General features: G+C 69.5%; 103 protein-coding genes and 2 pseudogenes (2 of these 105 running past the window's edge). 45 read left to right on the plus strand and 60 right to left on the minus strand.

Going from position 1 to position 113,552, the window contains the following annotated elements:
- Window positions 1-127, plus strand: partial view of a TIGR01777 family oxidoreductase gene (locus E3T28_RS00815; RefSeq protein ID WP_134426968.1) — the final stretch only. It extends 764 nt beyond the left edge of the window; 127 of the gene's 891 nt are visible here — the last part of the coding sequence; its start codon lies beyond the left edge, outside the window; its stop codon occupies window positions 125-127.
- Between the two features lie 27 nt (window positions 128-154).
- Here E3T28_RS00815 and E3T28_RS00820 read toward each other — a convergent pair whose 3' ends face one another.
- Window positions 155-592: a tetratricopeptide repeat protein gene (locus E3T28_RS00820; protein WP_134426970.1), complete on the minus strand. Its 438-nt coding sequence runs from the start codon at window positions 590-592 to the stop codon at window positions 155-157.
- A complete protein-coding gene (gene dapB / locus E3T28_RS00825; protein ID WP_134426972.1) occupies window positions 589-1,389 on the minus strand; it encodes a 4-hydroxy-tetrahydrodipicolinate reductase in 801 nt (266 codons plus the stop codon). Before dapB ends, E3T28_RS00820 begins: the two co-directional genes overlap by 4 nt.
- Before the next feature lie 44 nt (window positions 1,390-1,433).
- On the opposite strand from dapB, the gene E3T28_RS00830 reads away from it, so the two are divergent.
- Window positions 1,434-1,967, plus strand: a complete 534-nt coding sequence (locus E3T28_RS00830; RefSeq protein WP_134426974.1) for a GNAT family N-acetyltransferase — start codon at window positions 1,434-1,436, stop codon at window positions 1,965-1,967.
- 18 nt (window positions 1,968-1,985) lie between these two features.
- Here E3T28_RS00830 and E3T28_RS00835 read toward each other — a convergent pair whose 3' ends face one another.
- From E3T28_RS00835 to E3T28_RS00845, 3 genes are all read right to left on the minus strand, one after another.
- Window positions 1,986-2,588: a histidine phosphatase family protein gene (locus E3T28_RS00835; protein ID WP_134394655.1), complete on the minus strand. Its 603-nt coding sequence runs from the start codon at window positions 2,586-2,588 to the stop codon at window positions 1,986-1,988.
- 113 nt (window positions 2,589-2,701) lie between these two features.
- The gene (locus E3T28_RS00840) at window positions 2,702-4,057 is read right to left on the minus strand and encodes a M16 family metallopeptidase (RefSeq protein ID WP_134426975.1); all 1,356 of its coding nucleotides are present in this window, start codon (window positions 4,055-4,057) and stop codon (window positions 2,702-2,704) included.
- A gap of 115 nt (window positions 4,058-4,172) precedes the next feature.
- On the minus strand, window positions 4,173-5,273 hold the full coding sequence (locus E3T28_RS00845) for an aldo/keto reductase (protein WP_134426977.1): 1,101 nt from the start codon (window positions 5,271-5,273) through the stop codon (window positions 4,173-4,175).
- Window positions 5,274-5,516: 243 nt separating this feature from the next.
- On the opposite strand from E3T28_RS00845, the gene E3T28_RS00850 reads away from it, so the two are divergent.
- A complete protein-coding gene (locus tag E3T28_RS00850) occupies window positions 5,517-7,136 on the plus strand; it encodes a peptide chain release factor 3 (protein ID WP_134426979.1) in 1,620 nt (539 codons plus the stop codon).
- Between the two features lie 166 nt (window positions 7,137-7,302).
- Here the strand turns inward: E3T28_RS00850 and E3T28_RS00855 are convergent, their stop codons facing one another.
- Together E3T28_RS00855 and E3T28_RS00860 are read right to left on the minus strand one after the other, a co-directional pair.
- A complete protein-coding gene (locus E3T28_RS00855) occupies window positions 7,303-9,402 on the minus strand; it encodes a transglycosylase domain-containing protein (protein WP_134426981.1) in 2,100 nt (699 codons plus the stop codon).
- 79 nt (window positions 9,403-9,481) lie between these two features.
- Window positions 9,482-11,170, minus strand: a complete 1,689-nt coding sequence (locus tag E3T28_RS00860; RefSeq protein ID WP_241979105.1) for a ribonuclease J — start codon at window positions 11,168-11,170, stop codon at window positions 9,482-9,484.
- A 331-nt stretch (window positions 11,171-11,501) separates the two neighbouring features.
- Between E3T28_RS00860 and E3T28_RS00865 the strand changes: the two genes are divergently transcribed.
- On the plus strand, window positions 11,502-12,005 hold the full coding sequence (locus E3T28_RS00865; protein ID WP_134426983.1) for a glutathione peroxidase: 504 nt from the start codon (window positions 11,502-11,504) through the stop codon (window positions 12,003-12,005).
- Between the two features lie 483 nt (window positions 12,006-12,488).
- Here the strand turns inward: E3T28_RS00865 and E3T28_RS00870 are convergent, their stop codons facing one another.
- Genes E3T28_RS00870 through E3T28_RS00890 form a run of 5 tightly spaced genes read right to left on the minus strand, consistent with a single transcriptional unit; the run spans window position 12,489 to window position 18,781 of the window.
- Window positions 12,489-13,337, minus strand: a complete 849-nt coding sequence (locus E3T28_RS00870; RefSeq protein WP_134426985.1) for an HpcH/HpaI aldolase/citrate lyase family protein — start codon at window positions 13,335-13,337, stop codon at window positions 12,489-12,491.
- Complete coding sequence (locus E3T28_RS00875) at window positions 13,334-13,819, minus strand: MaoC family dehydratase (protein WP_134426986.1); 486 nt, start codon at window positions 13,817-13,819, stop codon at window positions 13,334-13,336. The genes E3T28_RS00870 and E3T28_RS00875 overlap by 4 nt, the downstream gene beginning before the upstream one ends.
- An 11-nt stretch (window positions 13,820-13,830) precedes the next feature.
- On the minus strand, window positions 13,831-14,997 hold the full coding sequence (locus E3T28_RS00880; RefSeq protein WP_174843983.1) for an acyl-CoA dehydrogenase family protein: 1,167 nt from the start codon (window positions 14,995-14,997) through the stop codon (window positions 13,831-13,833).
- Window positions 14,994-17,165 (minus strand): acetyl/propionyl/methylcrotonyl-CoA carboxylase subunit alpha, encoded by a 2,172-nt coding sequence (locus E3T28_RS00885; RefSeq protein ID WP_134426988.1) that lies wholly within the window; start codon window positions 17,163-17,165, stop codon window positions 14,994-14,996. The genes E3T28_RS00880 and E3T28_RS00885 overlap by 4 nt, the downstream gene beginning before the upstream one ends.
- Window positions 17,166-17,173: 8 nt before the next feature.
- Entirely contained in the window at window positions 17,174-18,781 is a 1,608-nt protein-coding gene (locus tag E3T28_RS00890; RefSeq protein WP_134426990.1) for a carboxyl transferase domain-containing protein, read from the minus strand.
- Window positions 18,782-18,910: 129 nt separating this feature from the next.
- On the opposite strand from E3T28_RS00890, the gene E3T28_RS00895 reads away from it, so the two are divergent.
- The gene (locus E3T28_RS00895) at window positions 18,911-19,510 is read left to right on the plus strand and encodes an SACE_7040 family transcriptional regulator (protein WP_338145376.1); all 600 of its coding nucleotides are present in this window, start codon (window positions 18,911-18,913) and stop codon (window positions 19,508-19,510) included.
- Here E3T28_RS00895 and E3T28_RS00900 read toward each other — a convergent pair.
- The 4 genes from E3T28_RS00900 to pdhA all read right to left on the minus strand — a co-directional run bounded on the left by E3T28_RS00900 (window position 19,504) and on the right by pdhA (window position 24,062).
- Entirely contained in the window at window positions 19,504-20,166 is a 663-nt protein-coding gene (locus E3T28_RS00900; RefSeq protein ID WP_134426994.1) for a VOC family protein, read from the minus strand. The genes E3T28_RS00895 and E3T28_RS00900 overlap by 7 nt on opposite strands.
- 253 nt (window positions 20,167-20,419) lie before the next feature.
- Window positions 20,420-21,907, minus strand: coding sequence for a dihydrolipoamide acetyltransferase family protein (locus E3T28_RS00905; RefSeq protein ID WP_134426996.1), 1,488 nt, complete (start codon window positions 21,905-21,907; stop codon window positions 20,420-20,422).
- Entirely contained in the window at window positions 21,904-22,953 is a 1,050-nt protein-coding gene (locus E3T28_RS00910) for an alpha-ketoacid dehydrogenase subunit beta (RefSeq protein ID WP_134426998.1), read from the minus strand. The genes E3T28_RS00905 and E3T28_RS00910 overlap by 4 nt, the downstream gene beginning before the upstream one ends.
- Window positions 22,950-24,062 (minus strand): pyruvate dehydrogenase (acetyl-transferring) E1 component subunit alpha, encoded by a 1,113-nt coding sequence (gene pdhA / locus E3T28_RS00915; protein WP_134427000.1) that lies wholly within the window; start codon window positions 24,060-24,062, stop codon window positions 22,950-22,952. The genes E3T28_RS00910 and pdhA overlap by 4 nt, the downstream gene beginning before the upstream one ends.
- 131 nt (window positions 24,063-24,193) lie before the next feature.
- On the opposite strand from pdhA, the gene E3T28_RS00920 reads away from it, so the two are divergent.
- The 8 genes from E3T28_RS00920 to E3T28_RS00955 all read left to right on the plus strand — a co-directional run bounded on the left by E3T28_RS00920 (window position 24,194) and on the right by E3T28_RS00955 (window position 32,694).
- The gene (locus E3T28_RS00920) at window positions 24,194-24,721 is read left to right on the plus strand and encodes an Lrp/AsnC family transcriptional regulator (protein WP_134427002.1); all 528 of its coding nucleotides are present in this window, start codon (window positions 24,194-24,196) and stop codon (window positions 24,719-24,721) included.
- Window positions 24,722-24,737: 16 nt separating this feature from the next.
- The gene (locus E3T28_RS00925; RefSeq protein ID WP_241979106.1) at window positions 24,738-25,370 is read left to right on the plus strand and encodes an LON peptidase substrate-binding domain-containing protein; all 633 of its coding nucleotides are present in this window, start codon (window positions 24,738-24,740) and stop codon (window positions 25,368-25,370) included.
- Between the two features lie 75 nt (window positions 25,371-25,445).
- Window positions 25,446-25,931 (plus strand): NADH-quinone oxidoreductase subunit B family protein, encoded by a 486-nt coding sequence (locus E3T28_RS00930; protein WP_134427004.1) that lies wholly within the window; start codon window positions 25,446-25,448, stop codon window positions 25,929-25,931.
- Window positions 25,928-27,946, plus strand: a complete 2,019-nt coding sequence (locus E3T28_RS00935) for a proton-conducting transporter transmembrane domain-containing protein (RefSeq protein WP_134427006.1) — start codon at window positions 25,928-25,930, stop codon at window positions 27,944-27,946. Before E3T28_RS00930 ends, E3T28_RS00935 begins: the two co-directional genes overlap by 4 nt.
- Window positions 27,943-28,893 carry a respiratory chain complex I subunit 1 family protein gene (locus E3T28_RS00940; protein ID WP_134427008.1) on the plus strand — a complete coding sequence of 317 codons (951 nt, stop codon included), beginning with the start codon at window positions 27,943-27,945 and terminating at the stop codon, window positions 28,891-28,893. The genes E3T28_RS00935 and E3T28_RS00940 overlap by 4 nt, the downstream gene beginning before the upstream one ends.
- A gap of 8 nt (window positions 28,894-28,901) precedes the next feature.
- The gene (locus E3T28_RS00945) at window positions 28,902-29,558 is read left to right on the plus strand and encodes a hypothetical protein (RefSeq protein WP_134427010.1); all 657 of its coding nucleotides are present in this window, start codon (window positions 28,902-28,904) and stop codon (window positions 29,556-29,558) included.
- On the plus strand, window positions 29,558-31,153 hold the full coding sequence (locus tag E3T28_RS00950; RefSeq protein ID WP_134427012.1) for a proton-conducting transporter transmembrane domain-containing protein: 1,596 nt from the start codon (window positions 29,558-29,560) through the stop codon (window positions 31,151-31,153). The genes E3T28_RS00945 and E3T28_RS00950 overlap by 1 nt, the downstream gene beginning before the upstream one ends.
- Window positions 31,150-32,694, plus strand: coding sequence for a hydrogenase large subunit (locus tag E3T28_RS00955; protein WP_134427014.1), 1,545 nt, complete (start codon window positions 31,150-31,152; stop codon window positions 32,692-32,694). The genes E3T28_RS00950 and E3T28_RS00955 overlap by 4 nt, the downstream gene beginning before the upstream one ends.
- Window positions 32,695-32,706: 12 nt before the next feature.
- Here E3T28_RS00955 and E3T28_RS00960 read toward each other — a convergent pair whose 3' ends face one another.
- The 6 genes from E3T28_RS00960 to E3T28_RS00985 form a co-directional block, all read right to left on the minus strand.
- The gene (locus E3T28_RS00960) at window positions 32,707-33,048 is read right to left on the minus strand and encodes an ArsR/SmtB family transcription factor (RefSeq protein WP_241979107.1); all 342 of its coding nucleotides are present in this window, start codon (window positions 33,046-33,048) and stop codon (window positions 32,707-32,709) included.
- Between the two features lie 249 nt (window positions 33,049-33,297).
- Entirely contained in the window at window positions 33,298-35,571 is a 2,274-nt protein-coding gene (locus E3T28_RS00965; protein ID WP_134427015.1) for a polyribonucleotide nucleotidyltransferase, read from the minus strand.
- A gap of 256 nt (window positions 35,572-35,827) precedes the next feature.
- Complete coding sequence (locus tag E3T28_RS00970; RefSeq protein WP_198417128.1) at window positions 35,828-36,781, minus strand: iron-sulfur cluster-binding protein; 954 nt, start codon at window positions 36,779-36,781, stop codon at window positions 35,828-35,830.
- Window positions 36,781-37,752, minus strand: a complete 972-nt coding sequence (locus E3T28_RS00975; RefSeq protein WP_134427017.1) for a dihydroorotate dehydrogenase — start codon at window positions 37,750-37,752, stop codon at window positions 36,781-36,783. Before E3T28_RS00975 ends, E3T28_RS00970 begins: the two co-directional genes overlap by 1 nt.
- Window positions 37,753-37,774: 22 nt before the next feature.
- Window positions 37,775-38,881 (minus strand): LLM class flavin-dependent oxidoreductase, encoded by a 1,107-nt coding sequence (locus E3T28_RS00980; protein ID WP_134427019.1) that lies wholly within the window; start codon window positions 38,879-38,881, stop codon window positions 37,775-37,777.
- Between the two features lie 37 nt (window positions 38,882-38,918).
- Window positions 38,919-40,079: an ROK family transcriptional regulator gene (locus tag E3T28_RS00985; RefSeq protein WP_134427021.1), complete on the minus strand. Its 1,161-nt coding sequence runs from the start codon at window positions 40,077-40,079 to the stop codon at window positions 38,919-38,921.
- A 159-nt stretch (window positions 40,080-40,238) separates the two neighbouring features.
- On the opposite strand from E3T28_RS00985, the gene E3T28_RS00990 reads away from it, so the two are divergent.
- The 4 genes from E3T28_RS00990 to E3T28_RS01005 are packed head-to-tail and all read left to right on the plus strand — an operon-like array spanning window position 40,239 to window position 45,119.
- Window positions 40,239-41,576: an ABC transporter substrate-binding protein gene (locus E3T28_RS00990; protein WP_166786885.1), complete on the plus strand. Its 1,338-nt coding sequence runs from the start codon at window positions 40,239-40,241 to the stop codon at window positions 41,574-41,576.
- 2 nt (window positions 41,577-41,578) lie between these two features.
- Entirely contained in the window at window positions 41,579-42,514 is a 936-nt protein-coding gene (locus tag E3T28_RS00995; protein ID WP_134427022.1) for a carbohydrate ABC transporter permease, read from the plus strand.
- Window positions 42,514-43,422, plus strand: a complete 909-nt coding sequence (locus tag E3T28_RS01000; protein WP_134427024.1) for a carbohydrate ABC transporter permease — start codon at window positions 42,514-42,516, stop codon at window positions 43,420-43,422. The genes E3T28_RS00995 and E3T28_RS01000 overlap by 1 nt, the downstream gene beginning before the upstream one ends.
- Window positions 43,419-45,119 carry a glycoside hydrolase family 13 protein gene (locus E3T28_RS01005; RefSeq protein WP_134427026.1) on the plus strand — a complete coding sequence of 567 codons (1,701 nt, stop codon included), beginning with the start codon at window positions 43,419-43,421 and terminating at the stop codon, window positions 45,117-45,119. Before E3T28_RS01000 ends, E3T28_RS01005 begins: the two co-directional genes overlap by 4 nt.
- On the opposite strand, the gene E3T28_RS01010 is transcribed toward E3T28_RS01005, so the two are convergent.
- Both E3T28_RS01010 and E3T28_RS01015 read right to left on the minus strand, forming a co-directional pair.
- A complete protein-coding gene (locus E3T28_RS01010) occupies window positions 45,107-45,568 on the minus strand; it encodes a VanZ family protein (RefSeq protein WP_134427028.1) in 462 nt (153 codons plus the stop codon). The genes E3T28_RS01005 and E3T28_RS01010 overlap by 13 nt on opposite strands.
- Window positions 45,569-45,636: 68 nt before the next feature.
- On the minus strand, window positions 45,637-47,175 hold the full coding sequence (locus tag E3T28_RS01015; protein WP_134427030.1) for an amino acid permease: 1,539 nt from the start codon (window positions 47,173-47,175) through the stop codon (window positions 45,637-45,639).
- A gap of 264 nt (window positions 47,176-47,439) precedes the next feature.
- Here E3T28_RS01015 and E3T28_RS01020 point away from each other — a divergent pair, with 264 nt between their 5' ends.
- The 3 genes from E3T28_RS01020 to E3T28_RS01030 all read left to right on the plus strand — a co-directional run bounded on the left by E3T28_RS01020 (window position 47,440) and on the right by E3T28_RS01030 (window position 48,878).
- Window positions 47,440-48,201, plus strand: a complete 762-nt coding sequence (locus tag E3T28_RS01020; RefSeq protein ID WP_134427032.1) for an AzlC family ABC transporter permease — start codon at window positions 47,440-47,442, stop codon at window positions 48,199-48,201.
- Window positions 48,198-48,509, plus strand: coding sequence for an AzlD domain-containing protein (locus E3T28_RS01025; protein WP_134427034.1), 312 nt, complete (start codon window positions 48,198-48,200; stop codon window positions 48,507-48,509). The genes E3T28_RS01020 and E3T28_RS01025 overlap by 4 nt, the downstream gene beginning before the upstream one ends.
- A gap of 180 nt (window positions 48,510-48,689) precedes the next feature.
- On the plus strand, window positions 48,690-48,878 hold the full coding sequence (locus E3T28_RS01030) for a YegP family protein (protein WP_134427036.1): 189 nt from the start codon (window positions 48,690-48,692) through the stop codon (window positions 48,876-48,878).
- Window positions 48,879-49,026: 148 nt separating this feature from the next.
- Here the strand turns inward: E3T28_RS01030 and E3T28_RS01035 are convergent, their stop codons facing one another.
- The 7 genes from E3T28_RS01035 to E3T28_RS01065 form a co-directional block, all read right to left on the minus strand.
- Window positions 49,027-50,115, minus strand: a complete 1,089-nt coding sequence (locus E3T28_RS01035; RefSeq protein WP_134427038.1) for an LLM class flavin-dependent oxidoreductase — start codon at window positions 50,113-50,115, stop codon at window positions 49,027-49,029.
- Between the two features lie 128 nt (window positions 50,116-50,243).
- Complete coding sequence (gene rpsO, locus E3T28_RS01040) at window positions 50,244-50,513, minus strand: 30S ribosomal protein S15 (RefSeq protein WP_104101100.1); 270 nt, start codon at window positions 50,511-50,513, stop codon at window positions 50,244-50,246.
- Window positions 50,514-50,623: 110 nt separating this feature from the next.
- A complete protein-coding gene (gene dhaK, locus E3T28_RS01045; RefSeq protein ID WP_134427040.1) occupies window positions 50,624-51,619 on the minus strand; it encodes a dihydroxyacetone kinase subunit DhaK in 996 nt (331 codons plus the stop codon).
- Between the two features lie 35 nt (window positions 51,620-51,654).
- On the minus strand, window positions 51,655-52,302 hold the full coding sequence (dhaL, locus tag E3T28_RS01050) for a dihydroxyacetone kinase subunit DhaL (RefSeq protein ID WP_134427042.1): 648 nt from the start codon (window positions 52,300-52,302) through the stop codon (window positions 51,655-51,657).
- A complete protein-coding gene (locus E3T28_RS01055) occupies window positions 52,299-53,126 on the minus strand; it encodes an HAD-IA family hydrolase (protein WP_134427044.1) in 828 nt (275 codons plus the stop codon). The genes dhaL and E3T28_RS01055 overlap by 4 nt, the downstream gene beginning before the upstream one ends.
- A 4-nt stretch (window positions 53,127-53,130) precedes the next feature.
- Window positions 53,131-53,988, minus strand: a complete 858-nt coding sequence (locus tag E3T28_RS01060) for a class II fructose-bisphosphate aldolase (protein ID WP_134427046.1) — start codon at window positions 53,986-53,988, stop codon at window positions 53,131-53,133.
- 97 nt (window positions 53,989-54,085) lie between these two features.
- The gene (locus E3T28_RS01065) at window positions 54,086-55,240 is read right to left on the minus strand and encodes an AI-2E family transporter (protein ID WP_134427048.1); all 1,155 of its coding nucleotides are present in this window, start codon (window positions 55,238-55,240) and stop codon (window positions 54,086-54,088) included.
- Between the two features lie 158 nt (window positions 55,241-55,398).
- Between E3T28_RS01065 and E3T28_RS17680 the strand changes: the two are divergent.
- Window positions 55,399-55,452 (plus strand): annotated as a pseudogene (locus tag E3T28_RS17680) (hypothetical protein); the annotation flags it as partial.
- 67 nt (window positions 55,453-55,519) lie between these two features.
- Here the strand turns inward: E3T28_RS17680 and E3T28_RS01080 are convergent.
- A complete protein-coding gene (locus tag E3T28_RS01080) occupies window positions 55,520-57,481 on the minus strand; it encodes a BCCT family transporter (RefSeq protein WP_241979108.1) in 1,962 nt (653 codons plus the stop codon).
- 201 nt (window positions 57,482-57,682) lie between these two features.
- Window positions 57,683-58,585, minus strand: a complete 903-nt coding sequence (locus E3T28_RS01085) for an LLM class flavin-dependent oxidoreductase (protein ID WP_134427050.1) — start codon at window positions 58,583-58,585, stop codon at window positions 57,683-57,685.
- Window positions 58,586-58,839: 254 nt separating this feature from the next.
- Here E3T28_RS01085 and E3T28_RS01090 point away from each other — a divergent pair, with 254 nt between their 5' ends.
- The 6 genes from E3T28_RS01090 (at window position 58,840) to E3T28_RS01110 (ending at window position 62,584) form a co-directional block, all read left to right on the plus strand.
- Window positions 58,840-60,024 (plus strand): M4 family metallopeptidase, encoded by a 1,185-nt coding sequence (locus E3T28_RS01090; protein WP_134427052.1) that lies wholly within the window; start codon window positions 58,840-58,842, stop codon window positions 60,022-60,024.
- Window positions 60,025-60,034: 10 nt separating this feature from the next.
- The gene (locus E3T28_RS01095) at window positions 60,035-60,304 is read left to right on the plus strand and encodes a protealysin inhibitor emfourin (protein WP_134427054.1); all 270 of its coding nucleotides are present in this window, start codon (window positions 60,035-60,037) and stop codon (window positions 60,302-60,304) included.
- Between the two features lie 393 nt (window positions 60,305-60,697).
- Window positions 60,698-61,315: a hypothetical protein gene (locus tag E3T28_RS01100; RefSeq protein ID WP_134427056.1), complete on the plus strand. Its 618-nt coding sequence runs from the start codon at window positions 60,698-60,700 to the stop codon at window positions 61,313-61,315.
- A gap of 113 nt (window positions 61,316-61,428) precedes the next feature.
- Entirely contained in the window at window positions 61,429-61,854 is a 426-nt protein-coding gene (locus E3T28_RS01105; protein ID WP_134427058.1) for a pyridoxamine 5'-phosphate oxidase family protein, read from the plus strand.
- A gap of 68 nt (window positions 61,855-61,922) precedes the next feature.
- Entirely contained in the window at window positions 61,923-62,099 is a 177-nt protein-coding gene (locus tag E3T28_RS17225) for a hypothetical protein (RefSeq protein WP_166786883.1), read from the plus strand.
- 5 nt (window positions 62,100-62,104) lie between these two features.
- Window positions 62,105-62,584, plus strand: coding sequence for an SDR family NAD(P)-dependent oxidoreductase (locus E3T28_RS01110; protein ID WP_241979109.1), 480 nt, complete (start codon window positions 62,105-62,107; stop codon window positions 62,582-62,584).
- Here E3T28_RS01110 and E3T28_RS01115 read toward each other — a convergent pair.
- Window positions 62,556-62,975, minus strand: a complete 420-nt coding sequence (locus E3T28_RS01115) for a hypothetical protein (RefSeq protein WP_134427060.1) — start codon at window positions 62,973-62,975, stop codon at window positions 62,556-62,558. The two genes, E3T28_RS01110 and E3T28_RS01115, sit on opposite strands and share 29 nt — an antisense overlap.
- A 55-nt stretch (window positions 62,976-63,030) precedes the next feature.
- On the opposite strand from E3T28_RS01115, the gene E3T28_RS01120 reads away from it, so the two are divergent.
- Complete coding sequence (locus tag E3T28_RS01120) at window positions 63,031-63,315, plus strand: DUF167 domain-containing protein (RefSeq protein WP_241979110.1); 285 nt, start codon at window positions 63,031-63,033, stop codon at window positions 63,313-63,315.
- Between the two features lie 50 nt (window positions 63,316-63,365).
- Here E3T28_RS01120 and E3T28_RS01125 read toward each other — a convergent pair whose 3' ends face one another.
- The 3 genes from E3T28_RS01125 to E3T28_RS01135 form a co-directional block, all read right to left on the minus strand.
- Window positions 63,366-63,737 carry an FKBP-type peptidyl-prolyl cis-trans isomerase gene (locus E3T28_RS01125; protein WP_134427062.1) on the minus strand — a complete coding sequence of 124 codons (372 nt, stop codon included), beginning with the start codon at window positions 63,735-63,737 and terminating at the stop codon, window positions 63,366-63,368.
- A gap of 278 nt (window positions 63,738-64,015) precedes the next feature.
- Window positions 64,016-65,242: a PrsW family intramembrane metalloprotease gene (locus tag E3T28_RS01130; RefSeq protein ID WP_134427064.1), complete on the minus strand. Its 1,227-nt coding sequence runs from the start codon at window positions 65,240-65,242 to the stop codon at window positions 64,016-64,018.
- 22 nt (window positions 65,243-65,264) lie between these two features.
- Window positions 65,265-66,656 (minus strand): FAD-binding oxidoreductase, encoded by a 1,392-nt coding sequence (locus E3T28_RS01135; protein WP_134427066.1) that lies wholly within the window; start codon window positions 66,654-66,656, stop codon window positions 65,265-65,267.
- Window positions 66,657-66,783: 127 nt separating this feature from the next.
- Between E3T28_RS01135 and E3T28_RS01140 the strand changes: the two genes are divergently transcribed.
- The 3 genes from E3T28_RS01140 to E3T28_RS01150 all read left to right on the plus strand — a co-directional run bounded on the left by E3T28_RS01140 (window position 66,784) and on the right by E3T28_RS01150 (window position 70,156).
- Window positions 66,784-68,433 (plus strand): DNA-3-methyladenine glycosylase 2 family protein, encoded by a 1,650-nt coding sequence (locus E3T28_RS01140; RefSeq protein WP_134427068.1) that lies wholly within the window; start codon window positions 66,784-66,786, stop codon window positions 68,431-68,433.
- 9 nt (window positions 68,434-68,442) lie between these two features.
- Window positions 68,443-69,318, plus strand: a complete 876-nt coding sequence (locus tag E3T28_RS01145) for a fumarylacetoacetate hydrolase family protein (RefSeq protein WP_241979111.1) — start codon at window positions 68,443-68,445, stop codon at window positions 69,316-69,318.
- 61 nt (window positions 69,319-69,379) lie between these two features.
- The gene (locus E3T28_RS01150; RefSeq protein ID WP_134427070.1) at window positions 69,380-70,156 is read left to right on the plus strand and encodes a glycosyltransferase family 2 protein; all 777 of its coding nucleotides are present in this window, start codon (window positions 69,380-69,382) and stop codon (window positions 70,154-70,156) included.
- Window positions 70,157-70,172: 16 nt separating this feature from the next.
- On the opposite strand, the gene E3T28_RS01155 is transcribed toward E3T28_RS01150, so the two are convergent.
- Window positions 70,173-71,084 (minus strand): alpha/beta fold hydrolase, encoded by a 912-nt coding sequence (locus tag E3T28_RS01155; RefSeq protein WP_134427071.1) that lies wholly within the window; start codon window positions 71,082-71,084, stop codon window positions 70,173-70,175.
- A 136-nt stretch (window positions 71,085-71,220) separates the two neighbouring features.
- Complete coding sequence (locus tag E3T28_RS01160; protein WP_134427073.1) at window positions 71,221-72,768, minus strand: amino acid permease; 1,548 nt, start codon at window positions 72,766-72,768, stop codon at window positions 71,221-71,223.
- 219 nt (window positions 72,769-72,987) lie between these two features.
- Here E3T28_RS01160 and E3T28_RS01165 point away from each other — a divergent pair, with 219 nt between their 5' ends.
- The 5 genes from E3T28_RS01165 to E3T28_RS01185 all read left to right on the plus strand — a co-directional run bounded on the left by E3T28_RS01165 (window position 72,988) and on the right by E3T28_RS01185 (window position 78,243).
- The gene (locus E3T28_RS01165; protein ID WP_134427075.1) at window positions 72,988-74,355 is read left to right on the plus strand and encodes a glutamine synthetase family protein; all 1,368 of its coding nucleotides are present in this window, start codon (window positions 72,988-72,990) and stop codon (window positions 74,353-74,355) included.
- Window positions 74,342-75,235 (plus strand): gamma-glutamyl-gamma-aminobutyrate hydrolase family protein, encoded by an 894-nt coding sequence (locus E3T28_RS01170; protein WP_198417130.1) that lies wholly within the window; start codon window positions 74,342-74,344, stop codon window positions 75,233-75,235. Before E3T28_RS01165 ends, E3T28_RS01170 begins: the two co-directional genes overlap by 14 nt.
- Window positions 75,232-76,593, plus strand: a complete 1,362-nt coding sequence (locus tag E3T28_RS01175) for an aldehyde dehydrogenase family protein (RefSeq protein WP_134427077.1) — start codon at window positions 75,232-75,234, stop codon at window positions 76,591-76,593. The genes E3T28_RS01170 and E3T28_RS01175 overlap by 4 nt, the downstream gene beginning before the upstream one ends.
- 44 nt (window positions 76,594-76,637) lie before the next feature.
- Window positions 76,638-77,429 (plus strand): 3-oxoacyl-ACP reductase, encoded by a 792-nt coding sequence (locus tag E3T28_RS01180; RefSeq protein WP_166786886.1) that lies wholly within the window; start codon window positions 76,638-76,640, stop codon window positions 77,427-77,429.
- A gap of 64 nt (window positions 77,430-77,493) precedes the next feature.
- Window positions 77,494-78,243: a FadR/GntR family transcriptional regulator gene (locus E3T28_RS01185; RefSeq protein ID WP_134427079.1), complete on the plus strand. Its 750-nt coding sequence runs from the start codon at window positions 77,494-77,496 to the stop codon at window positions 78,241-78,243.
- Between the two features lie 28 nt (window positions 78,244-78,271).
- On the opposite strand, the gene E3T28_RS01190 is transcribed toward E3T28_RS01185, so the two are convergent.
- The 3 genes from E3T28_RS01190 to E3T28_RS01200 form a co-directional block, all read right to left on the minus strand.
- A complete protein-coding gene (locus E3T28_RS01190; RefSeq protein WP_233194207.1) occupies window positions 78,272-78,577 on the minus strand; it encodes a hypothetical protein in 306 nt (101 codons plus the stop codon).
- A gap of 118 nt (window positions 78,578-78,695) precedes the next feature.
- Complete coding sequence (locus tag E3T28_RS01195; protein WP_134427081.1) at window positions 78,696-80,204, minus strand: NCS2 family permease; 1,509 nt, start codon at window positions 80,202-80,204, stop codon at window positions 78,696-78,698.
- Between the two features lie 93 nt (window positions 80,205-80,297).
- Complete coding sequence (locus E3T28_RS01200; RefSeq protein WP_134427083.1) at window positions 80,298-81,869, minus strand: carboxylesterase/lipase family protein; 1,572 nt, start codon at window positions 81,867-81,869, stop codon at window positions 80,298-80,300.
- Between the two features lie 60 nt (window positions 81,870-81,929).
- Between E3T28_RS01200 and E3T28_RS01205 the strand changes: the two genes are divergently transcribed.
- The gene (locus E3T28_RS01205; RefSeq protein ID WP_134427085.1) at window positions 81,930-83,210 is read left to right on the plus strand and encodes a uracil-xanthine permease family protein; all 1,281 of its coding nucleotides are present in this window, start codon (window positions 81,930-81,932) and stop codon (window positions 83,208-83,210) included.
- A 55-nt stretch (window positions 83,211-83,265) separates the two neighbouring features.
- On the opposite strand, the gene E3T28_RS01210 is transcribed toward E3T28_RS01205, so the two are convergent.
- The 3 genes from E3T28_RS01210 to E3T28_RS01220 all read right to left on the minus strand — a co-directional run bounded on the left by E3T28_RS01210 (window position 83,266) and on the right by E3T28_RS01220 (window position 85,345).
- Window positions 83,266-83,595, minus strand: a complete 330-nt coding sequence (locus E3T28_RS01210; RefSeq protein WP_134427087.1) for a peptidase — start codon at window positions 83,593-83,595, stop codon at window positions 83,266-83,268.
- Window positions 83,592-84,782 (minus strand): inorganic phosphate transporter, encoded by a 1,191-nt coding sequence (locus E3T28_RS01215; RefSeq protein ID WP_134427089.1) that lies wholly within the window; start codon window positions 84,780-84,782, stop codon window positions 83,592-83,594. Before E3T28_RS01215 ends, E3T28_RS01210 begins: the two co-directional genes overlap by 4 nt.
- Window positions 84,783-84,871: 89 nt before the next feature.
- Window positions 84,872-85,345: an 8-oxo-dGTP diphosphatase gene (locus E3T28_RS01220; RefSeq protein ID WP_134427091.1), complete on the minus strand. Its 474-nt coding sequence runs from the start codon at window positions 85,343-85,345 to the stop codon at window positions 84,872-84,874.
- Between the two features lie 62 nt (window positions 85,346-85,407).
- Between E3T28_RS01220 and E3T28_RS01225 the strand changes: the two genes are divergently transcribed.
- Window positions 85,408-85,662, plus strand: coding sequence for a mycoredoxin (locus tag E3T28_RS01225; RefSeq protein ID WP_134427093.1), 255 nt, complete (start codon window positions 85,408-85,410; stop codon window positions 85,660-85,662).
- A gap of 103 nt (window positions 85,663-85,765) precedes the next feature.
- Here the strand turns inward: E3T28_RS01225 and E3T28_RS01230 are convergent, their stop codons facing one another.
- From E3T28_RS01230 to E3T28_RS01250, 5 genes are all read right to left on the minus strand, one after another.
- A complete protein-coding gene (locus E3T28_RS01230) occupies window positions 85,766-86,794 on the minus strand; it encodes a 6-phosphofructokinase (RefSeq protein ID WP_134427095.1) in 1,029 nt (342 codons plus the stop codon).
- Window positions 86,795-86,905: 111 nt separating this feature from the next.
- Window positions 86,906-89,086: a DEAD/DEAH box helicase gene (locus E3T28_RS01235; RefSeq protein WP_134427097.1), complete on the minus strand. Its 2,181-nt coding sequence runs from the start codon at window positions 89,084-89,086 to the stop codon at window positions 86,906-86,908.
- A 204-nt stretch (window positions 89,087-89,290) separates the two neighbouring features.
- Entirely contained in the window at window positions 89,291-89,626 is a 336-nt protein-coding gene (locus tag E3T28_RS01240) for a DUF6804 family protein (protein ID WP_134427099.1), read from the minus strand.
- Window positions 89,626-91,548 (minus strand): DUF2207 family protein, encoded by a 1,923-nt coding sequence (locus tag E3T28_RS01245; RefSeq protein WP_134427101.1) that lies wholly within the window; start codon window positions 91,546-91,548, stop codon window positions 89,626-89,628. The genes E3T28_RS01240 and E3T28_RS01245 overlap by 1 nt, the downstream gene beginning before the upstream one ends.
- 37 nt (window positions 91,549-91,585) lie before the next feature.
- Window positions 91,586-93,823: a heavy metal translocating P-type ATPase gene (locus E3T28_RS01250; RefSeq protein WP_277613351.1), complete on the minus strand. Its 2,238-nt coding sequence runs from the start codon at window positions 93,821-93,823 to the stop codon at window positions 91,586-91,588.
- A 97-nt stretch (window positions 93,824-93,920) separates the two neighbouring features.
- Here E3T28_RS01250 and E3T28_RS01255 point away from each other — a divergent pair, with 97 nt between their 5' ends.
- Window positions 93,921-94,199: a metal-sensitive transcriptional regulator gene (locus E3T28_RS01255; RefSeq protein WP_134427105.1), complete on the plus strand. Its 279-nt coding sequence runs from the start codon at window positions 93,921-93,923 to the stop codon at window positions 94,197-94,199.
- Between the two features lie 108 nt (window positions 94,200-94,307).
- Window positions 94,308-94,475, plus strand: a complete 168-nt coding sequence (locus tag E3T28_RS16705) for a hypothetical protein (RefSeq protein WP_166786887.1) — start codon at window positions 94,308-94,310, stop codon at window positions 94,473-94,475.
- Window positions 94,476-94,519: 44 nt separating this feature from the next.
- Here the strand turns inward: E3T28_RS16705 and E3T28_RS01260 are convergent, their stop codons facing one another.
- Together E3T28_RS01260 and E3T28_RS01265 are read right to left on the minus strand one after the other, a co-directional pair.
- Window positions 94,520-95,080 carry a GDSL-type esterase/lipase family protein gene (locus tag E3T28_RS01260; protein WP_134427107.1) on the minus strand — a complete coding sequence of 187 codons (561 nt, stop codon included), beginning with the start codon at window positions 95,078-95,080 and terminating at the stop codon, window positions 94,520-94,522.
- Between the two features lie 76 nt (window positions 95,081-95,156).
- Window positions 95,157-96,707 carry an SDR family oxidoreductase gene (locus E3T28_RS01265; protein WP_134427109.1) on the minus strand — a complete coding sequence of 517 codons (1,551 nt, stop codon included), beginning with the start codon at window positions 96,705-96,707 and terminating at the stop codon, window positions 95,157-95,159.
- 176 nt (window positions 96,708-96,883) lie between these two features.
- Between E3T28_RS01265 and E3T28_RS01270 the strand changes: the two genes are divergently transcribed.
- The gene (locus E3T28_RS01270; protein WP_134427111.1) at window positions 96,884-97,747 is read left to right on the plus strand and encodes a hypothetical protein; all 864 of its coding nucleotides are present in this window, start codon (window positions 96,884-96,886) and stop codon (window positions 97,745-97,747) included.
- Window positions 97,748-97,781: 34 nt separating this feature from the next.
- On the opposite strand, the gene E3T28_RS01275 is transcribed toward E3T28_RS01270, so the two are convergent.
- From E3T28_RS01275 to nudC, 4 genes are read right to left on the minus strand one after another with little or no spacing between them, the layout of a single operon-like run.
- Window positions 97,782-98,465: a nucleoside/nucleotide kinase family protein gene (locus tag E3T28_RS01275; RefSeq protein ID WP_134427113.1), complete on the minus strand. Its 684-nt coding sequence runs from the start codon at window positions 98,463-98,465 to the stop codon at window positions 97,782-97,784.
- Between the two features lie 9 nt (window positions 98,466-98,474).
- On the minus strand, window positions 98,475-99,215 hold the full coding sequence (locus tag E3T28_RS01280) for an SGNH/GDSL hydrolase family protein (RefSeq protein WP_134427115.1): 741 nt from the start codon (window positions 99,213-99,215) through the stop codon (window positions 98,475-98,477).
- A gap of 26 nt (window positions 99,216-99,241) precedes the next feature.
- Window positions 99,242-100,957 (minus strand): ATP-dependent helicase, encoded by a 1,716-nt coding sequence (locus tag E3T28_RS01290; protein ID WP_134427116.1) that lies wholly within the window; start codon window positions 100,955-100,957, stop codon window positions 99,242-99,244.
- Window positions 100,948-101,916 carry an NAD(+) diphosphatase gene (gene nudC, locus E3T28_RS01295; protein ID WP_134427118.1) on the minus strand — a complete coding sequence of 323 codons (969 nt, stop codon included), beginning with the start codon at window positions 101,914-101,916 and terminating at the stop codon, window positions 100,948-100,950. The genes E3T28_RS01290 and nudC overlap by 10 nt, the downstream gene beginning before the upstream one ends.
- Window positions 101,917-102,006: 90 nt before the next feature.
- Between nudC and E3T28_RS17685 the strand changes: the two are divergent.
- Window positions 102,007-102,768: pseudogene (locus E3T28_RS17685) on the plus strand (phosphotransferase); the annotation flags it as partial.
- Window positions 102,769-103,052: 284 nt separating this feature from the next.
- Here E3T28_RS17685 and E3T28_RS01305 read toward each other — a convergent pair.
- Both E3T28_RS01305 and E3T28_RS01310 read right to left on the minus strand, forming a co-directional pair.
- Window positions 103,053-106,478, minus strand: a complete 3,426-nt coding sequence (locus E3T28_RS01305; protein WP_134427122.1) for an ATP-dependent helicase — start codon at window positions 106,476-106,478, stop codon at window positions 103,053-103,055.
- A complete protein-coding gene (locus E3T28_RS01310; RefSeq protein WP_134427124.1) occupies window positions 106,475-109,750 on the minus strand; it encodes an ATP-dependent helicase in 3,276 nt (1,091 codons plus the stop codon). Before E3T28_RS01310 ends, E3T28_RS01305 begins: the two co-directional genes overlap by 4 nt.
- A gap of 98 nt (window positions 109,751-109,848) precedes the next feature.
- Here E3T28_RS01310 and E3T28_RS01315 point away from each other — a divergent pair, with 98 nt between their 5' ends.
- Both E3T28_RS01315 and E3T28_RS01320 read left to right on the plus strand, forming a co-directional pair.
- Window positions 109,849-110,073 (plus strand): DUF3107 domain-containing protein, encoded by a 225-nt coding sequence (locus E3T28_RS01315; protein ID WP_134427126.1) that lies wholly within the window; start codon window positions 109,849-109,851, stop codon window positions 110,071-110,073.
- Window positions 110,074-110,079: 6 nt separating this feature from the next.
- Window positions 110,080-110,388, plus strand: coding sequence for a hypothetical protein (locus E3T28_RS01320; protein ID WP_134427128.1), 309 nt, complete (start codon window positions 110,080-110,082; stop codon window positions 110,386-110,388).
- Between the two features lie 105 nt (window positions 110,389-110,493).
- Here the strand turns inward: E3T28_RS01320 and E3T28_RS01325 are convergent, their stop codons facing one another.
- Window positions 110,494-111,201, minus strand: a complete 708-nt coding sequence (locus tag E3T28_RS01325) for a ferritin-like fold-containing protein (protein WP_174776777.1) — start codon at window positions 111,199-111,201, stop codon at window positions 110,494-110,496.
- A 208-nt stretch (window positions 111,202-111,409) separates the two neighbouring features.
- Here E3T28_RS01325 and E3T28_RS01330 point away from each other — a divergent pair, with 208 nt between their 5' ends.
- Window positions 111,410-112,924, plus strand: coding sequence for a DEAD/DEAH box helicase (locus E3T28_RS01330; RefSeq protein ID WP_134427131.1), 1,515 nt, complete (start codon window positions 111,410-111,412; stop codon window positions 112,922-112,924).
- A gap of 71 nt (window positions 112,925-112,995) precedes the next feature.
- Here E3T28_RS01330 and E3T28_RS01335 read toward each other — a convergent pair whose 3' ends face one another.
- Window positions 112,996-113,552: the 3' portion of a PHP domain-containing protein gene (locus E3T28_RS01335; protein WP_134427133.1), read on the minus strand. The gene runs 313 nt beyond the window's last position; the window shows 557 of its 870 coding nt (coding positions 314-870); the start codon falls outside the window, past its right edge — the gene reads right to left on this strand; the stop codon is at window positions 112,996-112,998.

A 113,552-nucleotide genomic window follows, 5' to 3' on the forward strand; every position in this document is an offset into this window, starting at 1 on the left:
GGAAGCCGCCCGCGCGCTGCTGCTCGCCGATCAGCAGATCGTGCCGGAGCGACTGCAGCAGGACGGCTTCGTCTTCAAACACCAGACCGCGGCCGAGGCCGTGGCCTGGATGCTCAGCCACCCGTAGGACTGTTCGTTCGGAGTCCGCTGGGGTCTAGGAGCGCTCGAGGGCGATCGCTGTGCGGATGGCGCCGCGGGCTCGACGGCGGTCTCCCGAGGAGTTGTAGGCCAGGCCGAGCCTGAACCAGGCGCGCCAATCCTCGGGAGCGGCATCGACGGCTGCCCGATAGACAGGGAATTCGGCGTCCGCGTCGTCCCGCAGGGGGCGCCCGCTCGGCCGGATCGCCAGTTCTTCGACCGGGAGCTCGCCCTCGGCTTCGAGTCGGCGCACGAGTCGTTCGGAGTTGCGCCCGAAGCGGAGTTCGGCGACCAGCGCCCACACTCCGATCAACGGGAGCACGAGCAACGCCACCCCGATCACGATGCCGACGCCGTCACCGCTCTGCAGGAACAACACCGCGCGCCAGCCGACGAGCACCAGGTAGAACACGAGCAGTAGGGCCATCAGGCCGGCCGCGACCCGGCCTCTCATCGGGCGGCCTCGGCCGTCGCGGTGGCCGCGCCCGTCTGGGCGGCCGCGCCCGTGGACGGCGCACCCAGCCCGAGGTCGATGATCTGGTCCAGACCCACGGTGACGCCGACGGCCGTGCGGGTGGCGGCCAGCGCCAGCAGGATGCCGCGCTCGTAGGATGCGGCCGACAGGGTGTTGTGGCTGATCGTGACGGTCTCACCTGCACCGCCGAAGAGCACGTCCTGGCGGGCGAGCATCCCGTCCACGCGCAGGCTGTGCACGGGGATGCTCGACACCTGCTGGCCGCGGGCGCGCTGGTCGGTGTGCGGCGCCGACACCGGTCCGATCTCGGATCGGGCCCGCCCGATCAGCTCGGCGGTGCGCACGGCAGTGCCCGACGGCGAGTCGACCTTGCCAGCCTGATGGGCCTCGACGATCTCGATCGAATCGAAGAAGCGGGCGACGAGCACCGAGAGGCCGGTCGCGATGACCGACCCCATCGAGAAGTTGGGGATGATGACGACACCGACCTCACTCTGCCCGGCTAGGCGGCCGGTCAGGGCATCGATTCGGTTCTGCGACCAGCCGGAGGTGCCCACCAGCACCCGCAGGCCGTGGTCGACGGCGAAGTCGACCACGCCCTGGCTGACCCCGGGCAGGGTCAGGTCGATGACGATCTCCGCGCCGAGCATCTCGGACAGGTCACTCTTCGAGTTCAGGCCGGCGACGAGTTCATACTCCTCCGACTGCTCGACGAGACCCGAGACCAGACGGCCCATCGTTCCCGATACGCCGACGATGGCCACCCGTGTTTTCATGAATCCAATCTATCAATCGCGGGGCATCGAGTTAGCCTTGGGCCATGCCAGACTCTCCCGCCCTTGCCTTCAGTGCCGTGTCGGTGACGGATGCCGGCTCCATCGTGCTACTCACCCAGTACTTCAGCGACCGGGAGTCCGGCTTCCCGGCTGCGCAGGGCCGGTACCGCACCACGTTCCCCGATCCGGCCCAGTTCCTGCCGCCGTCCGGGGTGTTCCTGTTGGTCAGCGAGCAGACGGGACCGGCCGAACGCGCTTTTGTGGGGTGTGGCGGCATCCGTCGGCTCGAGGATTGCCCGGCCGAAGCGGTGCGCTTCGAGATCAAGCACCTGTGGCTGCAGCCGCAGGTGCGGGGGCACGGCTGGGGCCAGGCCCTGCTCGCCGAGCTCGAACAACGCGCCCGGCAATTCGGCGCTGACGAGGTCGTGCTCGACACCAACGCAAGCCTGACCGCGGCCGGGGCGCTCTACGCGCGGTCGGGCTACGAGTCCTGTGCGCCGTACAACGACAACCCGAACGCCACGAACTGGTATCGCAAGAGCCTCACCCGGCCGAGGACCGGAGTCGAGACCACCTAGCGCCCGGCCCGGTGCCGGTTAGAAGAGGAGCGGGTCCGGCAGACCGGTGCGCAACTCCACGGGAAGGTGGCCGGTGTCGTTGTGGGTCAACAGGGTCCAGGGGCGGCCCGGCTTCTGGTGCAGCACGGTGAGGCCACAATTGGCCTGGTTGATACTGATCCAGCGCCAGTCCGGGGCGCCGAGCACCTCGCGCACGAACCAGGCGATGACGAAGTTGTGAGTGATCAGTAGGTCATGTCGCTCACCTCGGCGCGGCTGGAGGAACTCGGCCACGGCGTCGCCCATCTGCGCGCTGCCGGCCTCGATGTCGGCTTCAGTGACCCCGCCGAAGAACGGCGCATAGGCCGACGGCGTCTCCGGCGCCCGGCCGGAGGGGATGCAGTCGAAGAGCAACGGGCTGGGCACCGAGGTCAGGGCCGGCAATCTCTGCGCGATGATCTTCGCCGTGTCGGCCGCGCGCTGCAGCGGCGAGTGCCAGGCATCCGTGAACGGCACGCCGCCGAGGCGCTCGGCGATCAGCTGAGCCTGGCGCGTGCCACGCGCGGACAGCGGACCGTCGGGCATGCCGTGCTCAGCGTCCTGCTGCTCACCGTGGCGAACGAGGTAGATGTAGTGGTGCAAGGGGATCTCTTTCGGTCCGGCGCCACACGTCAGTGGATGGCCTCGGCACGGGGTCTCGGTGGTTCCGGGATGTGCGGGTCTGGTCGTTTACGTTCTGGTGTCGAAGAGTGTGGTCACGAGCGCACGGCGGCGGGCAGGATCGCGGCGAAGACGTCGTCGTCGAGCGCCCCGACCGCGGAGATGGAGAGCGGCCCGGCGGCCAGTTCGGCGGCGAGGTTCTGAACGTCCCCGGCCGTGACGCGCGCGAGCCGACGGAGGGCCTCGTCGAGGTCGATGAACTCGCCGAGGGTGATCTCTGCGCGGCCGAGCCGGGACATCCGGGTGTCGGAGTCTTCGAGGGCGAGAGCGGATGCGCCGGACAGCTGGCCCGCGGCCCGCTTCATCTCGTCGGCCGTGACGCCGTGCTCGGCGAGCCGGTGCAGCTCGCCCAGCATCAGCTCGGCCACCTGGCCTGCCTTCGCCGGGGTGCAGCCCGCGTACATGCCGAACAGTCCCGCATCGGAGTAGCCCGGCGCGAAGGAGTAGACCGAGTAGGCCAGGCCGCGCTTCTCGCGGACCTCCTGGAACAGGCGCGAGGACATTCCCCCGCCGAAGATCGAGGTGAGCACACTCATGGTGACGCGCCGGTCATCGGTGGCGAGCAGGCCGGGGAAGCCCATCAGGATGTTCGCCTGCTCGAGCGGGCGACGGACGATGGTGACCGGAGCCCCCTGGCTGAGGGCGACCGGGGCCCCCGAGCGACGGCCGACCGGGGGCGCGAAGACGCTGAGGTCCCAGCCGGCGAGGGCGAGGGACCGGGTGACGTCGGCGACCAGCACGTCATGGTCGACCGCGCCGGCCACGGTGACGACGAGGTCTTGAGGACGATAGTTCGCCCGGTAGTGCTCCAGAACGGCCGCGTGGGAGGCCGCGCGGATCGCATCGGGGCTTCCGCCGATCGGGCGACCCAGCGCGTGATCGCCCATGACCGCCTCGAAGAAGCGCTCGTTGGCGACGTCGGCCGGGTCGTCATCGGCCATGGCGAGCTCTTCGAGGATGACACCGCGCTCGTTCTCGAACTCCACCGGGTCGAGCAGCGACGAGGTGAGCATGTCGGTGAGCACCTCGACCGCCATCGGCAGGTCGCGGTCTTGCACCTTGGCGTAGTAGCAGGTGTATTCCTTGGCGGTCATCGCGTTGTGCTCGCCGCCGACCGAATCGAAGGCGATCGCGATGTCGAGGGCGGTTCGCTTGGCGGTGCCCTTGAACAGAAGGTGTTCCAAAAAGTGCGTGGACCCGAAGTGGCCGGGCTCCTCGTCGCGGGAACCGACCGCGACCCAGTACCCGATGGTCAGGCTGCGGCTGCCGGGAACATGCTCCGACACGATGCGCACACCGCTCGGCAGCACGCTGCGGCGCACCAAGGAATCACCTGCCGCTCGAAAGGAAAGTTCGGGCAGGTCCAGAGGGAATTCGACGGCACCGTTCATGACTAGTCCACCTTACGTCACGCCGCCGACACCACCCGGGCGCCTTTTCTCGGTGGTGGGCAGTACGGGTTCGGCAATACCGGTTCGGCAATACAGGTTCGGCAATACCGGTCCGTCAGACCGAGATCCGGTCCAGGTCCACCATGTCGTTGCGGGTCAGACGGATGCCGGCGGCAGCGACGAGGGCGTCGACCTGCTCGGGCCGGCTGGCGCTGGCCACCGGCGCTACGATCGGGCCACGCGCGAGCAGCCACGCGAGGGCGATCGTCGCCGGCGCCGCAGCATGCTCTTCGGCGATGCGGTCCAGCACCGCCAGCACACGAAATCCGCTGCGGTTGAGGTGCTTGGCGGCGCGGGAGCTGCGGGTGGTCTCCTCCAGATCGGCCTTCGACCGGTACCGGCCGGCGAGGAATCCGTGGGCGAGCGCGAAGTAGGGCAGCACGGCCATGCCCTGAGCCCGGGTGACGAGAGCGAGGGAGGATTCGAAAGTCGTGCGGTGCAGGAGGCTGTACTGCGTTTGTAGGGCCACGAAGCGGGGCAAACCGTTCGCGGCGAGAACCCGGGCCTCCATCAGGCGTTCGGCGGAGAAGTTCGAGGCGGCGAGGTAGCGGACCTGGCCTCGGCGCATGAGCACGTCGACGGCACCGAGGCTCTCTTCCAGCGGCACGGTCGGGTCGTCGAAGTGGAAGTGCAACAGGTCGATGTAGTCCGTCCCCAGCCGGTCGAGCGAAGCGTGCACGGCGGCGAAGATACTGCGGGAGGAGAGACCGGGGTTGTCGAGGTTCTTGCCGATCTTGGTGGCGATGACGGTACTGTCACGGGTTCTGCGGGAGCGCAGCCATGATCCGATGATCACCTCGCTGCGACCGGAGGTGTAGCTGTCGGCCGTGTCAAGGAAGTTCCCCGCCAGGTCGCGGTGGCGGTCGAGGATGCGGTGGCTGATGGCGCCGTCAGCCGTCCAGCCGAACACACTCGTGCCGAGGGCCAGCGGGTGCACGGTGAGATCCGTGTCGGCGATCGTGCGGCGGAGCGCGAGCGGGGACGCGCCGGTCACAGGGGCGGCCTGCGCAACGACCGCGTCCGGGGTCGCGGGAGGGGGCGGCAGAACCGGGTGGGACTCCTGCGGAGCAATCGGGATGGACTCGGAGATCGGAGGTCGGCCCTGTTCGGTCGGGCGAGAGGCCGGGCGGGTGGTCGTGCGGTGGGAACCATGCATGCTCGGACGCGGCATCCGTTGTCTCCCTCCGGTTGAGCCGAGGCTATCCCCGGGGCCGAGCGTTGCAAAGGACACGCCTGGACCGTTACCAAACCGTGCGCGCGGGCGGTCGGAACCGACCTCCGAACGAGGATAACCAGTTCCCAGAGTGTGAAGTTACAATTAGGGAGAACCGATTCTTGAGTAGCGGCCGCCCAGGCAACGTCCCCCCGCCTGCCCGAATCATCCGCGAAAGAAGGATCCATGACGCAGCTCGCCGGCGTGTCCACGCCCGAGGTACTGACCGAAGCGCGCAGACGACGCACCTTCGCCGTGATTTCGCACCCCGACGCGGGCAAGTCGACGCTCACCGAGGCGCTTCTGCTGCACGCTCGGGCGATCACCACGGCCGGCGCCACGCACGGCAAGGCCGGCCGGCGCGGCACCGTGTCCGACTGGATGGCGATGGAGCAGGCCCGCGGTATCTCCGTGACCAGCGCGGCGATCCAGTTCGAGTACCGCGACGCCGTGATCAACCTCGTGGACACCCCCGGACACGCGGACTTCTCCGAGGACACCTTCCGTGTCCTCTCCGCCGTGGACGCCGCTGTCATGCTCGTCGACGCCAGCAAGGGCCTCGAAGTGCAGACGATGAAACTCTTCGAGGTGTGCAAGCAGCGCGGCCTGCCGGTGATCACGGTCATCAACAAGTGGGACCGTCCGGGCGCGGAGGCGCTGGACCTGATGGACGAGATCCGGGAGCGCACCGGACTCCTGCCCACTCCCCTGACCTGGCCCGTCGGGATCGCCGGGGACTTCCGCGGCGTGATCGACCGTTCCTCGCACGAATTCATCCGCTTCCACCGCACCGCCGGCGGAGCGAAGGCCGCCGAACCCGAGCGCCTGAGCGTGGCCGTCGCTGCCGCCGAGGAAGGCGCAGCCTGGGTCACCGCCACCGAGGAATCCGAGTTGCTCGCCGAGGAGGACCAGGACCACGACGAGGCCCGCTTCCTGGCGAACGAGACCACCCCGGTGCTCTTCGCCGCGGCCGTGCTCAACTTCGGCGTGCAGCACATTCTGGACACCCTCGTGGACTTCGCGCCGGCGGCGGAAGCCCGGGAGGACGCATCCGGTGGCCACCGCCCGGTGGACAGCGCCTTCTCCGGATTCGTCTTCAAGGTGCAGTCGGGCATGAACGCCTCGCACCGCGACCACGTCGCGTTCGTGCGGGTCTGCTCCGGCCAGTTCAAACGCGGGATGATCGTGACCCACGCGGCCAGCGGGCGGCCCTTCGCCACGAAGTACGCCCAGCACCTGTTCGGGCGCGAGCGCGAGGTGGCCGACGAAGCCTGGCCCGGGGACATCGTCGGCCTGGTCAACGCGTCCGCCCTGCGGGTCGGCGACTCGATCTTCGAGATCGAACCGGTCGAGTATCCGCCGCTGCCGATGTTCGCGCCGGAACACTTCCGCGTGGTGCGGTCGGCGGACTCCAGCAAACACAAGCAGTTCCGTCGCGGCATCGACCAGCTCGACCACGAGGGCGTCATCCAGGTGCTGCGGTCCGAGCTGCGCGGCGACCAGGCGCCGGTGCTCGGCGCGGTCGGCCCGATGCAGTTCGAGGTTGTGGAGGAGCGGATGACGCACGACTTCGGCGCCGCCATCCGCACCGAGGCTCTGCCGTATCAGCTGGCCCGGCGCACGGACCGGGCGAGCGCCGAGATCCTCGGCCACGACCGCCAGGTCGAGGTGCTGATGCGTTCCGACGGCACACTGCTCGCCCTGTTCAGCACCCCGTGGCGGCTGCGCAACACCGTGCGCGATCACCCCGAGCTGATGCTGGAAGACCTCGCCACGGGCAGCAACGCGGTTCCCGCCGCGTACTAGGCGCGGTTCTGCTGATTCGCCGGCCCGCAGCCCGAACGAATTCGACGGAAATTATGCCGGAATCGACGCCAAACCGGGAGAGAAACCGCTCTCACATCACAATCTCCGTCGAATTGGTCAGACGCCTCCGCGGCTGAGGGGCGGGAGGATGCCGCAGGGCGCGAGGTCAGCGGGTCATGCTGCGCGGCGGCTCCATGAACTCGTCCCCGCCGTACTTTTCGTTGGCGATGCTCATCACGTCGGGCCACATCTGGTGCCGGGCCCTGGCCGCCTGCCCGCTCTCGAACCAGGTCTCCCGCTGGTCTTCACCGACCCCGGACACATTCACAACGCCTACGATCGTGGCGACCTTCGTGCTCGCGCCGGCCATCCAGGTGTCCTTGTTCTCGTCGGTGGTGCCGGTCTTGCCGATCATCGGCACCTGTGGGTCGGTCTCGTAGTACGACGGGCCGCCCGAGCCTCTGGTCATCACCCGCTCCATCGCGTAGCTCATGCCGGCGGCGACTTCAGGGGTGACGGACTGCGTGCAGTTCGACTGCGGAGCGGGGATCTCGGCGCCGTCTGGTCCGGTGATCCGGTCGATCACGATCGGGGTACAGGTGACCCCGTTGTTGGCGATCCCCGCGTAGGCGGCGGCCATCGTCAGTGGCGCGATCTCGTTGGTGCCGAGGACGGCGGACGCGCCCTGCTCCAGGGCGCCGCCATCGGCCCGGTGCACGCCGAAGGCTTCGGCCGTCTTCCGGATGCCGCAGAGGTCGAGTTCCTTGGCCATCCCGATGAAGCCGGTATTGATCGAATCGATGGTCGATTCCAGCGGCGAATAGTAGGAATCGTTATCCGAGGAGGAGTCGTTGCCCGGCGCGAACGCCTCGCCGTATTCCTGAGGCCCGTTGCAGCTGTCCTCGAAGGTTCCCCAGTCGTCCCGTTCCCGCGAATTGACCGAATCGTCGAGCGAATTACCCTGGGTGAGCCATTCGGCGAGGGTGAAGACCTTGTAGGTCGACCCGGTCTGGAATCCGTTGGAACCACCCTGGGCCATGTCCGTGTTGTAGTTGATGGCGGTGAAGTTGGCCCCGGTGTCGGCCGGGTCCTGGCTGTAGTTCTTGTTCTGGGTCATGGCCAGCACCCGGCCCGTGCCGACGCCCACGCTCGAGATGACGCCGCCGACATCCCAGTCCTCGAATGTCTGGGGAACGTTCTCGGCCATGGTCGCCTCGGCCGCCCCCTGGAGGTCCAGGTCCAGGGTCGTGTACACGTTGTAGCCGCCGAGCCGGAAGTTGGCCAGGCGCGCGTCGGCATCCGCGCCGAAGGCCGGGTCGTTGCGGAGGGTCTGTAGGACCAGGTCGCAGAAATAGGCGCTGCCGCCCGCGGTGCGGCAGCCTGTGCTCGGCTCGGTGATCGTCGGTTCGATCGGAGCGCTGACCGCGGCGTCTCGCTCGGCAGCGGTGATCTTCTCGTTCGCCAGCATCTCGTCAAGGATGTAGTCGCGGCGTTCCTTGTTGGCCGCGTAGCCGTTGGCGGCGCCGTTGGTCGCGCTCTCGGGGTCGTCCAGCTGGAACTTGACCGGGTTGTTCACGATCGCCACGAGACTCGCGGCCTGCGGAAGCGTGAGCGTGGCCGCAGTGCTGTTGTAGTAGTAGTTGGCGGCCGCCTCGATGCCGTAGACGGATCCGCCAAAGCCGGTGATGTTCAGGTATTGGCGCAGGATGTCGTCCTTGGAGGACTTCTTCTCCAGCCCCACGGCGAGGCTCATCTCTTTGAGCTTGCGCCACGGGCTCGTCTCGGTGGCCGCGTCGTAGCAGGTGCTGCGCTCGTCGGCGTCGGAGAGCGCCTCGCACTGCTGAACGAAGACGTTCTTCACGTACTGCTGGGTGATCGAAGAACCGCCGCGGACCTCGCCGGTGAACAGCGTCGTGGCCGCGCCGGTGAGGCTGCCCCAGATGTTCACGCCACCGTGCTCGTAGAAGCCGGGATCCTCACCGGAGGTCGCCGCATCCTTCACGTACTGGCTGATCGCCTCCGAACTCACTTCGACCCGGTTCTGGTCGTAGAAGGAGGCGAGCAGAATAGGCGAGCCGTCGCTCGCCGTGGCATAGATGTTGCTCTTCTGCGACAACCGGCCGATCGACAGGTCGTCGGGCAGATTGACGACGACGACGATCGCCGTGGTCGCGAGCACGGCCATGACGACACCGAGCGCGATCCAAACGCGCGCCCGCCGTCGGGACCGACGAGCGGTCTTTCTGCCGGATGATTCAGTGGTCATGGTCGCGCCGAGTCGTTTCTGGTTGCGAAGAGAGCGGGAGGGTCGCCGGGCCGAACGGCTCGGCGACCCGCCGACTGTATCAGGCGTCGACGACGACCGAGGTGATGACCGGGATGCGGCGGTACTTGCGCTGCATCCAGCGGGTCAGGCTCTGCGTGAAGATGTCTTCGAGTTCGGCGCCGTTGACGATCTTGACCTTGTTCGCGGCACGCAGAGCGTCATCGATGGACTTGGTCGCGCCCTGGATCCACTCGTTGTCCTGCACGAAGCCGCGGGCGATGAATTCGACCGGCTCGGTGAGCAGGCCGGTGCGGGTGTCGAGGATGCCGAGGATCGTGACGGCACCGTCGTTGGAGAGCTGCACGCGGTCGGCGAGAGCCTCTTCGGAACCGCCGCCGCCGACGGTCATGCCGTGCACGAAGACGAGCTCGGCAGCCACGCGGCCGGTGACCTTCGCGACGCCGTCGACGAGGTCGACGACCACGCCGTCTTCGACGACGAGGACCTGGTCCTCGGGGACGCCTGTGCGGATGGCGAGGTCGGCATTCGACTTGAGGTGTCGCCATTCGCCGTGGTACGGGATGACGTTCTTGGGCTTGACGATGTTGTAGCAGTAGACGAGTTCGCCGGCCGACGCGTGGCCGGAAACGTGCACCTTGGCGTTGCCCTTGTGCACGACGTTGGCACCCCAGCGGGTGAGGCCGTTGATGACCCGGTAGATCGAGTTCTCATTGCCGGGGATCAGCGAGCTGGCCAGGAGCACCGTGTCGCCCTCGCCGATCTTGATGGTGTGCTCGCGGTTGGCCATCCGGGCCAGCGCGGCCATCGGCTCACCCTGTGAACCGGTGCAGATGAGGACGACCTTGTCGTCCTTCATCCGGTCGAAGGCCTTGACGTCGACGAGGAGGCCCTTGGGCACCTGGAGGAAGCCCAGCTTCTCGGCGATGCCCATGTTGCGCACCATCGAGCGGCCGACGAATGCCACCTTGCGGTTGTGGCGGGCGGCAGCGTCGATGACCTGCTGGATGCGATGCACGTGGCTGGCGAAGCTGGAAACGATGATGCGGCGCGGCGCGGTGCGGAAGACGGCGTCGATGGCCGGGCGGATGTCCTCCTCGGTCACCGTGAACCCGGGAACCTCGGCGTTGGTCGAGTCGGTCAGGAACAGGTCGACGCCCTCTTCCCCGAGCCGGGCGAAGCCAGGCAGATCGGTGAGGCGGTTGTCGAGGGGGAACTGGTCCATCTTAAAGTCGCCGGTGACGAGCACGAGGCCGGCCTCGGTGCGGATCGCGACGGCGAGGCCGTCGGGGATCGAGTGGTTCACGGCGAGGAATTCGAGGTCGAACGGACCGGCCTTGCGGCGCTGCCCTTCCTTGACCTCGATCAGGCGCGGCGTGATGCGGTGCTCTTCGAGCTTCGCGGTCACGAAGGCCAGGGTCAGCTGCGACCCGATGATCGGGATGTCCTTGCGCTCGCGCAGCAGGTACGGCACCCCGCCGATGTGGTCCTCGTGCCCGTGGGTGAGCACGATGGCCTCGATGTCCTGGAGGCGGTCGCGCAGGGACGAGAAGTCGGGGAGGATCACGTTGATGCCGGGCTGGGTCTCCTCGGGGAAGAGAACGCCGCAGTCCACGATCAGGAGCTTGCCCTTGTGTTCGAAGACGGTCATGTTGCGGCCGATCTCGCCGAGACCGCCGAGCGGGGTGACGCGGAGTCCGCGGCGGGGCAGTTGCGGCGGCGTGGACAGGTCGAGCGGGTGCTTGGTCAAGAAAACTCATTTCTCAGGGTGAGAACGCGCGCGTGGCGGGCGTGTCTCGCGTAATGGACCGTTGTCGGGTCCTGGTGAATGGATGTTCTGGGGAACAGATCGTGCAAAGTCTGGATTCGGCTACCTCGCCCGGGGCGAACGTTAGTGTCCGATCGGGTCGGAGTCGAGGCTGAGTCCGAAGGCGGTGGCGTCAGGTCCGTGAAGTCATCGACACGGCGGTCGAGAGGGCACGGATGATGCTCATGACTGTCTATTCTACCGCAGCGCGGTCGACCGCTCCGCCGTTGCCCTGCCCAGCCTTCTCGAAGCCGGCACCGGTAACGTCTGACCCATGTCAGCAACAGAGCTTTATTCGACCCCGCTCACCCTCATCGACGGCACGGAGACGACCTTCGACCAGTTCGCCGGCAAGGCTGTCCTGGTTGTGAACGTCGCCTCCAAATGCGGCTTCACCCCGCAGTACGCCGGCCTCGAAGCGCTCCATCAGAAGTACCAGAACGAGGGACTCGTCGTGCTCGGCCTGCCCTGCAACCAGTTCATGGGGCAGGAGCCTGGCGCCGAGGCGGACATCGAGTCGTTCTGCCAGATGAACTATGGCGTCACCTTCCCGCTCAGCGTGAAGGTCGACGTGCGTGGAAAGCACCAGCATCCGCTGTACGCCCAGCTGACCAAGTTCAAGTCCGGCGTGCTGCCCGGCCTGATCAAGTGGAACTTCGAGAAGTTCCTGGTGAGCCCCGACGGCGATATCGTCAACCGTTTTGCCTCGACGGTCGAGCCGGAGTCGGACGAGATCGTACGGGCGATCGAGAAGACGCTTGCGGCCGACGCCGCCTAATAGTCCGGCAAGCCAGCGGTCCACCGAGTCCGAGACCGCCTCGGGGTGACTCCGTCCCGAACCAATTCGACGGAGATTCTGCCCGAAACGGGCCCGAATCCCGAAAAAAGGGCCTGTTATAGGAGAATCTCCGTCGAATTCGTTGGACGCTTGGCACCGCAGGGCAGGCGCAGCGCGGACAGCCAGGCGGGGCCCGCGGGTGTGGCCAACTCAGGACATCCGTCGCCCGGGTTCGCCAACCGCCACGGACGAGTGTGGAACCGGAGCGGATGCCCGGCCCGGCCCGCCAGATCTCCTGAGTTGGCCACAACACCCGCCGGATAGGCCTCCGCTCGCGTGCGCTTAGGGCATCCACCGATCCTGGCCCCCACACGGCGACCCGAACCAATTCGACGGAGATTCTGCCCGAAACTGGCCCGAATCCCGAAAAAAGGGCCTGTTTCAGGAGAATCTCCGTCGAATTCGTTGGACGCCGGGCGTCTTCTAGTAGTCCACCGCGTCCGGCGGAGCCCCCTGCTCCGGTGCTGCGGCCGCCGCCCGCCGCAGCACCGCTTCGGCATGGCGCAACAGAGGCATGTCGATCATGCGCCCCTGGTAGGCGAAGACGCCCTCCTCGCCGGCGGCCGCCTCCAGAATCTGCCATGCCGCCGAAACCTCGGCGGGGGTGGGCCGGTGGGCGTCCCGGATGACGGACACCTGGCTGGGGTGGATGCAGGCGGTGGCGCGGAATCCGCTGGCCACGGCATCCACCACCTCGGCCTTCAGACCCTCGAGGTCGGGGATGGCCAGGAACACGCCGTCCACCGCCGCCTTGTCGTGGGCCCCGGCCGCCAGCAGCACCGCGGAACGGGCATGGCGGGCGATGGCGCGATAGCTGCCGTCGGGGAACCGGCTCGAGCTGCCGCCGAGCGAGGCCACCAGGTCGTCGGCGCCCCACATCAGCGCCACCACATTGGGTTCGGCCGCGATCGACGGTGCGGCGAGCACCCCGGCGGCGGTCTCGCAGAGCGCGATCACCTCGAACCGGGCCAGAGCGGCGAGGTGGGCGGCGCTCACGGCCTTCGGCAGCATCACGTAGCGGTACAGGGTGTCGTCGAGGGCGGCGAGGTCCAGCTCGAAGTCGGGCGTGCCGACCGGGTTGACGCGCACGATGGTGCGCTCGGGGTCGAGCGGATGACTGACCAGCAGGCCGCGGGCCCTGGCCCGGTTGCCGGGCAGGAGCGCGTCTTCCAGGTCGAGGATCACGGCATCCGCCCGCTCCGCCGCCTTGCGGTAGCGGTCGGTGCGGTCGGCCGGGCAGAACAGCAGCGCGGGTCCGAGGTCGAAACTCATCGCGCGGCCTCCCGGCACCAGACCAGCACCGTGCGCTCGGCGGTGGCCACCACGTCTCCGTGTTGGTTCCGCCCGGTGTGCAGGAGCGTGACCAGACCCTGGCCCGGCCGGGACGCCGACAGCCGCCGGGAGGTGATGATCGTGTCGGAGTAGAGGGTGTCGCCGTGGAAGAGCGGATGCGGGAACGTCACCTCCCCGAAGCCGAGGTTCGCCACAATCGTGCCCTGAGTCAGCTGCGCGACCGAACTGCCCACCAGCGTGGCGAGGGTGAACATCGAGTTGACCAGGCGCTGCCCGAACGGTTGGGTGGCCGCCCAGGCCGCGTCAAGGTGCAGTGCCTGCGAGTTCATGGTCAGCGTGCTGAAGAGCACGTTGTCGGACTCGGTGACGGTGCGGCCGGGGCTGTGCCGGTAGCGGGCCTCGAGGTCGAATTCCTCGTAGTACAGCCCGCGCTGCTCGATCGTGCGTCGTTCGTCGTTCATTTTCCTCCCGCCTAACCGGTGAACCCAAGCGCCCGCGAGATGACCATCAGCTGAACCTCGGTGGTGCCTTCACCGAGCTCGAGCACCTTCGAGTCGCGGTAGTGTCTGGCCACCGAGTTCTCGTTCAGGAACCCGTATCCGCCGAAGATCTGGGTGGCGTCGCGGGCGTTGTCCATGGCGGCTTCGCTCCCCACCATCTTGGCAATCGAGGCCTCCATTTTGAAGGGGTGTCCGTGCACCATTTTCAAGGCGGCGTCGTAGTAGGCGAGGCGGGACGTGTGCACGCGCGCCTGCATCCGTGCAATCTTGAACGCGATGTGCTGGTTGGAGCCGATCGACCGGCCGAACACGTTGCGGGTGTTGGCGTAGCGGATGGCCTCCTCGAGGCAGCCCTGCGCCGCGCCCGTGCAGAGCGCGGCGAAGGCGATGCGGCCCTCGTCGAGGGTCTGCACGAAGTTGGCGAAGCCGCGGCCGCGGTCGCCGAGGAGGTTTGCCTCCGGCACGCGCACGTTCTCGAAGAGCAGCGGATGCGTGTCGGAGGTGTGCCAGCCCACCTTGTCGTAGGCCGGCAGAGCCGTGAACCCCGGGGTGGGGGTGGGCACCAGGATGGCCGTGAGCTCCTTCTTCACCGAGCCGTCGGGGCGTTCGGACTCGCCCGTGACGGCGGTCACGGTGACCAGCCGGGTTATCTCGGAGCCGGAGTTGGTGATGAACTGCTTCGTGCCGTTGATCACCCATTCACCGCCGGACAGTTCGGCCGTCGTCTTCGTGCCGGCGGCGTCGGAGCCGGCGTCCGCCTCGGTCAGCCCGAACGCGGCGAGCGCCCGCCCGCTGGTCAGCAGCGGCACCCATTCCTGCTTCTGCGCCTCGGTGCCGCGCCGGTAGACGGGCATGATCCCGAGCCCCACGCCGGCCTCGAGGGTGACGGCGATGGATTGGTCGACCCGGGCGAGTTGTTCGACCGCGAGGCAGAGCGAGAAGTAGTCCTGGCCCTGCCCGCCGTACTCCTGAGGGAAAGGCAGGCCGAACAGGCCCATCTCCCCCATCTGGGCGATGATGTCGTAGGGCAGGCTGCGCTTGGTGTCGTACTCGTAGGCGGCCGGCGCCACGACCGTGTCGGCGAAGTCGCGCACGGTGTCGCTGAGGCGACGCTGCTGCTCGGTCAGTTCCTGTTTCACGTTGGGTCTCCCTTGACTGGCGTGGCTGATGGTGTGGCTTCGGTGTCTGGCGCGCTGGCTTCCGTCAGGGTGGTGGTGGCGACGGCGACGGCGTCGACGCTGGCGACGATCTGGTCGAGGCGCACGAGGTCGCCCGGGCGCACGCCGACGGTGAGCAGGCCATCCGTTTCGGCCAGCAGGTGGTGCTCCATCTTCATGGCCTCCACGGTAAGGATGCGTTGGCCCGCGACGATCAGGTCTCCGGTGGCGAGGTGCACGGCGACGACGGTGCCGGGCATCGGGGAGCGCACCTCCGGCCGGGCCGTCCCGGCCTCTCCCCCCGCACGGCCCCGGCCGGCGAGACGGTCGGCGAGCCGTTCGGCCCGGGAGCGGTGCACCAGCTCCGCGCTGAAGCCGTTCTGGCCGAGCCAGAGGCGCGGGCCGTCGGACACGAGCTGCAGCACCTCGAGGCGGCCGTCCAGCTCGCAGGCGAAGGTGCCCGAATGATCGGCGACCGGCGAGAGTCGGGCGGGAACGGGCATCCGATCGTCGACGGCCACGCTCAGGCCGTCCGGCCCGGTCAGCACGGCGACGTCGACCGTTTCGGTGGCGCTGACCCGCAGGCTGTAGCGCGCCGGCCGGGCCGGGCCGAGCCGCCAGCCGTTCGGCTGCGCCCAGGGGCCGGTGCCACTGCCCGCGGCGGCGTGCAGGAACAGGGCGGCGGCGACAGAAAAGTGGTCGGGCAGGGGTTGACCCGGCATTCCCCGGAGGCCGAGGCCCGGCAGGCTCCGCTCGATCAGGCCGGTGTCGAGGCGGCCGGCGGCCACGTCGGGGTTCCGCAGCAGCAGCCGGAGGAACTCCACGTTGGTGTGCACCCCGAGCACCACGGTGTCGGCCAGGGCCCGGTCGAGGCGGGCGAGAGCCTCGGCGCGGTCGGCGCCCCAGGCGATCACCTTGGCCAGCATCGGGTCGTAGACCCCGGAGATGGTCAGACCCGGCCGCAGCGAGCTGTCGACCCGGATGCCGTCGCCGACCGGCTCGGACAGGCTCAGCACGGCGCCCTGGCTGGGCAGAAAACCGCGGGCCGGGTTCTCGGCGTAGACGCGCGCCTCGATCGCGTGCCCGGTGAGCACCACCTCCGCCTGGGTCAGCGGCAGCGACTCCCCCGCGGCGATGCGCAGCTGCCACTCGACCAGGTCGAGGCCGGTGACCAGCTCGGTGACCGGGTGCTCCACCTGCAGCCGGGTGTTCATCTCCATGAAGAAGAACTCGTCCGGGGCCATGTCGGAGACCAGGAATTCCACCGTGCCGGCGCCGGTGTAGCCGACGCTTCGGGCGGCCCGGCAGGCTGCCTCACCGATGCGCGCGCGGGTCGCCGGATCGAGCAGCGGCGAGGGAGCCTCCTCGATCACCTTCTGGTGGCGGCGCTGCAGGGAGCACTCGCGCTCGCCGAGGTGGATGACCGCGCCCGAGGCGTCCGCGAGCACCTGCACCTCGATATGCCGCGGCCGGTCGAGGTAGCGTTCGAGCAGCAGGGTGTCGTCGCCGAAAGAGCCCTGCGCCACGCGCCGAGCCGTGACGAGCGCGTCGGCGAGCTCGCCGGCGGCGTCGACCCGCAGCATCCCCTTGCCGCCGCCGCCCGCGGACGGTTTGATCAGCAGCGGGTAGCCCACCTCGGCGGCGGCGGCGGCGACGAGCTGCGCGTCGCTCTGGCCCGGACGGGAGAACCCGGGAATGACGGGCACACCGCTGCCGGCGACGTGGTTCTTGCCGCGGATCTTGTCGCCCATCACGGCGAGGGCGGTCAGGCCCGGTCCGACGAAGACGAGGCCGGCGTCGGCGCAGGCCCGCGCGAAGGCCTCGTTCTCGCTCAGGAACCCGTAGCCGGGGTGCACGGCACCGGCGCCCGTGGCGGCCGCGGCGGCGAGGATCGCGTCGATGTTCAGGTAGCTGGCGTGGGGCGCGGCCGGGCCGAGGCGCACCGCGGCATCCGCGAGGCTCACGTGCAGCGCGTCGCGGTCGGCGTCGCTGTAGACGGCCACCGAACGGATGCCCAGGGCTCGCAGGGTGCGGATGATGCGGCAGGCGATCTCGCCGCGATTGGCGACCAGCACGGTCTCGAAGGGTTTCCTGCGCGGTGTCGGTGCGTTCGATGTCGGTGCGTTCGATGTCGGTGCGTTCGATGTCATGGTGCGCCTCACATCCGGAAGAGGCCGAAGGCGGTCTCGGGCAGGGGCGCCAGGGCGACGACGTCGAGGGCCAGGCCCAGCACGGTGCGGGTGTCAGCCGGGTCGATCACCCCGTCGTCCCAGAGCCGGGCGGTGGAATAGTAGGGGCTGCCCTGCCGTTCGTACTGGGCGGTGACGGGCGCGGTGACAGCGGCCTCGGCATCCTCCGACCAGGGCACGCCGGCCTTCTCCTGCTGCTCCCTTTTGACGGTGGCGAGCACGGACGCGGCCTGCGGGCCGCCCATCACGGAGATGCGGCTGTTCGGCCACATCCAGAGGAAGCGGGGCGAGTAGGCGCGGCCGCACATGGCGTAGTTGCCGGCGCCGAAGGACCCGCCGATCACGACCGTGAGCTTGGGCACGCGCGCGGTGGCGACGGCGGTGACCATCTTCGCGCCGTTCTTGGCGATGCCGCCGGCCTCATAGTCACGGCCGACCATGAATCCGGAGATGTTCTGCAGGAAGATCAGCGGGATGCCGCGTTGGTCGCACAGCTCGATGAAGTGCGCGCCCTTGAGCGCGGATTCGGAGAACAGCACGCCGTTGTTGGCGATGATGCCGACCGGGTGGCCGTGCAGGTGCGCGAAGCCGGTGACCAGGGTCGTGCCGTACTCCCGCTTGAACTCGTGGAACTCGCTGCCGTCGACCAGCCTGATGATCACCTCGTGCACGTCGTAACGGCCCTGCGGGTCGGTGGGTACGGCGCCGTAGAGCTCGGCCGGGTCGGCGACCGGGTCGCCGGCCGGCGACCGCGGCCAGGCCGGCGGCGGCGGTGCGGGCAGGTAGCGCACGATGTCGCGCACGATCTGGAGGGCGTGCTCGTCGTCCTCGGCGAGGTGGTCGGTCACCCCGGAGGTGCGAGCGTGCAGGTCGCCGCCGCCGAGTTCCTCGGCCGTGACAACCTCGCCGATCGCGGCCTTCACCAGCGGCGGGCCGCCGAGGAAGATAGTGCCCTGGTTCCGCACGATCACGGTCTCGTCGCTCATCGCGGGAACATAGGCCCCGCCGGCGGTGCAGGAGCCCAGGACGGCGGCGATCTGCGGGATCTGGGCCGCGGACATCCGGGCCTGGTTGTAGAAGATACGGCCGAAGTGGTTGATGTCGGGGAAGACCTCATCCTGCAGCGGCAGGAAGGCCCCGCCCGAGTCGACCAGGTAGACGCACGGGAGCCGGTTCTCGAACGCGATCTCCTGGGCCCGGAGGTGCTTCTTGACCGTCATCGGGTAGTACGTGCCGCCCTTGACGGTGGCGTCGTTGGAGAGGACGAGCACGTGGCGGCCGTGGATGAGCCCGATCCCGGCGATCAGGCCGGCGCCGGGGCTGTCGTCGTCGTAGAGGCCGGTGGCGGCCAGGGGCGCGATCTCGAGGAAGGGGCTGCCGGCATCCAGCAGCCGGTCGATGCGTTCCCGCGGCAGGAGCTTGCCGCGGTCGAGGTGGCGCTGGCGGGAGGTCGCGGGGCCGCCGAGGGCGACGACGGCGAGGCGGCGGCGCAGGTCGGCGACAAGTTCGCGGTGGGCGGCGGCGTTCGCGGCGAAGGCCGGACTGGTCGAGTCGATCAGACTCGCGAGTGTCTCCATCGACGACGTCCCGCTTTCCCGCTTGAGTGCTCAGCCGGTACAGTTAGCGTGTACTAACCGAAATTCAGGTTAGCGGTTCATAACTGAGTTGTCCAGAGTCCTGGGCCGGATGGGATGTCGATGGTGCTCGTGCCTGGTTCTTCGTCCGTGCCGACGCCGCGCAGCCGGGCCAAGGCCGACCGGCGGCAGGCGTTGCTCGGGGCTGCGGCCGCGCTGTTCGCCCGGTCGGGCTACAACGGGGTCTCGATCGAGGACCTCGGCGCGGCCGTCGGCGTGAGCGGCCCGGCCGTCTACCGGCACTTCAGCGGCAAGCCGGCCGTGCTCGCCGCACTGCTGGTGGAGGTCAGCGAAACGCTGGTGGCGGGCGGGCAGGCCGTGGTCGAGGGCGCTCCGGATGCCGCGGGCGCCCTCCGCGCACTGGTGCGCTTCCACACGGACTTCGCCCTGTCGCACCCGAACGTCATCCGCGTGCAGGACCGGGACCTGGACAGCCTGGCCCCCGCGGACCGGCACCGGGTGCGCACCCTGCAGCGCACCTATGTCGAGCTGTGGGTGCGCGTGCTCGGGCAGGTGCACCCCGAGGTGGAAGCGCAGCTGCTGCGCATCCGGGCCCAGGCGACGTTCGGACTGCTGAACTCGACCCCGCACACTCTGCCCGCGTCTCCGAGCGGCGCGGTGCGACCGCTGCTGGAGGAGATGGCGCTCGCGGCACTCGGGGCCGCTCAGTAGACGGTCGTGCAGACGCAGAGCTCGTTGCCCTCTGGGTCGGCCAGCACCCACCAGTCGGGGGCGTGCTCGTCGGTGAGGAGGTCGCCGCCGACGGCGATGATGTCCTGCACGCGGGACTCGGCGTCGATCGTGGGCAGATATACGTCCAGGTGGATGCGGTTGCGTTCGGTGCGCGCGATGTCCATGCTCTGAAACCAGACCCGGGGACCCGGGCCGACTGGATCGACGAGTTCGATCGCACCCTCACTGTCGACCTCCACGTAGCCGAGACCCACCCGCCAGAACGGTCGGATCGCGTCGGCGTCGGTGCAGTCGATCGCCACGTCGTATCGGGCCGGGGTGACGGGCGCCCGGTCGGCGCCCTGCGCATCCGCAAGTTCCTGGATCCGCAGCGCGAGCCGCAGGTCGCGTTCGGTCACACCGCCGGCGTCATGGGAGGAGAGGCGGAAGCCGACCCGGCCGTAGCCGAGCCGCACGTCGGGATGGTGGTTCATCGCATCCGCCGCCTCGGCCACCAGGACGAGCAGGCGCACCGCCGACGCGAAATCCCGGGTCGTGAACGAGCCGTGCAGGGCGCCGTCGAGGTGTGCGAAGGCACCGCCGGAGAGTACGGACTCGGTGTCGATCGGGGTGAGGAGGGTGCCCGGTGCAGTCATCCACTCACTCTGCTGCGCGGTGCGAACCCCGTCAAGGCGCGCTCGGGGGCATCCGTTGCCGGCCCGCTCCCCCGCACGGATGCCGCGCCCAACGAGCTCGGCGAACCAATTCGACGGAGATTGTGAGAAAAATGACCGTTTTTGGCCGTATTCCAGGCACCAGAGGCAAAATCTCCGTCGAGTTAGTGAGGGGCAGACCACGTTGGGGGGTGGACGGTCGGGGCGGAACGGCGGGGCGGAACGGCGGGGCGGACTAGAGCAGGGCGAGGGCGCGCGCGGGGTGGGCGAGGATGCCGGCGACGTCGGTCAGGAAGCGGGCGGCCTGCTCGCCGTCGACGAGCCGGTGGTCGAAGGCGACGCTGAGGGTGACCACCTGCCGCAGCGCGATCTCGCCGCGGTGCTCCCACGGCCGCGGGGCGATCGCACCCAGGGCGAGGATCACGGCCTCTCCCGGCGGGAGGATCGGCGTGCCGGCATCGATGCCGAAGGAACCGATGTTGGTGATCGAGATCGTGCCGCCGGTCAGGGCGGCCGGGCTGGTCGCACCCGCCCGGGCGGTACTGGTCAGCTCGGCGAGCGCCGCGGCGAGGTCGGCGAGGCCCAGCCGGTCGGCATCCGGGATGCCGGGAACGAGCAGCCCCCGCGGCGTGGCGGCGGCGATGCCGAGGTTCACGTAGTGGAACTGCACGATCTCGTCGGCCGCCTCGTCCCAGCGGGTGTTCACCTCGGGCGTGCGGGCGACCGCGAGGCAGAGCGCCTTGGCGACGACGGCCAGGATGCCGATGTGCGCGTCGGCGAACTCCCGGTCGCGTTTGAGCGCGTCGATCAGCTCCATTGTCGGCGTCACGTCCACGGTCAGGAACTCCGTGGCGTGCGGCGCGGTGAACGCGCTACGCACCATGGCGGCGGCGGTGAGCTTGCGCACGCTCCGGATCGGACTGCGGGTTTCCCGGGCACCGGGCGCGGCTGCCTTCGGCCGAGCTGCCGGTTCGGCCCGGTTGACGACGAGGGCCGTGGGCGCGGCAGGCGCGCCGTGCGCCTCCACGTCCTCCCGGGTGATCAGGCCGGTCGGACCGGTTCCGGTCACCTCTGTCAGGTCGACGCCCAGGGTGCGGGCCAAGGCTCGCACCGGCGGCGTGGACCGCGGACGCTCGGTCGTGACCGAGCACCGCTCCCCCGCGATCGGAGGCGCAGGCACCGTCGCCTCCCCGGTCACCACCGTCACGCCGGGCACCGTCACGCCCGGCACCGTTGCCCGTGCGACCGGACCCCGCGCATCCGGACCACCCGCATCCGTCGCCCCGGTGCGAGCCCGTCGCTGGGGCCGCCCGCCGCGCTCGACGGCGGCGCCGTACCCCACCAGAACGGCCTCCCGTTCGGGCTCGCGAGCGCGCAGATCATGCCCCGTCGATTCGTTTGGCGGGGCTGAGTGGTCGCTCTCGCGGCCAGAACCGGCAGAACGAGGCGCAGCGGCATCGGCGGGAGTCACGGGAGGCTCGGCGCCGGCCACCTCGAAGGAGACGATCGGGTCACCCACGTGCACGGTGGTGCCGGGCTGCTGATGGAGTTCGGCGACCACGCCCGCGAAGGGCGACGGCAGCTCGACGACGGCCTTGGCCGTCTCCACCTCGGCGATGAGTTGGTTGAGCGTCACCGTCTCGCCCGGCGCGACCCGCCAGGCCACGATCTCCGATTCGGTCAGTCCCTCGCCGAGGTCCGGCAGCCTGAAGACCTTGATCATCGTCGTCTCCCCAGCACGCGGTCGACGCCGTCGAGCATGCGATCAAGGTCCGGCAGGTGGTGACCCTCCAGCTTCGCCGTCGGGTACGGGATGTCGAAGCCGGTGACCCGAACCGGCGCGGCCTCGAGGTAGTCGAAGCAGCGCTCGGTGACCTCGGCGATGATCTCGCCGCCCAGCCCGCCCGAGCGGGAGGCCTCGTGCGTCACGACGAGCCGGCCGGTCTTCCGAATGGATGCCTCGACGGTGGCGTAGTCGATGGGCGAGAGCGAGCGCAGGTCGATGACCTCGACCGAGATGCCGTCGTCGGCGGCGGCGAGCGCGGCATCCGTCGCCGTGGACACCAGCGCGCCGTAGGTGAGCAGCGTGACGTCGGTGCCGGCGGCCACGACCCGGGCCCTCTCGAAGGACTCGCCGAGCTGCGGGGACACCGGGCCGGCGACGTGGTAGCGCCGCTTGGGCTCGAAGAAGAGCACCGGGTCGTCGGAGGCGATCGCCTGTCGGATCAGGCTGTAGGCGTCCTGCGGGTTCGAGACCGCGACCACCCGCAGGCCCGAGGTGTGCGTGAAGTAGGCCTCGGGAGATTCGGAGTGGTGCTCCGCGGCGCCGATGCCGCCGCCGAAGGGTACCCGGATGGTGATGGGCATGCGCAGGGCCCCCTGGGTGCGGTAGTGGAACCGGGCCACCTGGCTGACGATCTGGTCGAAGCCGGGGAAGATGAAGCCGTCGAACTGGATCTCGCAGACCGGGCGGTAGCCGCGGTACGCCAGTCCCACCGCGGTGCCGATGATGGCAGACTCGGCCAGCGGGGTGTCGACGACCCGGTTCGGCCCGAACTCGGCGAGCAGGTCGCTGGTCACCCGGAATACGCCGCCGAGGGCGCCGATGTCCTCGCCGAGGAGCACCACCTTCGGGTCGTCGAGCATCGCGCGCCGCAGCCCGGCGTTGATCGCCTTGGCCAGGGTCAGGGTGGTCGTCTCGGTCAGCGGCACCGGCGCCTGGCCGTTCGCCGCGGGGAGCGGGGAACTCCGGATGGTTTCGATGGTCATGAGTCCTTTCCTCCGGTCGGCTCGAAGCTCGCCAGGTAGGCCGCGTATTCCGCGCGCTGGCGGTCGATCCCGGTGTGCGGGGTGGCGTAGACGTTGGCGAGCACGGTCAGCGGCTCCGGGTCGGGGAGCCCGATGCAGCCGGCGCGCAGCTCCGCGGCCGTGGCGTCGGCCACGGCCTGGGTCTCGGCCTCTAGTTCGGGCGTGAGCAGCCCAAGGGAGTCCAGTAGCCGCCCCAGGCGCAGGATCGGGTCTTTCTTCGCCCATTCCTCGAGTTCGGCCGCCGGCCGGTAGCGGGTGGGGTCATCCGCCGTCGTGTGCGGGCCCATCCGGTAGGTGACGGCCTCGATGAAGGTGGGGCCTCCGCCGGTGCGGGCCCGGTTCAGGGCCAGCCGGGTCGCGGCCATCACGGCCAGGATGTCGTTGCCGTCGATTCGCAGGCTGGGGATTCCGAACCCGGGGGCCCGCCCGGCGATGCCGGCCCGGGCCTGCAGACCGACCGGCTCGGAGATGGCCCAGTGGTTGTTCTGGCAGAAGAAGACCACCGGCGCCTGGAAGCTCGCCGCGAACACGAGCGCCTCGTTGACGTCACCCTCGCTGGTCGCGCCGTCGCCGAAGTAGGCCACGGCCACCGAGTCCGCGCCGTCGAACCGGGCTCCCATCGCCCAGCCCGTGGCATGCAGGGTCTGCGCCCCGATGATGATGCTGGGCGTCGCCATCCGGTGCACCAGCGGGTCCCAGCCGGATTGCGCGGTGCCGCGCCACACCCGCAGGATGTCGGTGGGCGCCACGCCACGGCACCAGGCGACCGCGTTCTCCCGGTAGCTGGAGAAGACGAAGTCGTCGGCGCGGAGCGCGCGGCCCGAGCCGATCTGAGCGGCCTCCTGACCGAGCAGGGGCGGCCAGAGTCCCAGTTCGCCCTGGCGCTGCAGCGCCGTGGCCTCGGCGTCGATGCGGCGCACCACCACCATGTCCCGGTAGAGCGCCGCGAGGTCGTTCCCGGTCATCTCCGCGACCCAGGGATCGAGATCGGCGTCGGCCAGCCGCACCCCCGCGGGGCTCAGCAGCTGCAGGAGAACGTCGGGGGTACCCCCGGTGTGGACAGTGTTCATGAACCGCTCCCAGCGTCGTTGCCGAAGTTGTTGAGAGCGTACGATTCCGCGACATGGAGCACAACCATGTCGAGTAATTTTGAGCAATTTGCCCTATTCATGGGGCAGTCAGCGTGCTAGCGTCGAGCATTATGCACAGGCTGGACAAAGTCGACCTACAGCTGCTGCGCGCCCTGTGCGCGGACCCACGCAGCACATTCGTCGCGCTCGCCCAGCAGTTGCACCTCTCCCGCAACACCGTGCAGGCGCGCATGGCGCGGCTCGAGGAATCGAAGGCGTTCCTCTCCTTCGACCGCCGCATCAACCCGGTCGCCCTGGGCTACCCGCTGACGGCCTTCATCGAGGTGCACGTGCAGCAGAAACGCCTCGCCCAAATCGTGGCCGAGCTCGCCCGCATCCCGGAAATCGTGCAGGCGCACGGCATGAGCGGGGCCACCGACATCCTGGTGCGCGTGGTGTGCGCGGATGCCGACGACCTGTTTCGCATCGACGGCACCATCCTCGCCTGCGAGGGTGTTGATCGCACTGAGACATCCCTGGCCATGGGCGAGCTGATTCCCTTCCGGATCACCCCGCTTCTGGAGCGCACCGGCCGCCAGGGCGGCGCCGGCACGTCAGGCCCCGGCGCATCTCCCTTCCCCGACGCGATGATCCCGTGATGCGGGCGGCCCGCCGATGACCGAGTCGCCGGAGACGACCCTGCCGATGTTCCCGCTCGGATCGGTGCTGTTCCCCTACATGCCGCTGCAGCTGCGCGTGTTCGAGGACCGCTACCTGGTCATGCTGTCGCGCATCCTCAAGGAGGAGCCGGCCGAGTTCGGCGTGGTGCTGATCGAACGCGGCCAGGAGGTCGGCGGCGGCGAGCGGCGGTTCCGGTTCGGGACCGTGGCCCAGATCACCGAGCTCGAGGCCTCCGAGGGCTTCGTCGGGGTGACCGCCCAGGGCGAACGCCGGATCGAGGTCGTGGACTGGCTGACCGAGGACCCGCACCCCCAGGCCACGGTTCGTCACCTGGACGCGCTGGACTGGGACGACGACCTGCTGCCGCTGCGGGAACGGGCCGAGCAGGCCGTGCGACGTGCCCTGGCCCTCGCGAGCGAATTCGCCGACCAGCTCTGGCCGTCGACGGTGGAACTGTCCCGGGATCCGACGGCGGCCGCCTGGCAGATCGCCGGAATCGCCCCGCTGGGTCCGCTGGACCAGGTCGAACTGCTGCGGTCGACCTCGATCGAGCAGCTCCTCACCGCGGTGATCGACTTCACCCAGGACGCCGTGGACTCCCTGAGCGCGCCCTGGCCCGACGAATAACCCGAATCTATTTGATAAATTCATCATATAGGTATATAAAGAAGTAATGATGTATCGTGCCCCACGGAGCCTGAGTTGAGCGTCAAACGACTCACGAAGCTCATCCGAACCAGTGGGCGCATCGCCGAAGCGGCCCCGCCTGCCCCGGCCCTGTTCCCGGGCGCCGAGGTCTTCGGCGGCAGCGTTCAGGTGCGCTTCATCAACGGCGGCGGCTGCAATGACTGCGCGATGGAGGTGCAGAGCGCGTTCGGCCCGGTCTACGACGTCGAGCGCTACGGCATCCGTCTGGTCGCGTCGCCGCGCCACGCCGACGTGCTCGTGATCACGGGCGCCGTGACCCGCAACCTGATCGAGCCCCTGCTGCGCACCATCGACGCCACGCCGACCCCCCGCTTCGTGATCGCCGTCGGCGACTGCGCCATCACCGGCGGCGTCTTCGCCGACGGCTACGGGGTGGCCGGTCCGGTTTCCGATTTCGTGCACGTGGACCTGTCCGTGCCGGGCAACCCGCCCGAGCCGGCCGTCATCGCCCTGGCTCTGCGCCGGATGACCGGCCGATGACAGCCCTCGAAGCCGGGATGCTCAGCCAGACCCTGCTGCTGGTGGTCGCCATCGCCGCGGCCCTCGCCACCCCCCTCTCCTGGCGTTCCCGGGTCAGCGGAACCTTCTGCACCCTGCTCGCCGCGGCCGGCATCGTCACCGGCGCGATCGCCCTCGCCGGCGGCACCGGTTCGCTGAGCATCCCCACCGCCCTCCCGATGGACCCGCTCGCACTCTCCCCCGACCGCCTCGGCGGCCTTGTCATGGTGGTCGTCTCCGTGGTCGGCGTGCTCGCCTCCCTGTTCGGGATCGGCTCGGCCCGCGTCGCCTCCGCCTCCCGCACCGCCTGGCTGTCGATGGCCGTGTTCCTCTTCGGCATGCAGCTGGTGCCGGCCGCCACCGATGTGGTGTCGTTCCTGCTGTTCTGGGAGATCATGACGCTCGGTTCGACGGCGCTGCTGCTGGCCCACCATGCCACCCGCGGCACGGTCGCCTCCGCCCTGGTCTGGTACTCGGCGATGTCGCAGCTGAGCTTCTTCTTCGTGCTGGCCGGCTTCGCCATGCTCGCCGGCCTGGCCGGCGGCACCGGGTTCGCCGACCTCGCCACGATCGATCCCTTCACCTGGCAGGCGAGCGTCGCGTTCCTGCTGCTCCTGCTCGGCTTCGGCGGCAAGGCCGAGCTCGTGCCCCTGCACGTCTGGGTTCCCCGGGTGCTGCCCGAGGCCCCCGGCCATGTCGCCGCCGCGATGAGCGGGGCGATGGTCAACATCGGCGTCTACGGCGCCCTCCTCGTCGTCGTGCGGCTGCTGCCCGACGGCCCGGCTTGGTGGGGCGTGCTGATCATGGCGCTCGGCGGGGTGTCCGCGCTCTACGGGATCCTGCAGGCCTCGGTGGCGAGCAACCTCAAGGTGCTGCTGGCCTACTCCACGACCGAGAACATGGGGCTGGTGTTCCTGGGGCTCGGCGCATCCGTTCTGCTGCGCGCCGACAACGCCACGGCCGCAGCCGACGCGGCCCTCGTCGCCGCCCTGCTGCTGATGCTCAGCCACGCCGCGTTCAAGTCCACCCTGTTCCTCGGCGCGGGCGCCGTGGCCCGCGCGGCCGGCGAGATGAACCTCGACCGACTCGGCGGCCTCGGCAGCCGGATGCCGTGGACCGCCGCCGCCTTCGGCGCGGCCGCCATGGGTGCCGCGGCCCTGCCCGTCACGAGCGGGTTCGTCGCCGAGTGGATGCTGCTGCAGGCCCTGATCCACGGCTCCCGGGTCGACGGGGAGGTCGTCTCCGTCGCGGCATCCGTCGCCATGCCGCTCGCGGTCGCCGTGATCGCCCTCACCGCCGGGCTGGCACTGCTCACCTTCGTCAAGGCCTACGGGATCGCCTTCCTGGCCCGCCCGCGCTCCCAGGAGGCCAAACAGGCCCGCGAGGTACCCGTCATCATGCGCATCCCGCTCGCGATCGGCGCCCTGCTCGTGATCGGGCTCGGCGTGCTGCCCGGGCCGCTCGCCGTGGCCATCGGCGGCGCCGTGGGCCCCGAGTTCACCCCGGACGTGCGCACCATCGGCCTCGCGGGCATCGACGCCCGCGGCATCGACGCCGTGCTCGACCCCATCACCTTCGTGGTGCTGGCCGGGCTCCTGCTGGTACCCGTGCTGATCGTTCTGTTCCTCTCCGCCCGGCGCCACCCCACCCGCACCTCGCCGCTCCCCTGGGCCGGCGGCGGGTCCCGGCTGCGCCCACGGATGCAGTACACGGCCACCTCCTACGCCGAGCCGCTGGTGCGCGTGTTCGACGACGTGCTCCGGCCCTCCCGCGACGTCGAGGTCACCCACGCGGGCGAATCCCGCTACCTGGTGGAACGCGTGCACGTGGAACAGAGCGTGTCCGACGTGGTCGAGACCCGGCTCTACCGCCCGGTGCTGAACCTCATGCAACGAGCAGGCATCCTGGCCCGACGCGCGCAGAACGGCAGCATCCATCGCTACCTGTCCTACTCCTTCGTCGCCCTGCTGGTCGTTCTGATCGTGGTGTCCCTGTGACCGGCGCCGCGGCGATCATCATCGCCCTCGTCCAGCTGGTGCTGTTCGTGTTCCTCGCCCCCGTGTTGATCGGGGTGATCCGCCAGGTGCGGGCCCGCCTCGAGGGCCGGGCCGGTTCCGGCATCTGGCAACCGTGGCGCGATGTGCGTAAGCTCCTGGCGAAGAACCCGGTGCGCGCCGCCGGCAGCAGCTGGATGCTCGCAGCCGGCCCAGTCACCCTCCTGGTCTCCAGCCTGCTGCTCTGCGCCCTGCTGCCGCTGGTCGGCACCCTGCCGCTGCCGCTGATCCCCAGCGACCTGTTCGTGATCGTTTCCGTCATGCTGATCGGCGTCGTGGCCCTGGCCCTGGTCGGCCTCGACGCCGGCACCGCGTTCGGCGGGATGGGATCCAGCCGGCACATGACCGTCGCCGCCCTGGTCGAGCCGACCCTGCTGCTTGCGGTCTACGCGCTCTCCATCCCGGCCGGCACCTCGACGCTCTCACTGATCGTGGAGACCCGGCTCGCCAACCCGGCCGTGATCATCTCCCCGGTCAGCCTGCTGGCCATGGTCGCGCTGGCGATCGCCATCATGGCCGAGACCAGCCGCCTGCCGGTCGACAACCCGTCGACCCACCTCGAACTGACCATGCTGCACGAGGCCATGGTGCTGGAGGCGTCCGGCCGCGACCTGGCCTGGCTCGAACTCGGCTCCTGGCTCAAGCTGGCGGCCCTGCTCGGCCTGCTCAGCAACCTGATCGTGCCGTGGGGCATCGTGACCGACTTCTCGGTGCTCGGCGTCATAGTCGGCGTGGGCACCGTCACCGTGAAGGTCCTGCTGCTGGGCGTCGTGCTCAGCGTGGGTGAGGTCTTCCTGGCCAAGGCGCGGCTGTTCCGCGTGCCCGAGCTGCTGGCGGGGTCGTTCGCCCTGGGCCTGCTGGCCGTCACCGCTTCTTACCTGGTCGCTTAGGAGCATCCGTGTTCACCACCGTTTACCCGCAGTTGATCGGCCTCTGCACAGGCGCCCTGCTGCTCACCAGCGCCCTGATGGTCTGGCGGCACTCGCTGCTGGCGTCCATCCGACTGCTCAGCGTGCAGGGCTTCGCGCTGGCCGCGCTGGTCGCCGTGATCGGCGTGGAGGAGGGCGAGCTCGAGGTGATCCTCGTGGCCGTGCTCGTGCTGCTGGTCAAGGGCATGGCCCTGCCCTGGGTACTCGCCCGCGAGACCCATGCCACCACGCGAACGGATGAGGCGCCGCGCCTCAACCCGACGGCGGCCCTCCTGACCGTGGCACTGCTCACCATCCTCAGCTACGTCGTCGCCAGCCGACTGCTCACCGGCGACACCAGCATCTCGGCCCACGCAGCCCCGATCGGCCTCGCGATGGTGCTGATCGGGTTCCTGCTGCTGGTCACCCGCCGGCAGGCCGGATCGCAGCTGATCGGCTTCCTGGTGCTCGACAACGGAATCGCCACCGTCGCGTTTCTGACCTCGGGCGGCGTGCCGCTGTTCCTCGAGCTCGGCATCTCCCTGGACGTGCTGCTGGTGGTCGTCATCCTGTACGTCTTCGCCGGCCGTATGCGCAACAAGTTCGGCAACACCGAGATCGATCAGCTCAGAAAGTTGCACGACTGATGTCCTTCGCCCTCTGGACCCCTCTGGCCATCCCGGCCGTCCTCGCCCTGCTCAGCCTCGTCGTTCCCTCCCCCGCGCTGCGCCGGCTCAGCCCCGTCGCCTCCAGCGTCGCGGTGCTCGTCTCCGGTCTGCTCCTGGTGAGCGCCGTGCTCGCGGACCAGGTTCCGACTCTGGCCGGCGGGCTGCTCCGCGCGGACGCGCTGAGCGCCTACATGCTCACCGTGGTCGGCGCCGTCGGGCTCGTCTCAACCTGGGGCGGGCTCGGCCACGCCGGCAACGTTCCCGCCCGGTTCGCCGGCTCCTACGATGCCCTGATCTCCGTATTCCTGGCCGCGATGAGCCTCGCGGTGATCGCGGACAACATCGGTCTGATGTGGGCCGCGGTCGAGGCCACTACCATCGCCACGGCCTTCCTGGTCGGCCACCACCGCACCCCCCGCTCGCTGGAGGCCGCCTGGAAGTACGTCATCCTCGGCTCCGTCGGCGTGGCCATCGCCCTGCTCGGCATCGTGCTCATCTACGCCGCCTCCCGCGGCACCGGCGAGGCCACCCTCTCCTGGCTCGTGCTCAGCCAGGCCGGCCTGCCGCTCGACCCCGCGCTGATCCGCGCCGGCGGCGCCCTCGCCGTGCTCGGCTTCGCCACCAAGGCCGGGCTCGCCCCCATGCACAGCTGGCTGCCCGACGCGCACAGCCAGGCGCCGGCACCCGTCTCCGGGCTCATGTCGGGCGTGCTGCTCGCGGTCGCCCTCTACGCGATCCTCCGCATCCAGACCATCACCGACGCCGTGATCGGGCCGGACTTCCTGCGCATCATGCTCAGCGTCGGCGGGTTGCTCTCCCTCTTCGTAGCGGCGGCGCTCCTGATCCGCCAGCGCGACTTCAAACGGATGCTGGCCTACTCCAGCATCGAGCACATGGGAATGATGGCCATCGGCGCGGCCATCGGCGCGGCGGCCCTGCCGGCCGTGCTGCTGTACGTGCTCGGCCACGGGTTGACGAAGGCGACGCTGTTCGTGATCTCCGGGCGCATCCTCGAGGTCGAGGGCACCCCGAAGATCGACGACGTGCGCGCCCTGCTCGTGCGGCGACCGGGCCTGGCCGTGCTGTGGCTGATCGCCATGGCCGCCCTGATCGGATTCCCCCCGTTCAGCATCTTCTTCTCCGAGGTCGGCATCATCGTGGCCGGCTACGCGACAGGCATGGGCGTGGTGGTCGGCATCGCGCTGGTGCTGCTCCTCGTGATCTTCGCCAGCCTCACCCGTCTGACGGTGGCCATGACGATCGGGGCGCCGGTAGCGCAGACTTCGGCTTCGGTTGCGGCCCCGGCTGCGGTTCTGCCCTCGGCGGCTGCGCCCGGCATCGACGTCACCGGAGCGATGACCGGCGTGGTCCCCGCGGCCGGCGTCGGCGCATCCGTCACCCCGGTCGACGCCGAGCCTCGCCCGGAGGCGCCTATCGTGCCGGACCGGTCGGGCCACGGGCCGATGCTGCCGCTCATCCTGGCCCTGGGCACCACCGCGGTGGTGGCCTTCATCGCCGAACCGGTCGGCACGCTCCTGACGCGTGCGGCCGAGGTTCTGGGAGGAATCCAATGACGAAGCCGAGCCAGCTGTCAGCCGGCACCCCCGAGGTGCGCACGCTCACCCGCGACGAGCTGCGGGACGTAGTCGCCGCACTGCTGACCGAAGGCAACCGGCTCGCGCTGGTGGCCTGCCACGACGACGGCGACCGACTGCGCGTGGTCTACTCCTTCGTGGCCGTCTTCCCGCGGCGCCAGATCGACCTCGTCGTGCCGATCCCCTACGACGACGCCTGGATTCCGAGCCTGGCCGACCTCTCGTTCCCGGCCGGCAACTTCGAGCGCGGCACCCGCGACCTGTTCGGGGTGCGGCCGGCGAACCACCCCCAGCCCCACCGGCTGGTGCGCCACGGGCACTGGCCCCGCGGCTGGTACCCGATGCGCAAAGACGCACGGGACACCCCCGAATTCGAGCCCGACGTCGAGTCGTTCCCGTTCGTGGAGGTCGAGGGGCCCGGGGTCTACGAGATCGCGGTCGGCCCCATCCACGCCGGCATCATCGACCCCGGCCACTTCCGTTTCTCCGTGGTCGGCGAGACCATCGTGCGGATGGAAGCCCGCCAGTGGTACATGCACCGCGGCGTCGAGCGGCTCTTCGAGGGCCGTCTGCCCGAGGACGGTCTCGCAATGGCCGAGCAGATCGCCGGAGACACCGTGATCGGCCACACGCTGGCCTACGTCATGGCGATCGAAGCGGCCTCCGGCCTCGAGGTCTCCGAGCCCGACCGCCTGCTACGCGCCCTGCTGCTCGAACTCGAACGCCTCTACAACCATGTCTCCGATCTCGGATCGCTGGCCAACGACGTGGGGTTCAGCGTCGTGAACTCGCACACCCAGCGGCTGCGCGAAACGCTGCTCCGGATCAACAAGTCCGTCACCGGGCATCGATTCCTGCGCGGGGCGCTGTCGGTGGGCGGGGTGAACGTGCTCACCCTGCCGGATCCCGACGACCTGCGCCGGATCGCCGCCGACGTGCAGGAGATCATCGCAATCACTCTCGGGCACGCGATCGTACGGGACCGGTTCAGCGGCACCGCCCCGCTGCCAACCGCCCTGGCCGAGGCCATGGGCACGCTGGGCTACGTGGCGCGGGCATCCGGTATCGACGCCGACGCCCGACGCGACCACCCCTTCGTCGATCTCGGCGAACACTTCCACGTGGTCACTGATACCGGCGGCGACGTGCTCAGCCGTTACCGGGTGCGGGCCGGCGAGTTCGAGGTCTCCGTCGCGGTGGCGATCGACCTGATCGGCCGGCTGGGCGCGCACCGCGGCGACGTTGCCGCTGTGGCCGCTCCGGCGGCGACGGATGCTGCGTCGACGGCCGCGGCGACACCGGATACCCGCAGCGGCCTCGCCCTCGTGGAGGGGTGGCGCGGAACCATCTGCCACCGGGTCGAACTGGGCCGAGACGGCGCCATCACCCGGCTCAAGGTCGTCGACCCGTCCTACTTCAACTGGCCGGCGCTGCCGGTGGCTCTGTCCGAAACGATCGTGCCGGACTTCCCCCTGGTGAACAAGAGCTTCAACCAGTCCTACGCCGGCAACGACCTCTAGCCGCGCCTCGGGCTACTGCGTGTCCTGCTCGATGGTGCGGAGCAGGGCGTTGGAGTGCTCGAGGCTGGTCACGAGCATCCGCTTGGAGATGGCCAGGAGCTGGGCGACGCCCGGGTCGCGCAGGGCGTAGAAGATGGTGTTGCCGTCGCGGCGGGTGACGACCACGCCGGCACGGCGAAGGACACCCAGTTGCTGGGAGAGGTTGGACAGTTCGGCGCCGAGCACCTCGGCGAGGCTGCCGACCGACCGTTCCCCGCCGACGAGCTGCTCCAGAACCTGCACTCGCAACGGATGCCCGAGCGCCTTGAAGAGGTCGGACTTCAATTGGGCCATGGGGAGTCCGGTCGCTGACACCGTTTGATCATATCGCTAACCTGTAATACTTTCAAATAGGTGCGGGGTCTCGACAGGCTCGACCACCGAACCGCGCGTGTGCCTCGTGACTGTTCCCGTTCCGGACAAGAGTTACCGGCGTGCGGGCAACAGTTGACCGATTCGGCGACAGTCGTCTCCGGGAATGCAAAAAGCCCGCCCTGCCGTAGCAGGACGGGCTTTCCGTCTAGCCGACTAACCTGGCGAGAGGTTGTCGGTAGATCTAGCGGACTACGCCTCGGTCGAAACCGGTGCGTCCTCGGTGCCGGCCTCAGCCGACTCGTCGAGGACCGGGGCGAGCGAAAGCTTGCCACGGTCGTCAATCTTGGTGATCTCCACGAGGACCTTCTGACCCACGCCGAGCACGTCTTCGACGTTCTCGACCCGCTTGCCACCGGCGAGCTTGCGGACCTCGCTGATGTGCAGCAGTCCGTCCTTGCCCGGGAGCAGGGAGACGAAGGCGCCGAACGCGGCGATCTTGACGACGGTTCCAAGGAACTGCTCGCCGATCTCCGGGTTGGTCGGGTTCGCGATCGCGTTGACCTGGGCACGAGCTGCCTCGGCCGACGGTCCGTCAACGGCGCCGATGTACACCGTGCCGTCCTCCTCGATCGAGATGTCGGCGCCGGTCTGGTCCTGGATGGCGTTGATCGTCTTGCCCTTCGGGCCGATCAGCTCGCCGATCTTGTCGACGGGGATCTGCACGCTGATCACACGGGGCGCGGTCGGTGCCATCTCGTCGGGACGGTCGATGGCGGCGTTCAGCACCGACAGGATGGTCGCGCGAGCGTCCTTGGCCTGGGTGAGCGCGCCGGCGAGAACGGATGCCGGGATGCCGTCGAGCTTCGTGTCGAGCTGGATCGCGGTGACGAACTCGCTCGTGCCGGCGACCTTGAAGTCCATGTCGCCGAGGGCGTCTTCGGCGCCGAGGATGTCGGTGAGAGCCGCGTAGCGGGTCTTGCCGTCGACGGTGTCGGAGATGAGGCCCATGGCGATGCCGGCAACGGGTGCGCGCAGCGGCACACCGGCGTTGAGCAGCGACAGGGTCGAGGCGCAGACGGAACCCATCGAGGTGGATCCGTTGGAGCTGAGCGCCTCGGAGACCTGACGGATGGCGTAGGGGAACTCCTCGCGCGTCGGCAGCACGGGGACCAGGGCACGCTCAGCGAGCGCGCCGTGGCCGATCTCGCGGCGTTTCGGCGTTCCGACCCGGCCGGTCTCACCGGTCGAGTAGGGCGGGAAGTTGTAGTTGTGCATGTAGCGCTTCTTGGTGACCGGGCTCAGGGAGTCGATCGTCTGCTCGAGCTTGAGCATGTTCAGCGTGGTGACGCCCAGGATCTGGGTCTCGCCGCGCTGGAAGATCGCCGACCCGTGCACGCGCGGGATGATGGCAACCTCGGCGTCGAGCGGGCGGATGTCCGCGAGCCCACGGCCGTCGATGCGGATGCCCTCGTTGAGAACGCGCGAGCGCACGACGAGCTTGGTGACCGACTTGTACGCGGCGGACACCTGGTTGTTCGCGCCGGCGTCGAGTTCGCCGGCGGCGACCTTGGCAGCGATGGCTTCCTTGACGGATGCCTTGAGTGCGTCATCCGCGTTCTGGCGCTCGATCTTGTCGGCGATCTGGTAGACGGCCCCCAGCTGGTCGTACGCGAGAGCGGCGACGGCGTCGTAGGTGGCCGGCTGGTAGGACGGGAACACCGGGTAGGCGCCGGTCGGCTTGGCGGCCGAGGCGGCAACCTTCTGCTGCGCTTCGATGAGCTGCTTGATGAAGGGTTTCGAGGCTTCGATGCCCTCGGCGATGACCTCTTCGTTCGGCTTGATGGCGCCGCCCTTGATGAGGTCCCAGGCGTTGTCGGTGGCTTCGGCTTCGATCATCATGATCGCGACATCCTGCGCGCCGTTGGCGTCGGTCACGACGCGGCCGGCGACGACCATGCTGAACACGGCGTCAACGATCTGCGAGTGCTTCGGGAAGGCAACCCACTGGCCGGAGCCGTTCTCGTCGGGGATGAGGGCGACGCGGACGCCACCGATCGGGCCCGAGAAGGGGAGGCCGGCGAGCTGGGTCGACATCGACGCCGCGTTGATCGCGAGCACGTCGTAGTACTCGTCGGGCGCGATGGCCAGAACGGTGACGACGACCTGGATCTCGTTGCGGAGACCGTCGACGAACGACGGGCGCAGCGGCCGGTCGATCAGACGGCAGGTGAGGATCGCCTCGGTCGACGGGCGACCTTCGCGACGGAAGAAGCTGCCCGGGATGCGTCCGGCAGCGTACATGCGCTCCTCGACGTCGATGGTGAGGGGGAAGAAATCGAAGTTTTCCTTCGGGTTCTTGCTGGCGCTCGTGGCGGAGAGAAGCATGGTCTCTTCGTCGATGTAGGCGGCGGCCGAGCCCTGCGCCTGCTGGGCGAGACGCCCGGTTTCGAAACGGATGGTGCGTGTGCCGTACTTGCCGTTATCGATAACGGTTTCGGCGAACGTGATTTCTGGACCCTCCATATGGGGGTTCTCTCCTTTGGTTTTTTGCTTCTCGCCATTCTGGCGACGAAGACTCGGTTGCCCGTATGGCGCGCGAGCTGGACGCGGAGGAGAAGGGCACGTGCTGGCCACCAGTAGAAATTCACCAACCGCGGCTGTCGCCGCCGGGTTGGGAAACCACCACCGAGGACCAGCCTGCTGCCGGTCTGCTCCGTATTGAGCGTGATTCTGCGTGGTCACTCCGAAGATTGACCTTCTCAAGCCTAACAGAACACGCTCAGCCTGCCGGGAGCACCGCGTCGAACACCGGGCCGTCGACGCAGACCAGCGGCCCCTCGACGGCGGGATCCGTAGCCACCGGCGCGGCGCATCCGTGGCAGTAGCCGAGGCCGCAGGCCATGTGGGCCTCCAGCGAGACCTGCACCGGCACCCCCCACTCGGCGCCGAGTTCGGCGGCCAGGCGGGCGAGCACACCGGCGCCGCAGACCAGGATCACGTCGGGCGGGGCCCCGGCGAAGAGCCCGCGCAGGCGTTCGCCGAGCGCCGCGAGCGCACTCGAGCCGTCGTCGTCGGTGACGGGGATGACCGTGGCACCGAGTTCGGCGCAATCGGCCGACCCGATCAGGTTGGCCCGTGACCGTCCGCTGAGCACGACCGTGGCGTCGATGCCGAGCCGGGCGGCGTCTTCGACCGAGCCCATGATGGCGCAGACGCCGACCCCGCGGCCGATCATCAGGGCCGTGCGGGCGGGCCGCGGGCCGGCGGCATCCGGGCCGGCAGCATCCGGAAACTCGAAGCCGCGGCCCAGCGGGCCGGTGACCAGGAGGCGCTCCCCCACGCCCACGTCGACGAGCGCGGTGGTGCCGCGGCCGGCCACGCCGTAGATCACCTCCACGGTGCCCTGCTCAGGGTGCCGCCGGTGGATGGCCATCGGCCGGGGGAGCAGGATGCGCTCCCCCAGCGCCGGCGGCACGGTGATCATCAGGAACTGTCCGGCCAGGGCGGTCGTCGCAATGGTGGCGCTGGCCAGCACGAGCCGGCGGTACCGCTCCCCCACGACCTCGTGCACGAGAACGGCGGCGTCGTCCCAGACCGGGTCGGGCCGGGGCATCCGTTCGGGCGGGCGCACCGCGATGAGACCGGCGAGCGCGGCCTCGTCGGCGGCGGCGAAGGCCTGTTGGCGGCGCAGGACGGCGAGGCGTTCCGCGACTGTCGCGGTTGTACCGGTCATCAGGCTCTCCACAGTTCGATCAGTTCGGCGATGTCAGCCGCGGCGGCGCCCTCACAGCGCTCCTGCAGCGCGCGGATGATTTCGACCATGGCGAACGGGCGTCCGAAGCTGGCCGTGCCGACCTGCACCGCGCGGGCGCCGACCGAGAAGTAGTCGAGGGCGTCGTCGGCTGTTTCGATGCCGCCGCAGGCGATCACCGGGATGTCGACCGCCCGGGCGGCCAGCCAGACCAGCCGCAGCACGACGGGTCGGATGTTTGGTCCGGACAGGCCGCCGATGACGTTGCCGAGGACGGGGCTGCGGGTGTCGGCCGTGAGCGGCAGCGCGGGGATGGAGTTGGCCACGCAGACGGCGTCGGCGCCGGCCGCCTCGGCTGCCTGGGCGCAGTCCGCGATCGAGGAGACGAGCACGGGCAGCTTGACGATCAGGGGTTTGTCGGTCTCGCGCCGGACGGCCTGCACGACCGTCCCGATGGCGTCGGGGTCGGAGCCGATGTCGGTGCCGTGGCGGTCGAGGTTCGGACAGGAGACGTTGAGCTCGTAGGCGTCGCCCGCGCCCCGCAGGCCGCGCACGACGGGGGCGTATTCGCCGGGCCGGTGGCCGCCGACGCTGACGATCACGGGCACGCCGAGCGCGAGGTAGAGCGGATGCTGCGCCGCGAGGTAGCCGGCGGCGCCGCGACTCGGGATGCCGACGCTGTTGACCATCCCGGCCCGGAGCTCGGTCAGGCGATGCGCCGCGTTGCCGCCGCGCGGGGTGCCGAACACGGTCTTGGTGACGACGGCGCCGAGCTCGGCGACGGGGATCAGTCGGCCGAGCGCGGGCCCGAAGCAGCCCGAGGCAGGCATGACCGGGTTGGCGAGGGTGAGGCTGCCGATTCGCACCGAGAGGTTGACCGCCTCGAAGGCGCGGCGGGCGTCGAAGAAGGCGCGGCGCGCATCCGTCGGGGGCATAGGGGGTGCGATGGTCATGGTGCCTGCTTCCGCGGGTGGTTCACGGTCGGGCGACGGATGCCGCGAGCCGGCCGTTCTCGGCCTCGGCCTTCAGAGAGGCGTGCGTGGGTGCCTCGGGAACGTGGGCCGGGCGGTTCGCGGCCAGCTCCTTGCGGAGCACAGGCACCACCTCGCCGCCGAGGATGTCGAGCTGCTCGAGCACGGTCTTCAGCGGCAGTCCGGCGTGGTCCATCAGGAACAGCTGGCGCTGGTAGTCGCCGAAGTAGTCGCGCATGCCGGCGTAGCGGTCGATGATCTGCTGCGGGCTGCCGACGGTCAGGGGCGTCCGCTCGGTGAACTCCTCGAGGCTCGGGCCGTGGCCGTAGACCGGGGCGTTGTCGAAGTAGGGCCGGAATTCGTCGACCGCTTCCTGCGAGTTCGTGCGCATGAAGACCTGGCCGCCGAGGCCCACGATGGCCTGGTCGGCGCGGCCGTGGCCGTAGTGCTCGAACCGGGCCCGGTAGAGGCCGATCAGCTGGAGGTAGTGCTCCCGGGGCCAGAAGATGTTGTTGGCGAAGAAGCCGTCCCCGTAGAACGCGGCCTGCTCGGCGATCTCCGGGCTGCGGATGCTGGCGTGCCAGACGAAGGGCGGCACCCCGTCGAGGGGACGCGGCGTCGACTGGAACCCCTGCAACGGGGTGCGGAACTGGCCCTCCCAGTCCACGACGTCCTCGCGCCAGAGCCGGCGCAGCAGGGCATAGTTCTCCAGCGCGAGCGGGATGCCCTGGCGGACATCCTGGCCGAACCACGGGTAGACCGGGCCGGTGTTGCCGCGGCCGAGCATCAAGTCGACTCGACCGTCGGAGAGGTGCTGCAGCATGGCGAAGTCCTCGGCGATCTTGACCGGGTCGTTCGTCGTGATCAGGGTCGTGGCCGTGGAGAGGATGATGTGCTCGGTCTTCGCGGCGATGTAGCCGAGCATCGTCGTCGGAGAGGACGGCACGAACGGCGGGTTGTGGTGCTCGCCGGCCGCGAAGACGTCGAGTCCGACCTCTTCGGCCTTCCGGGCGATGGCGACCATGGCGGTGATGCGCTCGTGCTCGGTGGGGGTGCGGCCGGTCGTGGGGTTGGCCGTGAGGTCACCCACGGTGAAGATCCCGAATTGCATGTGCAGCCTCCCACTCGCGCGGCGCGCAGAGACGAGTCTATTCGCTGGCCCGCCTCACGGAGCCGGCCAGGCGGTCGAGCGAATGCTGGATGGCAACCGCCGCGGCCCCACGGGCCCAGGAAGAGACCCCACTGTCGTCGACGACGATCGTCAGCGGCGTCGCCGCCGGGTCGCGGTCGGCTCGGGCAGCGGCGATGACGTCCTCGGATGCCTGCGCCCACAGTCCGATCCCCTCGCCGGAGAGCACGATCGTGTCAAGCATCCCGATATTGGCAATCACCGCGATCAACCGGCCCAGGGCGCGGCCGGTGGCGGTGACGACGGATGCCGCAGCTCGGTTCCCCTCCACCGCCAGCCGGAGCACCTCGTCGTAGCCGACCTCGCGGCCGAGGGCCACGCTGACCTGGGCGGACACGCTCTGGCTCGTGAGCATGGCCTGCGAGCAGCCGCGGTGTCCCTCGGGGCAGAGTGGCCCGTTTGGGTCGAGCGGGATGTGCCCGCCGAGGCCCAGGCCGCTGTCGACCGTCACGATCACCCGGTCATGGACGACCAGTCCGTAGCCGACGCCGACGCCGACGGTCAGAACCGCGAAGGTCGGGGCACCCCGGACCGCTCCGAACCACTGTTCCGCGGAGGTGAGCGCGACGACGTCGTTCTCGATCGTGACTGGGATTCCCAGCAGGTGCTCGAGCTGCGCGGCCAGGTCCACGTCGTGCCAGCCCAGGAAGGGCGCCCGGGTCACGACCCGGGCGCCGGTGACGTGCCCGCCCACGCAGACGCCGAGCCCGGACAGGCCGTCCGGGCCGCCGAGCTCGCGCACGACTTCCTCGATCCTCGCCACGACGTGTTCGACCGCGTGGCCGGCCAGCAGCCGCCGGGCCGAGCCCAGTTGGTTGGCACGCAGGTCGGTGAGCACCCCGAATACGTCGTCGCCGGCGAGCTTCACCCCGACGAATCGGCTGGCATCCACCCGCACGTCCAGCGGACGGGCCGGACGCCCGACCGTTCCGTCGGGCTCTTCGCTGGCCTCGACGAAGAGGCCCCGGTCGAGGAACGGCTTGCTCAGCCGGGTGAGGCTGGCCGGCGACAGTCCGAGACGACGGCCGAGGTCGCCGCGAGAAATCGGGCCGTGGATGAGCACGGCGCGCGCGAGTTCCCGGGAGGTCTCGCTCACCGTCGACGGTGTATCCGTGGTCATATCCGCTCCCCGAGGTGCTATTTGTTCCATAATGGCATGAATGGGCTGCCTCCGATGGAATTTTGGCCCCTCAATGGCACAGAATTCTGGAGTTGACGTCCTATTCTTTTTGCCGTAGAAAGATTCTAGCAGTGACATGACGGCCTAAGGAGCCCCGCAATGACGGATACGACGACGTACCAGACCCCCTCCCGGCGACGGCATCGGGGGCGGAAGTTCGGCACGCTGGAGCGATCCGTGGCACTCCTCCTGGTCGGAATGCTCGGCCTCGGCGCCCTCAGCGGCTGCGTCCCGGGCGAGACGGACGTCGTCACCCTCGATTTCTTCCAGTTCAAATCCGAGGCCATCGCTGACTTCGATGGCATCATCGCCGATTTCGAGGCCGAGAACCCCGGCATCCGGGTGACGCAGAACGCCGTCCCCGACGCGGACACCGCCATCCGCACCCTGCTGGTCAAAGACAAGGTGCCCGATGTGATCAGCCTGAACGGATCGGGCAACTTCGGCCAGCTCGCACGGGCGGGCGTCTTCCACGACTTCACCGGCGACCCCATTCTCGACCAGATCAACCCGGCCGTGCAGGACATCGTCGGAGCCCTCGGCTCCCACGAGAACGAGGTGAACGCCCTCGGCTTCGTGAACAACGGCAACGGCGTGCTCTACAACCGCGACATCTTCGCCGCGCAAGGCATCGAGATCCCCACCACCTGGGACGAACTGATCGCCGCCTGCGACGCCCTCCAGGCGGCCGGAATCGCCCCGTTCTACGGCACCGCGGCCGACGCTTGGACGGTGCAATCCCCGCTGAACGGTCTCGGCGCCCAGCTCGGCGGCGACGACTTTTTCCCCGACCTCCGCGCGGAGGGTGCGGAGGTCGGTCCCGACTCGGCCGTCTCGTTCGCGAAGAACTACGACGAGACGTTCGAGAAGCTGCAGACACTGTATTCCTACGCGCAGGACGGCTACCTCGGCCGCACCTACGAAGACGGCAACCTGGCCTTCGCGAACGGGGAATCGGCCATGCTGATGCAGGGGATCTGGGCACTCAGCCCGATCCTGGCCAACAACCCCGACATCAGCGTCGGCGGTTTCCCCTACCCCGTGACGGATGACCCGGCCGACATCGAGCTCGTCTCCGGTGTCGACGTGGCCATCGCCATCGGCCGTGATACGCCGCACCTCGCCGAGGCGCAGCTGTTCGTGGACTTCCTTTTCCAGAAGGAGGTGCTCAACTCCTTCGCAGCCTCTCAGAACATGTTTTCGACGGCCCGTGACGCGGCCGAGAACACCAACCCGGCCCTGGCGGAACTGCAACCGTACTTCCAGGCCGGCCAGATCACCGGCTTCATCGATCACCAGATCCCGGCGAGCATCCCGCTCGGGCCGATCGTGCAGCAGTTCCTGACGGACACGAACAGCGCGAACGCGCTGGCCACACTCGACAACGAGTGGCGCAAGGTCGCGTCACGCACCACCTCGACCCGAAGCGGAGACTAACAATGGCTACTCCCGTCCTGACCCGGCCACGGCCGGAGCGCACGCCCCGAGGATCCCGGCCGAGCACCGTGCGACGTCGCGTCGGCGCCACCCCGCGCGCCTTCTACTGGATGGTCGTCCCCGCGGTCGCCGTCTTCGCGCTGCTGCATACCGTCCCGGTGCTCATCGGCGTCTTTTTCTCCTTCACCAACTACGCCGGCTTCGGCTCGTGGGACTTCGTCGGGTTCGGCAACTTCCTCGCCCTGTTCCAGGATGACCGGGTGCTGAAGGCCTACGGATTCACCTTCGGGTTCGCCATCGTCGCCACCATCCTCACCAACGTGATCTCTCTGGCCATCGCGGTCGGGCTCAACGCGAAGATCGCGTTCCAGTCCACCTTCCGCGGCATCTTCTTCATCCCCTACGTGCTCGCGATCCTGGTCGTCGGCTACGTCTTCCAGTATTTCTTCGCCAACTCGCTGCCCCGGATCCTGTCGAACGTCCCGGTGTTCCGTGACAACATCCTGACCAACCCGGACTGGGCGTGGACGGCCATCGTCGCCCTCGCCGTCTGGCAGGCCTGCGCGTTCGCGATCATCCTCTATCTGGCCGGGCTGCAAACGATTCCTCAGGAGCTCTACGAGGCATCCGCCATCGACGGCGCCACGCCGGGACGGCAGTTCCGGTCGATCACGTTCCCCATGATCAGCGCCTTCTTCACCATCAACATGGTGCTCAGCCTGAAGGGGTTCCTGCAGACCTTCGACCACATCGTCGCCCTCACCGCCGGGGGGCCGGGAACCTCGACCGAATCGATCACCCTGCTCATCTTCCGGGGCGGCTTCCAGGGCGGCGAGTTCGCCTACCAGTCCGCCAACGCGGTCCTGTTCGTCGTCGTCATCATGCTCGTCTCGTTCCTGCAGTTCCGAATTCTCCAGCGCAAGGAGGCCGACTTCTAATGGCTATCACCATCGACTCCCCCGCCACAGTCGAACCCGTGTCCCTCCGCATCGAGCGGGACCCGCGTGGAGTCCGGCGTATCACCGGCAACCGCACCCGGATCAACTGGTGGGCCACGGCGCTGATCGCGATCTGCGCGATCACCGTGCTCGTGCCGCTCTATTTCGCGGTGATCACCGCGCTGAAGACCCCCGACCAGCTCGGCGGCACCGGATTCGAACTGCCCACCGGTTTCCACTGGCAGAACTTCGTCGACGCCTGGACGCTGACCCGGTTCCCGCAGGCGCTGCTGAACACGGCCCTGATCACCGTCGGCGCCGTCGTGCTCACCCTGTTGACGAACTCGCTGGTGGCCTATGCCATCGCCCGCAACCTGCACAAGCCGTTCTTCAAGGGCGTCTACTTCTACCTGCTGTCCGCGATCTTCATCCCGTTCCCGATCATCATGCTCCCGGTTGTGAAGGAGACGGCCCTGTTCGGCCTCGACAACCAGGTCGGGCTGATCCTGCTCTACGCGGTGTTCGGGCTCTCCCTCAACGTCTTCATCTACGTCGCGTTCATCAAGTCGATCCCGATCGAGCTTGAGGAGGCGGCCTACACCGACGGGGCGACCACCTGGCGGGTGTACTGGCAGATCATCTTCCCACTGCTGACCCCGATGAACGCGACCGTCGGCATCCTCACCTGCGTCTGGGCGTGGAACGACTTCATCCTGCCGCTCGTCGTGCTCTCCGACCCGGCGGCGCGCACCCTGCAGCTTTCCCAGTTCGTGTTCCAGGGCCAGTTCAACACCAACTACTCGGCCGCGTTCGCCTCGTACCTGATGGCCATGGCCCCGCTGCTGATTGTGTACATTTTTGCCCAGCGCTGGGTCATCTCCGGCGTGATGAGAGGATCGATCAAATGACAAACACCGCACCGACGGCCTCCCCTGAGACCGGCGCCCCCTGGTGGGCCAGCGCCATCGTCTACCAGGTGTACCCGCGCAGCTTCGCGGACTCCGACGGTGACGGGATCGGCGACCTCGGCGGCATCCGTTCGAAGCTCGACTACCTCACCGAACTCGGTGTCGACGCGGTCTGGCTGTCCCCCGTCTACCCGTCGCCGCAGCACGACAACGGCTACGACATCAGCGACTACCAGGACATCGAACCGGTCTTCGGCAGCCTGGCGGAGTTCGATTTGCTGCTGGCCGAGGCTCATGAGCGCGGCCTCAAGATCGTGATGGACCTGGTGGTGAACCACACCAGCGACGAGCACGCCTGGTTCCGGGAATCCCGCTCGTCGCTGACGAATCCGAAGCGCGACTGGTACTGGTGGCGCAAGCCGCGGGCCGACGGCGGCCCGCCGAACGGCTGGGGCAGCGCCTTCAGCGGCCCGGCCTGGACCCTCGATCCGGCGACCGGCGAGTACTACCTGCACCTGTTCGCGAAGCAGCAGCCCGACCTCAACTGGGAGAACCCCGAGGTGCGACAGGCGGTCTACCTGATGATGAACTGGTGGCTGGACCGCGGCGTCGACGGCTTCCGGATGGACGTGATCAACTTCATCGCCAAGCAGGTCGAGCTGATCGACGGGCCGACTCCGGCCACCGGAGGCGGCTCCCCGATGGGTGCGCAGATCCACGAGTTCCTGCAGGAGATGCACCGAGAGGTCTTCGACGGGCGCGAAGGCCGGCACCTCACCGTCGGCGAGATGCCCGGTGTGAGCACCGCCGACGCCCGGCTGTTCACCGACCCGGCCCGGCGCGAGGTCGACATGATATTCCAATTCGAGCATGTAGGCCTGGACCAGGGTGAGCACAAGTTCGACGTGCTCCCCCGCAGCCTGCCGGCACTGAAGCAGAGCCTGTCCCGCTGGCAGGACGGCCTCGCCGCCACCGGCTGGAACAGCCTCTATCTGAACAACCACGACCAACCCCGACTGGTGTCCCGTTTCGGCAACGACACCGAGTACCGCTACGAGTCGGCGACGCTCTGGGCGCTGGTGCTCCACCTACATCGCGGCACGCCCTACATCTACCAGGGCGAGGAGATCGGCATGACCAACGTGCGGTTCGACACCATCGACGATTACCGCGACCTCGAGTCCCTCAACCACTACCGCGAGGCCGTGGACGAGTTCGACCTGGACCCGGGCACCGTGCTTGCCGGCGTGCAGACCATGGGCCGCGACAACGCGCGCACCCCCATGCAGTGGGATTCCTCGCCGCAGGCCGGCTTCACCGCCGGCACGCCGTGGCTGGCCGTGAACCCGAACAGCACTCATCTCAACGTGGCCGCCGACCTCGCGGGCGAGCGGAGCGTGTTCCGCTTTTACCAGCACCTGATCAGACTGCGGCACGCCAACGGGACGGTCGCCCTCGGCGACTTCACCCTCCTCGAACCCGACCACGAGGCGCTCTACGCCTTCACCCGCACCCAGGGTGACGAGACGCTGCTCGTCGTCGCGAACGCATCCGATGCCCCGCTCACCGACCCGCTTTCGATGGACGTCTCCGGCGCGGAATTGGTTCTGTCCAACTACCCGGTCAGGGTGGATGCCGCCGCACCGGCCGCGATCACGGTGCTGCGCCCGTGGGAGGCGCGCCTCTACCGGCTGTAGGTTGCCTCGGCCCGCCGGGGCCGAGGGTCCTCACGGCGCACCAGCTTGAACGCCGTGAGGATGAGGCCGCCGATCACTCCGAGTACGGCGCCGCTCCCGTTTGCGACCAGATCGCGCACATCCGGGACCCGGGTCGGCAGGAACTGCTGGATGAACTCGATCGATCCCGTGAGCAGGACGGCGACGACGATCGCCAGCCACCACAGCCGGCGTCCGAACAGGAGTAACAGGAACACACCGATCGGGATGAACATGGCGATGTTGGCCGCGAATTCGACCCGCCCGTAGGTGATCCAGTCGGTGGCGTCGTGCCGGTCGAAGAATCGAAGCGCCCGCAGCAGCAGCTCGTTGTTGCCACTGTCGAGCGGCTGCGGCCCGAGGGTCACCCAGCCCACGGACGCCAGGTAGGCGAGCGTGACCAGGGACAGGACGGGATGGCGATGCAGCATGGCTCCATCCTCCCCGATCGTTGCTGGGGGTCCACCCGGTGCGCCGTCCCCGAACGGCGACAATGGGGCTATTGCTTGCCCAGGGCAGCCTTTTCCTCGGCGATGAGCTCGTCGCGGAGGGTGTCGTCGAAAACGCGTTTGGCCTCGATCCCGACCACGGAGTGGCGACGGCCGTAGAGGAAGTACACGGCGATTCCGATGGCGAGCCACACCGCGAAGCGCACCCAGGTGAGCGTCGTCAGGTTGAGCATCAGCCAGAAGCAGAGCGCCGCAGACAGGATCGGCAGGAAGGGAGAGAAGGGCACCTTGAAGGCTCGGGGCAGGTCGGGGCGCTTCTTGCGCAGCACGACCACGGCGATGCTGACCAGCACGAAGGCCGACAGCGTGCCAATGTTGATCATTTCCTCGAGCACGCCCACGTCGGTGAAGCCGGCGATCAGGGCGACCGCGGCGCCGGAGATGATCTGCACCCGGGCGGGCGTTCCGCGCTTGGACGAGGTGACGCTCAGACCGCGGGGCAGCAGGCCATCCCGGCTCATGGCGAAGAGCACGCGGGAGAGGCCGAGGAGCAGCACCATGATCACGGTGGTCAGCCCCACGAGGATGCCGACCGAGATGACCTGGGCGGCCCAGCCCGCGCCGACCGAGATGAACGCCGTCGCGAGCGAGGCGTTGGGGTCGTCGGCGAGGACCGTGTAGGGAACCATGCCGGTGAGCACGAGGCTGACGCCGAGGTACAGCACCGTCACGATGGCCAGACCGGCGAAGATGCCGCGCGGCAGGGTCTTCTGCGGGTTCTTGACCTCTTCCGCGCTGGTGGCGACCACATCGAAGCCGATGAACGCGAAGAAGACGAGCGAGGCACCGGCGAGCAGGCCGAACAGCCCGTACTGGGCCGGCTGAGCGCCGGTCATGAACGAGAAGAGGGACTGCATCCAGACATCGCCGTCGCCGCCCGTGGACGGCACGGCCTCGGGAATGAACGGCGTGTAGTTCTTCGGGTTGATGAAGAAGGCGCCCACAACGATCACGAACAGCACGATCGCGACTTTGAGGATGGTGAAGATGCTGGCGACGCGCGCCGACAGCTTGGTGCCCAGCACCAGCAGGGTGGTGAAGACGGCGACGATGACGAACGCACCCCAACTGACCTGCAGACCGAAGACCGGGATCGTGGCCGGGACATCCCAGTTCCAGAGTGCGAAGACCTCGCTCAGGTAGATCCCCCAGTACTTCGCGATCACGGCCGCGGCGGTGAGCATCTCAAGGATCAGGTCCCAGCCGATGATCCAGGCGAGCAGCTCGCCGAGGGTCGCGTACGTGAAGGTGTACGCCGAACCGGCCACCGGGACCGCCGAGGCGAATTCCGCGTAACACATGATGGCCAGGGCGCAGGTGATCGCGGCGAGCAGGAACGCCAGGGTGACGGATGGCCCGGCGTAGCTTCCGGCCGCTTTCGCACCGACCGAGAAGATTCCGGCGCCGACGGCGACCGCGACTCCCATGATCATGAGGTCCCAGGTGCCCAGCGTGCGCTTGAGGCTGTGGCCCTTCTCGAGGGAGTCGGCCATGGAGGCTTCGATACTCTTGGTGCGCCAGACGCTCATAACTGGGTGCTTCCGTTCCGTTGGGTACCGGTCAATGTTAGGCCCCCGCCGGGTTTTCCCGCCCCGGCCGTCCGACTGCCCGGAGCGCCGAGTCCGTCGAGTCCGCTCGCCGGCGGTGACCCCGCCCCGAACGAATTCGACGGAGATTTTGCCGAAATCGTGCCCGATTGCGCTGATAGAACGGTATTCCATGAGAATCTCCGTCGAATTCGTTGGGGCGTCACGCAGCCGGAGGATCGGCCCTCCCTCGCCTAGCATTGAGCGGTGCCCACCGACCTCCGCCACTCCCCAGGGGCCCGGGTCGGCCTGTCGATCGCCGTGGCCACCGGGCTCTACGGCCTCTCGTTCGGCGCCCTCGCGGTCTCGTCGGGACTCGACGTCTGGCAGACGTCGGCGCTGAGCCTGCTCCTCTTCTCCGGGGGATCCCAGTTCGCCTTCATCGGGGTGATCGCCGGCGGCGGCAGCGGTGCGGCGGCCGCCGGCGCGGCGGCGCTCCTCGGCATCCGTAACGGGGTGTACGGGATGCAGCTGAATGCCCTGCTGCACCCTCGTGGCTGGCGCCGCTTCGCCGCCGCCCACGTCACCATCGACGAGTCACTCGCCACGAGCACCGGGCAGACCGTGCTCCTCGAGCAGAAACGGGGGTTCTGGGTGGCCGGCCTGGGCATCTTCGTGCTCTGGAACGTGTTCACCCTGATCGGAGCGCTCGCGGGCGACGCCTTGGGTGACCCGAAGCAGTGGGGCCTCGACGGGGCAGCGGTCGCGGCGTTCCTCGGGCTGCTCTGGCCACGGCTGCGGTCGAGGGAGGCCGGGGCGATCGCCGTGGCCTGCGCCCTCGCCACCATGCTGGCCGTGCCGTTCGTGCCGCCGGGCGTGCCGATCCTGGTTGCGGCCGTCGTTGCCGGGGCCATCGGCTGGTTCGGGTTTCGGCACGGGCCCGACGGTGAGGGGCTCGAACCCGACTTGGACCCCTATCCCGCGCCGCAGGGCCGGCCCGGGCCGACGGATGCGCAGGCGACCCGATGAGCGTCTGGGTCTGGATCCTGGTGGCCTGCGCGGCGGCATTCGTCACGAAGCTGCTCGGCTATCTCGTGCCGCGGAAGTTGCTCGCCAACGCGCGCATCGCCCGCGTCGCCGGCACTCTGACGATCGGCCTGCTGGCCTCCCTGACGGTGGCGAACACCGTGGCCACCGGCCAGGAGCTGGTCGTCGACGCCCGGCTCGGCGCCCTCGTCGCCGCGGCGATCGCGCTCTGGCTCAAAGCCCCGTTCCTGGTGGTGGTCATCGTGGGCGCCGCCGCGGCCGCGGGACTGCGGCTCCTGGGTGCGGCCTAGGGTCGCCCACGCTCACCTGTTGCCCGTTCGGACAACTGTTGCCGGCACACCGGCAACGGATGTCCGATCCGGCAACGATTGCGGGCCGGGCCGGGCCGGGCCGGGCCGCCGGTGGCGGTAGGGTTTTCGGAACGGCTAGCTGCCGACCACGTTTTTCAATGTTGAAGAAATGAGTGTGTGATGAGCGGAAAATACGAGCTCTACGCAGAACGATCCGGCGGATATCAGTTTCGGCTGAAGGCCAACAACGGCGAAGTGATCGCGACCTCCGAGAGCTACCATTCCAAGGCGGAGGCCCTCAAGGGCATCGAGGCGCTGAAGACCCACGTCAAGTCGCACGTGGTCGACATGACGGAACCGGACGCCTGAGCCGAGTTCGCGTCCGGCGTCGAACCAATTCGACGGAGATTCTCCTGGAAACAGGGTATTTCCACGGTTGTGAGCCCGTTTCGGGCAAAATCTCCGTCGAATTCGTTCGGGGCGGAGGTCTCGCTGTGCGACAACCGCCCCGGAGCGCCTAGCCGGCCCTGAGCAGTGCGGCGGCGAGGTGCTCGCCGATCAGGAGCTGAGCAGCGAGCAGTTCCAGCGTGCGCTCACGACCGGGTGAGGTGGCCATGTCGGCGCCCGTGTGAGCGGAGGCGATCGGCTGCAGCATGACCTCGTCGACCCCGAACTGCGCCGCGAGGGCACGGATGCGCGCGGCTGCGGCGACGGGTTCGTCGATGATCCAGGCGGCCGTCATCCGTTCGACCATCTCGAGCAGCGCCGGCGCCATCGGCGCGGCGGCGGCCTCTTCGACCGTTGCGAGCGGGCCGAGCGGAAGGCCCGATCGCAGCCGCGCCATCTGCTGCATCTGAGGCAGCGCGAGGGCGAGGGCTTCGCCTCTGGTGTCGGCGACCGACACGTTCAGGGTGAGGATCGTGCGCGGCGCGTCGAGGGTCTCGCTGGGTGTGAACCCGCGGCGGTACAGCTCGAGGGCCGCCGTGGTGCCGTCGCCGGCGAAGTGGTTGGCGAACACGTAGGGCATGCCCTGCCGGGCGGCGAGCCGGGCCGAGTAGTCGCTGGAGCCGAGCAGCCAGATTTCGGGTATCCCCGTGGCGGCCGGTGTCGCGTGCAGGGTGTACTCCCGGCCGGAGGTGAGGCTGAGCGACGCCCCGTCGGGGTGTAACAGCGCCGCGATGTCGGCGATGTTGCGCGGGAACGCGTCGACCTCGCTGACGGCTCCGCTCGAGCGCAGCAGCGCGGTGATCATCGGGTCGCTGCCGGGCGCCCGGCCCAGTCCCAGGTCGATGCGGCCGGGGTACGCGGCCTCGAGGATGCCGAACTGCTCGGCGATCACCAGCGGTGAGTGGTTCGGCAGCATGACACCCCCGGCGCCGACCCGGATGCGTTCGGTCTGGGCCGCGAGGATGCCGATCAGCACGGGCGGGTTCGTCGACGCGACCGCCTGCATGTTGTGGTGCTCCGCCACCCAGTAGCGGGTGTAACCGAGCCGGTCCGCGCTCCGGGCGAGGTGCACGGCTGCCGCGATTGCGTGTGCGGAGCTCTGCGAGGTGCGGACGGGGATCAGATCGAGCACGGAGAGGCTCAGCGGGGAGGTAGACATCGTTGGTGGAAACCGCGCCGGGCCCGAGGATATTCCCGCATTCCGCACCCCCGGACAAACGAAACGGGCCGCCACCCGAAAGGTGACGACCCGTTTGTAAGAAGATCGCGGTGTCTTCGAAAAGTGCCTTAGCGGCGCAGTCCGAGGCTGCCGATCAGCGTGCGGTACCGAGTGATGTCGACATCCGACAGGTAACCGAGCAGACGACGGCGCTGACCAACCATGAGAAGCAGGCCACGACGCGAGTGGTGGTCGTGCTTGTGCTCTTTCAGGTGCTCCGTGAGGTCCAGGATGCGCTGCGTGAGCATTGCAATCTGAACTTCGGGGGACCCGGTGTCGCCTGGGTGGGTAGCGTACTTTTCGATGATCGCCTTCTTTGCATTAGCTTCGAGTGCCATAGATGGGATCCCCTTTCTCTCACTGCGCGGTGCCCGGGGCCGAATGCCTGGGCTCTCTTGATCCGCGGCCGTCAAACGGCAACCGTCCGAGTTTAGCAGAGTCCGGATGGTTAGAAGATGCGGGCGGCGATCTCGGCCGGGGCGGCGAGCAACCCCTCGATCTCGTCGTCGAGGCGCACCAGGGTGAGGGATGCTCCCGCCATGTCCAGCGAGGTGCAGTACTCGCCGACGTAGCTGCGGCCCACGGTGATCCCCCGCGCGGCGAGCTGCTCGTGCGCCCGCCCGAACAGAATGTAGAGCTCGCTGATCGGGGTGCCGCCGAGGCCGTTGATCATCAGGGCCACCCGATCCCCCGACACGTACGGCAGGTCACTCACGACCGCGTCGAGCATCTCGTCGGTCATTTCGTTCGCGGTGGTCAGCTTCGCGCGGCGCCGGCCCGGTTCACCATGGATGCCCACGCCCACCTCAATCTCATCCTCCCCCAGTTCGAACAGGGGCGATCCCTTCGAGGGCGGGGTGCAGGAGGTGAGCGCGATTCCCATGGTGCGGGTGACGCTGTCCACCTTCTCGCCGATCCGCACGCACTCCTCGAGGTCGGCGCCGGCCTCGGCCGCCGCCCCAACGGCCTTCATCACGAAGAAATTGCCCGCCACGCCGCGGCGCCCCACGGTGTAGGTGGAGTCCTGCACGGCGACGTCATCGTCGATGAACAGGGTCTTCACGGTGATGCCGTCGGCCTCGGCCATCTCCTGGGCCATCTCGAACGCCATCCGGTCGCCGGTGTAGTTGTTGACCAGCAGCAGCACCCCCTTCGGCGACGCCAGGAGTTTGGTGGTCTCGTAGACGTAGTCCATGGGCGGCGCGGCGAAGACGTCACCCGGGCACGCGGCATCCAGCATGCCCCGGCCCACCGTCATGACGTGCGCCGGCTCGTGGCCGGACCCGGATCCTTGGATGATCGAGACCCGATTCGGGCTGGGGCTGTCGGACCGCATGATCAGGTTGTACTCCGGCACGTAGCGCAGCGTGTCGGGGTTCGCGGCGGCGATGCCCTTGAGCATGTCGGGCACGAACTGCTTCGGGTCGTTGACGAATTTCTTCATGGTTCCCTCCTCCTGGTGCCGTTGATGGTTGTGAGTCAGAGGTCGTCGCGCGAGGACCATTCCCGGCTGAGACGCTCCAGGATGACCGCCACGGCGACCGCTCCGGGATCGGGCGAGCCGATGCTGCGTTCCCCGGTGTAGCTGGCCCGGCCGCGACGGGCCTGCAGCATGCTCGTGGCATCCGCGCTCAATCGTGCGACCACGGCGATCCTGGCGAGGATGGCCTCCGGGTCGCTGCCGGCGGCGACCTCGGCTTCGAGCGCATCCGTGGCCGGCACGAGGGCGTCAAGCAGGGTTTTGTCGCCGAGGTCGGCCTTGCCGCGGGCCTTGATCCCGTCGGCGGCGGCCCGGAGCATCGCCACCACGTCGGTGCCGCTCAGTTCCTCTTTGCCCGACACCGCCGCGGCCGAGCGCAGAAATGCGGTGCCCCAGAGGGGACCGGAGGTGCCGCCGATACGCCCGGAGATGACCAGCGCCACCTTCTTCAGGAAGGCCGAGGGGCTGGAGCGGTCGAAGCCGTCCCAGTCGGCGAGCACGATCTCGAACCCGCGGGCCAGGGAGAACCCAAAGTCGCCGTCACCGACGACGGCGTCGAGGTCCCCGAATTCCCGCTCGTTGTCGACGGCCGTGCGGGCAATACTGTGAACGACGAATTCGGTGTCGGACAGTGCTGAGCGGGTCATCGGTTCTCCAGATCGGGGGCAGTGAGATCGGGGGCAGTGAGGTCGGGGGCAGGAGTGGTCAGGATGGCGACGAAATCGGGCAGGTCGACGAAGAATTCCGGCTCCAGACCCAGCGTGTCGACGAGCGTCACGGTGGTGGGGCCGCCGGGGTCCCCCAGCGAGGACACCACCAGGGATGCCCCGGTGAAGTCCTCGTCCGCGGTGTAACCGCTGACCGTGATGACGGTGCGGAGCCCCGCGGCGAGCGCCGACCGGAGGCCGTTCGCGCTGTCTTCGACGACCACGGCGTCGGCGGGTCCGATCCCGAGTTCACGCAGGGCGTGCAGGTAGATGTCCGGGGCCGGCTTCTTCCGGTCGACGATGTCGCCGGCGAAGACTTGGAACTGCGCGGCCAACTCGGGCCCGACCGCGTGCGTGAGCACGGCGCGCACGGATTCCTCCGCCGAGGTCGAAGCCACGGCGAGGGTCCAGCCGGCAGCCTCGGCCTGGGCGACGAGGCGACGGATGCCCGGGCGGGCCGGCAGCGCGCCGCTCGCCACCCGCTCGGTGTAGATCGCGGTCTTTCGCCGGTGCCAGCGGGCGACGGCCTCGTCGAGGGCCACGGGGTCGCCCTGCGGCAGACCGAGCGCGGTCGCGACCTCCGGGGTGAGGATGCTGCGCATCCGTTCCTTGCCTCCCCCGATCTTCACTCTCAGGGCATAATCGGAGTCGCTCCACTGCACGGGCACCGAGAATTCCTCGAAGGTCTGGTTGAACGCCGGCAGGTGGCCGTCGCGTTCGGTGTCGGCCAGTACGCCGTCGCAGTCGAAGATAATCGCCGGCATGGCCTCACGCCTTCCCCGCGCTGCCGAATCGCACGGCCAGGTCGCGGGTGAGTGCGACGACGTCGCCGCGCACCTGACCGAACAGCGACGGCGGGTCCCAGGTGTCCCGGGCCTCCGCCTCTTTCAGGAAGGCGAGGCTCGACTGCATGAACGTCATCTTCAGCGCGGTGGAGATGTTGACCTTGGCGCAGCCGCGCCCGATCAGGTCGGTGAACTGGGCCGGGCTGAGGCCGCTGCCGCCGTGCAGGGCGATTGGGATCGGGTGCGCGGCCACCAGATCGGTGACCCGGTCGAAGTCGAGCACCGGCTCACGCTTGTACACGCCGTGAGCGTTGCCGATCGCGGGAGCGAAGACATCCACCCCGGTGGCCTCGATGAACCGCAGCGAGATCTCCAGGCTCTGTCGCGCGGAGGGCGCCTCCGAGCCGATCCCGTCTTCCACCCCGGTGATCGACTCGATCTCGCCCTCCACATGCGCGCCGAAACCGCGAGCCTCGGCGACGACCTCGATGGTCTGCCGCTGGTTCTCCGCCACGGGCAGAACGGAGGCGTCGAAGAGCACCGAGTTCCAACCCTGGCGCAGGCATTCGGTGATCACGGCCCGGTCGGGACAGTGGTCGAGGTGCAGCACCACGGGCACCTCGATGCCGGCGGTCATCGCCTCCCACGTGGCGAACAGCACCCTCGACCCGATGGTCTTCACGGTTTTGACGGATGTCTGCACGATCACCGGGGAGCGCGCCTCGACCGCCCCCGCGAGAACGGCCTCCATGGTCAAGTCGTTCACGACATTGATCGCGGGCACGCCGTAACGTTCGGCGAATGCCCGGTCGACGACGGACTTCAGCGTTGAGATCGCCACCTGTGCCTCCCCGGTCAGATGCCGCTCATCGTAGGCTGGCGGCCCGACGCCGACAATGCCCGAAGCCGACAACCCGACGCCGACACTGGGTTTCGGCCTACGCGGTCTGCGCCGGCTTCGCGGGCTGGGACGGACTCACGGGTGTCGGCCGGTGCCGGAGGGAGAACTTCTCCCGCTGGGTGATCGACTGGTCCGGCCCATCCCAGACCTTGATCATCGCCCAGCCCACGGCCACGATCGGCACGGCGAGCACGGCCCCGGCGATGCCGCCGAGGATGGTGCCCCCGGTCAACGCGACGAGGATCACGAGCGGATGCAGCCTCAACGATCCCGCCATCACCACAGGGTTGAGCAGATCGCCCTCGAGCTGGTTGACCACGATCACGATGGCCACGACGATCAGCGCCACGAGCGGCCCGTTGGCCACCAGCGCCACGAGGGCAGCCAGGATGCCCGCGATGGTCGCCCCGATCAGGGGGATGAACGCGGTCAGGAACACGATCACGGCCAGCGGCAGCGCCAGCGGAACCTGTAGGACGGCCAGCCCGATTCCGATCAGAACGGCGTCGAACAGGGCGATGATCGCCGTTCCCCGCACGTACTGGCCGAGGACCACCGGGGTGGCGTCGCCGATCCGGTGCGCGCGCTCGAGGTTCTCACCGTGCAGGAAACGCAGGAAGAAGGTCCAGATCTGGCCGCCGTCCTTCAGGAAGAAGAACAGGATCACCAGCACGAGCAGGGCTCCGGTGACCAGTTCCACCGCGGCGGACACACCGGCGAGCGCGCCCGTGCCGAATTGCGCGCTCGTGACGAAGCCCACGACCGCATCACGCACCGCGTTGAACTGCTCCGAGTCCAACGCGATCGGCCCCTCGACCAGCAGCCCCTGCAGTTCATCGAGCCCGTCGCCGGCTGCCGCCACCAGTTCACCCCACTGGTTGCGCACCGCGACGACGATGAGCGTGATGATGCCGCCGAGGATGAGCGCCCCTGCCAGCAGGGTGATCCAGGTCGCGAGGATCCTCGGGAGGCCGCGCTTGCGCAGCCAGCCGACCAGCGGTGCCAGCGCCGACGCCAGGATGAGCGCCACGAGGACGGGGATCACCACAAGCTTCACCTGCACCAGCGCGTAGACGGCGCCGGCGGCCAGCACGACCACGACGATGATCTGGGCAGAGCGGATGGCCCACCGGCCCAGCCGGCTGGTCAGCAGGGTCTGCAGGGACGGGTGCGAGGGGTCGTCGGTGCGCATGCTGCCACCATAGGCACCTGTGCCACCCGGGTAAACGGCTGCCCGGCCGAGAGCCTCCCGACCGATTGGGCGGCGGCACCCCCCGGCCCGGCGTCGGACCACTTCGACGGAGATTCGCCGGCGGCCTCGACGCCGTCACCTTCACCAGCGCGCCGACCGTGGCGGCACTGTTCGGCGCCTTCAGAGACACCGTCGTGGCCGCGGCGGTGGGTCCGGTGACGGCGGCCCCACTCGTGGCCCCCGGCATCCGCCCGCTCACGCCGGAAGGCTACCGATGGGTTATCGCATCGACGTCCGAGGCGTCTCAGGTTCGGCAGGTTCGGCCGGCGCAGCCTGAATCGGCTCGCCCTGAATCGGCCCGGCCTGAATCGGCTCGCCCTGAATCGGCTCGCCCTGAATCGGCTCGGCCTGAATCGGCTCGGCCTGAATCGGCCCGGACAGCTCCACCTGAGCGCCATCGTCCGACTCCGCACGGGCGTGCTCCACCGGATGCTTGCGACGCCAGAGCTTCCAGCGGCGTTGCTCCCCCTCGGAGAGGGCAGCGGTGATCCGCTCGTCCATCTGGTCGCCGAAGTGGTCGTCGAAATTCTCTTCCAGGTGGTCGGTCACGTTCTTCCGGATCCGCCGGGACAGTTCGTCCCGGCGTTGACGGCGTTCGAGGCGAACCAGCACCTGATGCTCCTCCTGGAACGCCTTGTAGGTGGCGACGCACATGCCGATCATCACCACGCTGACCGGGATGGCGGTCAGGATGGCTCCGGTCTGCAGCGCCGCGAGCCCGCCGGCCAGCAGCAACGCGATCGCGACGAGTCCGCTGAGACCCGCCCAGAGGATGCGGCTCCACTTGGGCGGGTTGGTGTCGCCGCCGGAAGCGAGCATATCGATGACGAGCGACCCGGAGTCGGCCGAGGTGATGAAGAAGATGGCCACCACGATCACGGCGAGCACCGAGAGCACGCCGCCGAAGGGCAGTCCGGAGAGGAAGTCGAAGAGCACGTTCTCGGCGATGATGCCGACTGCCGGGTCGAACAGTCCGCCGCCGTCGCCGCCGAAGGCCTGCTTGATGGCGCTGCCGCCCATGACCGCGAACCAGGCGAAGGTCACCAGGGTCGGCACCAGCAGAACGCCGGCCACGAACTCGCGCACCGTGCGCCCGCGGGAGATCCGGGCGATGAAGACGCCGACGAACGGCGCCCACGAAATCCACCAGCCCCAGTAGAAGACGGTCCAGGCACCCTGCCAGTCGAGGCCGGTCTGGCCGGTGAAGGAACCGGCATCGAACGTGAGTCCGACGACGCCCTGCAGATAGCCGCCGATCGATTCGACGAACACGCGAAACAGGTAGAGCGTGGGGCCGAGGAGCAGCACCGCGACCAGGAGGAGCCCGGCCATGCCGAGGTTGATGTTCGAGAGCCACTTGATGCCCCGGCCCACGCCACTGACGACGGAGGCGGTGGCGATCGCCGTGATGATAACGATGAGCACGACGAGCAGGGTATTGTCGACCGCGCCGACGACGCCCAAGTGGCGCAGGCCTGCCGCGATCTGCTTGACGCCCAGGCCGAGGGACGTGGCCACGCCGAAGAGCGTGCCGACGATCGCGATCACGTCGATGGCATCGCCGAGGCGCCCGCGCACTCGGTCGCCGAGGAGCGGTTCCAGGGCCCAGCGGATGGAGACGGGGCGTCCCTTGCGGTGGATGGCGTAGGCCAGCGACAGTCCGACGACGGCGTAGATGGCCCAGGCGTGGAAACCCCAGTGCAGGAACGTCTGCGACATGGCCGCGGCGGCGAGCTCCTGGCTGCTGCCCGTGACGCCGGGCTTGGGGTTGGTGAAGTGGGTGAGTGGCTCGGCCGTGCCCCAGAAGACGAGGCCGATGCCCATGCCGGCGGCGAAGAGCATCGAGAACCACGACATCAGCCCGAACTCGGGCACGTCGTCGTCCTGGCCGAGCTTGATGTCACCGAATCGACTCATGCCCATCCAGGTGGCGAAGACCACGAACGCGGCGACGATCAAGATGTAATACGGGCCCAGGCCGGCCACGACCCAGCCCTGCAGCAGGGCAAGGGTGTCGCCCGTGCCGGTGGGGAAGACGATGGCAACCACGACGACGAGCAGGATGATGATCAGGGCCGGGAAGAAGACCCGCGGGGCAGGCACAAGCCTGCCGCGGACACGGTGGCGGGAATCGTCCGGGGTTCGATCGTCGGGGCGGCTTGGTGAGGAGAGTGGTGTCACGAAGTGCTTTCTGGATCGGGAGCATGGACCGTCGCCATCAGGGTCGTGCGGGCGCGGAGCGGAGGTCGTGTCAGCACCTCGTCGACGAGGCCTGCAGCGGGGCCGGGCCCGGTTCCAGAGCGGAAGGGGATGCCGGTGCGAATCGTCCATTCTAGCTCATCTTCGCCGACTGTGCGATGCCGGTACTCCTCTGCCTGCTGGTCAGGCCTCGCCGGCTCCGGCGTGCCCTTGGATCACAGCGGCCGCCTGCTGCAGGACGGTCTCCGTTCCGGCGTAGATTCCCTCCGCGCGTGGCCAGTGGCTGATCACGTCGGTGAAGCCGAGTTCGGCCGCTCGGCCGACGGCATCCTCGAAGGCTCCGATGCTCTGCAGGGAGTAGCCGCCACCGCTGTCGAGCGAGAGGTACCGGTCGATGGTGGCCGGGTCGCGGCCCGCGGCGAACGCCGTGTCCTCGAGCCGGCGCGTCAGGCCGGCCACCGTTGCCCACCAGTCCGCGCCCACGGCGCCGTCCGCTCCCGTCGTCACCCAACCGGCCCCGAACGTCGTGACCAGGCGCAGCCCCTTGGGCCCATTTGCGGCGATGACGAACGGAACCCGCGGCTCCTGGGCCGGCGTGCCGACCATACGCGCGCCGACCGCGGTCGCCCACTCCCCCGCAAAGCTGATGCCGCCGCTGCCCGGTTGCTCGTGGCGCAGCAGCCGGTCGAGGGCCGAGACGAAGGCGGCGAAGCGCTCGGACCGCTGCCTCGGGGAGTAGTCGGGCTGTCCGAGCACGGAGGCGTCGAACCCGGTGCCGCCCGAGCCGACCCCGAGCAGAAACCGCCCGCCGGCGATGTCGTCGAGGGTGGCGATCTCCTTGGCGAAGGTCACCGGATGCCGGAAGTTCGGTGACGAAACGAAGGTACCCAGTCGGATCCGGGAGGTGACGACCGCCGCGGCGGTCAGAGTCGGGATGGTCGCGTGCCAGGGCTGGTCGGCCAGCGACCGCCAGGACAGGTGGTCATAGGTCCAGGCGTGGTCGAAGCCGAGCCGCTCCGCGCCCTGCCAGCGGCGGCGGGCCTGGGGCCACGAGTCTTGCGGGAGGATGACGATTCCGAAGCGCATGCTGAGAGTCTACGAAAGGCCCGTCGCCGGCACCTTTTCGCCCGGCCTGAGCAGTGCTATTAATGGTGCTCGACCGGCGTTCGTTCCCCCTCGGGCAGCCGGTCAACGGCTGTACACCAGACCCCCGTGGCGGCACCCGGCCCACGTTCCGGATGCCGCCGCGGGCCTCCCCCACTCGGGTTCCCGGTGCCGGCCCGCGGCCCGGTCGGGGGTTTTCTGTGGTGCAGGTGCGCGTCAGGTGCCACACTCGACCCATGACAGGCTCATCGGACGGCTTCTCCCGGTGCACGATCGTGCCGCCGTACCTGCTGGTGCGGCTGGCCCGGGTCGACGATCCCCGGCTCGCGGCTGCGGCCGAGGCAGCCAGACGCTCCCTGATGCGGGACGTGCCGATCCGGGAACTGCGCGCGGCGGCGCATCCGTCACCACCGTCGGCTGCCCGCCCGGGTGTGCGCGGCGGGGCGCCGCCGGTGCGCGGTCGGCTCGACCGGGCCGTGTCGGATGCCGGTGGCCTGGAGCGCCTGCCGGGCCGGCTGGTCCGCCGCGAGGGCCAGCCCGAGGGGGCCGACCCTGCCGTGAACGAGGCCTGGGCGGGGCTCGGAGACACCCATTCCCTGTTCTGGAACGCGTTCGAACGCGACTCGATCGACGACCGCGGGCTGACGCTGGAGGCAACCGTGCACTACGGCCGCAACTACGACAACGCGTTCTGGGACGGCGAGCGCATGGTGTTCGGCGATGGCGACGGCCAGGTCTTCAACCGCTTCACCTCGTCGCTGACGGTGATCGGGCACGAACTCACCCACGGGGTGACCCAGTTCACCGCCAACCTCGCCTACGAGGGGCAGTCGGGCGCGATCAACGAATCTCTGTCAGACGTGTTCGGCTCCCTGGTGGAGCAGCGGTCGTTGGGCCAGTCCGCCGCCGAGGCCGGCTGGCTGATCGGCGAGGGACTCTTCACCGACCAGGTGCAGGGGGTCGCGCTGCGCTCGCTGAAGGCTCCGGGCACCGCCTACAACGACGACGTGCTCGGCAAGGACCCGCAACCCGCCGACATGGCCGGCTACATCGAAACCGAGGACGACAACGGCGGAGTGCACCTGAACTCCGGCATTCCGAACCGGGCGTTCTACCTCGTGGCCACCGCTCTCGGCGGTAACGCCTGGGAAACGGCCGGCCAGATCTGGTTCGACACCCTCACCTCGGGCACGCTCGGCCGCACCGTGGACTTCGCCGGGTTCGCCCGGGCGACCTCCCGGGCCGCGGTCACGCGCCACGGAGCCGGGTCCCGCGAACACGAGGCCGTGATCGCCGGCTGGAGCGCCGTCGGCCTCGGCGGCGGGCTCGGCGCCGGCTCCCGGGCCTGGTCCGACATCGCGGCGGGGACCGGGACCGCCTCCGGCCACGTCGCCGTCGATCCTGTGCCCCGGCCGGAGTAGCATCGGCCTCATGAAGGTCGTCGTCTCGCGCAGCGGTGGCTTTGCCGGCATCCGCACCACCTGGGAGGTGCAGGTGGACGAACAACCCGACCGGTCCACCTGGGCGGAAATGCTCTCCGGGCTCCCCTGGGACGAGGTGTCCGAGACCGCACCGCAGCCGGACCGGTACGTATACCGCATCCGCTGCGCACCCCACGAGGTCGTGCTCGGCGAACAGCAGGTCCATGGGCCGTGGCAAGAACTTATTGACCGGGTCAGAGGCGTGAACGAGGGCCACTGACCCGTATTCCGTCGTGTGCGGCTGAGAATCCCCTGTTAGAGTGTCCCTAATAAGGGGGCCTCCATCGCAAATCTGCCGGCTGTTAAATCTTCACGTACATTCTTTCACTCGACGGCACTGAACCGTTCGATTGTCCTGGCCCTCGGCCTCCTCCTTTCAGCCTTCGTCCTGACCGCGTCGCCTCTGGTTGCGGCTTCTGCCGCTCCGGTCGACGGCACCGTCGATCAGTGCAACGATGTTGCCGGCGTCGGCGGCGGAACCGGCGCCGTCGAATGCAGCGTCACGGTCGACAACTATCTCAATCTGGCCACCGGCGCGACCAGCTCGACCACGAGCACCATCGTCAGCGTTCACGCGGCGAACACCGAGGTACAGCCCCCCGCAGCGACGGTCGTGAACTCTTCCAAGCTAATCCGCACGATCACCCAGTGCAACGGCTCGATCAACGTCGGAGGCGGCAACACCATCTGCACGGTGACCGTGAACAACCACATCACCGGTGCGACCACGGCATCCCCGGCCACGGTCAACCAATGCGTCGGATCCGGAGCCAGCACGGAACTTGACTGCGTGCCCCTCCAGAACACCACCGACGCGACCGTCACCCAGTGCAATAACGCCGGCAACGGCGGCGGCGCCGATGTGCTCTGCCGGGTGAATCCCTCGGCAACGGTGACGACCGAGGTTCCCATCACCGTTAACCAGTGCAACTACTCCAGCAACGGTGGCGGCTCGACCGTGGAGTGCGCGACCGAGCTCAACACGATCGCGCTTGCGGCCGAGGTCACGCCGACAGAGACACAGACACCCACACCGACGGCAACCCCGACCCCCACCGAGACGGCACTGCCGGCTGCCGCTGACACGGTGACGGCCGCTCCCGAGCTCGCCGCGACCGGCGTCGACTCGGCTCCCTTGCTGGTCTCCGTGGCCGTCGGCACCCTGCTCCTCGGACTCGGCGCGCTCCTCGCGCTGCGACGCACCGTGGTGCGCCCGGCCCATCGGGACTGATCCGGCTCGCTGATCCGGCCGAAAACGCGCCCACCGCCCCTCGGGGAACGGTGGGCGCGTTTTTCGTACCGCCGCCTGCTCGCGCCGCACCGGACCGCGTGGGACTATGGGTCATGGAAACCAACGACCTGTATCCGGTTCAGAACCTCACCGAGGACGAATGCTGGGATCTCCTGATCTCGTCCAGTTTCGGGCGGCTCGCGATGAGCATTTCCAATGAGCCGGACATCTACCCGGTGAACTTCGTCTCCGCAGACGGGCGTCTCGTTTTCCGCACCGCCGAGGGCACGAAGCTCCTCGAGCTCACGGTGAACAACCGCGTCGCCTTCGAGATCGACGGCATCGGCCGCAGCGAGGCATGGAGCGTCGTGGTGCGAGGCGAGGCCCGGGTTCTCGACAAGCAGGCCGAAATCGAGGCCGCGGACCAGCTGCCTCTACGCCCGCTGATCCCGACCCTGAAGTACATCTACGTCGAGATCACGCCGAAAAAGCTCACCGGCCGACGGTTCCAGCTCGGCCCGGAACCTGACCGGTACTAGCAGAATGACTCACGCACCGGACTCCCGCGTCGTCTTGATCACGGGGACCTCCTCCGGCATCGGACTCCATGCCGCCGTCGCCGCCGCACGGGCCGGGCACACGGTGGTGGCCACCATGCGCAAACCTCGAGGGTGCCCGGGCCCTGGCCCTGCGGGACGCGACCGCCGACGCGGAGGTGAGCCTCGACATCCGTCGCCTGGACGTGACTGAGCCTCAGGCTGCAACGGATGCCGTGGCCGGCTGATCACCGTGTCCAGCGCGGGCGGGGTCGTCGGACAGCCCTTCAACGAGGCGTATTGCGCGGCGAAGTTCGCGGTAGAGGGGTTCATGGAAAGCCTCGCCCCGGTCGCCGCCACGGTCGGCGTGTCGGTGACTGTGGTCGAGACCGGCGCGGTGGCCTCCTCATGCGTCGCCAATGTCGGCCGGGACCTCAGCCGGTCCGGCCCGGCAAATGACCCGTACGCCGCCGCATTGGAGGCCTACCTGGCCCGGGCGGCGTCGTCGTTCGACGCGGCGCAGTCGGCCCGGAGCGCCGGCGAGGTCATCGCTGCCCTGCTCGACGGCGACCGGCCCCCGTTCCGGGTGCAGACCTCGGACGCGGCGCGCCGGTTCGTGGCGGTCAAGCTCGCCGATCTCGACGGGGCGGACAGCCGCGGGAGCAAGGTCAGCCGCGGGAGCAAGGTCAGCCGCGAGGGCAGGGTCAGGCGAGGGAGTCGGCGGACAGGCTGATCAGGCGGAGGAGCGCGTCGCCGTAGGCATCCGCGGGGTCGGCGGCGTCGAAGCATTCCGGCGCACCGAACAGGTCGACCGTGACCCGGTAGCTGTTCTCGCCCTGCCGGGTGAGCGACCGGAACGTGCTCCTCAGCAGGTCGCGCAGCTGGTCCTCCCGCGGCAACCAGAGGGCATCCTCGAGGGCCAGCGAATCCAGGGCCCAATCGGTGGTGCCGTTGAAGCCGAGGATCGTTCCCGTGTCGAACTCGTGCGGCTCGATCGTCATGTCGCTGACGGTGAACACGTCGCTCTCGAACCCGGAGCGCTCGATGCGGAAGGCGTCACCGGAGGTCGGTCGCCAGTACAATCCGGCCTCGGCCAGGGCCCGTGCATTATCGATTGAGATCATGTTCCGACTCCGCCCACTAGCGTTGTGAAGAGAACTATATTCCAGGAGGACCGGCGTGACGCGAACGGTGAACCTGACGGTGCATGTGAAGCCCGGCAGCCGCAAGGGACCGCTCGTCACCGTGGACGAGCCGGGCCAGGCGCCGGGCGACGCTATGCCCCATGCCCCGACGGATGCCGCGCTCACCGTGTTCCTGCAGCAGCGGGCTGTCGAAGGGGCCGCCAACGATGCGCTGGTGAAGCTGCTGGCCAAGCACTTCGGAGTGTCCACGAGTGCGGTGACCATCGTGCGCGGTCACGCCTCCCGGATCAAGCACGTGCGAATCGAAGACGATTCGTAGCGAACGGCGACCCGCGTGGCGACTCGCACGTGCCTCGTCGATGCGGGTTTCTAGCGGGTGCCGAGCAGGTCGATCACAAAGATCAGGGTCTGGCCGGAGAGCTGGTGTCCTCCGCCGGCCGGTCCGTAGGCCAGGTGCGGCGGGACGACCAGCTTGCGGCGTCCGCCAACCTTCATGCCGGGGATGCCCTGCTGCCAGCCGGCGATGAGCTGGCCCAGCGGGAAGTTGATCGACTGCCCGCGGCTCCAGGAGGAGTCGAATTCGTCTCCGGTGTCGTAGGCGACGCCGAGGTAGTGCACGTTGACGGTGGCGCCGGGGGTTGCCTCGGCACCCTCGCCCACCACGATGTCGGTGACGGTCAGTTCGGTGGGCGCGGGGCCCTCGGGCGCGTCGAGTTCGGGCTTGGTATTCAGATCAGTCATAGCTCTATCCAATCGGATTGCGCGCTCCCCCGCACGCCGAAAATTCCTCCGTGCGCGAACGCCTTCCCTCTTGCGCGAACGCGGGTGCCGGGCGCACTATGTTCTGAGAACTCGTCGCCCCGGGAGAGTTGTCGGCACTGCCACACCACCGGGACGGCGAGTCCCTGTTCGTCAGGGCGTTGTTCGTCAGGGCGTTGCTCGTCAGGGCCTTGCTCGTCAGGGCCTTGCTCGTCAGGGCCTTGCTCGCGGAGGCATCGGCGCTCGCCGGGAACACGGCATCAGGTGATCACGCCGGCACGGTCACGCTGGATCAGCCCCAGCAGCTCCGACTCGTCGGCACGGTCGACGTTCGCGGCCGTTCCGTTCAGCATGCGTTGGCGCGCGAAGGCGAGACGGGTGGAGTTGTGGATGAAGTCACGCATCGCCCGTTTACGGGCCGGCGGCTGCCGCGACGCCCAAGCGCGGGCCTGGCTGCGGCCGTCGCGGGTGGCGAGCATGCCCACCTCGGCCAGGCTGAACCAGCCGGCGGCGGCATACTCGCGCAGCCGGAGCACGGTGACGCGTTCCTCCTGGCGCCGCAGCAGCACGACAACCACGATCGCGGCGAGGAATAGGGGAACCTGCACGGCGAGGTAGTACGACACCAGCGATTCGCTCTCGACCAGGAAGAACGCGCCGTTCCAGACGAAGTGCAGGAAGATCGCAGAGGCGAATCCAAGCAGGATCGTGGCGAAGGCCGCGACGGGCCGAAACCGAACAGCCAGCCCGCAGGCGATGCCGATGCAGGCGGTGAACATGACATGGGCGAAGGGAGACAGCACCCCGCGCACCAGGAACGTGAAACCCAGGTTCTCGGCGCCGCCCTCCATCATTGCCACGCCGAAATACTGGATGTTCTCGGTGAAGGCGAAACCGGCAGCGATCGTCGCGGCATAGACCACGCCGTCGACCGGGCCGTCGAACCGGCGGCGCAGCACCCAGAAGAGCAGCAGCACCCCGGCTCCCTTGGCGGCCTCCTCGACGAGGGGCGCCTGGAAGACGGCGGCGGCGAACCCGTCATCCGTTTCGCTGAATCCGGTGCCGGCGCGGGCCAACTGCACGCCCAGGTCGAAGAGCAGCGCGGTCACGACGGAGACGCCGGCGCCCCAGAGGAACGCGAACCAGAGCGCGGGGCGCGGCTCCGGCTCCCACCGGTCGATCCAGCGCACCGCGAGCAGGATGCCGATCAGCGGGATGAGCGCCAGGATGAGGCCGACCAGCAGCGTGCCGGCCCCGAGGAAGGTGGCCAGGTAGACGAACACCAGCAGCAGGCTCGCACCCCCGAAGACGAGGCCGGCGACCGCGAGCGTGACGATGCCCGCCCGGGTGCGGCGCACCGGCGCGGTCCAGACGGGCTGCACCGGCTGGGCCGCCGGGCGCACGGCGGCGGCTGGGGCCGTCGGCCGGGATCCGTCCGGACGAGAGTGCGGGGCGGCGGCGTGCGCCGGGGTCGGCTCGTAGGTCATGCCCAACAGACTAGCGGCGTGCTCAGGACCCGAACATCGTGCCCGGGTTGAGGATGCCCAGCGGGTCGAACACCGCCTTGATCCGACGCTGAAGGGCCAGGCCGGGGTCGCCGAGTTCCTCGGCCAGCCAGCGCCGCTTGAGCACGCCGACCCCGTGCTCACCGGTGAGGGTGCCGCCGAGTTCGAGCGCGGCGCGGAAGAGCTCTCCGGCCGCCAACCAGACCTGTTCGGGTACGACCGGCTCCGCGCTGACCCGGGACGGATCGAACGGGATCAGGAAGTTGGGGTGCAGGTTGCCGTCACCGGCATGGGCCACCGTGGGGATGAGCAGCCCCGTGCGGGTGCTGATCGCGGCGATCCGCTCGAACATCTCGGCCAGCCGGGACCGAGGCACGCAGACATCCTCGATCAGCACGTCGCCGTGGGCGGCCAGCGCGGGGTGCGCGGCCCGCCGCACGGCCAGCAGGCGGTCGGCGGACTCGGCGTCAGTGGACACACGCACCTCCCCACCCGCGGCCCGCAGCACGGCCACGGCCTGGTCCGCCTCGGACGGGCTCGCCGGGCCATCCGTCTGCACCAGTAGGAACGCGCCCCCGGCCGGCACTCCCGGGGAGAGGTCCGGTCCGAGGTGCGCCACGATCAGGGCCAGGGCCACCGGGTCGATGAGTTCCATCACGGCCGGGCGCAGCCGGGCCGCCGTGACGAGAGCGGATGCCGCGGCCGCCTGGGCCACGTCGGGGAACGTCGCGCCGATCGTGACCGTCTCTCCCAGCGTGATGGCGCGCGCCCGCACGGTGGCCCGGACGATGACGCCGAGGGTGCCCTCCGAGCCGGTGAGCAGCGCGGTCAGGTCGTAGCCGGTGACACCCTTCACGGTGCGGTGCCCGGTCTCCAGCAGGCTCCCGTCGGCTAGGACCACCGTCAGCGCCAGCACCGCCTCCCGGGTGACGCCATACTTCGTGCAGAGCAGTCCGCCCGCGTTCGTGGCGATGTTGCCGCCGACCGTGGAGATCGCCCGGCTCGCCGGGTCAGGCGCGAACCAGAGCCCGTGCGCGGAGAGGGCCAGGTTGAGGTCGCCGTTCAGTACGCCCGGCTCGACCACGGCCAGTTCGTCCTCCGGCCGGATCTCGAGGATGCGGTTCATCCGTGAGGTGCTGAGCACGATGGCCCCGTCGGAGCCGCACGCTCCCCCGGCCAGGCCCGTTCCGGCGCCCCGGGTGATGACCGGCACCCGGAACTCGGTCGCGATGCGCAGTGTGGCCTGCACCTCGGCGACGGATGCGGCGTACACCACGGCCAGCGGCATGCCCGGGGCCACCCAGCCCGACTTGTCGGCCCGAACAGCCGCCAGCCGGTGCGGATCGACGCTGACGTGGGTGCCGAGTTCAGCCTGCAGGCGCTCCAGTGCGGTCATGCGCCCAGAGTACCGGGCCGGGTGCCGCGCGAAGTGCCGCGCCGGCGGGCAGGCCGAGCCCCGGAGCGGCGACGGCGATGGCCGATTCCCGCTGGTGCACCCGGGCCCCGGGTGACAGGCTGAACCGGTGACCATCCTTCCTGCCGGCCCCGATCCGGTCTTCGCCGAGCGCTACCGGGCCGTGTCCTCCCGCGACGCCCGCTTCGACGGGCTGTTCATCACGGGTGTGCACTCCACCGGCATCTACTGCCGCCCCAGCTGCCCGGCGGCGACACCGAAGCCGGCGAATGTGTCGTTCTACCTGACCAGCGCGGCCGCGCACGAAGCCGGGCTGCGGGCGTGCAAGCGCTGCCTACCCGACGCCGTGCCCGGGTCGCCGGACTGGGACATCCGTGACGACCTCGCCGCCCGGGCCATGCGCCTGATCAGCGACGGGACGGTCGAGCGGGCGGGGGTGCCCGGCCTGGCCCGCCGCCTCGGCTACAGCGAACGGCACCTGACCCGCGTGCTCGTGACCGAGCTCGGCGCCGGCCCGCTCGCGCTCGCCCGGGCGCACCGCGCGGAGACCGCCCGGGTGCTGCTCACCGGCACGGATGTCCCGATCACCGACGTCGCGTTCGCCGCCGGTTTCGGCAGCGTGCGCCAGTTCAACGACACCATTGCCGCCGTCTACGATCGCACCCCCACAGAGCTGCGCCGCGCCCGGCCCTCGGGTGCACACACCGGAACCGATCCCGTCGGAACCGATCCCATCGGTCGCGAGAGCGCACAATCTGTCCCCTCGGGGACGGGGATCGACCTGCAGTTGCCGGCGCGGGCGCCATTCGACGGGGTAGGGGTGTTGCGGTTCCTCGCCGCGCGCGGCCTCGCGGGGGTGGAACAGGCGACGGATGCCCGCTACGCGCGCACACTGCGCCTGCCTGCCGGCCCCGCGACGGTGGAACTGACCCTATCCGGAACGGCGGCCGCTCCATCAGTCGCCTGCCGCGCCCGCCTGACCAGCCTCGCCGACCTCGCGCCGCTCGTCAGCCGGGTGCGCCGACTGCTCGACCTGGACGCGGACTCCCGGGCGATCGACCTGGCGCTCGGGCGGGACCCGGCCCTCGCAGCCGGTATCGCGGCCACCCCCGGTATGCGGGTGCCGGGCAGCATGGACCCCGAGGAAACGCTGTTCCGTGCGCTGATCGGCCAGCAGGTCTCGGTGGCCTCCGCCCGCACGGCACTCACCCGGCTGGCCGCGGCCCTCGGCGACGAACTCGTCCCGGGTTCAGACGGCGACGACGCCAAAAACCGCGGCGGCGGCGACGGCCAGGGCCACGGAGCCACCGGGCCCGGCCCGACGGCGGCTCCCCTGACCCGGCTGTTCCCCACCGCCCAGCGAATCGCGGCCGAGGGGCGCGGCGTGCTACGTGGCCCGGCCGCGCGCATCGATGCGATCATCGGTGTGGCGGAGGCGCTCTGGTCCGGCGATCTGGTGCTGTCCTATGGGCAGACCCGGGAAGAGCTCGAGACCCGCCTCACCGCCCTGGCCGGAATCGGACCGTGGACGGCCGGCTACGTTGCCCTGCGCGTGCTGGGCAGCCCGGACATCTTGCTGACCAGCGACCTGGCCCTGCGGCAGGGCGCCGGGCGGCTCGGCCTCCCAGCCGAGGCCCGGCAACTCGCCCGCCACGGCGCCGCCTGGGCGCCGTGGCGCAGCTACGCCGGCATGCACCTCTGGCGTGCGGCAGGCGCCACGGCGACCCCCGCGCAGCGAGACCCCTCTTCGGGCAGATAGCCTGAACAGGTGAAATTCGCCCACCTCAGAGTTGAAGGTCAATCCACTCCGCGTCTCGCCGCTGTCTTCGACGACGCAGCCCTGTTCCTCGACGAGATCATGGACGATGCCCCCCGCGATCTGCAGGACCTGATCGAGAAGGGCTCCGACGAGTACGACCGGGTGCGCGCCCTGAGTCAGAACGCCGCCGGGCAGGGAGCCACGCTCACCCCGCTCGCCGAGCTGCGCTACTCGTCGGCCGTGCTGCGCCCGCCGCAGATCATCGCGATCGGCGCCAACTACGCCGCCCACTCCGCTGAGCTGAAGCTGCGCATCGAATCGGCGGCGACCGTATTCTCGCTCTGGCCCAACTCGCTCACCGGGCACGAGTCCACGATCACCTGGCCGACCGATCTGACCGGCCAGGTCGACTACGAGGCCGAACTCGGCGTGATCATCGGCAAGGCCGCCCACCACGTGTCGGTGGCTGACGCCCTCGACCACGTATTCGGCTACACGGTCGTCAACGACATCACGGCTCGCGACCTGCAGTTCTCCGAGGCGCAGTGGTCGCGCTGCAAGTCCTTCGACGGTTTCACGCCCACCGGGCCGGTCGTCATCACGGCCGACCAGATCGCCGACCCGCAGGACCTGTGGCTGACCACCCACGTCGACGGCCGGATCCTGCAGGATGCCTCGAGCGGCGACATGGTGCGCTCGGTCGCCGAGCTGATCTCCTTCCTCTCCAGCACCTCGACCCTGCTGCCGGGCACGCTCATCTCCACCGGCAGCCCGGGCGGCGCCGGCTATAGCCGCAAGCCGCCGGTCTTCCTGCGCGACGGCTCGACCGTGACGATCACCATCGACAAGATCGGCTTCCTCACCACGCACTGCCGCGCGATCTGACCGTGGCCGCAACACGGAAGTACATGACCACGGCCGCGCCCGGACGAGGAGGCAGGCAGCCATGACGACGATCTCCGTCGTGATCCCCTGCTACAACGACGCGGCCTTCCTGGAAAAGTGCCTCGCGGCTCTGGCCCGGCAGCACCGCGCGCCCGACGAGGTGATTGTCGTCGACAACGCGAGCACGGATGCCTCGGCCGAGATCGCTCTCTCCGGCGGCGCCCGGGTCGTGCGGGCACCCCAGCGGGGGATCTGGCCGGCGGCGGCGACCGGCTACGACGCGGCATCCGGTGACGTGATCGCCCGTCTCGACGCCGACTCCGTGCCGCCGGCCGACTGGCTGGCCCGGATCGAGTCCGCCCTGGCGGAGTCCCCCCAGACGGACATGGTCACCGGCCCCGGTGACTTCTACGACTGCAGCCCCCTTGTGGCCTGGCTGGGCGGCACCTTCTACATCGGCGGCTACTTCTTCTGGACGCGGTTCTGGCTGGGCCACCGCCCGGTCTTCGGGTCGAATTTCGCCATGCGTCGGGCAGTCTGGCTGGACGCGCGCCTCCGGGTGCACCGCGACCGCGATGACATCCACGACGACCTCGACCTGAGCCTGAACCTGAGCCCCTCGGTGCGCGTGCGATACGACCCCACGCTGCGGGTCGCGATCTCCGGCCGGCCGTTCGATTCCTGGAGCGCCTTCGCCCGCCGGGCGCGATGGGGCGGCCGCACATTCCTGTTGGACTGGCCCGCGGACAACCCCTGGCGCCGGCACGCCACCCGGTCCGCGATGCGGCTCCACCGGGCCGGGATCACACTATTCCAGCACTCTCGGATCGGGCGGTGACTCTGCCCCGGGCGCTTCACACCGCGCGGTAGAGCGCGAGCAGATCGCGTGCCAGCTGGTTCGGGGTGGTCTCGCACGGGCTGTGGCCGGTGCGGTACACCCGGATGTCGGCACCGATCCGGCGGGCGAACCTCCGGTGCAGTTCAACGGGCCAGACGTCTCGGTCGCCGACGGCGACGAGGCACGGGATCGGGGTGCGCCGGAGTACAGCCCGCAGGTCGGGCATCCGTTTCATCAGCCCGACGATCTCGTCGACGCTGCGCCGGCTCGTGAGCCCGAACCGGAGCCGGACGAGCGCGAGCCGGCCAGGGGGCATCCGGTTCAGGTTCCCGATGATGCCCCAGATGATCAGCTCCGCGATCCGCCTCGGCGGGAGCACCTGGCTCAGCGGGCCGATCCACCGCACCCGCCGGAACGCCTGGCCCGGCTGCGGCGGCACCCTCAGCAGGACCAGGCTGGCGAACAGTTCGGGACGTTCGGCGAGCGCCAGCTCGGCGACGATCCCGGCGAACGAGTAGCCGAGCACGTGCGTTGGAGTGCTCCCTGCCTCGAGGAACGCGATCAGGTCGGCCACGAACAGGGGGTAGTCCCAGGGCGCGGTTCCGTCGGGGCCGGCCGCGTGCGACTGGTATTGCCCGGCCAGGTCGTGGCTCTGCACGAAGTAACCGGCGTCGGCCAGCAGCGGGGCCAGCAGCACGAAATCCTCCTTGGAGCCGGTGGCTCCGGGCACCAGCACGATTCTCGGGGCGGCCGGGTCGCCCAACTCGAAAGCGGCGAGGTACCCGCTCGGCGCCGCGAACCGGAAGGCGCGGCTGCCGGCGGGCAGCACGGTCCAATCCCGGTCGGGCAGGGCGCGGTCACGCGACACCGCCTCATCGGCCGGTGCGGACCCCGGCCGCCGCCGGGAACGGCGCTCCCAGACGCTCATGGGGTCAGAGTAGCGCCGCCCCCCGAACGAATTCGACGGAGATTGTGCCGAAATCGGCCCCAAACTCTCTGGGATAGCCGTTTCTCGAGAGAATCTCCGTCGAATTCGTTCACGACCGGGCGGGGCGCTCCGCCGGCTACGACGCGGGCTGGTCGTCCCGGCCGTCGAGGGCGAGCAGCTGCTCCTCCACTTTGCCGCCGTAACCCTCCTTCTGCGGGTCGCCGTGCAGGCCGCCGGACACCGCGTACTCCTCCTCCGGCGAAAGCACGAGGCGCTTGCGGCCGTAGAGCGCGAAGATCAGCAGCATGACCACGTAGACCACGGCGATGGCCGCGATGGCCGGGCGGGCCGGCTCGTTGATGAAGAACCCGAAGAAGATCGCCAGCGAGAGGATGCCCGCGATCACCGCCCCGGGGACGCCCCACGGGCTGCGGTAGGGCCGGTTCGCGTTCGGGTACTTCTTGCGCAGCACGACGAACGAGATCATCTGCAGGATGTAGGCGATCACGGCGCCCCAGACGGCGATGTTCAGCACGATCGCGCCGGCCACGCCGCCGGCGCCGCCGAGCGCGTCGACGAGGATCAGGGCCACGAAGCCGATCAGGGCACCCACGAGCAGCGCCACCGCCGGAGTCTGGCGGCGGCCGGTCAGGGAGAGGAACTTCGGGTAGTAGCCCGCCCGCGACAGGGAGTACATGTTGCGCCCGTAGGCGAACATGATGCCCTGCAGGGAGGCCAGCAGCCCGACCAGGGCGAACAGGGCCAGCACCGCGGCGGCCTCGTCGCCGACCATCGCCCGGAAGCCGTCGAGCAGAGGCTCACCGGCGGTCGCGATGTTCGACGCCCCGACGATCCCGGTGTTGAGCACCAGCACCAGGATTCCGGTGACGATGAGCGTCGAACGGGCGATCAAGCCGGCCCGCGGGATGTCCCGCACCGGGTCGTGTGCCTCCTCCGCGGCCAGCGGCAGCTCCTCGATGCCGAGGAAGAACCACATGGCGTAGGGCAGGGCGAACAGGATCGGCACCACGCCGTACGGCAGGAACTCGGACTGGCCGGCCTCCGGGGCGATATCGAACAGGTTGTCTACGCTGAAGAGGCCGGAGAAGGCCGCCATCACGGAGAACACCAGCAGGATGCCGATGGAGATGATCGAGACCACGATCGCGAACCGGAACGAGATCGCGGCGCCGGCCGCGTTCAGGCCGATGAACGCGGCGTAGAGGATGGCCCACCACACCCACGCGGGCAGGGAGACTCCGAGCAACTCACTCGTGATGCCGTCGGCGTAGGACGCCGAGAAGTAGACGATCACCGCGGTGGTCGCGACATACTCGATGGTCTCGGCCAGCCCGGTGACGAAACCGCCCCAGGGTCCGAGCGCCGCGCGGGCGAAGGAGTAGGCCCCACCCGTGTGCGGCATGGCCGAGGCCATCTCCCCGATCGCGAAGATCATGCCGTAATACATGACGATGAGGAGGGCGAAGGCGATCAGCATCCCGCCGAATCCGGCGAAATCGATGCCGAAGTTCCAGCCCGAGAAATCGCCCGAGATGACCGCGGCGACGGCGAGACCCCACAGGCCCCAAATCCCGGCGCTGCGCCGGAGCCTGCGTTTCTCGAAGTAGCCGGCCTCTGCCGTCGTGTAGGTCACGCCCGAGACGTTCAAGGTGTCTTTGGACATCCTGGATTCCTTTGCGCTCTGGTTGCGCGTCTCGGCGAGCGAGCGGCAACTCCGGGAGTTTTCGTTGGCATGACTATAGGGCTCCAATGGTGGCGTGTACATACCTTTGCATACCCGATTCTCGTAAGGATGCGACGAAAATTGTCTGTTTCGCCACGCTCGATCTGTGGTCTAATGGTCGAATGTTCACCCTTTGAACGGCTCGATGAGGAGAAGTTGATGACACCCCGCTCCGGAAATCTCTCGCTCGACGAGCTCACCGCTCTGGTTCGAGACGGCGACATCGACACGATCGTCGTCGCCTTCACCGATATGCAGGGACGGCTGGTGGGCAAGCGGGTCTCCGCGCGGCTTTTTCTGGAAGACGTGGGGAGCCACGGCGCGGAGTGCTGCAACTACCTTCTGGCCGTCGACGTCGAGATGAACACTGTGGACGGCTACGAGATGTCGAGCTGGCGTCGCGGCTATGGCGACATGGCCATGATCCCCGACCTCGCCACGCTGCGCCGGGCGCCCTGGCTGCCCGGGGCCGCTCTCGTCACCGCGGACCTGCAGTGGCTCGACAAGACGCCCGTGGTGGCGTCGCCCCGCCAGATCCTGAAGGCTCAGCTGGCCCGTCTGGCGGACCGCGGGCTGGTGCCCTACGTCGGCACCGAGCTGGAGTTCCTCGTCTTCGACGACGGCTACCGGGAGGCGTGGAAGAAGGGCTACCGCGACCTGACCCCCGCCAGCGACTACAACATCGACTACGCGCTGCTCGCCTCCACCCGGATGGAACCGTTGCTGCGGGACATCCGTAACGCCATGGACGGCGCCGGCATGTACTGCGAGGGCGTCAAGGGCGAGTGCAACCTCGGCCAGCAGGAGATCGCGTTCCGCTACACCGACGCCCTGGCCACCTGCGACAACCACTCGATCTACAAGAACGGTGCCAAGGAGATCGCGGATGCCCACGGCAAGAGCCTGACCTTCATGGCCAAGTTCAACGAGCGTGAGGGCAACAGCTGCCACATCCACATCAGCCTGCGCGGCACCGACGGGTCCGCGGTCTTCGCCGACACGGATGCCGACTACGGCATGTCGAAACTGTTCCGCCACTTCCTCGCCGGCCAACTCGCGGTGATGCGCGAACTGACCCTCTTCTCGGCGCCGAACATCAACTCCTATAAACGCTACGTCAGCGGCAGCTTCGCCCCGACCGCTATCGCCTGGGGCCTCGACAACCGCACCTGCGCCCTGCGCGTGGTGGGCGCGGGACTCGGCCTGCGGGTGGAGAACCGGGTTCCAGGCGGAGACGTGAACCAGTATCTGGCCGTGGCCGCGCTGATCGCGGCGGGCCTCTACGGCATCGAGAACGAACTCGAACTCGACGACGTCTTCGTCGGCAACGCCTACGAAAGCGACGCCGAGCGCGTGCCGGCTTCGCTCCGGGAGGCCACCGCACTGTTCGCGACCTCCACGGTCGCCCGGGAGGCCTTCGGCGACGAGGTGGTCGACCACTACCTCAACAACGCGCGGATCGAGTTGGAGGCCTACGACGCGGCGGTGACCGACTGGGAGCGGGTGCGCGGCTTTGAGCGCCTCTGATCCCGGCGCCGCCCCGCGAACCGGCACCGCCCCGCGAACCGGCACCGCCCCACAAACCGGCACGGCCCCACAAACCGGCACCGCCCAGCGCCCGGTGATCGGCCTGACCACGTACCTCGAGCAGGCCCAGACCGGCGTCTGGGACGTGCCGGCGGCCTTCCTGCCGCACGCCTATTTCGACTCGGTCGTCCGCGCGGGCGGCATCGCCGTGCTGCTGCCGCCGCAGCCCGTGGACGCGGCCATCGCCGGGCGGGTGCTCGACGGCCTGGACGGCCTGGTCATCACCGGCGGCAAGGACGTCGATCCGGCGCGCTACGGCCAGGCCGCCCACACGAGAACCGACGAGCCGCGCCCGGATCGCGACGCCTGGGAGAACGAGCTGATCCACCGCGCTATCGACCGGGAGCTGCCGTTGCTCGGAATCTGCCGCGGCGCCCAGATGCTCAACATCGCGCAGGGCGGTACCCTGCACCAGCACCTGCCCGACGTCGTCGGCCACGCCGGCTACCAGGCCGGCGGCGGCATCTTCAGCATCGTGGACGTTCATGTGGAACCCGAGTCGAGGTTGCACGGGCTGCTGGACGCCCTGGATGTGCCGCTGCCGGTTCCCGTCTACCACCACCAGTCCATCGACCGGGTCGGTGCCGGCCTCACCGTGACCGCGCGCACCCACGACGGGGTCGTGCAGGCCGTGGAACTCACCGGCGTTCCGTTCGGGGTGGCCGTGCAGTGGCATCCGGAACAGCACGACGACCTGCGCCTGTTCGCGGGCCTCGTCGACGCGGCCACCCGCTACCGGGCGGCCCGTGAGCAGGACCACGAACACGAACACGAACACGGCCAGGGACACGAACACGGCCAGGAAAGGGACACCCCGTGAGCAGCTACACCGTCATCAACCCGGCCGACGAGACTCCCGTCACCGTGGTCGAACACCTCGACCCGGAAGCGACCGATGAGGCGGTCTCCCGTGCGGTGGCCGCGCAGCGGCTCTGGTCCCGGGTGGCGCCGGCCGACAAGGCGGCCGTGCTGCGCCGCTTCGCGGAGGCGGTGGACGGGGACCGGGAGAACCTGGCCCGCATCGAGATGGCCAACTCGGGGCATCCGATCACGCAGGCGCGCTGGGAGGCCGGCCATGTGCGCGACGTGCTGACCTACTACTCGGCCGCCCCCGAGCGCCTGTTCGGGCGGCAGATCCCGGTGTCCGGCGGTCTCGACATGACGTTCCAGGAGCCTCTGGGCGTGGTCGGCATCATCACCCCGTGGAATTTCCCGATGACGATCGCGGCCTGGGGTTTCGCCCCGGCCCTCGCGGCCGGCAACGCGGTGCTGCTGAAGCCGGCGGAGTGGACGCCACTCTCCAGCATCCGTCTGGGCGAACTCGCCCGGGAGGCCGGCCTGCCGGAGGGGCTGTTCCAGGTACTGCCGGGCCGCGGATCGGTGGTCGGCGAACGGTTCGTCACACACCCCCAGGTGCGGAAGGTCGTCTTCACCGGGTCGACGGATGTCGGCAAACGGATCATGGCCGGCTGTGCCGCCCAGGTCAAACGGGTCACCCTGGAACTCGGCGGCAAGAGCGCCAACATCGTGTTCGCCGACTCCGATCTGGAGAAGGCCGCCGCCAGCGCACCCTCCGGGGTGTTCGAGAACGCCGGCCAGGACTGCTGCGCCCGCAGCCGCATCCTGGTCGAGCAGAGCGTGTACGACCGGTTCCTGGAGCTTCTCGAGCCGGCCGTCGCCGGGGTGCGGGTGGGGGACCCCGCCGACGAGGGCACCGAGATGGGACCGCTCGTCTCGGCCGCGCACCACGCCGCGGTCTCGGCCTATGTGCCGGAGGGCTCCCCCGTGGCGTTCCGCGGCAACGCCCCGACCGGACCGGGTTTCTGGTTCCCGCCGACCGTGCTCACCCCGGCTTCCCGCACCGACCGCTCTGTCACCGACGAGATCTTCGGTCCCGTCGTCACCGTGCTGCCCTTCGACGGGGAAGACGACGCCGTCACGCTGGCCAACGACACCGACTACGGCCTCTCCGGCTCGATCTGGACCCGGGACGTGGGCCGGGCCATCCGGGTGGCGCGGGCCGTGGAATCCGGCAACCTGTCCGTCAACTCGCACTCCTCGGTGCGCTACTCGACCCCGTTCGGCGGGTTCAAGCAATCGGGTCTCGGGCGGGAACTGGGCCCGGATGCCCCGATGTCGTTCACCGAGACCAAGAACGTCTTCATCGCCGTCGACTGATCGCTTCGGCCCTCTCACCCCTCAACCCCGTTCAAGGAGTCAGCATGAGCAGCCTCACCCCCATCGACCTCACCCAGCGGCTTGCGGGCCGGGTCGCCGTGATCACCGGCGGCGCCAGCGGTATCGGCTTGGCCACGGCGAAACGCTTCGCCGCGGAGGGAGCCACGGTCGTGATCGGCGACCTCGACGAACCGGCAGGGCTCGCTGCGGCCGACCTGCTCGACTGCCTCTTCGTCAAAGTGGATGTGACCGACGAGGACGAGGTCAACGCCCTCTTCGACACCGCCTACCTCACCTACGGCTCCGTCGACATCGCGTTCAACAACGCCGGGATCTCCCCACCAGACGACGACTCGATCGAGACGACCGAGCTGCCGGCCTGGCAGCGGGTGCAGGACGTCAACCTGAAGTCGGTGTATCTGTGCTGCCGGTCCGCCCTGCGCTACATGGTGAAACAGGGCCGCGGGTCGATCATCAACACGGCCTCGTTCGTGGCCGTGCTCGGCTCCGCGACCAGTCAGATCTCGTACACCGCCTCCAAGGGCGGAGTGCTCGCGCTCAGCCGCGAGCTGGGCGTGCAGTTCGCGCGCCAGGGCATCAGGGTCAACGCCCTCTGCCCCGGCCCGGTGAACACCCCGCTGCTGCAGGAACTGTTCGCGAAGGACCCGGAGCGCGCGGCCCGGCGGCTGGTGCACATCCCGGTCGGCCGGTTCGCGGAACCGGAGGAGCTCGCGGCCGCGGTCGCCTTCCTGGCCAGCGACGACTCCTCGTTCATCACGGGATCCACGTTCCTGGTCGACGGCGGCATCAGCTCTGCCTACGTGACGCCGATGTAGCGGTGCGGACGGACAGGGAAACCGTGATGGACTGGGAGTCCGACCAGAAGCCAGGACCAGAACAGTGACCGACGACGAACAGCCCGGGCTCGACAGCGGCCTGCTGCTGCGGCCCGTGCACAGCGGCAACGCCTTCGAGGAGACCGTGCAGCGGTTGCTGCAGACCGTGCGGCTGGGGCTGATCGCGCCCGGCGAGAGACTGCCTGCCGAACGCGAACTCTCCGCCATGCTCGCCGTGAGCCGGGACACGCTGCGGGATGCGATCGCGTCCCTGGCCGATGCCGGCTATCTGGTCTCCCGTCGCGGTCGCTACGGCGGCACCTTCGTCAGCGACTCGCTGCCTCAGCAGACGCCGGGCCGAGGCCCTGAGGGTGGGCTGCGGGCACGCCGGGACATCCCCGTGGCCGAGATCGAGGACGCGCTCGCACTCCGCGAGATCCTGGAGGAGGGCGCCGCCCGGCATGCCGCCGCGCGCACCCTGTCACCCGGCGAACGGGAGGTGCTCTGGAACAGCCTGGCCGATTCGATCGGCGCCACCGGCGAGGACTACCGGCGGCTGGATTCCAGGCTGCACCTCACGATCGGCGAGCTGGCCGGCTCGCCGTCGTTGGTGCCGCTGCTGGCCGAGGTACGGATGCGGGTCAACGAACTGCTCGACAACATCCCGTCCCTCGGCCCGAACATCGCGCACTCGGACCGGCAGCACGAGCAGATCGTGACCGCGATCCTGACCGGCCGGCCCGACGCCGCCGCGCAGGCGATGGCCGAGCACCTGGCCGGCACCGCCCTGCTGCTGCGCGGCTTCCTGGAGTAGGGCGAGGCCACGGCGGGCCAGATCGAGGTCAGATCAAGAACGCGAACGGCAGAGCCAACAGGCCGAGGGCCAGCGCCAACAGCACGAGCAGCAGCGACCCGGCCAGCAGCACCGCATTGAGCACGATGCCCCAGATCGCCAGGGTGCGCGCCTGCGGTTCCCGTCCGAGGGCGAGGATGCCGACAACCAGGCCGGCAATGGGCACCAGAAAGGTCCAGCCGGCGACGATCGACACGAGGCCGAGTACGAGGCTCGACACGGCCAGGGTGCTGCTCCGCGGGGGTACGGGCTCGGCAGTGTAGACCGTGGCCTGGTCGGGAGCGATGGTTGACATGGGTGGTTCTCCGTTTCGATGGGGAGCGACGGATGCCGCTCTCCCAACGACACTACGGAGCATCCGTTCTGGCACCCATGGGGTTAGCCCCCGAATCGGGCCGGGGGCGGCCACGCGGTCACGCGCCGAACAGGACCTCGATCGGGCCGCGCACGAAGAAGACCAGAAAGCCGGCCGCGACGATCCAGAGCAGCGGGCTGATCTCGCGCGCCTTGCCCGAGAACGAACGCACCAGCACCCAGGTGATGAAGCCGGCCCCGATTCCGTTGGCGATCGAGTAGGTCAGCGGCATCACGATAATCGTGAGAAACACCGGCAGCACGATCGAGAACTCCGAGAAGTCGATGAACCGGATCTGGGACACCATCATCGCGCCGACGATCACGAGGGCGGCCGCGGCGACCTCGAGCGGCACGATCTGGGTGAGCGGGGTGAAGAACATGGCCGCGAGGAACAAAAGCCCGGTGACGATGTTGGCCAGGCCCGTGCGCGCACCCTCGCCGATGCCGGCACCGGACTCGATGAACACCGTGTTCGACGAGGCGGAGGTGGACCCGCCGACGACGGCGCCGACGCCCTCCACGATCAGGGCGGACTTCAGGCGGGGGAAGTTGCCCTTGTCGTCGGCCACGCCGGCCTCGTTGGCCAGACCCGTCATGGTGCCCATGGCGTCGAAGAAGTTCGTGAAGACGAGCGTGAACACGAGCATCGACGCGGCCAGCATGCCGATCCGGTCGAAGGCGCCGAAGCTGACCTGTCCGACCAGGCTCAGGTCGGGCAGCGAGACGACGGATGTCGGCAGCACCGGGGCGTTCAGGTTCCACCCGTCGGGGTTCTGCCCGAACGACGGTCCGACCTTGAAGATCGCCTCGAGGATCACGGCGATCAGCGTGGTGGCGACGATACCGATCAGGAGGGCGGCCTTCACCTTGCGGGCGACCAGGATGCCGAGAAGGATCAGGCCGAGCACGAACACGGCGGTCGGCAGGCTCACGACGGAACCGTTGTCGCCGAGCTGCACGGGCGGCGACGCGGCGCCGCTCGCGCGCACGAAGCCGGAGTCGACCAGGCCGATGAAGGCGATGAACAGGCCGATGCCGACCGTGATGGCGATCTTCAACTGGCGCGGCACGGCGTTGAAGATGAGCTCGCGGAGGCCGGTGGAGGCAAGCAGCACGATGATGAGCCCGTTGATGACCACGAGGCCCATGGCCTCCGGCCAGGTCACCTGGCCGACGACGCTCACGGCCAGGAAGGAGTTGATGCCGAGGCCCGCGGCGAAACCGAATGGAAGCCGTGCGACGGCGCCGAACAGGATGGTCATGACGCCGGCGGTGAGGGCGGTGACCGCGGCAACCTGACCGTTGGGCAGCCATCCGCCGGCCACGTCGACCGCGGCCTGGTCGGCGCTGAAACCGCCGAGGATCAGCGGGTTGAGGATGACGATGTAGGCCATCGTGACGAACGTCACCAGGCCGCCCCGGATCTCCCGGCCATAGGTGGAGCCGCGTCGCGTGATTTCGAAGTAACGGTCGATGCGGGCCTTCAGCCCGGGGCTGGCTGCGTCGGCCGGGGTGTCCGGCTTCGGGGCAGGCGTGGATGACGTGTGGGTCTCTGTTTCAGAAATGGGGTGCTCCTGGTGTCCGACTCAGCTAATTCTCAGTTGCCCAGTTTACGGCCCCGGAGTGCGGGCGGATTCCGCGGGCCCTCACGCGGGCGCTCAGATGTGCGGCACGAAGGCGTCCCAGGCCCGGCGGCGGTCCCCGCGCGGGTCGGACTCGACCCGGTCGACGGCATCGATCACGAGGGTCAGCCGCTCCGCCTCGTCGTAGAGCGGCCACGCAGCATCCGGCACTCCGGTTGCGGCGAAGCTGAGCCACCAGCCCTGCATCCGTGCGCCGATCCGCTGGAAGTCTCGGCGCCCACCGAGCGCGGTCATGCCGCGGCCGAACCAGCCGTCGAGCCGGTCGAACAGCGGGAACAGCTCGAGGCCGTGGGTGGCGTCCAGCCCCATCAGGCGCACCAGGCGCGGAGCGGCGTCGAAGCGGTAGAAGCGCACCGGGGCATACCGGGAGTGCCGCTCGCCCACACGCACGCTCGGGTACCAGAACGAGAAGTCTCCGCCGAAATCGAGGGCCGGCCGCAGCGCGGGGATCCCGGGGTATTGCGCCCGGAGGCGGGTGCGGGCCTTCTTCTTGGTGTTAGCGAACACGGCCCGGATGCGCCCGGGCGTCGTGGCGAGGATGTCGATGCGCCCGCTGAACAGCGACCCTTCCCGCGAGTTGGTGCCGATGATCAGGGGGATCCGGTGGGCGCGTCCGTCGCGGAAGGCGTCGAGCGGCCGTTCGGGCAGGAAGTCGCCGTCGATCACAGGCGAGAGCGGGATCGTCCCGGGGTACCGGTCCGGGGCGCGCCGGGTCAGGTCGCTCGTGGCCTCGGCCAGATGCGCCGGGTCGGCCTGAAGGAGCAGGGCAGCGGCATCCGCCGCCGTGTCGGTCGAGTTCGTCGGGTCGGCCTGACCGGTGCGCCGGGCGAGGAGCCGCACGAAGTCCGCTGCCCACTCGGCGGTGACAGCGGGGGCGTAGACGGCGTTCGGCGGGGCGCTCTGGGCGATCGCACGCTGGAACAGGCCGGCGGCGGCCGGGACGGTCATCAGGGTGGTCACGGCGTTGGCCCCGGCCGATTCACCGAAGACGGTGACGGCGTCCGGGTCTCCGCCGAACACCGCGATGTTGCGCCGCACCCAGGCGAGCGCAGCCACCTGGTCGCGCAGCCCGAGGTTGCTCTCGAACGGCCGCTCCGCGGTGGAGTAGCGGCTGAAGTCGAGGTATCCCAGCGCCCCCAGCCGGTAGTTGAAGCTGACGTAGACGATGCCGCCGCGGCGCACGAGCCCCTCCCCCTGCCGGGGCACCTCCCGAGAAGACCCGACGCTGTAGGCGCCGCCGTGGATGAAGACCATGACGGGCCGCAGCATCCGTTGGTCGACAGGTTCGTCGGGGGTGATCACGTTGAGGTTGAGGCAATCCTCGCCCTGCGGGATCGTGGGCTTCGCGCCGATGAACTGGCCGCGGTGGCTTTGCGTGGCGACCAGGCCGAACCCGCGCGCATCCCGCTCGCCCGGCCAGGGCACGGCCGGCTGCGGGGCCCGGAACCGGAGCTCTCCCACGGGGGCCGCCACGTAGGGGATCCCGCGCCACTGACGCACCCCGCGCACCCGGATCCCGCGCAGCGAACCGGTCTCGATCCGCACCGAGAGAGGTTCTGCAGGGGCAGGCTGAACGGATGGTCTCACCGTAAGAGCCTATTTGTTCACTACCATCGGGATTACGCACGACACGGAAACGAGAAACACATGGCTCTGCCCTGGACCCTGCACGGTAACGGTAAAACGGTCGGAGCCACGGATGTCGTCGGCCCCGGCGAGCGCCTCAACTGGCCGCTGACCATCGGGATCGGCACCCAGCACGTCGTCGCCATGTTCGGCGCCACGTTCCTGGTTCCGCTGCTCACGGGCTTCCCGCCGAGCACGACGCTGCTCTTCTCGGGCATCGGCACCCTGCTGTTCCTGGTCATCACCCAGAACAAGCTGCCCAGCTACCTGGGGTCCTCGTTCGCCTTCATCGCGCCGATCACCGCCGCGACGGCCAGCGCCGGCATGGGCAGCGCCCTGTTCGGCATCATTGTCGTCGGCCTGCTCCTGGCGCTGATCGGCCTGATCGTGCAGCTCACCGGCACCGGCTGGATCGATGCACTGATGCCACCGGTGGTCTCCGGGGCCATCGTCGCCTTGATCGGCCTCAACCTGGCGCCCGTCGCGAAGTCGAACTTCGCGCTGGCGCCGTTGACCGCGCTGATCACCCTGCTGGCCGTGATCCTCTCGACCGTGCTGTTCCGCGGCATCCTCGGCCGGCTGTCGATCTTCATCGGCGTGATCGTGGGCTACGTGGCCGCCGTGATCGCCGGCGAGGTCGACTTCAGCGGCGTGGGTGAGGCCGCCTGGATCGGCCTGCCCCAGTTCACCGCGGCGATGAACCCGTTCGCGAATCCGTCCGCCGCCCTCGGCGTGCTGCCGGCGTTCCTGCCGGTCGTGCTCGTGCTGGTGGCCGAGAACGTGGGCCACATCAAGGGCGTCGCCCAGATGACGGATACGAAGGTGAACCGCTTCACCGGTCGCGCACTGATGGCCGACGGGCTGGCCACCATGCTCGCCGGCTTCAGCGGCGGCTCGGGCACCACGACCTACGGCGAGAACATCGGCGTCATGGCCGCCACCCGCATCTACTCCACGGCCGCCTACTGGGTCGCCGGCATCACCGCGGTGCTGCTCGGGCTCTCCCCCAAGATCGGCGCGGTCATCAACACCATTCCGGCGGGCGTACTCGGCGGCGTCACGACGGCCCTCTACGGCCTGATCGGCATCATCGGCGTCAAGATCTGGCTCGACAACAAGGTCGACTTCAGCAAGCCGGTCAACCAGTTCACGGCGGCCACCGCGCTGATCATCGGCATCGCCGATTACACCTTCTCGGCGGGCACCCTCAGCTTCAACGGTATCGCGCTGGGCACGGTCGCCGCCATCGTGATCTACCACCTGATGACCTGGGTGGCCCGGGTGCGCGGCACCGAGCGGTAACAGCCGCACACCGGACGCGGCACCACCGTGCAGGGCCGAAGCGGGGCGCGGCGGGTCAGCGGTGCAGGGCCGGCACGATCAAGTAGACGCCGTACAGCACGGCCGCGCTGCAGAGCACGAAGCAGGCGTAGGCACCCATCAAGGCGACCTGCTTCTGCACCGGGCCCAGCGGGGAGGCTGCGGCCTTACGCACGCGCTTGGCCTCCTTGGCCGCACGCTTGGGGGTGAGCACGGTGATGGCGCCCGTGAACTCGACCGGTTCGACCACGGGAACCCGGCCGGCGGTGGTGAGCAGCCGCAGCCCGAGGGAGTACAGGCTCACCACGACCGCGGACGACAGGAGCGACGCGAACGCGACGACCAGGAACGCAGACCAATCGATCACAGCGCGACCTTCTTCCGATCTGAGCGGGAGGCTTTGCGGGGGGTCTTCCGGATTTTCACGACCCGCCCGGCGTCGTCGATGTCGTGCAGGGTGTCGTGCGTGACCCGGTTCAGGCGGGACCGGCGGAACAGCAGTGCGACCACGAGGGAGCCGATCACCAGGTCGAGCACAATGCCCATCGGGCCGATCAGGGCCAGACCGGCCGCGAAGGCCCCCATGATGGCCGCCGCGGGCAGGGTGAGCACCCAACCGAGCCCGATTTGGCCGGCCATGCCCCAGCGCACGGTCGAGCCGCGCCGGCCCAGGCCCGAGCCGATGACCGAGCCGGACGCGACCTGCGTGGTGGAGAGGGCGAAGCCGAGGTGGCTGGACGCGAGGATGGTGGCCGCGGTGCTGGTCTCCGCCGCGAAGCCCTGGGCCGGCTTGATCTCGGTGAGGCCGCGACCCATGGTCAGGATGATGCGCCAGCCGCCGGTGTACGTGCCGATGGCGATGGCGAGGGCGCAGGTGGTGATGACCCACAGCTGCGGGCCGGTGCCCACGTCCTGCATCCCGCTGGCGATCAGAGTGAGGGTGATGACACCCATGGTCTTCTGGGCGTCGTTGGTGCCGTGCGCGAGGGCGACGAGCGACGAGGAGAAGATCTGCGCGTAGCGGAAGCCACCACGGCCATCCGCCTTGCCGGAATCACGGCGGGTGATCGAGTAGGCGAGCTTGGTGGCGAGGAAAGCCACGATGCCCACCGTGAGCGGGGCGATCAGCGCCGGCAGGATGACCTTGGCCAGCACGACGTCGTAGGCGACCGCCTGCGAGCCGACGCCGATGATCGTGGCGCCGATGAGACCGCCGAACAGGGCGTGGCTCGAGCTGGACGGCAGTCCGCGCAGCCAGGTGATCAGGTTCCAGACGATGGCGCCGATCAGGCCCGCAAAGATGATCTCGGGTGTGATCTGAACGCCGGCGTCACCCTCCTTGATGATGCCGCCGGAGATGGTCTTGGCGACCTCGGTGGAGAGGAACGCCCCGATCAGGTTCAGGACGGCGGCGAGTCCCACCGCGACTTTCGGGCGCATGGCGCCGGTCGCGATGGGGGTGGCCATCGCGTTCGCGGTGTCGTGGAAGCCGTTGGTGAAGTCGAAAATCAGTGCCAGCGCAATCACAAGCGCGACGATCAGGGTGAAATCCACCGGCGTCTTCCTCTGGGTGTACGACAGCCGGGGTTATCTCAAGCTGCAAAGCAGTGATAAGCCTGACACTCCCGGAGAGGCAGGTCAATTCAGAGCCGATCGACCACCGTCGCCAGATCGGGGCCGAAGGTGAAGGTGGCCCGCACCGGAATGCCGGCGAGCACTCCCGGCAGCCAGTGCCGGGCGTCGTCCCACATGTCGTCGACCGGCAGGGCGGCCACGTCGAACCAGACCGGGTTCAGCTCGTCGGACTCGCGCGGGGTGCCGCTCCACTCGGTGCAGACGAACACGCTGGATTCCTGGCTCCAGGCCTCCCGGTGCGGGAACAGGTAGGTCAGCAGCCCCAGCGGGGTGAGGGCGGATGCCGCCACGACCAGGCCGGACTCCTCCTCGATCTCCCGCACCATCGCCTGCACGGCCGACTCACCCGGCTCGAGCTTGCCGCCCAAGCCGACAATGTTGCCGAGGCCCAGGCCCTTCTTCTTGCGGCCGAGCAGCACCTGCAGCTCCCCCGACGGGGAACGGCGGGTGAGGTAGCAGACGCACACCTGGGGCAGGGACATTCCCCCATGGTAACGACGAAGAACCGGGGCTCCTTCTCAGCGCGCCTTGTTAGGCTGCAGGCATGAATTTTGTGCCTGAATCCGGAACCATAACCATGTTCACGACGACCTGGTGCGGCTACTGCACCCGCCTGAAGACCCAGCTGGTCAAGGCCGGAATAACCTACACCGAGATCAACGTGGAAGAGGTCGAGGGCACCTCGGAACTCGTGATGAGCCTGAACAACGGCAACCGTACGGTTCCGACCATCCTCTTTCCGGACGGCTCGAGCGCGACGAACCCGTCTCTGGCGCAGGTACAGGCCAAGCTCGCCTGAGCCGCTTCCGAACAAACCTCGGGGTCCCGGTTCGACCTCCGCCGACCGGCGGGTATCGAACCGGGACCCCTCGGAGCACTCGCGGGTCCAACTGCGTGCGGATTTAGCCGAACAGCACCGCGGCCTCGTCGTAGCGCGCCTGCGTCACGGTCTTGAGACCGATGGTCGCGTCGGCGATGCTGACGATCTCCATGTCGGTGCCGCGCAGGGAGACCATGGAGCCCCACTGGCCGGCGTAGACGGCGTCGACGGCCGCCATGCCGAGGCGGGTCGCGAGCACTCGGTCGTAGGCCGACGGGGAGCCGCCGCGCTGGGTGTGGCCGAGGACGGTGGCGCGGGTCTCGATGCCCGTGCGCTCCTCGATCATCGGGGCGATCATTTCGCTGATGCCGCCGAGTCGGGGGCGGTTGAACGCGTCGAGGCCCTTGGTGGAGAGCGCCTCGTCCATCCCGGCGAGCTTGAATCCCTCGGAGACGACGAGGACGGGGGCGCGGCCGCGGTCACGCACATGCATGACCCATTCGCAGATCTGCTCGATGGTCTGCGGCTGCTCGGGGATCAGGATGGCGTGGGCGCCGCCGGCCATGCCGGAGTGCAGGGCGATCCAGCCCACGTGGCGGCCCATGACCTCGACGATCATGCAGCGGCCGTGGGACTCGGCCGTGGTGCGCAGCCGGTCGATGGCCTCGGTGGCGATCTCGACGGCGGTGTTGAAGCCGAACGAGTAGTCGGTGGCTTCGAGGTCGTTGTCGATGGTCTTGGGCACGCCGACGATCTGGAGTCCGGCATCCGTCAGGCGGCGCGCCGCGGTGAGGGTGCCCTCGCCTCCAATGGCGATGATCGCGTCGATGCCTTCGGCGTCCATCGTCTTCTGAATGTTAATGGGGCCGCCGTTTTCACCCTCGAACGGGTTCGTGCGGGAGCTGCCGAGGATGGTGCCCCCCTGCCGGGAGAGACCGCGCACGCTGTGCCGGTCCAGAGTCATAAAGTCGCCCTCGACCAAGCCTTTCCAGCCGTTGCGAATGCCGACGAATTCGGCATCGAGGACGCGGATGCCTTTAAGGACGGAACCGCGAATAACCGCGTTCAGTCCGGGGCAGTCTCCGCCGCTGGTGAGGATTCCAATTTTCATTTGTCGTTGCTCCTTGTTGCACAAGTGATCAGATTGGCGCCCACACCGCCGCCAGTTAATAATGGACCCCAAGCGGGGCCGGTTCAAATCCACGCCGGTGAGGGACGCGTTCTACAGCTCCCCGTCGAGTGCCAGGGTCAACAGGTAGATCAGGGCGCTGGCCTGCACGGAATCGGCGGACGAGATCTCTTCGACGGCACCGTCCAGGGCGCGGGCCGCGAGACCCTGCTTGCTGCCGATGAGTTCGGCGATGCGCGCGTCGATGGTGTGGGCGGCGATGATCCGCCAGGCGGTGACCGGCTCGTCCTGGCCGATGCGGTGGACCCGGTCGATGGCCTGCGTCTGCTCGGCGGCGGTCCAGCTGAGCTCGGCGAGCACGACGTTGGAGGCGGCCTGCAGGTTGACGCCGACTCCGGCGGCGGTCAGGGAACAGACCACGACGGCCACTGACGGGTCGTCGTTGAAGGAGTCGATCGCGGCCTGGCGGGCCAGGGCGCTCTGGTCGCCACGCAGGGACACCGTGCGCAGACCTCGCTTGGCGAAGATGTCCTCGGCGGCATCCATCACGTCGATGTGCTTGGCGAAGAAGACGACCTTGCCCACCGAGTGCGCCAGCTGCACGGCGTAATCCGCCGCGAGGGCCGCCTTGGCCTGGCCGATCTTGCGCACCATGGTGAAGACGTTCTCGCCGGTGGTCTGCCCCTTCGATTCCTCGAGTTCGGCGTGGGCGACCGCACGGATGAACGCGGCGCGCTGCTCGCCCTCGAGCGCGGGCGGCGTCTGGCCGGGATGGCGGGCGACGACGAGGGAATGGTACCGGGTGACCAGTCGGGCGGCGAGCTCCCGTTCGGCCTGGCGGATGGAGCGACCGAGGTCGTCGTCCAGCTCGACCGGGATGTCGGCGATGCGCTTGGCCGGCAAGTCGGCGGCGACGTCGACCTTGCGGCGGCGCACGATGCCGAGGTCGATCACGGCGGCACGCGCCTCGGCGTAGAAGCCGGGGTCGGCGGGGGTCAGGCCGATCGCCTCGAGCTTCTGCATGAGTCTGGGGGCCGGCTTGTCGCCGTCGAGCCAGCCGAGGAACTGCCAGATCGCGCGGAAGTCGTCGACGTCGTTGATCAGTGGGGTTCCGGTCAGGGCCATCAGCAGCGGGTTGCCGCCGGGCGTCCGGCGCCGGATCTGCTCGGCCAGGGCCAGCACGTGCTTGGAGCGCTGCGACTGCAGGTTCTTGATGAAGTGCGCCTCGTCGACGACCATGCCCTTGAAACCGAGAGTGCCCAGCCAGGCGCGGTGCCGGTCGAGCACGTCGTAGTTGACGATGACGACGTCTGCGAACGCGTCTAGTGTGTCGCCGTCGCCGTGGATGACGGTGGCCCGGCGGTTCGGCGTCCACAGCTCGACCTCGCGCACCCAGTTCATCTTGACGACGTTGGGCACGATGGCCAGGAGCGGGTAGGACCCGCTGACGGATGCCGCGAGCAGGCTCTGCGCCGTCTTCCCGAGCCCCGGCTCGTCGGCGAGCAGGTAGCTGCGGTGGCCGAGGCGCGCACTTTCGACGAAGCGGGCCTGGTGGCGCATCAGCTCCATGCCGCGAGGCGAGAGCCGGTCGACGCGGGGAGCCTCGGGCAGATCCATGCTGGCGGCCTGGCCGCCGGAGCCGTACTCGAAGGACTTGAACAGCGGGCCGATGAGTTCCCAGTTGGCCAGGCGACGGCCGGAGACGACCGGCGGGGCCGCTGCGGCGCTGAAGTCGGGGGCGAGGAACGGGTTGGCGAGCTGGCGGGCCTTGACCGACTGCGGGATGACCTGGTTCACCGGCACCTCGGGCTTGGCCTCGGGTTCCCGGGTGATGATCAGTTCGTCGGGCGTGAGTTCGGCACCGGACTCCAGCAGCCAGTCACGGCGGAAACGCTGCGCGACCGTGGACACGCCGGCATCCGGTTCGAGCAGGGTGATCAGGCTGGTGTCGCGGGCCGCGGTCTTCGCCAGGATCTGGGCGATGCCGTCGAGGCGCTTCAGCAGTTCGGCGCGGTTCGCGTCGGTGAGTTCCTTGTCGCCCTTGACCCGGGCGCGTTCCTCGCGCATGAGCAACGCGATCACCTGGTACTTGGTGCGGTTGGTCGGGCCGAGCTTGGCGCCGGTCTGCGCCTTCGCCTCCACCTCGCGCACCTTGCGGGCGAGGATGGGGATGATGGGGGCGTCATCGTCGCGGGAACGAGGTCGCGATCGTGCGCGGCCTCCGGCGGCAACTCGGTTGTTCGAACCGGCGGCCTGGTGGCGGGTGTAAGCCATTCTTCTCCAACTTCACAGCAGCACAGCAGTCAGGGGCCGTGCTCGACGTGGTGCGGTATCCGTGGACACCGGTGCGATCGATACGTCGAAGCCTGAATCGAGCAACGTGCCAACCATATTTGCGCCACCGGCATGTGGGATGCAGCGGCACGGTCAAGACGGTAATCGGGCTATTTCAACGCGGCTCTATTCTACGCCTGCTGGTCAATCCCGGTGCACCGGAACCTTGGTGACGACGCCGGCGAGAATGAAGACCAGCGCGGCGATGAATTGGGCGGACACCCAGCCCTGGCCGGACAGGTCGATGACCACGATCGGGTTCCAGAGCACCGCGATCGGCACCAGGCCGATCAACCACAGCCAGGCCTTCGCCTGGATGACGAAGACACAGAGGATCAGCGCGAGGATGCTGACCGCATAGCGGATGATGATGAAACTTCCGGAGTCCAGCAGCGCGAGCCCGCCGAGCAGGATGACCGCGCCGAGCAGGCCGGGTGCCAGCGCGGAACGCGTGAATGTGGGTTCGACCGGGGTGCCCATCAGACGCCTCCTCCTCCGCCGCCGCCTCCACCACCGCCGACCGAGCCACCTCCACCCGAACCGGAACTGGAGGAACTCGACGCGCTTCCCGACCAGGAGGCCGAGGTGGAGCTCGTGAATGAGCTCAACCCGGCGGCGAACCAGACCGGATTGAACGGAGCGGACCCAGCGTACCAGTCCGGCTGAGCGTCGCTCCGGGCGTAGTAGTCGCCGAGAACCTGCGACCAGTCCCTCTCCTGGCCGAACAGCACGGCGTACGGCAGCAGACGCTCGTAGAGCCTCAGCACCTGCCCCGGCTGCCCGGGGTCAGGCAAGCCGGGCCGACCGAGAACGGATGCCGGGTCCGGCCGGTAGGGCGACCGCAGCGCTCCGACGGGGCTCTGCAGCACCCGCAGCCGGTCGGCCTCGGCGATCTCGATGTACAGCTTCACACCGGCGAGGAAGTCGCGCAGCTCGGCGCCGGCCGCGGTGAAGGGCCGCACGCTCGCGACGGCGGTGAGGGTCGTGACCGAGGCGGCGATCCCCAGCACCAGAACCAGGACCGGCCAGCCCGCGCCGACCTCGGTGATGAACGCCCCCAGGCAGCCAACCAGGGTCAGGATGCCGGTGAACACGGCGCCGGCGATCAGCCACCGACGCGGCCGGCCTCCCTTCTCCACCCGCAGCCCGTCGGCCAGCACCTGCTTCAGGACCGCCTGAAGCTGCTTGGTCAGCCCGGTGCCCAGCGTGGTGTCCTTCGTCGTGAGGTCGCGGCTCGTGCCCGCCTGCAGACCCGGAAACAGCAGCCGCAGCACGGCCTGCTCACTGGTGTCGAGGTCTCGGGTGTGCCGCAGCTCGAGCATGTAGTGCTTCTTGCCCTCACCCTCCAGCACCCGCACGTTGCCGCGCACCGCGAAGCTGAGGAACTGGGCGGTCATGGCCTGGGCGCTGGTGCGGGTCACATTGCCGGCCACGAGCAGGTTTACGCCCTTCGGCGGAAGATACTCGGCGATGATGGTCGGCCGGCCCGGCGCGTTTCGCCACCGGGTGACCCGGGCGACGATCGCGAGACCCGCGACGATCAGTCCGAACAGCGCCGCGGCGAGGCCGATGCCCGGGAGCGGGTTCGCCGTGAACGACTGGTCGCGGGGAACGAAGGTGCCGGGCTCGAACCCGACCGCCAGGGTCAGCCCCTCGGCCGGTCCGAGCGCCCCGGCGGTGACGTCGATCGCGACGGCCTCGCCCACGGCATCCGTCGTCGGCCCGGCATCCGTCGTCGGCCCGGCATCCGTCGACAGCGAGGCGCAGGGTTCCGACGAGTCAGGGGTGCCCTGGTAGCAGGCGGCCTCCCCGGTGAGCCGGGGTGCGACGTCCGGGTCGACCGTGAGGGTGGCGGACACGTCGCCGAACGGCTGAGCCCAGCCGGTGCCGTTGACCTCCCGGTAGAACTCCTGGATCGGGGCGTCCTCCGGCTCGAGCGTGACGTCGACCTGCTCGTAGGTGATGACATAGGTCTGCACGCCGTGCGCGTAGTCATCGGCGGCGATCGTCACCTCCAGGAACTCGTCTCCGCCATCCTCACTGGTCGTTGTGGTGTCGACGCCGCGCTTTCGACCGTTCTCGTCGGTCACGCTGACCAGTTCCAGGTCGGTGGGATGCCCGTTGTAGTGGGTGGGGATCGCGCGCAGGATGCCGCGGTTCTGGTCGGACTCCGGGAACCGGGCGACGATCGTCTCGGTGGTGGTCAGGCGCGAGTGCCCGTCGTCGGTGAGGCCCAGCTCGAAATCGGAGTGCCAGGAGTCGAAGTCGAAGTCCTCCACGCCCGCCGACACGGCGCCCGAAGCGTGCACCGGGCCGGCGACCGCGAGCCCCGGAGCGGACGCGCCGAGGAGGCCGAGGCCGCCGAGTATGGCTGTGAACAGGACAATCAGCGCACGACGCATGCCTTCACTCTACTCAGCGGCCCGCCGGGGCGGCCTGCTACCGGAAAGTGTTCAGACGCAGACTGTTCAGCACCACGAACAGGCTGGAGAACGCCATCGCGGCTCCGGCGATCATCGGGTTGAGCAGGCCGAACGCGGCCAGGGGAAGCGCCGCCAAATTGTAGGCGAAGGCCCAGAACAGGTTGCCCTTGATCACGCGCAGGGTGCGGCGGGACAGCCGGATGGCGTCGGGCACGGTGCCGAGGTGGTCGCGAACGACGGTGACGTCGCTGGCCTCGATGGCCACGTCGGTGCCGGTGGCCAGGGCGATGCCCAGGTCGGCCTGGGCGAGTGCGGCGGCGTCGTTCACGCCGTCGCCGACCATGGCGACGACCCGACCCTCGGACTGCAGGCGCCGGATCGTGGCGACCTTGTCTTCGGGGAGCATGCCGGAGAAGACCTCGTCGATGCCGACGGCCGCGGCCACCTCCCCGGCGGTGCGGGCGTTGTCGCCGGTGAGCAGGATCGGGGTCAGCCCGAGCGAGACGAGCTCGGCGAGCGCGGCCGGGGCCTCGGATCGCACGGTGTCGGCGATGTCGAGCACGGCTCGCGCCTCGTCGTCCCAGCCGACCACGACGGCGGTGCCGGTGGAGGACTCGATGGCCTGGGTCAGTCGCGCCTCGAGCGGCCCGGGGAAGAGCGAGGGCCGGCCGACGAGGACCGCGTGGCCCTCGACCGTGCCGGAGACGCCGAGGCCGGCGGTGGCCCGAAATCCGGTCACCTCGGGCAGCGGCGCGGCGGCTCCCCCGGTTCCCGCGTTCGCGGCGACGATGGCCCGGGCGATGGGATGCTCGGAGGCGCTCTCCAGTGCCGCCGCGTAGCGCAGCGCAGTGCCGGCGTCGCCGGTGGCCGTGGTCTGGCGCAGGGACATCCGCCCGGTGGTGAGGGTGCCGGTCTTGTCGAGCAGGATGGTGTCGACCTTCCGGGTCTGTTCGAGAGCCTCCGGGCCCTTGATCAGGATGCCGAGTTGGGCGCCCCGGCCGGTTCCCACCAGCAGCGCGACGGGGGTGGCCAGGCCGAGAGCACAGGGGCAGGCGATGATCAGCACGGCCACCATGGCGGTGAAGCCGGCTTCCACGGGGCTGCCGGTGGCGATCCAGACCACGAAGGTGGCCAGTGCCAGCAGGATGACCGCGGGCACGAAGACACCGGCGACCCGGTCGGCGAGGCGCTGGATGTCTGACTTGCCGAGCTGGGCATCCTCGACGAGCTTCGCCATCTGGGCCAGGCGCGTTCCGGCGCCGACCTGGGTGGCGCGCACCAGGAGGCGGCCGCCCTGGGCGACCGTGGCGCCGACGACCTCGTCGCCCGGGCCGACCTCGATCGGTACGGACTCCCCGGTGATCATGCTGAGGTCGACGGCGGCCTGGCCATCGACCACGACGCCGTCGGTCGCGATCTTCTCGCCCGGACGCACCACGAACAGGTCGCCGACGGAGAGAGCGTCGATCGGGATGCTCTGCTCGGTGCGGGTGGCGGCCATCAGGTTGCCGGGGTTGCTCGGGCTCTCCCGCACGACCGTGACGTCTTTCGCGCCGAGGTCGAGCAGGGCGTGCAGGGCCGAGCCGGCCCGCTTCTTCGACCGTTCCTCGAGGTAGCGCCCGAGTAGCAGGAAGGTGATCACGCCGGCGGCGACCTCGAGGTAGATGTTGCCGGAGGCGTCGCCGCGACTGATCGTGAACTCGAAGGAGTGCCGCATGCCGGTCATGCCGGCCATGCCGAAGAAGAGCGCGTAGAGCGACCAGCCGAAGGAGGCCAGTGTACCCACGGTGATCAGGGTGTCCATGGTGACGGCGCCGTGGCGGAGGTTGGTGACGGTGGCGCGGTGGAACGGGTACCCGCCCCAGACCACGACCGGGGCGGCGAGCACGAGCGACAGCCATTGCCAGTAGTCGAACTGCAGGGCCGGCACCATTGCGAGCACGATGACGGGCACCGAGAGCGAGGCGCTGACCAGGAGGCGGGTGCGCAGCGGGGTCGACGGGCCCTTCGTCTCGGCCGGCGCCGTTCGACGGACGGATGCCGGTTCGACTACGGCCGCCTGGTAGCCGGCCTTGCCGACCTCGGCGATCAGCTCGGCGGGGGTGACCCCCTCGGGGTACGTCACCCGGGCTCGCTCCGTGGCGAGGTTGACCTGGGCGGTGACGCCGTCCACGCCGTTGAGACGTCCTTCCACGCGGCCGACGCAGCTCGCGCAGGTCATGCCCTCGATGGAGAGGTCGACGGTGTTCGACACGGTAGTCCTTTCGCTCGGGACAGGCGGCCCGAAACAGCTTCCCTGTAGAGAACAGAATACCCCTTGGGGGTATTCCGATTCACGGTACTGTGATCCCATGATCGAAGACATCAAACGGCGTGCCCTGCACCGTGCCCGCATTCTGGAGGGCCAGATGCGCGGCCTGGAGAAGATGATTGAGAACGAGGACTACTGCATCGACATCCTCACCCAGTCCCTGTCGATCCAGAAGTCGCTCGGCTCTCTCAACAAGCTCCTGGTCGACAACCACCTGCAGACCCACGTGACCGAGATGTTCGAGGCCGGCGGCGAGGCGAGGGAGACTGCCATCACGGAGCTGCTCAAGGTCTTCGAGCTGAACAACAACCGAGGCTGACGCCGACGGCACCGGCCGCGTTGACATCACCGGTGGAATCACATAGCGTCTCTGAATGCTCCGAACCGTGGCATCGATCGTTCCCCCCGAGACGAATTGGTTATCCCCTTGACTTCAGACACTGCTTCCCCCGTGCACAACCCCGGCCACGCCGATCACCACGACATCACGGATCTGGTCGGCGAATACCGCCAGCGCCAGCTCAATCTCTTCCGTGAGCGCCAGCCGGAACTCGAGCCCCACGAGCAGGTCACGGCGCACCTCCCCACCCACTAGCACCGCCGCCGTCGGGTCCGCGCCGCGCCGGATCTGCTGGATCGTCAGATCTGCTGGATCGGGATCGCGCTGCTCGACGGCGGGCGCTGGAACAGGATCTCGAGTGCGGGTTTGAGTTCGCTCACCCAGACCGCGTAGGCCGCGTCGTTCAGGTGCAATCGGTCATCCGAGTACGCCACGTCGATTTCGCCGTCGGGCCGGGCCAGCCGTGTCCACAGGTCCAGGTACTGGGCGTGCAGGGTCGGCGCGAACTGGCGCAGGTGGCGGTTGATCGAGCGCACGGTGTCGGCGAGTTCGCTTTCGCGCGGCGGCACCGACACGACCAGGATGCGCACGGCCGGCAGGCGCTTGCGCAGCATGCAGAGCACCGTTTCCATGTTGCGCACGACGTACTCGTCCGACCGGTGCCAGCCCAGGTCGTTCGTGCCGACCGCCACCACGACCGCGTCCGGCTGCCGGTCGACGACCTGGTCGAGTTCGGCGACGACCTCATCCGTGGTGTGCCCGTTGGCCCCGAGATTGCGCACGTCGTACTCAGGGAGCCAGTCCGACCAGTTGCCGTCCGCGGTGAAGCCGTCACCGATGAACAAAACGGATGACGACATCACTTCTCCCTCGCAACCCCCTCCATCATGCCTCGCCCGTGTAAGGCCGGCTAGGTCAGCGAGGTCGGGTCACGGCTCAGGCGGCGCGGTCGGCGACCGGAGGGCCCGCTGCTGAAGCAGTCGCGGCGCCCGCGGTCGTCACGGACGCCTCCACGGCGGCCTCCCCGACGGCGGCCGCCGTGATCCGGTTGGCCATGCCGTTGAAGATGACGCCGTGGAAGGGCAAGATCGCGAACCAGTACAGCCGACCGCCCAGGCCCCGCGGGAAGAAGACGGCCCGCTGACGGTAGACCGAACCGCCGCCCTCCGCCGGATCCGCCGTCATCTCGAGCCAGGCCCGGCCGGGAACGCGCATTTCGGCGCGGAGGCGCAGGAAGCGGCCGGTGTCGATGCGCTCGACCCGCCAGAAGTCCAGCACGTCGCCCGTGTGCAGGTGGTCGGGGTTGCGCCGGCCACGGCGCAGCCCGACCCCGCCGACCAGCTTGTCCATCCAGCCGCGGATGGCCCACGCCAGCGGGAACGAATACCAGCCGTTGTCGCCGCCGATGCTCTCGATCACGCGCCACAGGTCATCCGGCTTCGCGGCGGTGTGCTTCTCCTTGAGGTCGGTATAGACGAGGTGCCCGGCCCATTCGGGGTCGCTGGGCAGCGGGTTGCTCGACGCGCCCGCGATCGACGCGTTCCGCCAGCTGGTCTCGACGTCGCCGTCGCGCATGCGGCCGAGTGCCAGGCGCACGGCGGTGCGGTAGCCGGTGAGACCCTCTTTCGGCTGGGGAATGTACCCGTCGATGTCGCGCTCGTGCACCACGCAGTCGTTCTGCAGGCTGGCGATGATCGGCACGGCCAGACTGCGCGGGATGGGCGTGACCAGGTTGACCCACTGCGACGCGAGCCAGGGCGTGAACACGGGCAGGGACGCGATCGGTCGCTGGCGGAGGCCCGCTTCGAGGGCGTACCCGTTCATCATCTGGCCGTAGCGCAGCACGTCGGGACCGCCGATGTCGAAGGTGCGGTTGATGTCGGCGGGAAGCTCCGCCGAGGAGACGAGGTAGTAGAGCACGTCGCGCACGGCGATCGGCTGGATCTTGTTGCGCACCCATTGCGGCGCCGGCATATACGGCAGCACGTCGGTCAGGTGCCGGATCATCTCGAATGAGGTGGAGCCGGAGCCGATGACAACCCCGGCCTGCAGGGCGGCCGTCGGCACGCCGGACGCCAGCAGGATGCGGCCGACCTCGGCCCGGGAGCGCAGGTGCTGGGACAGCTTCTCGGTGGCGGGGTGCAGCCCGCCCAGGTAGACGATGCGGGAGACCCCGGCCTCGGCGGCCGCCGTGGCCACGTTCTTCGCCGCGAGGCGTTCCGTGCTCTCGAAGTCGCCGCGAGTACCCATCGAGTGCACCAGGTAGTAGAGCACGTCGACCCCGGCGACGGCCGCCCGAACGCTGGCCAGATCCCCGAGATCACCCTCGGCGACCTCCACCTGATCGACCCACGGGACATCCTTCAGCTTCTGAGGCGTACGCACGAGTACGCGCACGTCGTAGCCGGCTTCCAGTAGCAGGGGAACGAGCCGGCCACCGATATACCCGGTGGCGCCGGTCACAAGCACACGTCGTTGCGTCGTCATAGCGAAAGCCTAGGGGTGGATGCTGGACTGACGCCGAGGATCAGGCAAACGGCCGCACGCGACGACGCCGCCCCGGCTGGGGACCTGGGCTGTGGACCGGGGCTGGGGACCGGGCCTGGGGACCGGGGCTGTGGATGACTTGCGCGGGCCCGCGCCGGGTGCGACATCATCGCCGGATGACACTTCGACTTGACCCTCGGTATCCGGTCGTCTGGCGCTCGCCCGACATCATCCAGGTCGGCGTCGACCGACCGCTCGCCGTGATCACCGCGCGAAGCCCGGGGCTCGAGCGGGTGCTCGCGGCCCTGTCCGTGGGGGTGCCCCGCTCGGGCGCGCTGATGATCGGGCGGGAGGGCGGGGCCTCCGACGAGGCCGTCCTGGCACTGCTCCGCGCCCTGCGGCCGGCCCTGCTGGTCACCGCGGAGACCGTTCCCGGACCCGCCCGGTTGCCCGAACCGGTGGTGGCGGCGCCGCCGCCCGGGATCTGTGTCGACGGGAACGGGCTCACGGCGGACCTGATCCGCGCCCTGATCGGCACCCTGGGTCTGACCCTGGCCGCGGCCGGGCACCCCGGCACCGGGCTGGCCGTGGTCGTGGGGCACTACGCGCTGGAACCGGAGCGGCATGGGCGCTGGCTGCGCCGGGACATCCCGCACCTGCCCGTGGTGTTCAGCGACAGCGAGGTTCGGATCGGACCGCTGGTCGAGCCGGGGGTCGGCCCCTGCCTGTACTGCCTGGAACTGGCGCACCTCGAATCCGACCCGTCGTGGGCGGCCGTCGCCTGCCAGCTGCTGAGCCGCCGGGCGCCCACGGAGACCCCGCGGGCCGGCATCGACGTGGCCGCCCTCGTCGCCGGGATCAGCCACGACCGGCTCGTCCTCGGGCGATCCACCCTGACGGAGACCGCGCTCGTCCTCGACACGGCGTCCGGCGCGCTGAAACGGCGCGGCTACCGGCCGCATGAGCGGTGCGGCTGCCGCATCGTACCTGGGAACGTGACCGCGCTGCGCGAGGCCGGGCGCCCCTCCGACCCGGTGTGACCGTGGTCCGCGCCGCTCAGGCTCAGGCTCGTGGTCAGGCGAGCCGGATCTCGTGGTCAGCCTGCCCGCGCGTGCGCTCGATCAGCCGCGCATTGGCCTCATCGGGACCGAGCGCCCAGGCTCGGGCTTGCGCCGCGGTCTTGCCGAAGCGCTCGTGCCGGGCCACCAGCCGGCCGAGACGGATGCCCCGCTCCAGCCCCACGAACAGGGTCAGGTCGAGCAGCGGCCGGGCCGCGGCCCAGCCACCCTCGTCATGCAGCAGGTAGTTGCCCTCCACCACCACGAGGCTCCGTTCCCGGCCGATCGCCACGGCACCAGGGGTCGGTTCCTCCACCTCCCGGTCGAAACCGGGCGCCACCACGGTGCCCCGGGCCGACCGGAGCAGCCGCAGCAGCGCCAGGAACCCGTCGACGTCGAACGTGTCGGGCGCTCCCATCCGGTCGCGACGGCCGAGTTCGACCAGGCGGGCCTGCGGCAGGTGGTAGCCGTCCATCGAGACCAGCTGCGCGCGCGGCAGTGCGACGGCGGCGGCGCCGGCAGGACGGGCACCGGCGTTCAGCCGGGCGACGAGCGCCTCCCCCACGGTCGACTTTCCCGACCCCGGGGCGCCGGCCAAGCCGACGAGGGTGCGCGGGCCGGCATCCGTCGCCCGCCCGCGTCGGGTTTCGGCAGCCCGGACGGCCAGAGCGACCTCGTCGAGGGTGCGGAGCAGTGCCATCGGAGGCGCTCAGCCGGCCGGGCGGTCGAGTCGGAGGCCCGGCGCGGAGTCGAAGACGAATTCGGCCCAGAGGCGGTAACCGAGGGCGCTCGGGTGGAACTCGTCGCTGGCGAAGAAGCCGTCGACGTAGGGCGGCGGGGTGGGGATCGCGACGACCCCGTCGAGACCCTCGACGGCCAGGCGGGCGCCGGTGTCGAGGCTTGCGGCGTGCCGGGCGAGGGTGGCGCGGAGGGGTTCGGGCAGCAGCGCGAACCGGTCGAAACGCGGCATCAGCGACACGAGCACGGCCGCCTGCGGCGCCGCGGCCCGGAGGGCGAGCACGATCCGGCGCACGTCGTTCGTGAAGGCGTTCCGAGAGCGCAGCCCCAGGGCGTCGTTCGCGCCGATGGTCAGCAGGGCCAGGTCGAAGGGCACGGCGGCGGCATCCGTCAGGAAGCGCGCGCGCACGTCTCGGGCCGTGGCGCCGTTCTCGCCGATCGCCCGCCAGGTGCTGCCCCGGCCCCAACGTTCGGACACCTCGTGGGCGATCCAGCCCGGCAGTGCCTCGGCCTGGGTCTCGGCGCCCACACCGGCCGCGGTCGAGTCGCCAAGCACGAGGATGCGCAGCGGGTCGGGGCCGGGCCGGGACCCGGTCCACGGGAGGGCGGCGTCGGGCAGCCGGGGCGTTTCGCGGCGCAGCCGGCGCGCCTGCGTCACCAGCAGCGGCGCGTAGGGAACCGCGGCCAGGCGCGTGAACGGGAAAGTGGGCACGCCCCGAGGCTACCCCGCGCCTTGGGTCAGGCGCGGCGGGCGCCGGGCGCACGCACGCCGCGGGCGCCGATCTCGGCCAGGAACCGGGAGCGCTCCCGGGGGCTGCGCTGCTGATGGCCCGCGGCCGACCAGCTGAGGGACAGTCGTTTACGGGCGCGGGTGATGCCCACATAGAGCAGCCGGCGTTCCTCGTCGATCTGCTCGAAGGTTCCCGCGTAGCTGATCGGCACCAGCCCCTCGGATAGCCCGATCAGGAAGACGGCGTCCCATTCGAGTCCCTTCGCGGAGTGCAGCGTCGCCAGGGTGACCGCGGACACCGTCGGCTCGTGCTGGCCGGCCTGGCGCTCCATCAGCTCGTCGGTGAACTGGCGGAACGTGGTCTCCGGGGCCGCCTGGTCGACCAGACCCATGATCGCGTTCAGCGACTCCCACCGGTCGCGCACCGCGCCCTGGGCCTCCGGCGCGCTCTGGCTCCAGCCGAGGGAGCGCAGCACATCGCTGACCGACTTGAACAGGGGTTCGCCGATGATCGACACGGATGCCGCGCGCAGCTGCATCACCGCCTGCTTGACCTCGGCCAGGTCGAAGAACCGCTTCGACCCCCGGATCTGGTAGCTGACCCCCACATCCCCGAGGGCGGTTTCGAGCATGGCGGCCTGCACGTTCACCCGGAACAGCACGGCGATGTCCTCCGGGCGGGTGCCGGCCTCGATCAGCTCGACGATGTGCTGGGCGACGCCGCGGGCCTCCGCCATGTCGCTCGGGTACTCGCGCACCCCCGGTTCGTCCCCGGTCTCGCTGGCATGGGCGCGCAGGGTGAGGGCGCCGGCGCGCCCGCGCATGAGCTGGTTGGCGGTGGCGACGATCGAACCCGTCGACCGGTAGTTCTGCTCGAGGCGCACGACGGTGGCATCCTCCCAGCGCTTGGGGAAGTCGAGCAGGTAGTCGCTGCGGGCGCCCGCGAAGGAGTAGATGGTCTGGCTGGCGTCGCCGACGACGCAGAGATCGCGCCGCTCCCCCAGCCAGAGCGAGAGCAGGTCATGCTGCAGCGGGGAGACGTCCTGGTACTCATCCACCACGAAGAAGCGGTATTGCTCGCGCACCTGCAGGGCGACGGATGGCTCGGCCTCGATCATCCCGGCCATCGCCAGCAGCACATCCTCGAAGTCGATCTGCTTGCGGTCGTCTTTAAGACGCTCGTAGCTCTCCATCATGGCCAGCACCTGGTCCACGTCGAGCCGGCCGGGCAGGCTGCGCCGGGCGATGCCGGCCCCGTAGGCCTCGATGCCGATTCCGGAGGTCTTGCGCCATTCGATCTCGGCGGCCAGGTCGCGGAGGGTGGCCGTGTCCAGCTTGAGTTTGAGGGTCTCGGCGGCGTGCCCGAGCAGGCGGCCCTTGCCGTCTAGGATGCGGGGCGCCTGGCCGCCGACGACGTGCGGCCAGAAGTAGTTCAGCTGGGACAGGGCCGCCGAGTGGAACGTGCGGGCGGCGACGCCGCCGGCGCCGAGCTGCCGCAGCCGGCCGCGCAGCTCCGCGGCGGCGCGTGCCGTGAAGGTGAGGGCCATCACCCGGGTCGGCGAGTAGGCCCCGGTCATCACGCCGTAGGCGATGCGGTGGGTGATGGCCCGGGTCTTACCGGTCCCGGCGCCGGCGAGCATGCACACCGGACCCACGAGCGCTTCGGCCGCCACCCGCTGCTGGTCGTCGAGGCCGGCCAGCAGGGACCCGGCGGTCAGCGCCATCCGTGCGCCTCGTCGGGACCGAAGTCGAGGGGTTCACCGAGCCAGTGCTCGATGATCGCCCGGGCGATCGAGGAGCGGCCGGGGAGGATGATGGCGTCTCCGGAGGCCCGCAGCTCGTCCCGGCTGAACCAGCGCAGGTCGAGGATCTCCTCCCCGTCGGGGAGCAGTGCCGCCGGAGCCTGCCCGTCGGCGAGCCGGGCCGTGAAGCCGAACATGATCGAGGCCGGGAACGGCCAGGGCTGGGAGCCGAGGTAGACCGGGTCGGTCACGCGGAGGCCGGACTCCTCGAACATCTCCCGGATGACGGCCGCCTCGAGCGATTCGCCCGGTTCGACGAAGCCGGCCAGGAGCGAGTAGCGGTTGCCCTCCCAGAGGGCGTTCGAGCCGAGCAGGATGCGGTCGTCGGCATCGGTGATCAGCACGATCACGGCCGGGTCGGTGCGCGGAAACACCTGGCCGCCGCAGTCGGGGCAGCGTCTGGTCCAGCCGGCGTTCTCGACCAGGGTCGCCGTGCCGCAGCGCGGGCAGTGGGCGTGCGAGGCGTGCCAGTTCACGACGCCGACCGTCTCGGTGAACAGTCCCGCGTCGCGGTCGGACAGGGTGGTCGCCACCTGGCGGAGCGGAGCCCAGAGGGACTCGTCGGGTTCGAGCGCCATCGCCTCCTGATCGGTCAGCACGGCCGCGACCAGCGGGGTGCCCACGGGCTCGGCCACCTGCTCGGCGAGGGAACGGCCGAGGTAGAGCCGGAACTCGCCGGCGGGGACCCGGTCGGGCGCCAGCAGGCGCAGTCGGACAGGGCCCGTGGCTGCCATCAGAGCGGAGCCTCGCCGGAGTGCGAGCACGCGCGTTCCGGCATCCGCCTGCAGCGTGTCGAGCAGGCCAGGGGTGGAGCGCGCCTCACCGTCGCGGTCGGTCGCGTGTCGGGAAAGCGGCAGCCGGGATGTGAACGCAAACGACATGGTGCTCCTCGGTCTCGGACAGACTGCCGAAGTTGTGTCGAGGCGTGGCGAACAACCGCGCCGAGGGGAAGTCGACCTAACCTAGAAGGTATGGTCAGATCCCCTCTCACTCTAGCCGCGCTGGCCACTGCCGCCGTTCCCGATCTCGACGTCGTCCAGGTACGCCTGCACGGCTCCGTCGCGCGTTCCCATGGAGCCAACGGCGCGTTCGATTCCGCGCTGCTGATCGACCGCGACGACCGTGCCCTCATCATCCGGGTTCCCGCCTCGCAGGCCGCCGAGACCGAGCAGTCCGCCGACCTGGTGGCGCTGCGGGCGCTCACTGTCGGCAACCGCAGCCGCCTCCCCTTCGACGTGCCGCAGTTCGTGGGCCAGGCGCCGCTCAGCGGCACCCGGGCCGTCGTCTACGAGTTCCTGGAGGGCGATTCGTTCGGCGCGGATGCCCTCACCGGCCACGCGGGCGTGTCCGGTTCGATCGGGCGGGCCATCGCCGCGGTGCACTCCCTGCCGACCGCCTTCGTCGGCACCGCCGGACTGCCGCAGCAGAGCGCCCAGGAATGCCGCACCGGCACCATCGCCCTGATCGACCGGGCGGCCGCCACGGGCTACCTGCCCGCCGCGATCCTGCGCCGCTGGGAACAGGCCACCGACGACGACGGGCTCTGGCAGTTCGCGCCCTGCGTGGTGCACGGGTCGCTGTCGGCCGACTCCTTCCTGATCGCCGACGACTCCGTCTCCGGGGTTCTCGGCTGGTCCGCCCTGAGCGTGGGTGACCCGGCCCGCGACCTGCACTGGCTGCTCGCCTCCCGCGGGGCGGCCGGCGAAACCGCCGTCGCGTCGTATGCGTCGGCCCGCCAGGGCAACGACCCGAGGATCACGCAGCGGGCGATGCTCTATGCGGAGCTGGAACTGGCCCGCTGGCTGCTGCACGGCACGGACACCCGCAACCAGGGCATCGTCGACGACGCCGTGGCCATGCTCGACGGACTGGTGGACAACGTGCACCAGTCCACGTCGCATCCATTGTCACCGCCCACCGGCCCTGTCCTCGACGTCGCCGGGGTGGAGAGCATGCTCAAGTCCACGCCGCGCGGCATCCCCCGCCGCGACCTGGGCGGGGCCATGCACACCGACGCCTACAACCTCTCGGAGTTCGGCAGCGACTTCGAGGACGACGACGCGACCGGCTCGGGCTCGTCCTCGTCATCGTCATCGCCCGACGATGCCGCCACCGGTGCGATCGAGATCGTGGGTGACTCCGCCGTCAGCCGAACGGATGACCAGGCCCGCACCAGGTCCTCCTCGGAGTAGAGCCGGTCGGGCGCGACGAGCGTGTCGTCCGCCACGAAGTAGAACACCGCGTCGACGGTCTCCGGGTCGATGCCCTTCCAGCGTGCGTAGGCGAGCCGGTAGAGGGCCAGCTGGGTCTGCTTGAGTTCGAGGTCCGCCGCGCTCGACGGTGCCCGGCCGGTCTTCCAATCGACCACCTGGTACCCCGTCTCGGTGCGATAGACCGCGTCGAGCTTGCAGACGAAGACCTGCCCGGCCAGCACGTGGTGGATCTCGATCTCGACCTCTTCGGGCTGCCGCGCCGCCCACGGCGACTGCTCGAAGGTGCGCTGAAGCCGTTCGAGCTGCGCCTGCTCCAGCGGCTGGTTCTGATCGAGGTCGAGGTCGAACGCATCGGGGTCCTGGTCGCCGAGGTCCAGTTCGTTCTCGCCCGCGTCGATCAGGTCACCGCCCGACGCTCCGCCGGCGCGCTGCTCTACCCAGGAGTGGAACAGGGTGCCCAGCCGGGTGGCCCGGTAGGGCCGTTCGGGCATGGGCCGGCGGAGAGCGTCGGCCACCCCCACCGGGTCGTCGATGTAGTCCTTGAACCGGGACGCCGGGATGCGCGTGGGCAGCGGGGTGGTACCCGCGCCGGCGAGGCGCAGCATCCGTTCCTCGAGCAGCAGGGTGACCGCGTCGGACCACCGGGTGACGCGTTCGGTCTCGGCCTCGCCGCGCACCCGGGCGGCCGCCCCCTCGACGAGGGGCCGGCGGGTGCCGAGTGGGTCGAAGGGCCAGTGCTCCTCGGCGCCCGCGCCGGCGGCGGGCTTCTCGTCGTGCGCGCTGCTTTCCGGCAGTGCGTCGATCAGGCCGGCCTCGGCGAGCTCCTCGAGGTAGCGGCTGGGCGTGCGCACGGTGCTGCCGCCGCCCCAGTACGAGCCGGTGAGCAGCAACTCCCGCTGCGCCCGGGTCGTGGCCACATAGATCAGGCGCCGCTCCTCGTCGTCGTGGCGCGCGGCGAGCTGCTCCTTGTAGGCCTGGAATTCGGTGTCGAACGACAGCTGGGTCTCGTGCTCCTGCCAGGCCAGCTCGGGCAGTTCGGCCCGGTCGCCGCGGAACGGGTAGGGCAGCTCGCCGAACTTCAGCCAGCCGGCCCCCTCCCGGGTCTGTGCCGGCAGGCTCTTCTCGGTCAGGTTGGGGATGGCCACGTAGTCCCATTCGAGCCCCTTGGCCCCGTGGATGGTGAGCAGCTGCACGGTGCCGCTCTCGCCCGGCTCGACCCGCGGGCCCATGTCGTCGAAGGCTGCGGCCCGGCTCAGCCAGCGCAGGAAGCCGGCCAGGCTGCCGACCTCGTCGCTGGCGAGGAACGCGGAGACGGTGTCGTGGAACGCGTAGAGGTTGGCCAGACCCAGGCTGTTGGCTTCGTTGGCGACGAGTTCGACGTCGAGTAGGAGCTCCTGCTCGATCAGCCGCACGAAGTCGAGCAGCGGCAGGCCGGCCCGCGCACGCAGCCAGGCCAGCTGGCGGCCGGCGGCCCGCACCCGGGCCCGGCCGGCGTCGCTGAAGCCGGTGAGCTGCCCGTGGGTCTCGGGGGCGGCAGCCACGAAGTCGAGGGCGTCCACGAGCGAGGCACCCTCGTCGACGGCGACGGATGCCCGCATCTTCTCCTTGAGTTCCTGCGTCACCGCCTGCTGGGCCCAGTCGTGTGCCGCCAGCCAGCGCGCCACGGCCGCGAGGTGCTGCAGGTCGCGGGGGCCGACCCGGTAGCGGCCGCTGGCGAGCAGGCGCACCAGTTCGCTGCCGGCGGCGGGATCATGCACGACCCGCAGCACGCAGACCACGTCGGTGACCTCCGGGGTGGACAGCAGCCCGCCGAGACCGAGCACGTGGGCGCGCACACCGCGTTCCCGCAGCGTCTCGGCGAAGAACTCCATCTCGCGCCGGGCCCGGAACAGCATCGCGCCGGTCTTCTCACTGCCCGGGGTGAGGCGTTCGGCGAACCAGTCCGCCACCACCCGGGCCTCGTCGGCGATGGTCTCCTGCATCGACGCCTCGACCCGGCCGTTCGCCTTTCCGGCCGGAACCGTGAGGGTGTCGACCTGGATGCCGTCTGGCCGGGCCCGGAGCGCGACGCTCAGCGGAGACACCAGCGTGTTTGCGGTGTCGAGCACCGTGACCGGGTTACGCCAGGTGACGGAGAGGCTCATCGACGGCGACTCGCGGTTGGAGAGGCCGGCGAAGCTCTGCGAGAAGCCCAGCAGGTTCGCTGAACTGGCCCCGCGCCAGCCGTAGATGGACTGGTGCGGGTCGCCGACGGCCATCACCGGATGCCGGCTGAAGAGCGTGTGCAGCAGCTCGGTCTGCAGCACGGAGGTGTCCTGGTACTCGTCGAGCAGCACCACCCGGTACTGGTCGCGGTAGCGCGTGACGACCTGTTCCACCTTCTGGCAGACCTGCAGGGCGAGGGCCACCTGGTCGGAGAACTCGATCAGCCCGAGCCGGCGCTTCTCCAGGGCGTAGCGCTCGGCGAGCTCCCACAGAACGGGCAACGGCTCCACGGCCGCGAGTGACTCGGCGACCGAGGCGTACGGGATCTTCTTGCGCGGGTTGCCGTAGGGCAGGTCCCGCAGGTAGCCGAAGCCCGCGGCGAGGCCGGCCAGGTCGTGGGGCGCGGCCGGATCGCCGGGGACGAAACGCGGGGGGTTCTCGGCGAGGGAGCGGCTGAAGGCAAGCACGGCATCCGTCACCGCGTCGAGCTTCTTGCCGAAGGGCACGAGCCGGTTGTCGCCGTGCTCGATCACCACCCGCCGCGCCAGCAGCCAGGCGCTGGTCTCGCTGAGCAGCACCGACTCGGGTTCGCGCCCGAGGAGCAGCGCGTTGTCGGTGAACAGGCGGCTGGCGAACGAGTTGTAGGTCGACACGGTGGGCGCGTCGAACAGGTCGGCGGAATCGATCGTGACCGCGCCCGCCGCGGGCTCCGGCGGTTTCGGCAGCAGCCCCTCCGCGTCGAGCTGGTCGATGCGGTCACGGATGCGCTCGGACAGTTCGCCGGCTGCCTTGCGGGTGAAGGTGAGGCCGAGGATCTGATCGGGCCGGGCGTGCCCGTTCGCGAGCAGCCAGAGCACCCGGTTGGCCATGGTCTCGGTCTTGCCGCTGCCGGCGCCGGCCACCACCAGGGTGGGTGCCAGCGGCGCCTCGATCACGGCCTGCTGTTCAGGCGTCGGCGGGAACATGCCCAGCGCCGCCGCGATCTGGAGGGCCGAGATCGGGAGCAGGGCGACGGACTGGTTCATGAGCTGACCTGCTTGATGACGTGGATTCGGCAAGACCCGTGCGAGCGCGGGTCGAGGCAGTGGGAACTGATTTCGGCGAGGAAGGTGGCGCCGCCCATGCCGGCGGCGTCCCGGCCGACCCGGGTGCGGAAGGCCGCGAGCTCCTCCGGGGTGAAGGTGGGCTGGGTGGGATTACGGTAGTTCTGCTTGACGGTGCCGCTGGACACGATCAGGAGGCGTGCTCCGGCGAGCGGCATCTCGGCGGGGATGCCCTCGATCGCCCCCTCGTTGAATGCGAGCTGGTAGGCACCGAGCTGAGGATGTTCGGCCACCCCGGCGTCGCTGATCGGGTCGCCGCGACCCGTCTTCAGGTCGACGATGACCGCCCGCCCGTCGCCGAGCCGTTCGACCCGGTCGACCGTGCCGGAGAGCACGGCGCCGTCGACGTCGAGCTGGAAGGTTCCCTCCGCGCTGAGCAGGCTGCCGCCGCCGCGGTCGAAGTCGAGCAGGTAGGACGCGAGCCGGTCGGTCAGCGTGCGCGCCTCGACCTTCTGCACGCGGGACTGCCAGTCGGCGTCGAATTGCAGTTCGCCCCAGCGCGCCTCCACCCCGGCCCAGAGCGCGTCGGGGGTGCGGTCGGTGGAGTCCTCCATCACCTTGTGGATGATCGTGCCGAGGTTCGCGGCGGTGTTGGAGGTGCCGCCGCCGACCTGCCCGATCACCCAGTGCAGCGGGCAGGTCTCGAAGGCGGCCATCCGCGACGGTGAGACGCGCACCGGGGCATCGCCGGCCTCCGGGTCGTTGAGCGGGCGCACGGAGCTGGGTTCGTTCAGGCCGTACCACTGCTCGGGGGCGGCGCCGGCCACGTTCTCCCGGGCCAGCCGGGCCAGGGTCGCGGCGGCATCCGTGGCCCGGCTCACGGCCTCGTCGCCCTGGGCCGCGGTCCCCCGGGTCAGGTCGCGGCGGAGCCGGCCCACCAGTCCGCGCAGGGAGAGCGGGTAGCGGCTGATGTCACCGGGCTCCCCCGCCGTTCGCGGCGCGGGCTTCGGCAATAGCCTCAGGAAGACCGAGGGCTGGTTCTCCTCATTGTCGATGGCCGTCACCAGCAGTTCGGTGCGGGCGCGACTGGCCGCCTGGGCGAACATGCGCAGCTCATCGTGCAGCACGGCCGTGCGGGCACCGGCCTCCTCCGGGCGGCGGCCGGCGGCGAGCGCGGCCAGGTCGTCGGCTCCGAGCAGGGAACCACGGATGCGCAGGTCGGGCCAGACGTTCTCCTGCACCCCGGCGATCACGACGACGGCGAATTCGCGGCCGATCAGGCCGCTCGGGGTGGACACCACGACCGCGTCGCCGAGCGCGCGCGGGGCGAGGGTGTCCTCGGGCACGTCGGTGTCGACGAGGTGCTCGAGGAACAGGACCGGCGGGGCGGCCGGGGTGCGCTCCACATAGCGCTGCGCGGCGGAGAAGAGGGCCACCACGGCGTCGAGGTTGTGGTTGGCCTCATCGGCGACGATGCCCGTGCCTGCGGACTGTTCCTTCCACTCACGGGCGAGGCCGCTGCGCTGCCAGAGACCCCAGAGCAGTTCCTCGATCGTTGCGCCGGCCGCGTATTCCACGGCGGCGGCCCGGAGGCTTTCGCCGCAGCCGGCGGCGCGGCGGGCCGTGCGGTTGTCGATGGCGGACAGCAGGCCCGGGTTGGTGAGTGCCTCCACCAGGAGTTCGTCGGCGGAGCGGTTGCGGTCGGCGTTCAGCTCCTGCAGGCGCAGCGCCGCACGCAGGCGCCGCAGGGTGATCGGGTCGAGGCCGCCGAGCGGGCCGCGGAGCAGCAGGGTCGCCTCCTCTGGCCCGAGCGGCTTGCGGCCCAGAGTCACCTCGAGCGCGAGGATGAAGGCCCGCACGGCGAAGTCGTCGCGCAGCGCGGTCTGCGCGCTCGACACCTGGGTGGGCACCTCGAGCGCGGCGAGGCCCTTGGACAGGGAGGGCACGAGCGAGCCGCTGCGTACGACGACGGCCATCTCCCCCCACGGGATGCCGCCGAGCACGTGCCGTTCCCGCAGTCGGCGGGCGATCACGGCCAGCTGGTCGGCGGGGCTGTCCGCGAGCATGGCCTGCACGGGGTTCGGCTCCTGCAGAGGCTCGGCGGGCGCCACCGGTCGGGCAGGCTCGGCGACCGGAACGCTGGCGGCGAACCGCTGGGTGCCGGCGGACGCGGCCCCGATGCGGTGAGTGATCCCCCGCACCACCCCGCGGATAGCCGCGTCGTGCCGGTACACCGTGTCGAGCACGAGGGTCGGCAGCACGGTGCCGGAGAGGTACGTGCCCAGCCGGCCGAGGGCATCCGGGTGGGCGCCGTGGAACGAGCCGGTGCTGATGTCGGGGTCGCCGAACGCGATGACTCCCACGCCGCGTGCCGCGAACTGCGCGAGCAGGGTCAGGTTGGCCTGGGTGAGTTCCTGCGCGTCGTCGAGCACGATCAGGCGCAGGCCGCCGAGGGAGCCGAGCGCCGCGGAACCGGCCGGCGCCCCGGCCACGACGGCCGCGGCGAACTGGGCCAGTTCGGTGGAGTCGTACTGGCCGGGCCGGGACTGGTCCTTCACGTCTTCGTAGCCGCGGATGAACTCGGCCGCGGCCACCCATTCCGGGCGCTGCTCGCTGCGGCCGAGGTCGAGGAGCGCTTGCGGGGTCACGCCGTATTCGACCGCGCGCATCATCAGGTCGCGCAGCTGGGTGCGGAACCCGCGCAGGCTGCGCACGTCGGCGCCGAGGGTGTCGGGCCAGTCCGGTGCGGTGCGCTGAAGCGGAGCCTGCGCCTCGCCCTGCGCGGCCTCGGCCTGGTCCTGCCGGTGCCCCTCGAGCAGCTCGGCGATGATCTGGTCCTGTTCGCCGCCGGTGAGCAGGGTGGGTGCCGGGCCACCCGCCCGGGCCACGGCATCCCGCACGATCTGGAACGCGACCGAATTCGCGGTGCGGGCCAGCGGCCCGTTGGTGGGCACGCCGAGCCGCAGTGCGAGCCGGTCACGGAGGGCCGTCGCGCCCGTACGGGTCGGCACGAGCACCAGAACCTCGCTGGGCGAATACCCCTGGCCGAGGACGCACTCGGCGACGAGTTCCACCAGCGTGGTGGTCTTGCCGGTGCCGGGGGCGCCGATCACGGCGCCGCTGACTCCCGCCGCGGGGTGGCGGGTCCCGACGGTCAGGGGCGGCTCTGCGACCAGCGCCAGAACGGCGCGCTGCGAGTCGTCGAGGACCACCGAATCGGGGTCGGTACGGAGCGGGATTCCCAGGGTTGTCACGTTTTCAAAGCTACCGGGTTGCGCCGACAGTGAACGGTGTCGGGCCGGTGCACGGTTCTGTCGTAATCTGGGCGCTTAGGCAACGAAAGGCGCATCTGGTGGATATCCGCATTGGCATCTTCAATTCTCCCCGTGAGATTGGCTTCGAGACTTCACAGCCCGCTAACGAGGTCGAGGAGACGGTTGCTGCCGCCCTCGCCGGGCAGAGCGGGTACCTGAAGCTCTCCGACAGCAAGGGCAAGGTCTACATCGTTCCGACCGTCGGGCTCGCGTACGTGGAGCTGGGCTCCGAGGAGTCCCGCCGCGTCGGCTTCGTCGCCTAAGCAACCGTGGAACTCCTCTTCATCGCCCTCGGCGGTGCGGTTCTGGGGATCGCCGCGCGGTATGCCCTGCCGGGCCGCATGACGCACGGCGCGGTCCTCGTGCCGGCCATCGGCACGGCGGTCGCGTCCACCGTCTGGGTGGCGCTGACCTGGCTCGGTCTGCCCTGGAATGAAGGCTGGATCTGGTGGGTCACCCTCGGGGTGACCGCGTTGGCATCCGTTGCCGCCGACCTGGCCCTGGTGCGCACGCGCACCGCAGGTGACGAGCTGATGCTGCACACCCTGCTGCGCGACGGGCACCCGACCGGCGCCTGACGGTGACCCCCGAAGGCGGCCGGTGCTTCGGCGCCGGCCGCCTTTTCGGCATGCCCGAGGGGATGTCCAGCGCAGCGAAGCGGGCAGGGCAGGCGGGCGAACGGGTCAGGCTGTCAGGCCGAGCCCGTCCATGCGCCGCGTGTGCGCGGCGATGAGCTCGGTGAACACCGGTTCGATCCGGGACTCGTCGGCGGTGATGCCCTCCATCGGCAGGGCCGAGCGGGCGACCAGCAGGGTGTCCCCGACCAGGCGGCGTCCCCACAGGGCCAGGTGCGACCCGAGCGCGGGCGCGGCGCCGATGGCGGCCTTCAGATGGGTGACGAGAACCTCGGTTCCGGCGTCCTGGCCGAGCAGGTGCGCCACCCGCGGGCCCACGTCGCCGGGCAGCCCGTCGGACAGCCGGATGAAGAAGTCGTCGAGCAACCCCCCGGCGAGATAGCAGCTGAGCAGGAGCTCGTACCAGTCGGCGCCGGCCGTCTGCCCGCGGAACGTGTCGAGGCGGGGCGCGAACGGCTCCATCACCTCGGACGGCTCACCGCCGCGGCGACGGATCTCGGCCACGAGCCCCTGGTGCTTGGCGAGGGCCCGGCCGGCGGCGACGCTCAGCTGCTCCTTCGCGGTGAGGTCCGGAGACAACGAGATGGCCAGGGCAAGGTTCTCGAACATGCCGAGTTGGAAGTAGGCCGCCTGGCCGAGGTAGGGCAGCAGCTCCGGGGTGAAGCCGGCAATGTCGACTTTCGTGGTCGACTGACGTACCCGCCGCGTCGGTTGCCGGGGTGCCTCCACGCGCTTCCCGCGCCGATCAGTCCACATGATCACACGCTCAGCTTAGGACAGTGCCGCGCCCGCACCGCGGGTTCCGGCCCCGCCGGCGCGAATCGGCACGCCGCGGTGCGGTATAAGAGACTTCCCAGGGCCGCCCGATAAGGTGGGACCACGCCATCGGCATGGATCGGTGGTTAGGTGCCCGAAGCAAAAGACGGGCGCATCCCGCTTCCAGCTAATGACAAGGCAATAATTCGTGACTTTCTCCGAACTCAATATCGACCAGGACATGGTTCAGGCTCTCGCTGATAAAGGCATCATCGAGCCCTTCCCCATCCAGGTGCAGACCATCCCCCTCGCCCTGAGCGGCCAGGACATCATCGGCCAGGCCAAGACCGGCACCGGCAAGACCCTCGGCTTCGGCCTTCCGATCATTCAGCGCCTCGGGCTCGATCCCGCGCCGGGCGTGCAGGTTCTCGTCGTCGTTCCGACCCGCGAGCTGTGCGTGCAGGTCTCCGAAGACCTCGAGATGGCCTCGAGCAACCGCAACACCAAGGTCGTCTCCATCTACGGCGGCAAGGCCTACGAGGGCCAGATCGAGGCTCTCAAGGCCGGCGCGCAGATCGTCGTCGGCACCCCCGGCCGTCTTCTCGACCTCGCGAGCCAGCGCCTGCTCAGCCTCGCCAACGTGAGCGAGATGGTGCTCGACGAAGCCGACAAGATGCTCGACCTCGGTTTCCTCGCCGACATCGAGAAGCTGTTCTCGCAGACGCCGTCCACCCGCCACACCATGCTGTTCTCGGCCACGATGCCGGGCCCGATCGTCGCCCTGGCGCGCCGGTTCATGAACCGCCCGATCCACATCCGGGCGACCGACCCCGACGAGGGTCTGATGCAGGCCAACATCGAGCACCTCGTCTACCGCGCTCACAACATGGACAAGGACGAGGTGATCGGCCGCATCCTGATGGCCGACGGCCGCGGCAAGACCGTGATCTTCACCCGCACCAAGCGCGCCGCCGCCAAGCTGGTCGAGGAACTCGGCGACCGCGGGTTCAACGCCACGGCCGTGCACGGCGACCTCAACCAGGAACAGCGCGAACGCGCCATGGCCTCGTTCAAGGCCGGCAAGAAGGACATCCTGATCGCCACGGATGTCGCCGCGCGCGGCATCGACGTCGACGACGTCACCCACGTGATCAACCACACCATCCCCGAGGACGAGAAGGCGTACCTGCACCGCGTGGGACGCACCGGCCGCGCGGGCAAGACCGGGATCGCGGTCACGTTCGTCGACTGGGACGACATGCACAAGTGGACGCTGATCAACAACGCGCTGGACTTCGGGACGCCGGTTCCAATGGAGACCTACTCGTCGTCGCCGCACCTCTACACCGACTTGAACATCCCGGCCGGGTCGAAGGGTCGCCTCCGCGCGTCGCCGATCCGCGAGACCGCCGCCTCGGCCGCCCGCACGGGTGGCGCAGGCCGGTCCGGCGGGGGCCGCACGGGTGGCGACTCCGCGCGGTCCGGCTCCGGCCGGTCCGGTGCCGGCCACTCCGGTGCCGGCCACTCCGGTGATCAGGCCGGCGGTCGCCCGCCGCGCTCACGCACCCGGGTCAGCCCGACCACCAACCCGGACGCCCCGGTCGCCACCCCGGCCGCCGGCACGCACGATGGAGGCGGCGCCGAGCACCACGACGGCAATAGCGCCCCGCGTCGGCGCAGCCGCACGCGACGCCACGCCCCGCAGGCCGGCGCCCCCAGCTAAGGCGGTCCCTGCCAGGCAGCGCCCCCGCTTCGGCGGGGGCGCTTTCGTTTGCGGGCTCGCGGCTCGTGGCGTCAGCCGTAGACGGGTGCCGAGCCGATTCCCTGCTCGATGATGCGCTCCAGCACCTCGGGCGCCGTCGTGTTCTCGGCCAGGCGGTTCGGCTTGCCCTCGCCGTGGTAATCGCTGGACCCGGTGACGAAAAGCCCGTACTTCTCGGCGAGCGCGTAGAGGCGGGCCTTCGCCTCGGGCTTGTTCTCGCGGTGCTCGAGCTCGAGGCCGAAGAGGCCGGCCTCGGCAAGCCGGGCCAATTTCGCCTCCGGGATGACGTCCATCGCCCCGCGCGTCGCCGGATGCGCGATGACCGGCACCCCACCGGCCGCACGCACGAGGGTGATGGCCCGCAGCGGGTCCGGCGCGTAGTGCGGCTGGTAGTAGCCCGCCTCCCAGTGCAGGATTCCCGCGAATGCCTCGCTCCGGGTGAGCGCCAACCCGCGGGCCACCAAGGCGTCGGCGATGTGCGGGCGTCCGACCGTCGCATCCGGTGTGGTCTGCTCGAGGACGTCCGCCCAGGTCAGGGCGTAGTCGACGCCGATGCGTGCCACCATCTGTTCGGCGCGCACCAGCCGGG

Origin of the sequence: Cryobacterium sinapicolor (assembly GCF_004403465.1) — a bacterium.
Classification (GTDB): domain Bacteria; phylum Actinomycetota; class Actinomycetes; order Actinomycetales; family Microbacteriaceae; genus Cryobacterium; species Cryobacterium sinapicolor.

Coding starts and splice junctions, on each gene's coding strand:
- nudC (WP_134427118.1), bottom strand. CDS start 101,916: ATGTCGTTTGCGTTCACATCCCGGCTGCCGCTTTCCCGACACGCGACC.
- E3T28_RS01290 (WP_134427116.1), bottom strand. CDS start 100,957: ATGGCGCTGACCGCCGGGTCCCTGCTGGCCGGCCTCGACGACCAGCAG.
- dapB (WP_134426972.1), bottom strand. CDS start 1,389: ATGAAAACACGGGTGGCCATCGTCGGCGTATCGGGAACGATGGGCCGT.
- E3T28_RS00920 (WP_134427002.1), top strand. CDS start 24,194: ATGCACAGGCTGGACAAAGTCGACCTACAGCTGCTGCGCGCCCTGTGC.
- E3T28_RS01260 (WP_134427107.1), bottom strand. CDS start 95,080: ATGTCGTCATCCGTTTTGTTCATCGGTGACGGCTTCACCGCGGACGGC.
- E3T28_RS01235 (WP_134427097.1), bottom strand. CDS start 89,086: ATGGCTTACACCCGCCACCAGGCCGCCGGTTCGAACAACCGAGTTGCC.
- E3T28_RS00910 (WP_134426998.1), bottom strand. CDS start 22,953: ATGACCATCGAAACCATCCGGAGTTCCCCGCTCCCCGCGGCGAACGGC.
- E3T28_RS01065 (WP_134427048.1), bottom strand. CDS start 55,240: ATGCGCACCGACGACCCCTCGCACCCGTCCCTGCAGACCCTGCTGACC.
- E3T28_RS01105 (WP_134427058.1), top strand. CDS start 61,429: ATGGAAACCAACGACCTGTATCCGGTTCAGAACCTCACCGAGGACGAA.
- E3T28_RS00830 (WP_134426974.1), top strand. CDS start 1,434: ATGCCAGACTCTCCCGCCCTTGCCTTCAGTGCCGTGTCGGTGACGGAT.
- E3T28_RS00970 (WP_198417128.1), bottom strand. CDS start 36,781: ATGACCGGTACAACCGCGACAGTCGCGGAACGCCTCGCCGTCCTGCGC.
- E3T28_RS01225 (WP_134427093.1), top strand. CDS start 85,408: ATGAATTTTGTGCCTGAATCCGGAACCATAACCATGTTCACGACGACC.
- E3T28_RS01125 (WP_134427062.1), bottom strand. CDS start 63,737: ATGACTGATCTGAATACCAAGCCCGAACTCGACGCGCCCGAGGGCCCC.
- E3T28_RS00865 (WP_134426983.1), top strand. CDS start 11,502: ATGTCAGCAACAGAGCTTTATTCGACCCCGCTCACCCTCATCGACGGC.
- E3T28_RS01205 (WP_134427085.1), top strand. CDS start 81,930: ATGGCTCTGCCCTGGACCCTGCACGGTAACGGTAAAACGGTCGGAGCC.
- E3T28_RS00875 (WP_134426986.1), bottom strand. CDS start 13,819: ATGAACGACGAACGACGCACGATCGAGCAGCGCGGGCTGTACTACGAG.
- E3T28_RS01325 (WP_174776777.1), bottom strand. CDS start 111,201: ATGTGGACTGATCGGCGCGGGAAGCGCGTGGAGGCACCCCGGCAACCG.
- E3T28_RS01190 (WP_233194207.1), bottom strand. CDS start 78,577: ATGTCAACCATCGCTCCCGACCAGGCCACGGTCTACACTGCCGAGCCC.
- E3T28_RS01275 (WP_134427113.1), bottom strand. CDS start 98,465: ATGGCACTGCTCCGCACCCTCGACGAGGTCGCTCTGGCCGTCCGGGCT.
- E3T28_RS01015 (WP_134427030.1), bottom strand. CDS start 47,175: ATGAGCGTCTGGCGCACCAAGAGTATCGAAGCCTCCATGGCCGACTCC.
- E3T28_RS01155 (WP_134427071.1), bottom strand. CDS start 71,084: ATGAGCGTCTGGGAGCGCCGTTCCCGGCGGCGGCCGGGGTCCGCACCG.
- E3T28_RS00950 (WP_134427012.1), top strand. CDS start 29,558: ATGTCCTTCGCCCTCTGGACCCCTCTGGCCATCCCGGCCGTCCTCGCC.
- E3T28_RS00855 (WP_134426981.1), bottom strand. CDS start 9,402: ATGACCACTGAATCATCCGGCAGAAAGACCGCTCGTCGGTCCCGACGG.
- E3T28_RS01160 (WP_134427073.1), bottom strand. CDS start 72,768: ATGTCCAAAGACACCTTGAACGTCTCGGGCGTGACCTACACGACGGCA.
- E3T28_RS00890 (WP_134426990.1), bottom strand. CDS start 18,781: ATGGAGACACTCGCGAGTCTGATCGACTCGACCAGTCCGGCCTTCGCC.
- E3T28_RS01220 (WP_134427091.1), bottom strand. CDS start 85,345: ATGTCCCTGCCCCAGGTGTGCGTCTGCTACCTCACCCGCCGTTCCCCG.
- E3T28_RS01240 (WP_134427099.1), bottom strand. CDS start 89,626: ATGGGCACCCCGGTCGAACCCACATTCACGCGTTCCGCGCTGGCACCC.
- E3T28_RS00935 (WP_134427006.1), top strand. CDS start 25,928: ATGACAGCCCTCGAAGCCGGGATGCTCAGCCAGACCCTGCTGCTGGTG.
- E3T28_RS01095 (WP_134427054.1), top strand. CDS start 60,035: ATGAAGGTCGTCGTCTCGCGCAGCGGTGGCTTTGCCGGCATCCGCACC.
- E3T28_RS01030 (WP_134427036.1), top strand. CDS start 48,690: ATGAGCGGAAAATACGAGCTCTACGCAGAACGATCCGGCGGATATCAG.
- E3T28_RS00845 (WP_134426977.1), bottom strand. CDS start 5,273: ATGCATGGTTCCCACCGCACGACCACCCGCCCGGCCTCTCGCCCGACC.
- E3T28_RS01265 (WP_134427109.1), bottom strand. CDS start 96,707: ATGACGACGCAACGACGTGTGCTTGTGACCGGCGCCACCGGGTATATC.
- E3T28_RS01130 (WP_134427064.1), bottom strand. CDS start 65,242: ATGACCTACGAGCCGACCCCGGCGCACGCCGCCGCCCCGCACTCTCGT.
- E3T28_RS01035 (WP_134427038.1), bottom strand. CDS start 50,115: ATGTCTACCTCCCCGCTGAGCCTCTCCGTGCTCGATCTGATCCCCGTC.
- rpsO (WP_104101100.1), bottom strand. CDS start 50,513: ATGGCACTCGAAGCTAATGCAAAGAAGGCGATCATCGAAAAGTACGCT.
- E3T28_RS01005 (WP_134427026.1), top strand. CDS start 43,419: ATGACAAACACCGCACCGACGGCCTCCCCTGAGACCGGCGCCCCCTGG.
- E3T28_RS00820 (WP_134426970.1), bottom strand. CDS start 592: ATGAGAGGCCGGGTCGCGGCCGGCCTGATGGCCCTACTGCTCGTGTTC.
- E3T28_RS00900 (WP_134426994.1), bottom strand. CDS start 20,166: ATGACTGCACCGGGCACCCTCCTCACCCCGATCGACACCGAGTCCGTA.
- E3T28_RS01180 (WP_166786886.1), top strand. CDS start 76,638: ATGAGCAGCCTCACCCCCATCGACCTCACCCAGCGGCTTGCGGGCCGG.
- E3T28_RS00850 (WP_134426979.1), top strand. CDS start 5,517: ATGACGCAGCTCGCCGGCGTGTCCACGCCCGAGGTACTGACCGAAGCG.
- dhaK (WP_134427040.1), bottom strand. CDS start 51,619: ATGAAGAAATTCGTCAACGACCCGAAGCAGTTCGTGCCCGACATGCTC.
- E3T28_RS00995 (WP_134427022.1), top strand. CDS start 41,579: ATGGCTACTCCCGTCCTGACCCGGCCACGGCCGGAGCGCACGCCCCGA.
- E3T28_RS00925 (WP_241979106.1), top strand. CDS start 24,738: ATGACCGAGTCGCCGGAGACGACCCTGCCGATGTTCCCGCTCGGATCG.
- E3T28_RS01055 (WP_134427044.1), bottom strand. CDS start 53,126: ATGCCGGCGATTATCTTCGACTGCGACGGCGTACTGGCCGACACCGAA.
- E3T28_RS00965 (WP_134427015.1), bottom strand. CDS start 35,571: ATGGAGGGTCCAGAAATCACGTTCGCCGAAACCGTTATCGATAACGGC.
- E3T28_RS01010 (WP_134427028.1), bottom strand. CDS start 45,568: ATGCTGCATCGCCATCCCGTCCTGTCCCTGGTCACGCTCGCCTACCTG.
- E3T28_RS01115 (WP_134427060.1), bottom strand. CDS start 62,975: ATGATCTCAATCGATAATGCACGGGCCCTGGCCGAGGCCGGATTGTAC.
- E3T28_RS01150 (WP_134427070.1), top strand. CDS start 69,380: ATGACGACGATCTCCGTCGTGATCCCCTGCTACAACGACGCGGCCTTC.
- E3T28_RS01085 (WP_134427050.1), bottom strand. CDS start 58,585: ATGCGCTTCGGAATCGTCATCCTCCCGCAAGACTCGTGGCCCCAGGCC.
- pdhA (WP_134427000.1), bottom strand. CDS start 24,062: ATGAACACTGTCCACACCGGGGGTACCCCCGACGTTCTCCTGCAGCTG.
- E3T28_RS01255 (WP_134427105.1), top strand. CDS start 93,921: ATGATCGAAGACATCAAACGGCGTGCCCTGCACCGTGCCCGCATTCTG.
- dhaL (WP_134427042.1), bottom strand. CDS start 52,302: ATGACCCGCTCAGCACTGTCCGACACCGAATTCGTCGTTCACAGTATT.
- E3T28_RS00985 (WP_134427021.1), bottom strand. CDS start 40,079: ATGACCACGGATACACCGTCGACGGTGAGCGAGACCTCCCGGGAACTC.
- E3T28_RS17225 (WP_166786883.1), top strand. CDS start 61,923: ATGCCGCCGTCGCCGCCGCACGGGCCGGGCACACGGTGGTGGCCACCA.
- E3T28_RS01245 (WP_134427101.1), bottom strand. CDS start 91,548: ATGCGTCGTGCGCTGATTGTCCTGTTCACAGCCATACTCGGCGGCCTC.
- E3T28_RS00955 (WP_134427014.1), top strand. CDS start 31,150: ATGACGAAGCCGAGCCAGCTGTCAGCCGGCACCCCCGAGGTGCGCACG.
- E3T28_RS00885 (WP_134426988.1), bottom strand. CDS start 17,165: ATGACATCGAACGCACCGACATCGAACGCACCGACATCGAACGCACCG.
- E3T28_RS01090 (WP_134427052.1), top strand. CDS start 58,840: ATGACAGGCTCATCGGACGGCTTCTCCCGGTGCACGATCGTGCCGCCG.
- E3T28_RS00840 (WP_134426975.1), bottom strand. CDS start 4,057: ATGAACGGTGCCGTCGAATTCCCTCTGGACCTGCCCGAACTTTCCTTT.
- E3T28_RS00980 (WP_134427019.1), bottom strand. CDS start 38,881: ATGCAATTCGGGATCTTCACCGTGGGTGACCTCACGGCCAACCCCACG.
- E3T28_RS01270 (WP_134427111.1), top strand. CDS start 96,884: ATGACACTTCGACTTGACCCTCGGTATCCGGTCGTCTGGCGCTCGCCC.
- E3T28_RS01025 (WP_134427034.1), top strand. CDS start 48,198: ATGAGCGTCTGGGTCTGGATCCTGGTGGCCTGCGCGGCGGCATTCGTC.
- E3T28_RS00905 (WP_134426996.1), bottom strand. CDS start 21,907: ATGATCAAGGTCTTCAGGCTGCCGGACCTCGGCGAGGGACTGACCGAA.
- E3T28_RS01305 (WP_134427122.1), bottom strand. CDS start 106,478: ATGAACCAGTCCGTCGCCCTGCTCCCGATCTCGGCCCTCCAGATCGCG.
- E3T28_RS00975 (WP_134427017.1), bottom strand. CDS start 37,752: ATGACCATCGCACCCCCTATGCCCCCGACGGATGCGCGCCGCGCCTTC.
- E3T28_RS01000 (WP_134427024.1), top strand. CDS start 42,514: ATGGCTATCACCATCGACTCCCCCGCCACAGTCGAACCCGTGTCCCTC.
- E3T28_RS00870 (WP_134426985.1), bottom strand. CDS start 13,337: ATGAGTTTCGACCTCGGACCCGCGCTGCTGTTCTGCCCGGCCGACCGC.
- E3T28_RS01165 (WP_134427075.1), top strand. CDS start 72,988: ATGACACCCCGCTCCGGAAATCTCTCGCTCGACGAGCTCACCGCTCTG.
- E3T28_RS01230 (WP_134427095.1), bottom strand. CDS start 86,794: ATGAAAATTGGAATCCTCACCAGCGGCGGAGACTGCCCCGGACTGAAC.
- E3T28_RS01135 (WP_134427066.1), bottom strand. CDS start 66,656: ATGACCGCACTGGAGCGCCTGCAGGCTGAACTCGGCACCCACGTCAGC.
- E3T28_RS00990 (WP_166786885.1), top strand. CDS start 40,239: ATGACGGATACGACGACGTACCAGACCCCCTCCCGGCGACGGCATCGG.